Origin of the sequence: Pseudomonas sp. USHLN015 (genome assembly GCF_037153275.1) — a bacterium.
In the GTDB taxonomy this organism is placed as follows: Bacteria; Pseudomonadota; Gammaproteobacteria; order Pseudomonadales; family Pseudomonadaceae; genus Metapseudomonas; species Metapseudomonas tohonis.
Genome location: NZ_JBBCKP010000010.1, coordinates 57,672 through 168,696 on the forward strand (window position 1 = coordinate 57,672; position 111,025 = coordinate 168,696).

Genomic DNA, 111,025 nt, shown 5'->3' on the forward strand with positions numbered 1-111,025 from the left:
AGGACCACCCCATGAACCCGATGCTGACGCTGCGCCGCTACAACCACGACCTGCTCGCCCACAGCCACGACCACGCCCAGCTGGTGTTCGGCCTGACCGGCAGCCTGGAGTTCGAGGTGGGCGGCATCGGCGCGCGGGTCGAACGGCAGAACCTCGCCGTGGTCCCGCCGGGTGAGCACCATGCCTGCGGCAGCCCGCGCGGCAGCCTGTGCCTGGTGCTGGACGTGCCCGACGACACCTGGCTGCAACGCACGCTCGGCGGGCATTTCGATGCCAGCCGGCGCCTGCTGGAGACGCCCGGTGCGCTGCAGCTCAATCCCGCCCAGAGCCAGTTGGTGGGCTGGCTCGCCGCCAGCCCGATCGACGACCCGGTGATCGCCACCCAGGGCGTCGGCCTGCTGCTCGCCAGCCTGGTGGCACCGGGCAGCGAAGCCGCGACGGAACCTGGCGAACTGCCCCTGGCGGCGCTGGACGCCCACATCGACCAGCACGCCGCCCGCCCCTTGCAGGTGGCTGACCTCGCGCGGCTCTGCGGCCTTTCCGTGGCGCGCTTCCACAGCCGCTTCCTCGCCGCCACCGGACAGACGCCCATGGACTACCTGCGTACCCGGCGCCTGCTCCAGGGCCGTCGCCTGCTGCTCGAAAGCGCCCTGAGCGTGGCCGAGGTCGCCGCCCGCGTGGGCTATGCCTCGCAGAGCGCCTTCACCGCCGCGCTGTCGCGCGAGTTCGGCGTGACGCCGCGCTCGCTGCGTCGCACGCGCGACTGACGCGAGTGTCGCGACGAAACACGCGAGCCCTGCGACAGACAAGCCACCGCGCCGCCCTCTAGACTGCGGCCATCGTCAAACAAGGGGGCTGTATGTCATCGACCATCGAATGGGCGGATTTCGAACGCGTTGAGCTGCGCGTCGGCACCGTCGTCTCCGCCGCACCCAACATCAAGGCCATCAAGCCGGCGTACGTACTGGAGGTGGACCTGGGCGAACTCGGGGTGAAGACCTCCAGCGCACAGATCACTGCCCACTACGCCGCCGAGGAGCTGGTCGGCCGCCAGGTGCTGTGCGTCTGCAACTTCGCGCCCAAGCGCATCGCCGGGGTGCGCTCGGAGGTGCTGGTGACCGGCGTCCACGACGCCGACGGCAAGGTGGTGCTGGCCGGCTTCGACAAGCCCCTGCCCAACGGCGCGCGCCTGGCATGAACGAACGCAACGCGCTGCTCGCCATCCACCTGGGTGCCCTGCTCTTCGGCCTTTCGGGCATCTTCGGCAAGCTGGCGGAAACCACGCCGCTGGTGATCACCCTGGGCCGGGCGCTGTTCGCCGTCCTCGCCCTGGCGCTGTTCGCCCGGTTGGTCGGCGGCGCCCGGGGCGGCTCCCCGTCGCGGCGCCAGGTTCCCCTGCTGCTGCTCGGCGGCCTGCTGCTGGGCGGGCACTGGGTGCTGTTCTTCCAGGCGGTGAAGGTCGGCGGCGTGGCTATCGCCACCCTGGGCTTCGCCAGCTTCCCGGCCTTCACCCTGCTGCTGGAGGGGTTGCTGTTCCGCGAGCGCATCCACCTGCGCGAGATGCTGGTGGTCGTCCTGGTCAGCGTCGGCCTGGTGCTGGTGACCCCGGCGTTCGATTTCGCCAGCGACGCCACCCAGGGGCTGATCGCGGCCGTCCTCTCCGGCCTGTTGTTCTCCCTGCTGTCGTTGCTCAACCGCGCCAGCACCCGTGGGCTGGACCCGGTGAAGGTGGCGCTGTGGCAGAACCTCTGCATCGTCGTCTGCGTGCTGCCCCTGGGCGCGTCGCTGCTGCCCACGGTCCGGGCCGTCGACTGGCTGTGGATCGCCCTGCTCGGCGTGCTCTGCACCGGCCTCGCCCACAGCCTGTTCGTGGCCAGCCTGAAGGTGCTGAACGCCCGTACCACGGCGGTGATCTTCGCGCTGGAGCCGGTCTACGGCATCGCCTTCGCCTGGTGGCTGTTCAGCGAGGAGCCCTCGCTGCGCATGCTCGCCGGTGGCGCGCTGATCATCATCGCCATCGCCTTCCCGACGCGCAGAACCAACGCGGTGAAGCCCGCCGAAGCGACGCACTGAACCGTAGCCCGTACTTCAGCGCGGGAGCGAGGCCGCCGGGGCCCCGGACCGAAGTCCGGGGCAGGGTTCAAGGCGGCCCGGCTTTCTCAGTTGACGCTGTAGCCGCGCCCCATCAGGCAGGCGCCCAGCGCGCGGCGGTAGCGTTCGGTGCTGTCGCTGCCCACCGGGCGGGTCACGGTGGCCGGGTCGAAGCCGCTCTGGGACACCGCCCAGGTGTGGCATTCGTAGCGGTCGCGGCCCTGCTGGTCGACGCTCTGGCCGTTGGCCGGATAGGCGATCACCTCGTAGCTGGCCACGCTGTTGCCCTGCACCACCGGCGGCGGGGCCACCACCTCGTAGCGCTGCACGTTGGCGTTCCACAGGTAGTAGGTGCCGGCGGCGACGAAATACAGCGCGCTGCCGATCCACAGCTCCCGGGCGCCCGATGGCAGGCCGTGGCCATGCCCACCGGCGGGGCCTGGCCCCCAGCTGCCGGGGCCGCCCGGACCGGGCCCGCCGGGACCACCCGGCCCCGGGCCGGCGAATGCCTGGGTGGAGAGACCGAGCACCAGCAACGCCAGCGTCATGGTTGTTTTCAAGGACATCGTTCACCTCGCTGCACGGCGGCAGCAGGATCGCTGCCGCCGGGGGCATTATTCGCCGGGGCCGCACCGGCGGGCGTCAGCCCTGTGTAAAGCCCGGGTAAACCTCCTGATACATGCCTTTCTCAGGCCTGTTCCTGCTCCAGCAACCAGTGGCAGTAGCGCGCCACGCCGGTCTCCAGGTCGAGGAAACCGTCGCCTGCACCGGCCTCGCGCAGCAGGTCGATGTCCGCCTGCGTATGGCTCTGGTAGCGCCAGCGCAGGGCTTCGGGGAAGGCCTCGTAGACGAGCACCCCGCGCTCGACCAGCTCGGCCAGGCCCAGCGGTGGCTGGTCGGCCTCGGCGCGCAGGGCGTTGACCACCGCCACGGCCACCGCGTTGAAGGGTCGGGCGATACCGGTGCCGAGGTTGAAGATGCCCGAGCACTGCGGGTGGTCGAGAACGTGCAGGTTGACCCGCACCACGTCCTCCACCGAGACGAAGTCGCGCCGCTGCTCGCCATCGGCGAAGCCGTCGCAGCCCTCGAACAGCCGCACCCGCCCCTGCGCGCGGTATTGCTGGAAGCAATGCAGCGCCACCGAGGCCATCGGTCCCTTGTGGCCCTCGCGCGGGCCGTAGACGTTGAAGTAGCGCAACCCGACCACCTGGGCACGGGCCTGGGGCAGCAGGCGGCGCACGCGCTGGTCGAAGAGGAACTTGGAGTAGCCATAGACGTTCAGCGGCCGCTCGTGCTCGCGGGCTTCGCGAAAGACCCGCCCCGCGCCGTAGACGGCGGCCGACGAGGCATAGATGAAGGGCGAGCCGCGACGCTGCGCGGCATCCAGCAACTCACAGCTGTAGCGGTAGTTGTTGTCCATCATGTAGCGCCCGTCCGCCTCCAGGGTGCTGGCGCAGGCCCCCTGGTGGAACAGCGCGCGGACCATGCCGAAGGCGCCCTCGGCGAAGCGCGGGACGAAGTCGCGCTTGTCCAGGTAGTCGCGGATCTCGCAATCGGCGAGGTTGCGGAATTTGTCGCCCTCGGTCAGGTCGTCGACGGCGATGATGTCCGTCTCGCCACGCTGGTTGAGGGCCCGGACGAGGTTGCTGCCGATGAAGCCGGCGGCACCGGTGACGATGATGCTCATGACGGCACTCCAGAAAGGGGAATGCCGCCAGGCTATGCCTGCATTGCCGGGTCGCGCTTGACCTGGGGCAAGAAGGCTCAGGGCCGGTCGCTGTGGCCCAGGTCACGCGTCGGATCGATGCGATCGCGGACCCGCTGCTTGAGCACCTTGGCCTCGGGGAAGCCGCCATCGGCCTTGCGCTCCCAGATCTGCTCGCCATCGCAGGTGATGCGGAACACGCCGCCGGTACCCGGCTCCAGGGCCACCCGGCCGAGGTCGTCGGCGAAGGTGCTGAGCAGCTCCTGGGCCAGCCAGGCGGCACGCAGCAGCCATTGGCACTGGGTGCAATAGGTGATGACGATTTCGGGCCTGGCACTGGACATGGCGATGCTCGGTGGTGGGATGCGGGGTGCCTATAATAGCGGCGTTTTCCTCCCCGCCTGACCAGGGATGCGTTATGCGCCGCGTGCTTCTGTTCCTCGCTTTCACCCTCCTGCCACTGGCCACCCTGGCCGAGCAGGCCCACCCACGCATCGGCCTGGTGCTGTCCGGCGGTGCCGCGCGCGGGCTGGCGCACATCGGCGTGCTGCGCGCGCTGGAGGAACAGGGCGTGCACATCGACGCCATCGCCGGCACCAGCATGGGCGCGGTGATCGGCGGCCTCTACGCCTCGGGCTACAGCGTCGAGGAACTGGAGAAGCTGGCCCTGGCCATCGACTGGCGCCAGGCGCTCTCCGATGCGCCACTGCGTGACGACGTCCCCTTCCGCCGCAAGCAGGACGACCGCGACTTCCTGGTCAAGCAGAAGCTCAGCTTCCGCGACGACGGCAGCCTGGGCCTGCCCCTCGGCGTGATCCAGGGCCAGAACCTCGCCCTGCTGCTGGAGAGCCTGCTGGTGCACACCAGCGACACCCGTGACTTCGACCGCCTGGCCATCCCCTTCCGCGCCGTGGCCACCGACATCTCCACCGGCGAGAAGGTGGTATTCCGCAAGGGCCACCTGCCCCAGGCGATCCGCGCCAGCATGTCGATCCCGGCGGTGTTCGCCCCGGTGGAGGTGGACGGCCGGTTGCTGGTGGACGGCGGCATGGTGGACAACATCCCGGTGGACGTGGCGCGGGAGATGGGTGTCGACCTCGTGATCACCGTCGACATCGGCACCCCGCTGCGCGGGCGCAAGGAACTGCTCACCGTGGTCGATGTGCTCAACCAGTCGGTGACCCTGATGACCCGGCGCAACTCCGAGGCGCAACTGGCCACCCTGGGCCCGGACGACATCCTGGTGCAGCCGCCCCTGGCCGGCTTCTCCGCCACCGACTTCGGTCGCGCGCGGGAGATGATCGACGCCGGCTACCGCGCCGCCACCATCCTCAAGAACCGCTTCGCTCCGCTGGCCCACCCGGGTGGCCGGCAGGAGGCCGTGCTGGAGGAGGCGCGCCTGCCGGTCGAGCGCCGCCCGGTGATCGCCCGCATCAGCGTGGAGAACGACTCCAAGGTGGGCGACGAGGTGATCCGCCGCATCATCCGCCAGGAAACCGGCAAGCCGCTGGACCTGGAGCGCCTGCAGAGCGACATGGGCACGCTCTACGGCCTGGATTACTTCGAGCAGGTGCATTACCGCGTGGTCAAGCGCAAGGACGGCAACGTGCTGGTGATCAACGCGCGCGGCAAGCGCACCGGCACCGACTACCTGCGCCTGGGCCTGAGCCTGGACGACGACATGCGCGGCCGCAGCACCTTCAACCTGGGCGCCAGCTACCGGGTCAACGGCATCAACACGCTCGGTGCCGAATGGCTGACCCGCGCCCAGATCGGCAGCGACCAGGAGCTCTACAGCGAGTTCTACCAGCCGCTGGACTACGGCTCGCGCTACTTCGTGGCCCCCTACCTCGCCGCCGAGGCGCAGAACGTGGACGCCACCCTGGACAACGACCCCATCGCCGAATACCGCCTGCAGCGCTACGGCTACGGCTTCAACATCGGCCGGCAGATCGCCAACAACGGCGAGCTGCGCCTCGGCATCGGCCAGGGCTGGGGCGATGCCGACGTGCGCATCGGCGACCGCCGCCTGCCCAGCTTCAGTTTCAGCGAGGGCTACTACGAGGCGAAGTACTCCTTCGACACCCTCGACAACGTCGACTACCCGCACGAGGGCGAGGACATCAAGCTGACCCTGCGCCAGTACGACCCCGAACTGGGTTCGGACGACCGCTACCGCCAGTGGGAGCTGAGCCTGGACAAGGCGCTCTCCAGCGACGCCAACACCTTCGTGCTCGGCGGTCGCTACGGTCGCACCCTGGACAGCGCCGAGGTGGTCACCTCCAGCTTCCAGCTCGGCGGTGCGCGACAGTTGTCGGGGTTCCGCGAGGACTCGATCTCCGGGCAGAACGTCGCCCTGGCGCGGCTGGTCTACTACCGGCGCATGACCCAGCGCTCGTTCCTGCCGCTGGACTTCCCCTTCTACCTCGGCGCCAGCCTCGAACGCGGTCGGGCCTGGAACAACGACGACAGCTTCGACAGCGGCTACATCAACGCGGGCAGCCTGTTCATAAGCTTCGACACGCCGCTGGGCCCGCTCGACTTCAGCTACGGCCTCAACGACGCGTCCGAGCAGGCGCTCTACCTCAAGCTCGGCCGGGTGTTCTGAGTCGATCCAGTAAACGTCTACAAGCGATACGCACAGTGCCCTGACATGAAAAAGCCCGGAACCAAGTCCGGGCTTTTTCATGTCAGGGCTGGATCAGGCGATCTTAGCGAGCAACTGGCGAGCCTCCTGCTTCTGCTCCTCGTCGCCGCCATCGATCACCTCGTTGAGGATGCTGCAGGCGCTTTCGACGTCACCCTGGTCGATGTAGGCCAGGGCCAGGTTGAGCTTCATCAGGTTCTCCTGGCGCGCGGCCAGGTGGTCGAGGTCGTCATCGGCCTCCAGCGGGTCCTCGAAGTCGAAGGTCAGTTCGCCCAGCTCTTCGGCCTGGGGCAGGTCCGGCAGTTCGAGGCGGTCGGCCTGCTCCAGATCGTCCAGTTCGAACACCTCGGGCATGTCCTGCAGGTTGCTGCGGAACGCGGGGTCGACGTGGTGCTGCACCGGCTCGGGCTTGCTCGTCGCCTTGGCCTTGGGCGCCTCGGTCTTGAAGGGGCTGAGGCTGTCCCAGTCGGCATCCAGCGGCAGGTCGTCGAGGTTGAGCTGGAACTCGTCGGTCAGCTCGTCGTCACGGTGCACGACCAGCGTGGCCGGGGGCTGGTCGGCAGCCTCGTCGGCGAGGACGAACTCCGGATCGGCCAGCATCGGCTCGGCGCTCGGGTGCTGATCGATGCCGGGGTAGCGGGCCTTGATCTGCTCGATGCGCGCCGGGCCGACGCCCATCTCCAGCAGGCTCCGCTCCTCGGCGGCGAAGCCGCTCGGATCACGCAGCTCGCCGAGCACCTCAAGCAGGCGGAAACGCAGGTCGGTGCGCTTGGGCTCCTGGACGATGGCCGCGCGCAGGGCGCTCTCGGCATCGTTGAAGCGGCCGTAGGCGATGTAGATGTTGGCGCCATCCAGGGAATCGCTGGAGACACGCGGGGCCACGGGCTGGGGTTGCGGGCGCGGCGCCGGTGCAGGCACGGCGGCCACTGCAGCGGCGGTGGCGACCACGGGCTCCACTCGGTGCTGGGGCACGGCACCGATGCGCGGGCGCTCGGCGGTGACGGCCACGACAGCCGGGCGCACCCTGGGCTCGGGTTCGCGCTCGGGCCCGGCTTCCTCGGGGCGGGCCCCCTGGCGGCGGCGCAACAGCACCAGGGCCAGGACGGCCAACAGCAGCACGCCACCGATGAGCAGCAGGCCACGGGACCAGGCGTCCGGGCCAGCCGGCGCCTCGACCACCACCTGGGGCTCGGCGTCCGGCGAAGCCGCCGGCGATTGCGCGGCGTCGGCAGCGGGTGCGGGAGCGGACGTATCGCTGGCGGCCGGCGCCGGGGCTTCGCTCGGGGTGGTTCCGGGCTGGGAATCGGCGGGCTCCTGGGCCTGACGGTCCGCAACGTTGGCGTCCGGGGCGACGGCAGCGCCTGCCGGCGGCACGTTCGCGCCCTCGACGGCGCCTTCGGCCCCCCGGGTGTCCAGGGCGCCCTGCAGACGCGCCAGCTGGGCGTCCTTCTGCTCCATCTGGCGCTGCAGGTTCTCCAGCTTGAGCTGGAGGTCGGCGATGTCCTGGCGCAATTGCAGGCGTTCGTTCTCGCTGTTGAGCAGCTCGGTGTCGACACGGCGCTGTACTTCAGCGATCTGCTGCGGCAACGGCGCCGGTTGGCCCGGGCTGGCGGGCGCGGAGAGCGGGCCAGGGGCGCTGCCCGAAGTCGCTTGTGCGTCACTGCCCGGGGCGGCGGCCGGGGCGGTCGAGGTGCTCGCTGACAGCATCGCGGCATCCGGCAGCAGCAGGCTCTGGCCCACGCTCAGGCGGCTCGGGTCGCCATTGGCGAAGGCGCCGGGGTTGAGCGCGTGGATGCCGTTCATCATCTGCGCGGTGCTCATGCCGCTGCCGGCACTCTGGCGCTGCGCGATCGCCCACAGGCTGTCGCCCTTGACCACCGTGTAGCGCTTGCCCTGGGTGGCGGGCGGTGCGGCTGCGGAGGCGGGTTGGCGGGTGGCGCCGGGCGCGTCGCCACGGCTGCCGTCGCGCTGGCCGGCGGCAGCGCGCAGCGGCGCGGCCACGGGGTTGTAGGCGGAGAACTCCGGCGGGTCCAGCAACAGGGTGTATTCGCGCAGCAGGCGGCCGTTGGGCCGGGCCACCTCGACGATGAAGTTCAGGTAGGGCTCGCGCACCGGCTTGTTGGAAACCACGCGGATGCGGCCGCTGGAACCGCGGATCATGGGGCTGAAGCGCAGGTCGTTGAGGAACAGCACGCGGTCGACGCCGGAACGCTCGAAGACTTCGGCCGACGCCAGGCTGACCTTGATGTCGCTGTCGGTCAGGTCGCCCACGTCGAGCAGGCCGATTTCCGCCTCGAGGGGCTGGTTCAGCGCGGAATGCAGGGTGATCTCACCCAGGCCGATGGCGGACGCCAGGCCGGAATAAAGGATGGGTCCCGATGCAAACGCAACGAGGATCCTGTTGACTCGAGCCATGTGCCCTCCCCCGGTCATGCCGGCTCGAACGCCACGGCCACCTCCCTACAATCCGGTATCCATGGAGGGGCGAAAGACAGGCGTTGGCATTGAAAGTGAACGAGTTGGGAAGCGATCCCTGGAACCCAACTGAAAATTAGTATGGATGCAATTTCCCAGATTGCCCGGCGTACCGGCCTTGGGCCATCAGGCTGGGGGATATTACTTCAAGTTCGCCATGAAAGTGACGTATTTCACACCCTTGGCGAACATTTATAGAGGCACGTCAGCCTTTTGTCGCTTTTACGCCCCAGGCGGGCCACAAAGCGAGCAGGAAAAGCCCCGCGACCAGCCAAAAGGTCTGCTGGAACGCCAGGGCTTCGGCCAGCGCGTCACCGCCGCCGGCATGGTGGCGCCACTCCAGGAAGAAGGTCACCAGGTTGACGCCGAAGGCGCCGCCGAGCTGGCGTACGAAGGTGATGGCGCCGGCTCCGAGGGCCAGTTCCTCGGCACTCAGCACATCCAGCGAGCCGGTGCTCAGCGCCGGCAGCAGCAGGCCCAGGCCGAGGCGGCCGACGCAGGCCCAGAAGCACAGCACCACGAAGGACGCACCGCTCTCCACCAGCCCCAGCCCGAGGCTCGAAGCCGCGAACACCAGCAGGCCGGCCACCAGCAGCAGTGCGGCGGAGAGCTTGTCGCTGAGCCAGCCGCCGATGAAGGACGCCAGGCCAAGCACCACGCCCGTGGGCAGCAGCAACAGCCCCGCGCGGCCGGCGCTGTAGCCCTCGACCGTCTGCAGGAACAGCGGGATCAGGTAGGTCGAGCCGTAGAGGCCGAGCCCCAGGACCAGCGCCACCCCACTCGCCTTGCGGAACGCAGCGTGACGCCACAGCGGGAGCGGCAGCAGCGGTCGCCCGCTGGCGCGGCTGCGCAGGACGAAGGCCACCGCCGCCAGCACGCCGAGCAGCCCTGGAATCCAGCAGCTCGGTGCCAGCCAGCCGAAACGCTGGGCCTCGGCCAGAGCGCCGAGCAGGGCGAACAGCGCGACGCTGAGATAGAGGAAGGCGACGAGGTCGACACCCGGTGTGCCCCGGTCGCGGTCCGACGGCATCAGCCACTGGGCACCGAGCGCCGCCAGCAGGCACATGGGCAGTGGTAGCCAGAACACCGCCTCCCAGCCGAAGTGGTCGATGAGGTAGCCACCGATGGTCGGGCCGAGCGTCGGCGCGATCATCACCCCGAGCCCGTAGATGCCCAGGGCCATGCCCCGGCCACCCTCGGCGAAGATGCGGAAGATCAGCACCATCGCCAACGGCTGGATGATCCCGGCACAGGCGCCCTGGACGATACGCAGGGCGATCAGCTCCCAGGCGGAGGTGGCTGCCAGCGCCAGGAGGGAACAGAGGATGAAGACCAGCAGGCCGCCCTGCACCGTGCGTCGCGCGCCCAGGCGCGACTGGGCCCAGGCGGCGAGCAGCAGCCCGGCGGTCATCGCGGCGAGGAAGCCGGTGGCGAGCCACTGGGCCAGGGGCCGGCCGATGGCGAAGTCCGCCATGATCGCCGGCAGGGCGACGTTGATGCTGGTGGAGGCGAGGATCATCGCCATGCTGCCGACCATCAGCAGGCCGAGCAGCAACTGCGGATAACGCGGACCGAAGCGCGCGTGCAGGGCCTCGAGGTCCTGCATCAACGCCGTTCCAGGTTGGCCAGTATCTGCGCGTGGATCTGCTGGCAGCGACGCAGCTCTTCTTCATCGATGCCGGTGAAGACCTCCCTGCGCAGCTGGTTGGAAATGGCCTCGATCTTCTCGATCAGCGGCCGTGCCTTGGGGCACAGGGTGATCTTCTTCGCCCGGCGGTCCTCGGCGACGGCCAGGCGCTGCACCAGCCCCTGGGCCTCGAGGCTGTCGAGCAGGCGGGCCAGGGTCGGGCCCTCGACGCCGACGCTCTGCGCCAGTTCACGTTGGGTGGGGAGTTCTTCGAAGCGGGCGAGATGCAGGAGAACCAGCCAGCGAGCCTGGGACAGGCCGAGGTCGACGAGCCGGCGATCCAGCTCCGCGCGCCAGGCTCGCGACATCTGCGCGAGCTGCATGGCGAAGCGGTGTTGATCGGTATGGGACATTGAAACGGACTCTAACTGCCTAAACTAATAATTAGCGAGCTAACCATAGGCGACAGCCGGGAGCAAGCGCAGCTTTGTATCTACCACTTCACATATTGATCTTCGACAAAGCCCCACAGCCCATTGATTTCCAGGGCCGGACGCCCATGCGGCCGGAGCACCCCATCGAAGCGCCCGAAGATCTGCTTGAAGTTGCTGGCGATGAAGCCCAGGTTCAGACGCTCCTTGTGCAAGCCGGTGCCCACGAAGCGCAACGCCACCTGGCCGTCGGCGGAGGTGATCCGCCACTCCTCCAGTGGCCGGTCGCGATCGAAGGCGAAGCGCACGCAGTCCACCTTGATCAGCTCGCCATCGATCCAGAAGCAGTTCTCGGTGAAGCTGGTCTCGTTGACCCCGCAGGACAGGTTCAGACCTACCCGCCTCCCCTGCGCCTCGCCGGACAGGCAGGCCCAGTTCCAGAAGGTCTCCGGGCGCATGTAGCCGGCGGACCAGTCGTGGTGGGCGAAGGCGCCGATGGCCTGCAGGTCGAACTCACCCAGCTCGCAGTGCACCTCGCCCTGGCAGGCGACGCCCGCCACCTTGCGCGCATACACCCAACCATTGACGGCAGCGGGCGTGCACAGGCTCATGGGCTGGAAGGCCGGCTCGTCCTCGGAGAAACGCGCGTCGATGCGGGTGCCGTCGTCCAGTTGCACCAGCAGGCGCTTCTCCTTCGGCTTGGGCGAGTTCTCCAGGCGCAGCAGGTTGCGGCCCTGGCGCAGCTCGCAGACGCCATCGTCCGGGGCTTGCGAGAAGCGCGTGCCCATCCCCAGCGGCAGCTTGAACTGGCGCTCGATCATGCGCCCGCTGGCCGGGTGGAACAGGTAGACGAAGCCCACGCCCACCAGGCTCAGGTCGGCCAGCGCGCAGCCGCCGATGAGCTGGTCGCTGATCAGGCCGAAATACTGGAACTGGTGGAAGCGCCGCCACTTCGCCAGGGCGCCGAGACGACGGCCCATGGGCGAGCGGAAATCGAAGTCACGGTGGTTGACCAGGCCGGGGGTGCCGTCGAAAAGGCCGTACTGCGGCTGGCCGTCGGCGCTGATCAGCTTGTCCATGGGCAGGGCTCGTCGGTGGTGGAGGCGCAGATCCTAGCACCGGCGTACCAGGCCACGCAGTCACGCACCGCGCCACCCGGGGGGACGAACTACGCCACCACCTGATTGCGCCCGAAGGCCTTGGCCTCGTAGAGCGCGCGGTCGGCGTGCTCGTAGAGTTCATAGAGCTGGCCGAGCGGCGTGTCGCTGCCCGGCGCGATGCAGGCCAGGCCGATGGACATCGTCAGCACCTCGGCGACCTGGGAACCCTCGTGGCGGATGGCCAGGCGTTCCAGGGCCGCGCGCACATTCTCAGCACACTGCCGCGCCTCGGCCTCCGGCGTGCCGTAGAGGAGCACGGCGAACTCCTCGCCACCCAGGCGTACCGCCATGTCCAGCGGTCGTCGCGCGGCGTCCTCGAGCACCTCGGCGACCCGCTGCAGGGCCTGGTCGCCGCCCTGGTGGCCGTAGAGATCGTTGTAGGCCTTGAAGTGGTCGACATCGCACAGCAGCAGCGCCAGGGGCAGCCCCTCGCGCTGGGCCTGCCGCCACACGCGCTCCAGCTGGCGGTTGAAACTGCGCCGGTTGTGCAGGCCGGTCAGGCTGTCGTGCTCGGCCAGCACGCGCATCAGACGGCTGATGAGAAAGTGCTCGCGGGACTTGAACTCCAGCAGGTAGCAGCCCACCGCCCCCACCAGGTTGCCGAACACGAGGAACAGCAGGTTGTTGACCAGCCGCGGCCAGGGCAGCCCGGCCCAGAGTTCCAGCGCCACATAGGCCCCCAGGATCAGGACCGACACCAGCAACGCCTCGCCCAGGCGCAGCCCGACGACGAAATAGGCCGCCATGCACACCAGCAGCAGCCCTTCATAGGGGAATGACGGGTCGACCCGGTGGGCGATGGCCACCACCGCCGCCGCGCCTATGCCCAGCGCACTGACGCACACCAGGCTCAGTGGCACCAGCAGGTGCACATGGCGCCGCTGCAGGATCAGCAGCCCGCAGACCACCAACAGCACCAGCACGCCCAGGCGCACGGCGAGCATCCACCAGCGTTCGGAGGAGGCGATCAGGTGGAAGTCGAGAAAGGCGAAGGCCAGCCAGATCGGCAAGCCGAGCAGCAGCGCGATGCGCTTGAGGTCGAAGGTCTGCTCGAGGAAGAAATTACGGTATTCCTGCTCCAGGGGACGGACGAACCGCAGCTGCCGGAATCCCAGGGCAAGTTGATCGGCATAGGGATTGGGGCGTACTTCGTCCAGCCAGGCGTTGAGTGTCGACACTGCCACCTCTTCTTTTTATGGGCCCGGGACATACTGCTGCGCCCGGCCTTGCAGCCTCGGGCCCCTGCGGAAAACCACCTACCTCACATAGACGGTCCATCGTCGCGGGCCCTGCGCCTCCTGTCGGGGCCGGCGACCTCACATCGCCGGCCGGAGGCCTAGGTGCACATTAGTAGCAGGCGGAATCCGCCACAAGTCGTCGGGCGCGTCTTATGCGGCGCGCCCGTGACGGCGGCCTCAGGACTCGAACTCGGCCTGCAGCGCGGCACGCACGCAGTGGAGCACGCCTTCGGGGACCTTGCCGCCGAGCATCTCGGCCACCTCGGCGACGCTGGGCAGCTCGCCCTCGCCATCGAGGAAGGCGTCCTGCACCGCGCCGAGCATCTCCTCGGGCAGGTCCAGCGCCTGCTCCAGGCTCAACTGCTGCTCGCTGATGGCCTCGGCCAGCAGCGAATAGACGTTCTTCTCGGTGCAATCGAGCTGGCGCGCGATCTGCGCCGGGGTCATGCCCGCACGGGCCAGGCTGACCAGCTCGTGGCGCAGGTCGGCCACCGCGCGCGGCGCCGGCGCGGCGCCGGCGCCACCGTTGAGCACTTCGAGGAAGGCCTCGCCGTAGCGCTCCAGCTTGCGCGCACCGACGCCGCTGACCCGCGCCATCTCCGCCAGGGTGCCGGGCTTGCTGCGCAGCATCTCCAGCAGGGTGGCGTCGGGGAAGATCACATAGGGCGGCACGCTATGCTCCTCGGCCAGCTTGCGGCGCAGGGCGCGCAGGGCCTCCCACTGCTCGCGCTCCTCGCCACGCACCAGCTGGCTGGCGGCACTGGCCGCCGGCTTCGGCGCCTTGGTCGAGAGGTCGCGGCGCAGTTGCAGGCTCACCTCGCCCCGCAGCAGCGGGCGGCAGGCGTCGGTCAGGCGCAGGCCGCCGAAGCCGTCGAGGTCGACATCCGCCAGGCCACGGGCGACCAGCTGGCGGAACAGCGTGCGCCATTCCCCCTCGGACAGCGCCTTGCCCATGCCGAAGACCGACAGGTGCTGGTGGCCGGCGGCGCGGACCTTCTCGTTGTCGCGGCCCAGCAACAGGTCGACCAGATGGCCGACGCCGTAGCGCTGGCCGCTGCGGTAGATGGCCGAGAGCGCCTGGCGCGCGGGCTCGGTGGCGTCCCAGGTCTGCACGCCGTCGACGCAGATGTCGCAATGCCCGCAGGGTTGCGGCAGCTCCTCGTCGAAATAGGCCAGCAACGCCTGGCGGCGGCAGCGGATCTCCTCGCACAGCGCCAGCATGGCGTCGAGCTTGTGCTGCTCGATGCGCTTGTGGCGCTCGTCGCCCTCGGAGTTGTTGAGCATCTGCTTGAGCAGCAGCACGTCCTGCAGGCCGTAGGCCATCCAGGCATCGGCGGGCAGGCCGTCACGGCCGGCGCGGCCGGTCTCCTGGTAATAGGCCTCCAGGGACTTGGGCAGGTCGAGGTGGGCGACGAAGCGCACGTTGGGCTTGTCGATGCCCATGCCGAAGGCGATGGTCGCCACCATGATCAGCCCCTCCTCGTTGAGGAAGCGCTTCTGGTGGTAGGCCCGCAGGTCGCTGGGCAGGCCCGCGTGGTAGGGCAGCGCCGGGTAGCCCTGTTCGGAAAGGAAGGCGGCGACCTCGTCGACCTTCTTGCGCGACAGGCAATAGACGATGCCGGCGTCGCCACGCCGCTCGGCGAGGAAGGACAGCAACTGCTTGCGCGGGCTGTCCTTGGCGACGATGCGGTAGAAGATGTTCGGCCGGTCGAAGCTCGAGAGGAAGCGCTCGGCGTTCTGCAGGTGCAGGCGCTGCACGATCTCCTCGCGGGTGCGCATGTCCGCCGTGGCAGTCAGGGCGATGCGCGGCACCTCGGGGAACAGCTCGGCGAGCTGGCCCAGCTGCAGGTATTCCGGACGGAAATCGTGCCCCCACTGGGAAACGCAGTGGGCTTCGTCGATGGCGAACAGGGCGATGTCCAGGTTCTGCAGGAAGGCCAGCATGCGCGGTTGCACCAGGCGTTCCGGTGCCAGGTAGAGCATCTTGATCTCGCCCCGGCGGATGCGGTCGGCGATATCGCGTTGCTCGTCGTTGCTCAGGGTGGAGTTCAGCGCCACCGCGGCCACGCCGAGCTCGTCGAGGGTGGCGACCTGGTCCTCCATCAGCGCGATCAGCGGCGAAACCACCACCGCCAGCCCGTCGCGCATCAGCGCCGGGACCTGGAAGCACAGGGACTTGCCGCCGCCGGTGGGCATCAGCACCAGCACATCGCCGCCCTTGGCCACGCGGTCGATGATCGCCGCCTGGTGGCCGCGGAAGGCGTCGTAGCCGAATACGTCTTTGAGGATGCGCTGGGCGTGGTCGAGCATGCGGGTCTCCGAATGAAGCCGCGCATTATACGTCAGCGAACGCCCGAGGAAGCCCTCGCCCATCGGGGCCGCTTTTGCCGCGGGCCTCCCACTCGACTAGAATCCACCCTCGTTTATTCCTCAAGGTAGTCCCACGATGTCCTTCGCTGAGCAACTGTCCCGCCTGCAAGCCTTCCTCGATGCCGATGACCTGCACGAAGAAGCCCTGGACTACGTGGCCGCCCATGGCTACCTGACCGCCCTGTGCATCTGCCCGGACCAGGTTCCGGAGCGCGAGTGGATCGACGCCCTGTTCGCCGAGCCACCGCACTACCGCAGCGACGCCGAGCGCGAGGAGGTCGAAGCCACCCTGCTGCTGCTCAAGGCCCACATTGCCCGCCAATTGGCCAGCGACGAAGACCCGGAGATGCCCTGCGACCTCGATTTGGGCGACGACCCGGACGATTCCGACCTGCGCGGCTGGTGCATCGGCTTCATGGAAGGCGTGTTCCTGCGCGAGTCCGTGTGGTTCGAGGACGCCGAAGAGGAAGTCAGCGAGCTGCTGCTGCCGATCATGGTCGGTTCCGGACTCTTCGACGAACAGCCCGAATTCGCCGATATCGCCGCCGATCGCAACCTGGTCGACGAAATGGTCGAGCAGATCCCCGAGCTGCTCACCGCCCTGTTCCTGTTGTGCAACGCCCCGGAAGAAAAGCCCGCCCTGCTAAAGCCGCGTCACTGAGACGGTCGCGCTGATGGCGCACGGTGATATCCGCCAGAGCCGCAACCCGGCAGTGCGCTACGTACTGCTGGTGGTCGGCTGGCTCGCCGTCGTCCTGGGTGTGATCGGCATCTTCCTGCCGGTATTGCCGACCACACCCTTCCTCCTTCTCGCCGCTGCTTGCTTCGTGCGCAGCTCGCGTCGCTTCTACCTCTGGCTCGTCAACCACAGGCACCTCGGCCCCTGGATCAGGGACTACCTCGAAGGCAACGGCATCCCGCTCAGGGGCAAGGTCTACGCCATCGGCCTGATGTGGATCAGCATCGCCTTCTCCTGCTACCTGGTGCCCATGCCCTGGGCGCGCGGCTTCATGCTCACCAGCGCCGTGCTGGTCACCGTCTACATCCTTCGCCAGAAGACCCTGGGCCGCGACTGAAACCCCGTCTTCGAACATCGCCCGAGCCCACCGGCAAAAAGCCCGACCACCACCTAGACTGCACTGATCCAAGGGCGGAGACCCTGATGATGCAGCTAGGGCGGCGTGCGAAAGCGAAGCAAGGACGGCCACGAACCGCGTGGCTGGCCCTGCTCGCCTGCCTGCTGGTCTCGGCGGTCGCCGCCAACTGGGATTTCGGCCTGATCCTGCAGAACGCGCAGAAGCGCTACGGCAGCCTCGGCACCGCCAAGGAGCGCATCGAGGCCTGGAGCGCGCTGATCGACAGCAGTGGCGAGCTGCCGGAGAAGGAGAAGCTCGCCACGGTCAACCGCTTCTTCAACCGCCAGCTGCGCTTCGTCGACGACCAGCGCAACTGGGGCCAGAACGATTACTGGGCCACCCCCGTCGAGGCCCTGGTCAAGGGCGCCGGCGATTGCGAGGACTACTCCATCGCCAAGTACTTCACCCTGCGCCGCCTCGGCATCCCGTCCGAGAAACTGCGCATCACCTACGTCAAGGCGCTCAATTACAACCAGGCACACATGGTGCTCACCTACTACGCCAGCCCCAGCTCGGACCCGCTGGTACTGGACAACCTGATCGGCGAAATAAGGCCGGCCTCGCAACGCAAGGACCTGCTGCCCGTGTACGCCTTCAACGCCGAAGGTCTGTACACCGCCGGCAAGCGCAGTGGTGACAGCAAGAAGCTTTCGCGCTGGCAGGACATCCTGCAGAAGATGCGCGCCGAAGGCTTCGCCATTGGAGAGGGATAGACGATGTCGTTACTCAAGCAGCTGTTTCTGGCGATCTGCCTGTTCCTCGTGGTGGCCTTCACCGGCAGCTTCCTCGCCGGGGTGGAAAGCTCCCGGGAACAGCTGCGCAGCCAGTTGCGCTCCCACGCCCAGGACGCCGCCACAGCCCTCGCGCTGTCCATGACGCCCCACGTGGACGACCCGGCGATGATCGAGCTGATGGTCAGCTCCATCTTCGACAGCGGCTACTTCGCCCGCATCCGCGTGGTCAACATCGCCGATGAGAAGGTCATCGTCGAACGCCAGGCCGACCCGACCTCCGACAAGGTCCCCGCCTGGTTCGTCCGCCTCGTCGACCTGCGCGCCCAGGGCGGCGACGCCCTGATCATGCGCGGCTGGGAACAGGCCGCGCGGGTCGAGGTGCTCAGCCACCCGCAATTCGCCCTGGCCAAGCTGTGGGACAGCGCCATCGGCAGCCTCCTCTGGCTGCTGCTCTGCGGGCTGGTCAGCGCCGTGCTCGGCGGCTTCCTCCTGCGCACCCAGCTGCGCCCGCTGGACAACATGGTGCAGCAGGCCCAGGCCATCAGCCGCCGCGAGTTCCTCACCCTGCCCCGGGTGCCGCGCACGCCCGAGCTCAAGCGCGTGGTGCTGGCCATGAACCAGATGGTCGACAAGCTCAAGACCCTGTTCGCCGAAGAGGCCGCGCGCAGCGAGAAGCTGCGCGAGGAGGCCTACCAGGACAGCCTCACGGGCCTGGCCAACCGCCGCCAGTTCGACATCCGCCTGGGCAACCAGCTGGCCGTGGCCGAGCAGAACGCCGCCGGCTACCTGCTGCTGCTGAGGGTCAACGACCTCGGCGGCCTCAACCAGCGCCTCGGCGGCCAGCGCACCGACGCCCTGATCGGCGCGATCGGCGAACTCCTGAAGAAGCGCGTGGAGGAGCGTGGCAACCCCGACTGGCTGGCCTCGCGCAGCCGCGGCGGCGAATTCACCCTGCTCGCCCCCGGCCTGGACAACGAGGACGCCGACCGCCTCGCCCAGAGCCTCAGCGACTCCCTGGAAAGCCTGCGCGGCACCGGCGCCAGCGACTGCACCCCAGTGGCACACCTGGGCATCGCCGCCTTCCGTCCCGGCGAGGACGCCACCAGCGTCATCGGCCGTGCCGACCAGGCCCTGGCCCAGGCACAGAGCAACCCGGCGCACCCGTGGGAGCGCCTCGACGACTACCAGGCCGCACCCAACCAGGGCCTGCACAGCTGGCGCGCCTGGATCGACGAAGCCCTGCAGCAGGGCAAGCTGCAGCTCTACTTCCAGCCCGTGGCCGAATGCGCCGCCCCCGCGAGGCTGCTGCACCGCAAGGTCCTCGCACGGCTTCTCGACCCGCAGGGCGAGGCCGTGGCCGCCGGGCGCTTCCTGCCCTGGATCGAGCGCCTGGGCTGGGCCGCGCGCTTCGACCTGGCGATGCTCGAACACACCCTCGCCCACCTCGACCGGCACCCCGAGCCGCTGGCCCTGAGCCTGTCCGCCGCCACCCTGCGCGATGACGCCACCCAGGAACGCCTGCTCGCCATGCTGCGCGCCCATCCGCAACACGCCGAGCTGATGACCCTGGAAGTGGACGAACGCTTCCTGCCCCCGCCCGCTGCGCTGGAGAAACTCAGCCAGGCCGTGCGCGAAGCCGGCTTCCACCTCGGCCTGCAACACTTCGGCGGGCGCTTCAGCCTGATCGGCAACCTCACCCACCTGGGGCTGGCCTACCTGAAGATCGACGGCACCTACATCCGCGCCATCGACCAGGAAAACGACAAGCGCGTGTTCATCGAGGCGATGTTCCGCGCCACCAACAGCATCGACCTGCCGCTGATCGCCGAGATGGTGGAAACCCAGGGCGAACTGGCCGTGCTCGGCGAGCTGGGCATCCAGGGCGCCATGGGCCGCCTCATCGGCCCGCCCGCCCCCTGGAGCGAAACCCAGGCCTGATGAATGTTGGCCGGCGGCGCACCCGTGGGAGCGGTTTCAACCGCGAAGGCCGAGGCACTCGCCCCAACCCTTTTCGCGAATGAATTCGCTCCCACAATGAACTCGCTCCCACAACGACGATGCGCTGCGCCGGGCCTCGCTTTGTTGGGCCTCGCTGCGCTCGGCACCAACCTACGGCACGCGCCTGTGGGAGCGGTTTCAACCGCGAAGGCCTAGGCACCCGGCCTAGCCCTTTTCGCGAATGAATTCGCTCCCACAACCCAAACACCACCCACCCCGCAGTCTTCGTAGGGTGGGCTTCAGCCCACCAAGCCGCCCGCAAAAGAAAACGCCCGCATCTGCGGGCGTTCTCGTTACGGGTGGAGCCGGTTAATCGTCACGGTTGGTGTCGTTGTCGCTGTCATGGTCACTGCCACCGAACTGGGCGTCACGGTAACCATCGTTGTCCAGATCATGGTCACTGCCGCCGAACTGCGCATCGCGATAACCATCGTTGTCCTGGTCATGGTCGCTACCACCGAACTCGGCATCGCGATAGCCGTCGTTGTCCAGGTCATGGTCACTGCCGCCGAACTGGGCATCGCGGTAGCCGTCGTTGTCCAGGTCGTGGTCGCTGCCACCGAACTGGGCATCACGATAGCCATCGTTATCCAGGTCGTAATCCACCGCATGGGCCGTCACCGCCCCAAGCGCCACCACAGTCAAAAGCACGCCCAACACACGTCTGGTGAAGACACCCGCTTTTGTCGCCATCTCGCTTATCGCTCCTGAAGAGGACATGACGGCCGCAACCCGGGTCACCCTCGGTGGACCGAGGAGCCGTCGCGCAATAGAACGCAACGGCAGGCGCCGGTTCTGTCGCCTCCGGGGCATTATCTTTTGCCATTCGTTTCAGGCAGGAAAACCCGTGGGAGCGCTTTCAACCGCGATGGGCCAGGCAGCCGCCCGAGCCCTTTCGCGCAGGATCGCGCCCCGGCGAGCAGGGTTCAATAAGGCAGGCGCCCCTCGTCCTGCACCAGGCTGCCGAGCCCTTCCACCTGGGCGCGGGCCTGGGCGCGGTGCTGGAGCTTGTTGCGCGCGGCCTCGGGCAGGTCGGTGTAGCGCATCACGCCACGGTCGACGAGAACGCTGACCAGGTCTTCGATCACCCGCACGAGCTCCAGGTCGGAATGCTGCAGCGACATCAGGTGCTCGTGCAGCGAACGGCTGGCCAGCCAGCTCTGCACCTCCGGATCCGCGGCCGGCATGCTGTGGGTCATGTTCTCGAAAGGCTCCGACTCGACCCGCAGCACCCGGCCCCGCTCATCACGCTGTACGTACACCATGGACTGCTCTCCCCAGCGAATCCGCATAAAAAAGCCCGCCACCCGGAAAGGTGGCGGGCCGCCTCGTTCAAAGAGCTTAGACGTCAACCTTCAACGTGCCATCGCCCAGCATGCTGGAGATCACACCGCCGGCATCCGCCACCCCGTAGGAGGTCTGCAGGTTGATGCCGTCGAGCACGATGGTCGGGCCCGCCGCCCCGGCACCGGTGCCATTGGAGTCCACCGTGATGGTGGTGCTGGCCCCGAAGCTGAAGGTCAGGTACTGGCTCAGGCTGCCCAGGTTGGCGTGCTCACCGGAGAGCAGCTGCGACAGATCCAGCGAATCCAAACCCTTGGCGAAGTCGGTGATATGGGTGGTCCCCGTCTCGCCCGCCAGCCACTTGAAGGTATCGGCACCGTCGCCGCCGCTGAGGATGTCATTGCCACCGTTGCCGATCAGGGTGTCGTTGCCTGCCAGTCCACTCAGCGTGTTATCCCCGGAGTTGCCGATGAGCACATCGCCGAAGTTGGAACCGATCAGGTTCTCGATGCCCGACAGGGTGTCGGTGCCCGCGCCGCCGGTGTTCTGCGCCGCCGCGGATGCCAGGCTCACCGTCACGCCGGAGGTCGCGTCGATGTAGCTGGCGGTGTCGTTCCCGCCACCGCCGTTGAGCGCGTCGTCACCGGCGCCCCCTACCAGCAGGTCGTTGCCGTTGCCGCCATTGAGGGTGTCGCTGCCGGCCCCGCCGATCAGCACGTCATTGCCACTGCCACCGGCGAGCGTGTTGCCGAGGGTGCTGTTGTCGATGACGATCTGGTCGCTGCTGTCACCCGAACTGCCGATGGTGCCGCTGTTGTCCCGGTCTACATCGACTGCACCGGCACTGCTGACCGCACCCTGCTCGTCCTTGGTGGTGTAGGTGAACGAGCCGCCCACCGAACCGCTATCGGTGAAGCTGGTGGTGCCCGCCAGCCCGGTGCCGCTGTGCGAGACCGAGCCACCGCTGGCACCTCCGACGCTGTTCAGCGAGAGGACATTGCTGTCCGCATCGGTGTCGTTCCACAGCAGCGCCCAGTCCGGCACCACCACAGAGGCGTTGTAGGCCACCACGTGGTCGGCATTGGCGACCGGCGCATCGTTCACCGCATTGAGGTGCACGTAGGCGATGGCAGAGGCACTGTCGGCGCCGCCGTTGGCGGTGCCGTCGCCATCCCTGACGGTAAAGCTCAGGGTGCGGTCCAGGGTGGACGGGTTGTCGGAGGTGTTGGCGTAGGCGATCTGCTGGATCAGCGCCTGGATCACCGCGAGGGTCGCCAGGTTGTTGGTGAAGCTGATCGTCAGGCTGCTGCCATTGGTGCCGCCGGCGATGGTACCGATGGTGGTGGTGCCCAGACGCAGGTTGCTGCCGCTCACGTTGAGCTGACCGCTACCTGTACCCTGGTTGACCACCGACAGCTGGTCCGCCGTCGTGCCGTTGGCGGTGAAGGCCACCACCAGCGAGCCACCGTTGAAGTTCGGCGAATCGACATCGCTCAGCGTGACGCTGCTGTCGATGATCCTGACGCCGGCGTTCTCGGTGTAGTTCAGCGTGCCGCCCATGCCTCCCAGCACCGGCGCATCGTTCACCGGCGTGACATCGAAGGTGATGGTGTTCGGGTTCGGGTCCAGGTCGACCCCACCGTTGGCCGTGCCTCCGTTGTCCTGGACCTGGAAGGTGAACTTGGCGTAGCCGGTGCCGCTGGCGTTCGCCGCCGGGGTGAAGACCAGCTTCCCGGCATTGATGTCCGCCACCGAGACGGTGGTCCCCGCACTGATCGCGCTGCCGTTCAGCGTGAGCTGGCCAGCGGTGGGCAGCGTGGTGATCTTCACGGCGGCCAGGCTGTCGCCTTCGGCGTCGGAGAAGCCGAAGCTGCTCGCGCTCAGCACGTGGCTGGCGTCCTCAAGCAGGCTGAGGGTCGCGTCCGCACCGGCAGGCGGGCTGTTGGCGTCGATCACGTTGACCGTGAGGGTCGCGGTGTCGGTGGTGCCATCGGAGTCCACCAGGGTGTAGCCGAACTGCTCGGTGAGGTTGCTGGTGAGGCCGTCGGGTGCCACGTAGCTCCAGGCGCCGGTGGCGAAGTTGAAGGTCAGCTTGCCGTGCTGCGCCGTCTCGATGCCGGTCAGCACGCTGCCGGAAATCGGCGAGCCGCTGCTCGGGGTGATGGTCGAGGTGCCGTTCCAGGTGTAGGTGACACTGCCGATGGTGATCGACTTGATGAAGCCGGGGCCGTCCACGCCGTAGCTGTCATCGTCCGCCGTACCACTGACGCCATCGCTGCCCCAGAGCACGTTGCCCGATACGTCGCCACCGACCACCTGGCCGAGCAGCGCGTCCACCAATTGGCCGAAGCCGGCCACGTTGAGCGGCGACCCCTGCCCATCGAGGTCGACATCCTGCAGGCGGGCATTGTTGATGCCGTCGCCGATGCCCACCGTGGTGACGTTGATGCCATTGCTGTCGACGAAGTTGTTCCAGGCCGTCGCCGTGGCATCGGTCAGCGAGTTGCCGCCGGTTCCGGTCTGCTCGTTGGGGTTGCCGTCACTGATGAACACGACCTGGTTGCTCCACCCCGGGACCGGGGTGTAGGCACTCATGGTCTGCTGGATGCCGGCCGTGAAGTCGGTGTTGCCATCGAACGGACGGACCCCACCGGCAGCCGGGTTGAGGCTGTTGATCAGCGAACTGAAGGCCTCGACGCTGGTGACCGGCGCGTAGGACGCGGCGGTGGAGGAGAACGCCACGACCTGCAGCTGCACGTGCCCCGAAGTGCCGTCGAACAGCTCGGCACCGGCCTGCTTGACCGCGGTGAGCATCTGGTTGAGCTCGGTGTTGTCGATGCTGCCGCTGAAGTCGAGGACGAACACCACGTTGAAGTCCTTGCCATGGCCTTCGACCACGCTGGCGACATCGTTCTTGGCATCCGGACCGTTGTCCACGGCCACCACGTTGATGGTGGTCTGGGCGGTGTTGGAGTCCGTCGCGCCGTCGTTCACCACAACCGTCACGTTGCGTGGCGTGGTGCTCGGGTTGGTGCTGGTGCTGGAGTAGCGTACCGCCTCGATCGCCGTCTCGTAGGCCGCCTTGGTGGCGACGCCGGTAAGGGTGACGGTGATCTTGCCGGCGACGCTGGTATCCACCACACCGGTGATGCCGCTCGGCAGGCCGCTGGCGGTCAGCACGTCACCGGCCTGGGCGTTGGTCAGCACGACCTTGGCCGAGGCGATGGTGCTGTTGTCGATATCGGTGACCAGGGTGTCGATATCGGCGATGGCCACGGCCGGGGTGCCTTCGGTGTAGGTGGTCTGGTAACCGGTGCCCACCACGCCGCTGCTGTCGTTGCCGTCCAGGTCGAGCTGCGGAGCGTCATTGACCGCCGAGACGTTGATGGTGACCGTAGCGGTGTTGCTATAAAGGCTGCCGTCGCTGACCTGGTACTGGAAGGTCGCGTAGGGCGAGCCGTTCTCGTTGCCATCGGGCACGAACACCAGCTTGCCGGCATTGATGTCTGCCACGCTGATCACCTGGTTCAGCGTCACGGCCACGCCGTTGAGCTTGAGTACACCGTCGGTGGCCAGCTGGGTCACCTTGATGTTGTCGAAGGCGCCCGAATCGACATCGCTGTCGTTGATCGGCCCGGTGCCGTCGTTGCCGAACAGCCCGGTGGCGGTGATGGTCACGGCATTGTCTTCGGTGGTGCTGAAGGTGTCGTTGACCGCCACCGGCGCGTCGTTCACCGCCGAGACATTGATGGTCACGGTGGCAGTGTTGCTGTACAGGCTGCCGTCGCTGACCTGGTACTGGAAGGTCGCGTAGGGCGAGCCGTTCTCGTTGCCGTCCGGTACGAACACCAGCTTGCCGGCATTGATGTCGGCCGCACTGATCACCTGGTTCAACGTCACCGCCACGCCGTTCAGCTGCAGCACGCCGTTGCTCGCCAGCTGGGTCACCTTGATGTTGGCGAAGCTGCTGGAGTCCACGTCGCTGTCGTTGTCCGGACCGGTGCCGTCCGCGCCGAACAGGCCGGCGGCGGTGATGGTCACCGCAGTGTCCTCGGTGGTGCTGAAGGTGTCGTTGACCGCTACCGGCGCATCGTTCACTGCAGCGACGTTGATGGTGACGGTGGCGGTGTTGCTGTACAGGCTGCCGTCGCTGACCTGGTACTGGAAGGTCGCGTAGGGCGAGCCGTTCTCGTTGCCGTCCGGCACGAAGGTCAGTTTGTTGGCGGCGATGTCCGCCGCGCTGATCACCTGATTGAGGGTCACGGCGACGCCATTGAGCTTGAGCACGCCATCGGTGGCCAGTTGGGTGATCCTGATGTTGGCGAAGCTGCTCGAATCGACATCGCTGTCGTTGTTCGGGCCGGTGCCATCACTGCCGAACAGGCCGGTGGCGGTGATGGTGACCGCAGTGTCCTCGTTGGTGCTGAAGGTGTCGTCGACCGCAACCGGCGCATCGTTCACCGCAGCGACGTTGATGGTCACGGTGGCCACGTTGCTGTAGGTGGTGCCGTCGCTGACCTGGTACTTGAAGGTCGCGTAGGGCGCGCCGTTCTCGTTGCCATCGGGCACGAACACCAGCTTGCCGGCGTCGATGTCGGCCAGGCTGATCACCTGGTTCAGGGTCACGGCGGTGCCATTGAGCTGCAGCACGCCGTTGCTCGCCAGCTGGGTCACCTTGATGGTGGTGAAGGCGCCGGAGTCCGCGTCATGGTCATTCAGCGGGCCGGTGCCATCGGCGCCGAAGAGCCCGGCGCTGGTGATGGTCACCGAGGTGTCTTCGTTGGTGCTGAAGGTATCGTTGACCGCCACCGGGGCATCGTCAGCCGCCGTGATGTTGATGGTCAGCGTGGCGTCGGACGGGTCGCCGTCGGAGTCGACGATGGTGTAGCCGATGTGCTCGGCGGCGTTGCCGGTCAACCCGCTCGGCGCGGTGTAGCTCCAGGCGCCGGTAGAGAAGTTGAAGGCCAGCTTGCCGCCCAGGTCGGTGGTGATGTTGACCTGGGCGGTGGCATTGCTGCCGTTCCAGGTATAGACGTCGCCATCGACGGTCAGGGACTTGATGCCGCCCTTGCCGTCGGCGCCGAAGCCGTCGTCGTCGGCGGTGCCGGCGACGCCATCGCTGCCATTGAGTACGTTGCCGGAGACCATGCCGGTGCTGACCTGGTCGAGCAGGGTGTCCACCAGGTCGGAGAAGTCCCCGATCAGGATGGGCGAGCCGCTGCCGTCGAGGTCGACGTCCTGCAGGTTGTCATTGTCGATGCCGTCACCGATGCCGATGGTGGTGACGTTGATGCCGTTGTCGTTGATGAACTGCTGCCAGTCGGTGGCTGTCTGGCTGAGCAGGGCATTGCCGCCCTGGGTCTGCTCGTTGGGATTGCCGTCGCTGATGAACACGACCTGGTTGTTCCAGCCCGGGAGCGGGCTGAAGGCATCCATGGTCTTCTCGATGGCGGCGGTGAAGTCGGTGTTGCCGTCATAGGGACGCACACCACCGGGCTCGTTCGGGTCGAGGGAATTGATCAGGCTCTCGAACGCCGCGAAGCTGGTCACCGGCGCATAGGACTTGGCGTCCCCCGAGAAGGCCACGACCTGCATCTGCACGTCACCGGTGTTGCCGGCGAACAGGGCCTGGGCGGCGGCCTTCACCGCATCGAGCATCTGCCCGAGCTCGGCCTTGCTGATACTGCCGCTGAAGTCCAGCACGAACACCATGTTGATGTCCGGCGCCACGCTCTCGCCCACGGTCGCCACGTCGTTCTTCGCCACCGGGGTGTCGTCGTCGACGTTGATGTTCAGGGTGCCGTTGGCGCTGTCACCGTCCTTGTCGGTGACCTTGTAGGTGAGCTGGAAGGCCTGGTTGTTCTCGTTGTCGCCATCGGCGTGATGGATCGGTGCGTTCTGCACCACCGAGTAGGCGCCGGTCTGGCTGTTGGTCAGGGTCACCGTCAATACGGTGGTGGTGCCCTGCTTGATCACCAGGTTGTTGCCAGAGGTCTCGTAGGTGAAGCCCGCCGGTGCGCCGGTGTTGACCCAGCTGATGCTGCCGGCGTTGTCGTTGCCGTAGCTGTGGCTGAGGGTGCCGGTGGCGTTCTGCGAGTCGGCGTCATCGCCCGTACCGCCGGGAATGCCATTGGGCCGCGCGTCGTCGTCCAATTGCACCGTCTGGTTGGTCCCGGCGCTCGGGCCGTCGTCCTTGAAGCTGATGACCTTGCCGATGTCCAGGTTGCCGGTGGCGGTATCGCCGTCCTTGTCGGTCACGGTGGCGCTCAGGCTGATGTGCCCCGAGCCGAGGAACTTGGCCTCGTCCGCATCGGAAGTCGGGTGGACGATCGCACGGATCTGGTCAAGGGTGACCTTGCCGTCCGCACCAACGGTGAGGGTGAACACCAGGTCGCCGCCGGTGGCGGTACGGCCCTCGACCACGCCCGCGCCGTTGACGCTGAGCACTACGTTCTGCCCGCTGGCGGTATCCACCAGGCCGGAATTGGCGTTCTGCACGGTCAGCTTGTAATCCAGGCTCTGCAGCCCGTCGGCACCCGGCTGGACGTTGAACAGGCCACTGAAGTCGGCGGTGGCGTTCTGCATCAGGTTCGACTCGTCCACCTGCAGTTGCTGGGTGGCCCCCCAGGTGACGGTGGTGCTGACATCGTTGTAGTCGTAGTCGGAAGTAGCGGTCTTGTCCTCCCAGTTCTGGTTGCCGGCGCTGCCGGTGTCCTGCAGGTGCGAGCCGCCGGGGTTCAGCGAGGCGTCGCTGAACAGCACGTTGGCACCGTCGGCGCCGGTCAGCGGGGTGCTGCCGACGAAGGCCTGCCATTTGCCGCCCACCAGCTGGAAGGTGATGTCGGCACCGTTGGCCAGGCCGCCGTTGGCGCCACCGTCGGGGATGATGAAGAAGCCGGTGTGTGCCGGATCCAGGCTACTGATGTCGGCGCTGTCGCCGGCGCTCTGGTTGTGCACGTTGGCCCAGATCACCTTGCCGCTGACCGGGGTTCCGTCGTCGCCCTTGATGTAGTAGCCATAGCTGTTGCTGTAGCCGGCCGAGGTACCGACGAAGGTCACCGAGGAGTTCAGGTCCAGGGCGCCGACCTGGATGGTCGGGGTGTCGTCGTTGATGGTCACGGCCAGGCTGCCGGTAGCCGAGTCATCATCCTTGTCGGTCACCTTGTAGCCGACGTTGAGGGTGATGTTGTCCTCGGTGCCGGCGGTCGGGTGCATCAGCGGCTTGAGCAGATTGACGGTGTAGGCGCCGCTGGCCAGGTCGGTCAGCACCACGGTCATCAGGTCGCCACGGGCGCTGCTGATGGTCAGGGTGTTGGTCGAAGCGTTCCAGGTCGAAGTCACGCTCTCGCTGCCCAGGCTGGCGGGCCCGGTCAGTTCGATGGACTTCAGACCGTCGTTGCCGGCGTTGTAGTTCAGCGTGCCGCTGGTGCTGGTGCTGGCCCCGGCCGCATCGCCGGGACCACCGTTGATGCCACCGGACAGGCCCTCGTCGTCGAGCACGGCGGTGGCAGTGGTGTTGCCGGCGGTGGGCGCGTCGTCGCGGAAGCTGATGGCGTTGCCCAGGTTCAGGCTGGCATTGCTGGAGTCGCCGTCCTTGTCGGTGAGGGTCGCCGTCAGTCTCACCAGATCGGCCGAAGACAGGCCGGTGGCCTGGTCCGGCCCGCTATTGGGGTTGTGCAGGACGGCCAGTTTCTGGTCCAGGGTGACCTTGCCGTCGGCATCCACCGTGACCTTGAAGGAGATCGCACCGCTCTGGTCGCCGACCCGGCCGACCACGGCGTTGCCCTCCAGGTACAGCTTGATGTCGCTGCCGGTGGCGGAGTCCTTCAGGCCACTGTCGGCACCTGCGGCCTTGACCTCCAGCGCATAGGTGGTGGTGCCGGCGCCATCGTTGCCGTAGCTGCCGGTGAAGGCTCCGCTGAAGTCGCGGGTGGCATCGGTGGCGAGGGTGGTTTCATCCACCTGCAGGCTGCCGGATTCGACCTGGCCGGCGCTGATGGTCGGCGCATCGTCCCTGAAGCTGATGGCATTACCCAGGTTGAGGCTGGCACTGCTGGCATCGCCGTCCTTGTCGGTGATGGTCGCCACCAGTTTCACCAGGTCCGCGGCGGACAGGCCCGTGGCCTGGTCGGGCCCGGTGTCGGGCGAGTGCACGATGGCACGCACCTGGTCGAGGGTGACGTTGCCGGAAGCATCCACCGTGACCTTGAAAGCGATGGCACCGGTGGAGGTGCCGACACGGCCCACCACTTCGCCCCCTTCCAGGTAGAGCTTGATGTCGCTGCCGCTGGCGGTGTCCTTCAGGCCGCTGTCGGCGCCCGGGGACTTGACCTCCAGGCTGTAGCCGATGCTGCCGGCGCCATCGGCGCCGTAGTTGCCGGTGAAGGCGCCGCTGTAGTTGGTGGTGGCGTTGAGCGCGAGGTTGGTCTCGTCCACCTGCAGGCTGCCCACCTGGGCCTGGCCGGCACTGATGGTCGGGGCGTCGTCCTTGAAGCTGATGGCGTTGCCCAGATTGAGGGTGGCGCTGCTGGCATCACCGTCCTTGTCGGTGATGGTCGCCACCAGTTTCACCAGGTCGGCCGCACCCAGGCTGCTTTCCTGGTCCGGGCCGGTGTTCGGCGAATGGACGATGGCACGCACCTGGTCGAGGGAGACCTTGCCGTCGGCGTCCACGGCGAGCTTGAAGGAGATCGCGCCATTCTGGTCGCCCACGCGGCCGACCACTTCGCCGTTCTCCAGGTACAGCTTGATGTCGCTGCCGGTGGCGGTGTCCTTCAGGCCGCTGTCGACACCCGGGGACTTCACGTCCAGGGCATAGGTGGTGCTGCCGGCGCCATCGGCACCATAGGCCTTGATGAACGCGCCACTGAAGTCGGTGGTGGCGTTGCCGAGCAGGTTGGTTTCATCCACCTGCAGGCTGTCCGCGGGAATGGCCGTGGCGCGGATGCTGGGGGCGTCATCCTTGAAGCTGATGGCGTTGCCCAGGTTGAGGGTGGCGCTGTCCGGGTCGCCGTCGCGGTCGGTGATGGTCGCGACCAGTTTCACCAGGTCGGCGGCGGAGAGCCCCGTGGACTGGTCAGGCCCGGAATCGGGCGAGTGCACGATGGCCAGTTTCTGGTCGAGGGTGACCTTGCCGTCGGCATCCACCGTGACCTTGAAGGAGATCGCCCCGCTCTGGTCGCCGACACGGCCGACCACTTCGCCCCCTTCCAGGTACAGCTTGATGCTCTGGCCGCTGGCGGTGTCCTTCAGGCCGCTGTCGGCACCCTCGGCGCTGATGGCCAGCGCGTAGGTGATGGTGCCCGCGCCGTCACTGCCGAAGCTGTGGGTGAACGCGCCGCTGAAGTCACGGGTGACGTCGGTCGCCAGGAAGCTTTCGTCCACCTCCAGGCTGCCATTGGCGGCCTGGCCGGGGTCGATGTTCGGGGCGTCGTCACGGAAGCTGATGGCGTTGCCCAGGTTGAGGCTGGCGCTGCTGGAGTCACCGTCCTTGTCGGTGATGGTCGCCACCAGTTTCACCAGGTCGGCGGCGGAGAGGCCGGTGGCCTGGTCAGGCCCGGAATCGGGCGAGTGCACGATGGCCAGTTTCTGGTCGAGGGTGACCTTGCCATCGGCGTCCACCGTGACCTTGAAGGAGATCGCCCCGCTCTGGTCGCCGACACGGCCGACCACCTCGCCACCTTCCAGGTACAGCTTGATGCTCTGGCCGCTGGCGGTGTCCTTAAGACCGCTGTCGGCACCTGCGGCACTGACGGCCAGCGCGTAGCTGATGCTGCCGGCGCCATCCGCGCCATAGCTGTGGGTGAAGGCGGTGCTGTAGTCGAGGGTCTTGTCCACCAGCAGGTTGGTCTCGTCCACCTCCAGCGCGGCGCTGGCGATCTCGCCGGCGCTGATGCTCGGGGCATCGTCGCGGAAGCTGATGACCTTGCCGATGTCCAGGCCACCGCTGACGCTATCGCCGTCGCCGTCGGTCACCGTCAGGTTGAGCTTGACGTGGCCGGAGCCGAGGAAGGCCGCTTCGTCCGGATCGGACGTCGGGTGTTCGATGGCACGCAGCTGTTCGAGGGTGACCTTGCCGTCCGCGCCCACGGTCAGGGTGAAGACGACCTCGCCGCTGGCGTCACCGACGCGGCCCACGACCTGGCCGTTCTCCAGGAACAGCACCACGTCATCGCCGGTCTCGGTGTCCACCAGCCCGGAGGCCGGGTTGGTGACTTCCAGGCCGTAGTCCAGGCTGCCCAGGCCGTCGGCACCGGGCTGCACGTTGAACAGGCCGCTGAAGTCGGCGGTGGCGCTGGCGCCCTGCCCGAGGTTGGTCTCGTCCACCTGCAGTTGCAGGGTCGAGCCCCAGGTGACGCTGGTGCTGACGTCGTTGTAGTCGTAGTCGGAGGTGGCGGTCTTGTCTTCCCAGTTCTGGTTGCCGGCGTTGCCGGTGTCCTGCAGGTGCGAGCCGCCGGGGTTCAGCGAGGCGTCGCTGAACAGCACGTTGGCACCGTCGGCGCCGGTCAGCGGGGTGCTGCCGACGAAGGCCTGCCACTTGCCGCCCACCAGCTGGAAGGTGATGTCGGCACCGTTGGCCAGGCCGCCGTTGGCACCGCCGTTGGGGATGATGAAGAAGCCGGTGCTGGCCGGGTCCAGGTTGCCCAGGTCGAAGGTGTCGCCGTTGCTCTGGTCGTGGACGTTGGCCCAGATCACCTTGCCGCTGACCGGGGTGCCGTCGTCGCCCTTGATGTAGTAGCCGTAGCTGTTGCTGTAGCCGGCGTCGGTGCCGACGAAGGTCACCGAGGAGTTCAGGTCCAGGGCGCCGACCTGCAGGGTCGGGGTGTCGTCGTTGATGGTGACCGCCAGGGAGCCGTCGGCGGTGTCGCCATCGCCATCGGTGACCTTGTAGCCGACGTTGAGGGTGATGTTGTCCTCGGTGCCGTCGACGGTGTGCATCAGCGGCTTGAGCAGGTTGACGGTGTAGGCGCCACTGGCCAGGTCGGTCAGCACCACGGTCATCAGGTCGCCACGGGCGCTGCTGATGGTCAGGGTGTTGGTCGAGGCGTCCCAGGTCGAGGTGACGCTCTCGCTGCCCAGGGTGCTGGGCCCGGTGAGCTCGATGGATTTCAGGCCATCGGCACCGGCGTCGTAGCCGAGGCTGCCGCTGGTGCTGGTGTGGGCGCCGGAGACATCGCCAGGCCCACCATTGATGCCGCCGGACAGGCCCTCGTCGTCCAGGGTACTGGTGGCGGTCACCTGGGTGGCGCTGGGGCCGTCGTCCTCGAAGCGCACCACGCCGCCGATGCCGACGGAATCCACCGACACGTCGCCATCCCCGTCGGTGACGGTGACCACCGCGCGGATCTTGCCGGAGAGGTTCAGCGCATCGTCATGGTTGGCGGTATCCGGGTGCTGCAGCGGGATGTACTGGGCGATGCTGATGCTGCCGTCCTGGCCGATGGCCACGGCGAAGGCCGCCTGGCCGTTGTAGGTGCCGCCATCCACGCGGCCGACCACCAGGCCGTTCTCCACGCTGAGCACGATGGACGAGCCGTCCAGGGTGGTGAGCCCCGAGTCGGCGTCCTGCACTTCCAGGCTGAGCACGGTGGTCGCGCCCTCCTGGTCCTCGCCGGTGGTACTGCCGGAGGCATCGACCACCGGCCCGTTGCTGGTGGCGTAGCCGGCCGCCAGCGCGGTGCCGGCATTGGCCACGCTGCTGAACAGCGCGATGACGCTCGGGCTGTTGGTGTCGTTGTCGTTGGCGTCGTTGCCCGGGGTCGGGGTGGCGGTGCCGTTCTGCAGGCCGGGGGTCTCGTCGTGGGTGACGCGAGCGCCTTCGACCACCTGGATGCTGGCGGTGGGGGCGTCGTCCTCGAAGCGGATGGCCCCACCGATGTTGACCGTGGCGACGTCGACATCGCCGTCCCCGTCGGTGACGGTGACCACGGCGCGGACCAGGCCGCCGAGGTCGACGCCCTCATCGCGGCTGCCGGTATCGGGGTGGTTCAGCGACATGTACTGGGCAACGCTAATGCTGCCGTCCTGGCCGATGGCCACGGCGAACACCGCCGCGCCGGGGCCCTGGTCGCCGCCGTCCACGCGGCCGACGATCAGGCCGTTCTCCATATAGAGGCGGATGCTCTGGCCATCGGTGGTGGTGAGGCCCGAATCGGTGCCGTCGCCGCCGTTGATCGCCAGGCTCAGCACCGTGGTGGCGCCTTCGTCGTCCTCGCCGGTGCGGGTGCCGGCGGTGCTGACCACGGGGCCGGCGCTGGTGGCGTAGCCCGAAAGATCGGTGCCGACGTTGGCCACGCCGGCGAATAGGGCGATCACATCCGGGTTGCTGGTGTCGTCATCGAGTGCGTCGCCCTGGGGCGTCGGGGTCTCGGTGCCGTTCTGCAGGCCGGCGCTCTCGTCGTGGGTGACGCGCACGCCTTCGAGTCGTTCGATGACGGCGGTGGGGCCGTCGTCCTCGAAGCGGATGGCACCGCCGATGCCCACCTGGGCGGTGTCCACGTCGCCGTCGCCATCGGTCACGGTGACCACGGCGCGGACCTTGCCGGCCAGGGTCACGGCGTCATCGGCGCTACCGGTGTCGGGGTGATTGAGCGAAACGTACTGGGCCACGCTGACGCTGCCATCCTGGCCGATGGCCACGGCGAATGCCGCCTGGCCGTCGAGGCTGCCGCCGACGATACGACCGACCACCAGCCCGCCCTCGAGGCTGAGCACGATGGAATGGCCATCGGTGGTGGTGAGGCCGGAATCGCTGCCGTCACCGTCGACGATCGACAGGCTGAGCACGGTGGTGGCGCCTTCGTTGTCCTCGCCCGTGCTGCTGCCGGAGATATCCACCACCGCGCCGTCGCTGGAGGCGTAGCCGGTGCTGGAAAGATCGGTGCCGGTGTTGGCGACGCCCGCGAACAGGCTCACCACCGACGCGGAACTGGTGTCGTTGTCATTGGCATCCCCGCCCGGGGTGGGCGTGGCGGTGCCGTTCTGCAGGCCGGCGCTCTCGTCATGGCTGACCCGCACGCCTTCGTTGGCCTGGATGCTGGCGGTCGGGCCGTCGTCGACGAAGCGGATCAGTTGGCCGATGTCGGCACTGGCAACGGCCTTGTCGCCGTCGCCGTCGGTGACGGTCAGCACCGCGCGGATCAGGCCGCTGAGGTCGATGCTGTCGTTGGCATCGCTGCCGTCGGGGTGATGCAGGGACTGGTACTGGGCGACGCTGATGACGCCGGTGTCCGGGTCGATGGCAATGGCGAACGCGGCGTTGCCGTCGGCATCGCGACCGACCACCAGGCCATTCTCGACGCTCAGGGTGATGGGGCTGCCTGCGGTGGTGGTGAGGCCGACCGCTTGTGCCTGCGGGCCCTGCTCGCCTTCGCCATCACCGCCCTCGCCTTCGCTCAGCGCCAGGGAATAGACGGCGGTGGCGCCGCCTTCGTCGGCGCCGAATTCATAGGTCGCCACGACCGCAGGAGCGGTGCCCTGGGCATAGGCGCGCATGTCGGACGAGGGATTGGCAACGCCATCGAACACGGCCAGCGGGCCGCTGACGTCATTGCTGCCCGGCTGCAGGCCGGCGCTCTCGTCGATGACCACTTCGCCGCCTTCGCGCGAGAAATCCAGACCGGCGCTGGGGCCGTCGTCGTTGATGGCGATGGTCAGCGGCACGGTGGGCGACACATCGCCGTCGAGGTCGAAGACGCGCACGCTGAAGTTATCGAACAGTTGGTCGTCGGCCCCGGTGGCATTGGGGTCGCTATGGTCGAGGCTGTTGTCGGTAAGGGTGTAGGTCCAGTTGCCTGCGGCGTCGAACACCAGCACCCCATAGGTGCCCTGAACGGTGCCGCCGCCAGCGACGTTGATCCAGTTGCCGCTCGCGTCCAGCACCTCGATGCGGCCGATGCCGTCGGGGGAATTGATGATCAGGGTGCCCGAGGTGGTCTCGGCGTCGCTGCCGGGGTTGCTGCCCGGCTGGCCGCCACCGCTTTCGCCGCCGTCCAGCGCTTCTTCGTCCACCACGCCGGGGCCGGTGACCACACTGCCTTCTCGGTCCAGGAAGACCACGGTCAGCTCGGGGCTGAAGTCGACGGGCGCGAGGATTTCAGCTTCAGGGAACAGCGGGCCGGCCGTGATCGGACCGGTGGGGAAGCCGATGGTCGGGTCCAGCGCTCCGCCGGTTTCCGAGAGCAGCACGAAGGAGTGGCCGCCACCCGCGCCGCCTGCCCCGCCGGCACCGCCAGCGCCAGGGCCAGCAGCCGTGGCCTCACCGGTCTGGGTCGGGTCCGCGCCGGCCTCGATCGCGGCCTGCAGTTGCTGGACGTCGGTCAGGTCCTGCTGGCTCGGCGGTTGCTGTTGCTGGGCGTCGGCAGTGGGGTCGACGACCGGCGTGTCGCCGTTGCTGGTGGCCAGCAACTGGGTGGTCAGGTTGAGACTGCTTTCGCGACCCAGTGTCAGTTCGCCGCCGTTGGCCAGGGCCACCGAGACTGCACCTTCGGAACCGGTGAGCAGTTGCTCGCCGGCAAAAAGCCTGTCGCCTTCAACCAGGGGCCGACGCGTTCCATCGCTTGCTACCGCGAACACCTCGCCTACAACCCGACTGACGACACCGATTACCGTAGCCATGAATCCTTCCTCCACCACAACTGCCGACCACCGCCGACACCTATCGCAAAAAGGGTCAAGACAGGCCTGCACCGGAGGTTTGGAAGAAGGAAAAACTGAAGCGGAATGGAACGACATTAATCAGGTCAAAAAATTCGCGACAAAAAATCGTCACTCATTCTCCGTGTCGTACTACTCCATCAGAACATCCCCGCCCCTTGGGCTCTGAACCTTGTTTGACCGCCCTAGCCGCTCGCGCTGAATGGCCTGAAGGCCTGATTAATCGCGGCTGACAGGAAAAGAAGATGTGCCCGATTGTGAGGAGTGCATAAGATTTTTTCGGCATAAATCATGTGAGAAAAATTTCTTAGCTTCTCCAAAAGATGTTCTTAGCTCTGATGTTACAAGCCTGAAACGGTTGAACAGGCGATTTCGCCAAAAAAATGGCGATCCGTAAAAGAGCATCGAACAAGGAGACACCCCCTCATGCGAGCAATGACCCCCCTCTGGAGCAGCATGCTGTTGGCACTCGCCAGCGCTCAGGTCCAGGCCATGAACCTCACCGAGGCTATCCAGAGCACTCTCGATAACCACCCGGAAATCCGTGCTGCGTCCAATGCTCGGCTCGTCGCCGACGAAGAGAAGAAAATCGCCAAGGGCGGCTATCTACCGACCGTCGACCTGATAGCCGGTGTGGGCCGTGAAAACACCGACAGCCCGAGCACGCGCGCGCTGGGCGATCACAACACCGAGACACTGAACTACCGCAACGCCGAGCTGCGCCTGCGGCAGATGCTCTTCGACGGCTTCAACACCCCCAACGAGGTGGGCCGTACCGAAGCGGTGGTCAACTCCCGCGCCTACTACACCCTGGGCACCTCGGAAAGCCTGGCGCTGCGCACCGTCGAGGTGTACCTCGAAGTGCTCAAGCGTCGCGAGATGGTGGCCCTGGCCCGCAACAACCTGCAGTCGCACCAGCGCGTGGGCGACCAGATCAACCTGCGCAGCCAGCGCGGCGTCGGCAGCATGGCCGACTCCGACCAGTCCGCTGCGCGCCTGGCCCTGGCCGAGAACAACCTCTACACCGAGGAAGTGAACCTGGCCGACGCCGAAGCCAACTTCCTCAGTGCCGTCGGCCGTCCCGCCGACGAGCTGGAAGCGCCCGCGACCATTCGCGGCGAAATGCCGGCGGACCTGCTCGCCGCCCGCCAGACCATGATGGACAACAACCCCTTCCTGAAATCGGCCCAGGCCGACGTGCAGGCGGCAGAGAAGCAGTACGAGTCGGCCAAGTCGCCGTTCTACCCGCGCTTCGACGCCGAGCTGGCGACCACCGCCGATGACAACGTGCAAGGTGATGAAGGCCACTACAACACCTGGCGGGCCGCCGTGGTGATGAACTACAACCTGTTCAACGGCATGCGTGACAAGGCCCGCCTGCAGGCGGCCGCGCACTCGATCAACCAGTCGATGGACATCCGCAACAACGCCCTGCGCGTGCTCAACGAGAACCTTGCGCTGGCCTGGAACGCCATGGAAAACGCCCGCCTGCAGACCCCCAAGGCGCGTGACTACGCCGACTACACCCAGCGCGTGCGCGAGGCTTACCAGCAACAGTTCGGCCTCGGACAGCGCACCCTGCTCGACCTTCTGGACAGTGACAACGAACTCTTCACCGCCAACCGGCGCTATGTCGAGGTGCGCTACACCGAAGAGTTCGCCATGTTCCGCGTGATCTCCGCCATGGGCGATCTGCTGCGCCGGCAGAACGTCGTAGTCCCGGCTGAGGCCATCGCCGCTTCTGAAGTGAAGAGCGAAGCCCGTCTGCCGGAAATGAAGTGATCGAGGTTCCGGAGTAGCAGTAGATGACCACCATGGAAAGGGCGGGTGCCGCCGTCGACCCCCGGCAGAGTCACGACGACCCGCTGCTGGACGGCCTGCTGATCCTCTGCAGGCTACACGACTGCCCCGCCAGCCGGGGCAGCCTCACCGCCGGCCTGCCGCTGGCGAACCAGCGGCTGACACCCGACCTGCTGGCCCGTGCAGCTGCACGGGTCGGCCTGCAGGGGCGGCTGCTGCGCCGTGACCTGGGGGCTATCTCTCCGCTCAACCTGCCGGTGCTGCTGCTGTTGAAGGATGGCCGCAGCGCGGTGCTCCACCAATGGGGCAAGGACGGCCGCGCGCTGATCCTGCCCTGCGAATCCGACGGCGGCCAGCAATGGATCGACCGGGATCTTCTGGACGCTGCCTACAGCGGCGAAGCCCTGTTCGCCCGCCCCCGCCATGAACTGGAGGAAACCCGCGCGCCGCTCGTGCCACGGGTCAAGTCCTGGTTCCGCGACACCTTGCGGCTGTCGCGCTGGCTCTATACCGATGCGGTGCTGGCCAGCCTGCTGATCAACCTGCTGGGCATGCTGGTGCCTTTGTTCGTGATGCAGACCTACGATCGCGTGGTGCCCAACCAGGCCACCTCGACCCTGTGGGTGCTGACCATCGGCCTGCTCATCGGCACTGGTTTCGATCTGCTGCTGCGCGTGCTGCGCGCGCACCTGCTGGACACCGCCGGGAAGAAGACCGACGTGGTGCTCTCGGCCACGCTGTTCGAACGCATCACCGGCATGTCGATGAAGGCGCGGCCGACCACCATCGGCGGCTTCGCCCAGAGCATCCACGACTTCCAGGGCCTGCGGGAATTCCTCACCGCGGTGACCCTGACCAGCCTGATCGACCTGCCCTTCTCCATCCTCATGCTGCTGGTGATCGGCCTGCTCGGCGGCTGGCTGGTTGTGATCCCCATCCTTGCCTTCCCCCTCACCGCGATCTTCGCCTGGATCATCCAGACCCGCCTGCGCGACACCGTGCAGCGCAGCCTGGCCCTGGGGGCGGAACGCCAGGCCCTGCTGATCGAGACCCTCTCGGGCCTCGAGACGCTCAAGGCCTGCAGCGCCGAGAGCGAGCGCCAGCACCGCTGGGAACGCACCCACGGCGCCCTCACCCGCCTCGACAGCCACGCGCGCTTCCTTTCCGCGCTGGTGACCAACGGCACCATGTTCCTGCAACAATTCGCCGGCCTGGCGATGATCATCGCCGGGGTCTACAGCATCATCGCCGGCAACCTCAGCGTCGGCGCCCTGGTGGCCAGCTACATGCTCAACAGCCGTGTGCTGGCGCCGCTCGGGCAGATCGCCGGGCTGATCACCCGCTACCAGCAGGCGCAACTGACCATGAAGAGCACCGACTCGCTCATGGGCCTGCCACAGGAACGGGAGAACAAGCAGCAGCCACTGGAGCGCACCCACATCAAGGGCGCCATCGATGTGCGCGGCGTGAGCTTCCGCTACCCCGACCAGGCCGCCCCCGCACTGGCCAACGTTAGCCTGCGCCTGAATGCCGGCGAACGGGTCGGCATCATCGGCCGAAGCGGCTCGGGCAAGAGCACCCTCGCGCGCCTGGTGATGAACTTCTACAGCCCCGACGAAGGCCAACTGCTGCTGGACGGCATCGACCTGCGCCAGTTGGACGTCGCCGACCTGCGCCACCAGATCGGCTTCGTCACCCACGACATGCCGCTGATCGCCGGCAGCCTGCGCGACAACCTCACCCTGGGCGCGCGCTACGTGAACGACGCACGGATGCTGGAGGTGGCCGAACTGACCGGCGTCACCGAGCTGGCCCGCCAGCACCCGCAGGGCTTCGACCGCCCGGTGGGTGAGCGCGGCCAGCTGCTCTCCGGCGGCCAGCGCCAGGCGGTGCTGCTGGCCCGCGCCCTGCTGCTCGACCCGCCCATCCTCCTGCTGGACGAACCCACCAGTGCGATGGACAACACCAGTGAGGACATCCTGCGCAACCGCCTGCACGGCTGGGCCCAGGGCAAGACCGTGCTGCTCATCACCCACCGCGCCTCCATGCTCAGCCTGGTGGATCGCCTGGTGGTGCTCGATGGCGGCCACATCGTCGCCGACGGCCCGAAGGACGCGGTGATCGAAGCCTTGCGCAAGGGCCGCGTCGGCCCGGCGGCCGTCTAGGAGCAGATCATGGAAAACACCCGATCGATCCGCGACTACTTCGGTGGCATGGGCAGCAAGCCCGATACCGAGTTCATGCCCGAGGTGGACGGCGCAGCGCTGGAGGACTCCCCCACCGGCACGCGCGTCACCGTGTGGGTTGCCTGCACGCTGCTTATCGTCGCCCTGGTCTGGGCCAAGTTCGCCGTGCTGGAGGAAGTCACCACCGGTGAAGGCAAGGCCATCCCCTCCAGCAAGATCCAGGTGATCCAGAACCTGGAGGGCGGCATCGTCTCCGAGATCTTCGTCCGCGAAGGCCAGGTGGTAAGCAAGGGCGACGTGCTGCTGCGCCTGGACGACACCCGCTTCCTCTCCAACAAGGGCGAGACCGAGGCTGATCGCCTGGCGCTTATGGCTCGGGTGCAGCGGCTCTCCGCCGAGGCGGAGGACCGCCCCTTCAAGGTGTCGGAGGACATCGCCAAGGTCTCGCCGCAACTGGCCGAGGACGAGATGGCGCTTTACAGCAAGCGCCTGCAGCGCCTGGACAGTGAGCAGCACATCCTCCAGGAACAGCTGCGCCAGAAGCAGCAGGAGCTGGCCGAGTTCCGCTCCAAGTCGCAACAGTACGCCTCCAGCCTGGGGCTGCTGCAGCAGGAACTGAACATGTCCCAGCCGCTGGTGGGCACCGGCGCCATCTCTGAAGTGGAGATCCTGCGCCTGCGCCGCAGCGCGGTGGAGATGCGCGGCGAGCTGAACGGCACCAACCTGGCCATCCCCCGGGCCGAGGCGGCGGTGAAGGAAATCGAGCGGAAGATGGAAGAGAGCAAGCTGTCGTTCCAGTCGGACGCCTTCAAGGAACTCAACGAGGCCCGCACCGAACTGCAGAAGATCACCTCCACCGGCAAGGCCATCGATGACCGCGTCACCCGCACCACCGTGGTATCGCCGGTGAACGGCATCATCAAGCAGTTGAAGGTCAACACCATCGGCGGCGTGGTGCAGCCGGGCAACGACATGGTGGAAGTGGTGCCGCTGGAAGACAACCTGCTGATCGAGGCGCGCATCCGCCCGCAGGACGTGGCCTTCCTCCACCCGGGACAGAAGGCGATGGTCAAGTTCAGCGCCTACGACTACACCATCTACGGCGGGCTCAAGGCCAAGCTGGAGCTGATCGGCGCCGATACCATCACCGACGACAAGGGCAACAGCTTCTACCTGATCCAGGTGCGCACCGACAAAAGCCACCTGGGCAAGGACGACCACCCGCTGCTGATCATCCCGGGGATGATCGCCACGGTGGATATCATCACCGGCGAGAAGAGCGTGCTCGACTACCTGCTCAAACCGGTGCTCAAGGCTCGCTCGGAAGCCATGCGCGAGCGCTGATCACCCTCATTCGCCGCGCCGCAGGGCGCGGCTCACCTCCAGTTGGCGGGCATAGGCCGGCGACTCGACCGCATCGAAGTCGCGGCTGTAGCGCCGGGCGAAACCGTCGCTGCCCCATTCCCGGTACTGCTGCACGTGGAACAGTTCATGGGCCCAGAGCGCCACATCGTGCAGGGCCGCCTCCGAAGTGCGGAAGACGATGATGTCCACCAGGGTCACGGCCTTGATGTCGGGGTTCTGCAGCATGGTGCGCGCGGCGTTCATCTCGTCGTTGTCGCCGACCTTGTAGCGCACCGCATCGAGCAGCTCCGCCGAATACCAGGGCAGCAGGCGCTGGCGGATTTCCGGGGGGATCGGCAACGTCCCCTGCTGCGCCGCCGAATCACGGGAGCGCAGCAACCAGCCCTCCAGCGCCGACGCGGCCACCGCGCCGGCCTGCTCCTGATAGGGCGCCAGCACGCCATTGGGGTCGGGCACGCAGATGCAGCCGCCCAGGCACACCTCGGTCTCGCCTTCGGCACAGGCGAGCGCCAGGTTAGAAGCAGACGTTATGAACAGGGCCAGCAACAGGGACACGGGCAAGGCGCGGGGCATGGAGGGTTCTCGAAAGGCAAGGCGGCGATGGTGGTGGAAAGGCGGCATTGAGACAACGGCAAAAGCCGTTATGCGTCAGGGCGACCTGTTGGAGGCGACCTGTAGGGGCGACTTCAGTCGCCCAGCGGCGCGCAGCGCCGCCGCCCCTGTGGGAGCGAATTCATTCGCGAAGGGCGCCGACTCCACGCCCTTCGCGGTTTAAACCGCTCACACGCCCTTGCGGCGAGTCCCTCAAAGCTCCCGGTAGCGCGGCACCTTCTCCCACTGCATCCACAGCTCGCCTTGCCAATCCAGCAACACCAGCCGGTGGGACTTCCAGTCCAGCATCACCCGCCGTGGCTGCTTGCGGCAGCGTTCGTACTGGTCGCGCAGTGTGGGAATCACATCGCGGGCAAGCCATTCCTCCAGATGACGGAGCTCGGGGTGACCGAAACGAAGCATGGCCTTGTAGAGGCCTCCTTCGCTGACGAGCTGGACATCCTCCTCGCTGCCCGTGGCGTAGCTGAAACGAGCCTTGCGAACCTGATAGGGACGCAGGCGACGGTGCAGCGCCTGGGGGTGGTGCAGCCCCAGCAGGCGGGCGAAGTCGTAGGCGCAGAACCAGGGTTGGTCGTCGATCATCACGCCGCGCAGGGGGCGTTCATTGCGGTAGAAAAAGGTGGGGGTGAGTGCGTCATGCATGGTGCTTCTCCGTTTGCGTTTCCATGCCTCCGCCATCGTCGTCATTCGATGGGTGGAGGATCGCGTGGGGTTGACGAACCGGGCAAACGGAGCCGGCAGACCACGAGTGGTCTCCCCACGCGATCCGCCATTAGATGATGCAGTCCTGAAAACTGCATGCGAGCCGGTTCCCGCTGGAAACGTACGCCGTTTCCCGCAAGCACCGTAGGCGGCATCGCGCCGTTAGCTTCAGGTCGTCAAACCCGGTCGCAGATTGACCGCGACCGGGCGAACTTAGGGAGGGGGTGGGAGGCGAACAAGGGGTTGCGGCAGGTTTGGGAAATTTCCGTGTGTTGCTTGGGCGGTGGACCCTGTGGGAGCGAATTCATTCGCGATCGATGGCCCTCCACACCCTTCGCGGTTGAAACCGCTTCCACGCCCAGGCCACATCCGGTGTCCGCCCCTGCCGGGTTTACCCGACCTGCACCACAGCGCCGTACCACCCACGCCCCCGCCCGTTGACGGCTCGGTCGATTCCGGTAGGCTCTGCGCTTTCTTCAAGAGGAGTCCTCCCATGCCCCGCGCAACCGCCCGCCACATCCTGGTTTCCAGCGAAGCCAAGTGCAACGAACTGAAAGCCGCCATCGAAGGGGGCGCCGATTTCGCCCAGGTCGCCAAGGACAACTCCACCTGCCCGTCCAGCCGTGACGGCGGCAACCTCGGCTCCTTCGGCCCGGGCCAGATGGTCCGCGAGTTCGACACCGTGGTCTTCAGCGCCCCGGTCAACGTCGTGCAAGGCCCGGTGAAGACCCAGTTCGGCTACCACCTGGTGGAAGTCACCAGCCGCCAGGACTGATCCCGGTCGAGGGCGTCACCCAAGGTGGCGCCCTGCTCCAACCCTCCGCATCACCCCCTCCCCCGCGTCAACTCGACTACCTGCGCAGTCATATCGACCCGACCAAATCAGGTCATAACGACAGCGATAATTTTCAAGCGGTTGATTTTACTGAATATTTTACCTGGCACGCTTCCTGATTCCTGTCATTGCCCCATCACAATGACCCATAAGGAATCGCCTCATGCCTGCACACGAATTCAACGACCGCCTCGCCGTGATCACCGGCGCCAGCTCCGGCATCGGCCTTGCCCTGTGCGAACGCCTGCTCGACGCCGGCGCTCGCGTGCTCGCCTTCTCGCGCCAGGGCGGCGGCCTGCCGGACCTGCTGGAGCGCTACCCGCAACGGCTGCACTGGCTGGCGGGCGACGTCACACGGGCCGATGACCTGGCGCGCCTGGCCCGCCGCGCGGCAGAGCTGGGGCCGGTGGACTGCCTGGTGCCCAACGCCGGTATCGCCCAGCTCGCCGACGGTCTCGACGCGGGCGCCTTCCAGCGCCAGTGGGCGGTGAATGGCGCCGGTGCGCTGGACACCCTCGCCGCACTGCTGCCCCACCTGTCGCGCCCGGCTTCGGTGGTGTTCATCGGCACCTTCCTCTCCAGCGTCACCTTTCCCGGCCTCGCCGCGTACATCGCCAGCAAGTCCGCCCTCAAGGCCCAGGCGCGCACCCTGGCGGTCGAGCTGGCGGGGGACGGCGTGCGTATCAACCTCGTCTCCCCCGGCCCGACCGCAACCCCCATCTGGGGCACCCTCGGCCTCGACGACCAGCAGCTCGCCAGCGTCGCCGGCACGGTGAACCAGCGCCTGCTCGACGGACACTTCCTCGACGCCGGCGCGATCGCCGATGCCATCCTCTTCCTCCTCTCCCCCGCCGCCCGTGGCATCCACGGCCAGGACCTGGTCGTCGATAACGGCTACACCCTGCGCTGACGCCACCCGCCCCCGCGCCCAGCGGGGGCGCTCCGCAAGCGGCGCCGGCGCCTGCGGCAATCGCACCCCATGTTCGCGCGGCCGGTTCCGCTGCTAGGCTTGCCCATCGACGAAAGGAGGCAGGATGAGCGACCCCAACGAGACGACGCCCAGCGTCTTCCCCTACCTGGAGCTGCTGCACCAGCACGCCGGCTCGGACATGTTCTTCAGCGTCGGCTCGCCCCCGCACATCAAGCTCGAAGGCCATGCCCGCCCCCTGGGTGAGCGCGCCCTGCAGCCGGGCGAGGTGCGCCTGCTGGCCAACCAGCTGATGACGCCCGTCCAGCGCGAGGAGTTCGAGCGCGAGCTGGAGATGAACCTCGCCATCAGCCTGCCGGGCAGCGGCCGCTTCCGCGCCAACATCTACCTGCAGCGCGGCGAGGTCTCGATGGTGGTGCGCCTGATCCGCACCGAGATCCCCAGCCTGGAAAGCCTCGGCCTGCCGCCGCTGCTGGAGAAACTCGCCCTGCAGGACCGTGGGCTGATCCTGGTGGTCGGCGCCGCCGGTTCCGGCAAGTCCACCACCCTCGCGGCCATGCTCGACTACCGCAACGCCCAGCGCAGCGGGCACATCCTCTGCGTCGAGGACCCCATCGAGTTCCTCCACAGCCACCGTCGCTCGATCATCGACCAGCGCGAGGTAGGCCTCGACACCCACAGCTTTTCCGCCGCCCTGCGCAACGTCCTGCGCGAGGCCCCGGACGTGATCATGATCGGCGAGATACGCGACGCCGAAACCATGCAGCACGCCCTGCACTACGCCGAAACCGGCCACCTGTGCGTGGCCACCCTGCACGGCACCAGCGCCCGCCATGCGGTGGAGCGCATCACCCGTTTCTTCCCCGACGCGGCGCGGCGCCAGGTGCTCGGCGACCTGTCGCAGAATCTCCTGGCCATGGTCGGCCAACGCCTGGTGCCCGGCATCGACCACAAGCGCGTGGCGGCGGTCGAACTGATGCTGGGCACGCCCCATGTGCGCGACCTGATCCTGCGCGACGAGCTGCATGAGCTGAAAGGCGCCATCGAGAACGCCCTGGAAAGCGGCTCCTGCAGCTTCGACCAGAGCCTGTTCGCGTTGGTGGAGGCCGGCCGCATCAGCCTGGCGGACGCCTTGAAGTTCGCCGACTCGCGCACCGACCTGGCGCTGAAGATCAAGCTCGAACGCGGCTTCGACCCCCAGGACAGCGAGCGCAAGGTGCTGCGCGACCATTGAGTGGCAAGTCATCGTTCGAGGTTCGTCACGGAGGTCGGCGATGGTCGGTGTACCTGCCCGGAGAAAGAGGCCGGCAACCCCTTGCCAAGCGCCGCGCTTGGTGCGAAAACGCGGCACCCCGAGGGCGAGCGAGCAGCCATGAGCGAAGAATTGAAGATCGAAGACCTCCACGAAGGCGATGGCAAGGCCGTGGTCAAGGGCGCCTTGATCACCACCCAGTACAACGGCTGGCTGGAGGACGGCACCCTGTTCGACTCCTCCATCGAGAAAGGCCGCCCCTTCCAGTGCGTGATCGGCACCGGCCGGGTGATCAAGGGCTGGGACCAGGGCCTGATGGGCATGAAGGTCGGCGGCAAGCGCAAGCTGCGGGTGCCCGCGCACCTGGCCTACGGCGAGCGCCAGGTTGGCAGGATCCCGCCCGGCTCCAACCTGGTGTTCGAGATCGAGCTGCTGGAAGTGCTGACCCGGGACGATTGATCCCCCTCACGAGACCGCGCCATGCCTTCCGCCCCCTCACTCATCGAGGCCGAAGTCCGCTTCGCCGACCTGCAGGAGCCAATTCATTCGCGAAAAGGCCGAGCCCATCGCGGAGGCCGGCGTCGCTGCCTGTGACGATTCGAGCTGAGGACTGGCAGGGTGAGCTCGTGCCGTAGGGTGTGCCGTGTGCACTGCGCCGCACGGTGCTTCCGGCGAGCCCCGGTGCGCGCAGCACACCCTACGCCTGGAGTGAGCGGTGGCTGCTGCTCCGAGGTCTGGTCGAACACCCTTCCAGGGGGGCCAAAGGCAAAGTCACGTTCCAGGAACGTGGATGTCCACTCACGAAAATGCCGAGCCCCGTCGCAGGGCTCGGCATCGCGGCGTGGGGCCTCGCTGCGCTCGGCGCCAACCTACGGCTTCGGCCGCTCGTAGGCGCCCAGGTCGCAGCGGGCCACGCCATCGCCGTCGCCGTCACGCGGGCGCTTGGAGCCGCGCTGGTCATGGGCGGTGCAGGTGCCGATACCGGCATCCACCGCCGGGCTGCGCGGGCGCAGGGCGTGGGTCTGGGTCAGGCCGTTGTTGTCCGCCAGGGGGTAGAGGACCTTGGTGAGGACGTCGGTCTGTTCGACATACAGCTCGCCGGTGCAGTTGCCGGGCCCGGTGCCCAGCAGCAGGCCGATGGCCTTGTACTGCGCCTGGGCGCCCTGGTTGTCGCAGTTCATCGGCGTCTCCAGGCCCTCGTCGAGATTGCCGGCGATGATGCTGTTGCGCAGGGTCACCGAGCCTGTGTTGATCAACCCGTAGCCGCCGCTGTTGTTGGCGATGGTGACGTTCACCAGCAGCGCCTCGGGGCTGGCGCTGATCCAGGGCTGGCCGTTGTTCAGGGTGGCCTGGGCACGGTAGTACTGGGTGTTGCCGCTCAGGGTCGAGTTGACCAGGGTGAGCGTGCCGTCGTTGCCGATGGCCGAGCCGAAACTGGACCCGTTGCCGCTGAAGGTGGTCCGCGCCACGTCGGCCGTGCCGCGGTTGTAGAGGCCGCCGCCGTAGCCGGCGTCATCGTCGTCGCTGGCGGAGTTGCCCTGCACGCTGCTGTCACGCAACAGCAGCTCGCCGGTGTTGTAGATGCCACCACCCAGGCCGAAGTAGCCCTCTCCGGCCCCGGCGCGGTTGTTGGCGATGACCGAGCGGTGCACGGCCAGGCGCCCGTCGTTGGCGATGCCGCCGCCATTGCCGGGGCTGAAGGCACCGGTGGAGCTGTTGCGGCTCACTTCCACCTGGCGCAATACCACCTCGCCATGGTTCTCCAGGGCGCCGCCATAGGTGGAGCTGTGGCCACCGGTGAGACGCAGGCGCTCGAGCACCACGCGGGCGCCGTCGAACACCTCCAGCAGGCGGTCGTTGGCCTGCGGGGTGCCGCTGATCACGGTCGCGGCAGGGCCCTGGCCGATGATTTCGAGGGAGTCGTGGATGTCGAGGTCGCCATTGAGGTTGTCGTCCTCGTCGAGTACGTCGCCCTCCTCGTCGCGGCCGGCCGGCAGGCTCAGGCGATAGGTCTGCGCCTGGAGCACGATGCGGTCCGGCCCCGGCGCGGCGTTGGCGGCGGAGATGGCATCGCGCAGCGAGCAGTGGGCATCGCAGACGCCGTCGTAGCTGTCTTCGGTCTGGTTGACGACGAAATCGGCGGCATGGGCGGCCTGGCCGCCCACTGCCAGGGCGACGAGCACCGCGGTGGCAAGGGGAGAGATGAGCGTCTTGTGCATGAGCTGTCCTGCGTGTCGAGGACAGGGCGTCCACGGGACGCACGGCGGCCCTGCCCTGTCGGTTCCTTGGGGCGCGGACACGACGCGGCTTCCGCTCCAGCCGCGCGACGGCTCGTCATGCGGCTAGTGATGGACCGGGCGTTTTCGGCCTTGGTTCCGATGGATTTCGCCCGCTGGTCGCTCCAGGTTCCTGGGGAGTGGATCGGATGGGCAGCTAAGCGGGATTCCGATGCTCGCGGCAGATCAGCACCTCGTCGCCGGCGGCCAGGGGCTCCTCGGTCAGCCCGCAGAAGGGCAGGCCGTCCAGGGTGCGGTGGAAACTGCAGGTGCGGCACAGGCCGAACGAGGGCACGTCGACGCTGCGCTGGACGTTGCGCAACAGGTCGCCGAGCAGCGCCTCCAGCTGCCCGGCGGCGGGGCCCATGTGCAGGGTGGCGGCGGCGAGGAAGTCCGGCGGCAGCACCGCGCCCAGCAGCTCGCGGGCCGACGGCGTGAGCTCCAGGTGCACGCTGCGGCGGTCCTGCAGATCCGGACGCTTGACTACCAGCCCCTTGGCCTCCAGGGCCTTGAGCGACTGCGACACGGTGCCCTTGGTCAGCCCGAGGTAGTCGGTCACAGCCAGCGGCGTGTCGGAATAGCGGTTGCAGCGGGCCAGGTAGAGCAAGGCGCTGAACTGGATCGGCTGCAGGTCGGCCAGCAGCGGGTGCTCGCGGAACCAGACGCGGGTCAGGCTGGAAAGGCGTTCCAGCAGGTCGAAGAGCAAGGCGTTTCTCCCGATAGATTATTTCAATTGATAGTATCGAATAAAAACTATATCGACAAAATCTCACTGACTGTAATCTCCCACCTGAAGGTATCGAATCGATACCAAAAAGGAGAAACGCCATGACCCAAGCTCGCTATTACCACGCTGGTTGCCCCGTCTGCGTCGAAGCCGAACGCACCCTAATCGGCCTGCTCGACCCGAAGGTGCAGGTCGAGATCGTCCACCTCGGCGATGTGCCGGCCCGCGTTGCCGAAGCGGAAAACGCCGGGGTGAAATCGGTCCCCGCCCTGGTGGTCGATGGCCAGGTGCTGCACCTGAATTTCGGTGCGGCCCTCGCCGATCTCAAGTAACCCGCCGGCGGGTCGCGTTCGCCATCGCGACCCGCTCCCCAACGAGGAATCCACCATGCAGATCCAGGTATTCGACACCCACGTGCGCACCCGTGACGGGCGCTACCTGCACTTCGACGTGCTAATCGACTCGGCCGAGCAGCCGCGCGCCGAACGCTTCGCCCGCGATTGGCTGGGCAGCCTCGGCCTGGCCGACGCCGATCTCGCCCAGAGCCAGTGCCTGTACTGCCACAGCGAGTCGGCCCCGGAGCCTGTCGCCGCAGCCATCGAGCGCGACGGCTACTTCATCATTGCCCTGCAAGGTTTCGAGGCGGCGCCATGAATGCCTACCAACCGCTGCACTGCGATCTCCATGACTACCTTGAGATCGCCTGCCTGCGCAGCTACCGGCTGCGGGTGGAACTGCTCGATGGGGAGCCCTTCGAAGCCCGCGCCCTGACCACCCTTACCGCCGCCAGCAAGGAGGAATTCCTGCGCTTCGACGACCTGCGCGAAATACGCCTCGACAGGTTGCTGGCGATCACCCCGCTGGACCCCGACGCCCCCTTCGGCCGGGTGCTGCTGGCGGGCGCTGCCTGCTCGGCCCCGCGATGACGCGCCGCACAAGCCTCACGCACTACAGCCACCTCAACGCCCCAGGTTGGCCGCCGCCCAGTCCCGCTGGCGCGCCAGCACCGAAGCGACGGGTTCGCCCACCAGCCCCTCGTAGACCGAGGGGGCGGTGGCGCCTTCGGTGTTGATCAGCAGCACCCGCGCGTTGGCGTCCAGCCCCAGCAAGGCGGCGCGCTCGGGTGCGGCCAGGAGGCGCAGCAACCCGGCGAGGCCTGCGGCGCCGGATTCGCCGGCGATCACCGGGATGTCCCGCGTGCTGCCGGCGGCGAGCACGCCCATGGCGGCCACTGCGTCGGCGTCCTCGACCTTGAGGAAGGCGTCGATGCTGCCATCGAGGAAGCGCCAGGCTAGCGGCGAGGTGGCGCCGCAGGCGAGCCCGGCCATCACCGAATCCACCGAGCCCGTGGCCCGTGCCGGTTCGCCCGCGAGGGCGCTCTGGTAGAGGCAGTCGGCCTGGCTCGGCTCCACCACCAGCAGGGTCGGGCGCGAGGCGCCGCAGCGCTCCCAGTAGTAGCTGGCGATGCCCGCCGCCAGGCCGCCGACGCCGCCCTGCAGGATGATGTGGGTGTAGGCGTCGACGCCGGCGGTCTCGATCACCTCCTCGGCGATGATGCCGTAGCCCTGCATGACATCGCGGGGGATCTCCTCGTAGCCCTCCCAGGAGGTGTCGGCCACCACCTGCCAGCCATAGGCCAGCGCCAGGGAGGCGGCCTCCTCCACCGAGTCGTCATAGTTGCCGGCGATGCGCCGTACCTGCGCGCCGTAGGCGGCGATGGCGCGCTCGCGCTCCTCGCTGACTTGGGCGTGGAGCACGATCACGCAGTCGCAGCCGATGCTGCGGGCGGCGGCGGCCAGGGCGCGACCATGGTTGCCGTCGGTGGCGCTGACCACGGTGAAGCCGGCCAGGCGCGAGCGGTGCTCACCGGCCAGCAGGCTGGCGGCGTCGAAGTCCTGGGCGGGGAAGCGCCGCAGGATCAGGCGCACCAGGGCGATGGGGGCGCCCAGGGCCTTGAAGCTGGCGAGCGGCGAGCGCAGGGATTCGTCCTTGATGCACAGCCGCCCGATGCCCAGGCGCGCCGCCAGGTCGGGCAGGCTCCAGAGCGGCGTCGCACGCGGGCTCAGTTCCGCCCAGCTGGCCAGCCAGGCGCGGTCCTGGCCGGCCTGGGCGATGTTCATCAGCGCGCGCAGCTCCGTGGGGTAGCCGCCGTGCACGGCGTGGGGGTTGAGCAGCAGTTCAAGCGGCGCGGCAGTGGCCGGGTCCGGCAACGCCGGCATCTCGCCGACCGCCGGACGACGCTGGGCCGGGCGCGCGGCACCGAGGCGGTCCACCACCAGGTCCAGCAGCAGGCGCGCACCGGCCAGCAGTTGGTCGTCGTCGGTGGACTCACGCGGGTTGTGGCTGATGCCGCCCCGGCTGGGCACGAAGATCATCGCCGCCGGAGCGATGCGCGAGATCATCTGCGCGTCGTGGCCGGCGCCGGAGGTCATGCGTCGGTGGCTCAGGCCCAGGCGCCGGGCGGCGCCTTCTATCGCGTCCACCAGCTCGCCGTCGAACACCACAGGCCGGGTACGCGCCAGGAACTGGCTGTCGATCTGCACGCCACGGTGCTCGGCGAGTGAAGCAAGGTAACCCTGCAGGCGCCGCTCCACGCTCTGCAGGCGCTGCTCGTCGGGGTCGCGCAGGTCGACGCTGAAACTGGCCAGGCGCGGGATGACGTTGATCAGGTTGGGCTCGAAGCGCATGCACCCGACGGTGGCCAGGGTGGTGCCCGACTCGTCGGCGATCAGCCGCAGTTGCTGGACGATGGTCGCCGCCACCAGCCCGGCGTCGTAGCGCAGGCGGGTCGGGGTGGTGCCGGCGTGGTTGGCGTGGCCGCGCACCGTGACCTGCTGCCAGGAAATGCCCTGGAGGTTCTCCACCACGCCGATCTGCAGGTCCTCGGCCTCCAGCACCGGGCCCTGCTCGATGTGCAGCTCCAGGTACTCGTGCACGGGGATGCCCCCTGGCTCCAGGTCGCCGGCGTAGCCGATGCGGCGCAGCTCGTCGCCCAGGCGGCTGCCGTCGCTGCCGACGATGTCCAGCGCCTGCGCAACGGGCAGGCCGCCGGCGTAGACCAGGGAGCCGAGCATGTCCGGCTGGTAGCGCACGCCTTCCTCGTTGGTGAAGGCGGCGACGGTGATCGGCCGCAGCGGCTCGATCCCCGCCTCGCGGAAGGCCCGCACCACCGCCAGCCCGGCGAGCACGCCGTAGCAGCCGTCCAGGGCGCCGGCATTGGCGACGCTGTCGATGTGCGAGCCGAGCATCAGCACCGGCGTCCCCGCCGCACCGCCCGGCAGGGTGCCGAAAAGGTTGCCGATGCGGTCGATGCGCACCTCCAGCTCCAGCTCGCGCATCCAGCTCACCAGGAGGTCGCGCCCGGCCTTGTCGGTGTCAGTGAGGGCGATGCGGGTGCGCCCACCGCTGTCGTCCGCCCCCACTGCCCCCAGTTCGGCGAGCTGCGCCAGGAGCCGCTCGCCATCGAGGCGGGGCAGAGGAGGTTCGGGGTGTACGGCCATGTGGGGTGCTCCGGGTTGGATGGGGAAACCGAGGTGGTGAAATAATATTTCCCACCCGCTGCCGTTCTTTTGCGTTATTGGCGCTTCCAGCGGAATTTCATACCCGCGCGACCTGCCCAGGCGATTGCAACCATGACCCTCGATGACTATGACCGCCGCCTGCTCGCGGAAATCCAGCGCGATGCGACCCTGCCCCAGAGCGAGTTGGGCGAGCGGGTGAACCTTTCCGCCGCCGCGGTGAACCGGCGGCTGAAGCGCTACCGCGACGAGGGCATCGTGCGAGGCCAGGTGGCGCTGGTGGAGCCGGAGCATCTGGACCACCCGCTGACCCTCGTGGTGCAGGTGGAGGTGGAGAGCGAACGCATCGACCTGCTCGACGCGATGAAGCGCAGCTTCGCCCGCTGCCCCCAGGTGCAGCAGTGCTACTACACCGCCGGCGAATGGGACTTCGTGCTGATCCTGGCGGTGCGCACCATGGAGCAGTACACCGAGCTGACCCGTCGCCTGTTCTTCGAGAGCAACAACGTGCGGCGCTTCAAGACGCTGGTCTCCATGAGCAACGTCAAGGTGGGGCTGGAGATCCCCACCGACGCCGATGCGCCTCAGGGCGCGGCCCGCTCGTAGGCGCCCAGGTCGCAGCCGGCGACACCGTCGCCGTTGCCGTCCTGCGGGCGCAGGACCTTGCGCTGGTCGCTGGTGGTGCAGCTGCCGACCCCGGCGTCGATGGCCGGGCTGCCCGCGCGCAGCGGGTGCAGGGGCGGCGCGCCGGGCGCGGCGCTCAGCGGCTCGAGCACCCGGGTGAAGGTGAGCGCGTCGTCCAGCGGCAGGTCGGCGCTGCAACCGTGGCCATCGCGGCCCAGCATCAGGCCGCGCACATCGAAGGAGCGGCCCTGGTTCAGGCAGTTGCGCACGAACACCTCGCTGTCGTCGTTGATATGGCGGTTGCCGGCCACCAGGCTGTTGCGCACCGCCATGGAGGCGAAGTTCATCAGCCCGTAGTTGCCGTTGCCCGCGATGGTGACGTTGCCCAGCAACGCCTGGGCGCCCTCCCCGCCCTGCCCCTGGGGCCGGCCGTTGACCAGCACGCCACGGCCGAAGTAGGTCGGGTTGTTGCTGAGGGTGCTGTTGACCAGGCGCAGCACACCGGTGTTGAGGATGGCCGCGCCGAGCCCGCCCTCGCCCTGGCTGTTGCGCACCAGGGTGCTGCGGGCGATATCGGCGAGGCCCTGGTTGTAGAGGCCGCCGCCAAAGCCGTTGTCGACGCCGTTGGAGCTGTTGTTGTGCACCAGCGTCGAGTTGCGCATACGCAGCTGGCCGGCGTTGTAGAGGCCGCCGCCACGGACTTCGTCGGTGGTTTCGGAGAAGGCCTGGTTGTCGACCAGGTGCGAGGAGCGGATGTCCAGCCAGCCGTAGTTGGCGATGGCACCGCCCCAGCCATGATCGGGGCCGGGGTCGATGGCGTAGACCTGGTTGTCGCGCAGTTCGACATGCTCCAGGGTGGTCTCGCCCTCGTTGAGCAGGGCGCCGCCACGGGTGGCGCTGCGGCCGTTGCGCAGGCTCAGTTGCTCAAGGTGCAGGCGCGCGCCTTCGCTGACGCTGAACAGGCGGCCGTGGCGACCGCCGTCGAGGAGGGTCTTGCCGGCGCCCGCGCCCACCAGGGTCAGCTCGCCGCTGACCACCAGCCCGTCGTCGGCACCGGCACGGGCCGCGCCGCCGGGGTCGAGGACGTAGCGCCCCTCCGCCAGCTGGATGCGATGGCTGCCGGGTTGCGCGGCGGCATAGGCGATGGCCTCGCGCAGCGAGCAGTCGGCGTTGCACACGCCATCATCGCTGTCGCCGGTCTTGCTGACGCGGATGTCCTCGGCGAGCACCGCCGGGGAGGCGAGGCCGAGCATCAGGAAAATAAATGCGCTGCGGGTGGATCGGTCGGGCGCCATGGGGAAGTCCTTCTGCGGTGGCTGGGCGGGTGCCGAACGCGCCCTTCCCTGGGCCGACCAGAAATGGACTGCGCGGCGCGCCTGTTGTCCCCCTCGCCGGGCGACGGGCCGACGACAGGTCGCCGGCCACGCGCCACCCTGACCATTGGCGATCTTGAACCGCCCGGGCGAGTTGTTCAGAATCGCCGCCTTTCGAAAACCGAGCAGTACCTACAATGAAGAAAAATCTGAGCCTGATCGCCCTCTGCATCGCTGCCTCCGCCCCCGCCTTCGCCGACGAGCAGGCGCAATCCAAGGGCTTCGTGGAGGACAGCAGCCTGAACGTGCTGCTGCGCAACGCCTACATGAACCGTGACTACAAGCACGGCAAGTCCGACCGCATGGAATGGGGCCAGGGCTTCATCGGCAACTTCAGCTCCGGTTTCACCCAAGGCACCGTCGGCTTCGGCGTCGACGCCTTCGGCCTGTACGCCCTGCGCCTGGATGGCGGCAAGGGCCGCGTCGGCGCCGCCGGCATCGACTTCTTCAAGCCCGGTGACAGCGGCCACGCCCAGGACGATATCGCCCGCGCCGGCGCCGCCATCAAGGCCCGCATCTCCAACACCGTGATCAAGGTCGGCGACCAGATGCCCGCCCTGCCGGTACTGAGCTACGACGACTCGCGCCTGCTGCCGGAAAGCTACACCGGCACCCTGATCACCTCGAAGGAGATCGAAGGCCTGGAACTGAACGTCGGCCGCTTCAACGCCGAAGCCCAGAAGAGCGCCGAGGCCCGCGACAGCGGCGGCCTGAAGCGCATCGACGTGTACGGCGGCAGCTACAGGTTCAACGACCAGTTCAGCACCTCGCTCTACGCCTCCGACGTGAAGGACGTGCTGAAGAAGCAGTACCTGAACCTGAACTACATCATCCCGGTGGCCGACGACCAGTCCGTGACCCTGGACTTCAACGGCTACAAGACCCGCCTGGACAAGGAATTCGCCACCAACGACGCGCGCGACAACCGCATCTGGAGCCTGGCGGCCACCTACGCCCTGGGCGGCCACTCCTTCACCCTGGCGCACCAGCGCAGCAGCGGTGACATCGGCTACCTCTACGGCGGCTACCAGAGCGGCGACTACATCGGCGACGGCGGCACCACCATCTGGCTGGCCAACTCCTACTGGTCGGACTTCAACGGCAAGGACGAGAACTCCTGGCAGGTCGCCTACGGCCTGGACTTCGCCGAGTACGGCGTACCCGGCCTGAGCTATCGCGTGGCCTACGTGCGCGGCGACAACATCGACGCCGGCCAGGGCGGCCGCGGCCAGGAGCGCGAGATCTTCAACCAGGTGCAGTACGTGGTCCAGGAAGGCCCGGCCAAGGACCTGAAGATGAAGCTGCGCGGCTCCATGCTGCGTGCCTCCAACAACATCAACAGCTACGTCGACGACGGCAACGAAGTCCGCGTATTCGTCGAGTACCCGGTCAATATCTTCTGATCGAGCCCTCGCGAGCCCAGGAGCCCCGGCGTGAAAGCGCCGGGGCTTTTTTGTGGGCTCGAGAGCGCCAGGCAAGCGTGCCACCTAGCGAATTCATTGGCTCTGTCCGCATTAGCTGCTTTGGATTCAAAGAAAAGGTTCAAGAACGGCGCTTTCAGGACGATTCTGGACTTCTGATACACCCACCGCATGGGTTTCGCTTCGCTCTACGCCATCCTACGAATGCCGCCAGCCACGGCGTCCACCCGGTGGTGATGCGCACATCGATGTGAAGTATTGAGCATCGATGTTGGGGCAGCGGCAAAAAGCCCCTTCAGGAGGCCGAGCGCAATCGTCGTTTCAGGGGTTGAGCGACATGGATGTCGCGAGAGCCGCGATGGGCCAGGGACGGCCCTTCGCGGCGGGCCCCTGAAACGATGATGGAGCGAGGGAACCCGACGTAGTCGGGCCGGATGCAGGGGCGAGCGCTTTTGGTTCCTTTTAAGGCGATTGTTAAAAGGGACTCGCCCGGCAAGGCGAAACAGAAACCGTCAGCAAGACTCGGCAATCAACCGGGTTCCAAATCCTCTAGCAACACTTAACGCAGACAGGCCAATTCATTCGCGATCGGCTCTTCGCGGTTGAAACCGCTCCCACCGGACCGGCGGAGCTCCGCTTTTGCAGGTCGGGTGCAACCCGGCATTGGTGCAGGATGCTTGCACGGCAATAGGCCTAGGCGCGGATAAGCGGTGGGCTGAAGCCCACCCTACGCCCACCCGATGCACCACTCTGCACGCGCCATTAAAAGCATCGCGAATGAATTCGCTCCTACGACGGGCTCCCCGCTTCAACCTCGACCCGCGCACAAAAAACCTGTCGATCGGTGCCGCAACCGACTAATGGCCTGGCGCCATCAGCCAAAGATGGGCACCATGCGCGCCCGGCGGCCTGGCCGCCCTGGATGAAGTCGTACCGATAAAGGAATGGATGTGAAGATGTTCAAGCGCACGGCCGCCATCGTCGCGGTGGCCCTGGTGGCGGGGGGTTGCTCCACCCGCACCTATTTCAAGCTCCCGGAAGACACCAAGGTCTCGGTCTACGAGCGCCCCCAGCAGTTCAGCCAGGGCATGGTGACCACCCGCCCGTTCTTCTGGAGCTCCGCCGGCGGCATCCCCTACAAGCTGACCGACAGCCACGGCACGCTGGTGCAGCAGGGCAAGCTGCGCGCGCGCTTTCGCGTGGCGTCGATCTTCTGGCCGCCCTTCGCGATCATCTACTGGCCCATGGGCTTCGGTCAGCGTTGCTACGACCTGACCGCCGCCCAGCCGCAGCAGTGCACCAAGGGCGACCTGATCCAGCTGCGCCGCGACCAGCGCCTGGCGGACTGATCCACCCAGGCATGAAACAAGGGAGCCCCAGGGCTCCCTTTTTCATGGGCCCGCGCCGGGCGTCACGGCGCCTGGCCGATCGAGGCGCGGTAGAGCGCCGCCTCCTCGTCCAGCCAGCGCCCGAAGTCCTCGTGCTTCTGGCCCACGCCCTCGCCCGGCTGCCACACCCGCCAATAGGGAAAGGCGTAGGGCACGCTGATGCCGGTAAGTTGCACCAGCTCGCCCCGTGCCAGTGCGCCCTGTACCAGGCTGCGGCGTTCCAGGGCGATGCCCTGGCACAGGCGCAGGGCCTCCAGCACCAGGTTGGAGTCGTTTATCCACAGGCCAAGGTCCGCTGGCGGCTCGTCCACGCCGGCCGCCTGGCACCAGCGCAGCCAGGGTTCGGCGGTGCGGATCAAGGGCAGGCGCAGGGCCTGCTGGGGTGTCTGCGGCAGGTCGCCGCCATTGAGGCGTGGCGAGGCCACCAGCAGCAGTTCGTCGTCGAACAGCCGGCGCCGCTCCAGCCCCTCCCAGTTGCCCTGGCCCATGCGGATGGCCAGGTCGATCCCCGACTGGCGCAGGTCCTGCACCCCGAGGCTGGCTTGCAGGTGGATGCGGTAGAGCGGGTGGCGCGCCTGGAAACGCGGCAGGCGTGGCAGCAGCCACTGGGCGCCGAAGGACGGCATCACCGCGATGGTCAGTGCCTCGCGCTCGGGGCGGTCGCGCACCAGGCGGGTGGCTTCGCCGATGTCCTCCAGCGCCCGGCGGATCTGCAGGGCGTAGAGGCGGCCATCCTCGTTCAGGCGCAGACCGCGCCCTTCGCGGACGAACAGCGGCAGGCCGAGCAGCAGCTCCAGCTGCTTGATCTGCTGGCTGATGGCCGAGTGGGTGACGTGCAGCTCGGCGGCGGCCCGGGTGATGCTGCCCAGGCGCGCGACCGCTTCGAAGCTGCGCAGCGAGGCCAGTGGAGGCATGTGGTTCATGTAAGGAAAACTAACAGGAATCGGCAGAAAGTATCGATATTCACGGCACCGGCGCGCCGCTATTTTTTTGGTGAGCCGCCTACCTGGTCGAGGCGCTTCCTCCAATCCGTCGCCAAGGAACCTGTTAATGAAACTGATCGGTATGCTGGATTCCCCTTATGTACGCCGGGTCGCCATCAGCCTGCGAACGCTCGACATCCCCTTCGAGCACGAGGCGGTTTCGGTGTTTCGTCATTTCGATGCCTTCAAGGCGATCAACCCCGTGGTCAAGGCACCCACCCTGGTGCTCGACGATGGCACCACGCTGATGGATTCGAGCCTGATCCTCGACTACCTGGAAACCCTCGCCGGGCGCAGCCTCCTGCCCGCAGCGCCAGCCCCGCGCGCCCAGGCCCTGCGCGTGGTCGGCCTGGCCCTGGCGCTGTGCGAGAAGGCGGTGCAGATCGTCTACGAGAAGGAGCTGCGCCCGCAGGACAAGCAGCACGCGCCCTGGCTGGAGCGGGTGCGCTACCAGTTGCACGCGGCCTGCAGCGAGCTTGCGGCGGAACTGGCCCGCCGCCCCCTGGGCGAAGGCGCCGCGATCGGCCAGGACGGCATCAGCCTGGCGGTGGCCTGGGGCTTCGCCCAGCTGGTGATACGCGACGAACTGGAGCCGGCCGGCTACCCATTGCTGGCGGCCTTCGCCGAACGCGCCGAGCGGCTGCCGGCCTTCCTCGCCACGCCGATGGCTTAACAAACCTTCACAGTTCCACGACAAAGCAGGCAATATTCGCCGCCGGTGGCTGCCTAGGATGGGCAGCTCCGACGGCCTGCCGCTCGCGACAGGCGACCACCATTCCGACAGGGACAGTCGCCATGACACTCACCCGCCTCTTCGATTCGCTGCTCGCCCTAGCTGGCGTGCTGGCGCTGGCCGGCACCCTCGCGGCAGCCGACTGGCAAGCCCTCGCCCGCCTCGACGCCAGCCACGCCCAGGACCTGTTCCTGCCCCTTGCCGCCAGCGACAAGCGCCCGCCCCTGGCCCTGCCGGCCAGCCTGGAGCTGCCCCAGGCCGGGCCGCTGGCACGGTCACTGCTTGGCAATCCGGCGCGCTACGTGTTCTGAGCCGGCGACCGGCGGGAGTGGAAGACCCATGGCGCGAAACCCGGAACATGCCCTGGCGGACCTCGGTCAACTGCTGGGAGAGATCAGGAACTGGCCCTGCATCAGCGAGCCCCGCCCCGGCAGCTTCTACCTGGGGCAGCGGCCGTTCTGCCACATCCGGGTGCGCGGCGCCCGGCGCTGGGTGGATATCCGCACGCGGCGCGCCTGGCTGCCCCGGTTCGACCTGCCGCCGAACGACGCGCAGAGCCGCCTGGCCCTGCGTATCCTGCTGCACCAGGCGTACCGGATAGACCGGCAACCCCTGCATTCAAGGAGAGAAGGATGAAGATGTTACGCAGTGCCCTGTTGGCCTTCGGCCTGCTGGCCTGCACCCTCGCCCAGGCCTCGGAGGCGCAGAAGATCGAGCAGGCCAAGGCCGCCGCGAGCGCCTGGCTGGCCATCGCCGACAGCGAGGATTACCTGCGCAGCTGGCAGCAGGCGGCGAGCCTGTTCCGTCACTCGGTGACGCGCTACGACTGGACCAACCTGGCGGTGGACCTGCGCTCGCCCCTGGGGCCGGTGCGGGCACGCACGCTGCAGTCGGCCAAGTACGCGACCCAGTTGCCGGGCCTGCCGGACGGCGAGTACGTGATCCTCGAATACCGCAGCAACTTCGAGCACCACAGCGAGGCGGTGGAGACGGTGACGCCGATGCGCGACACCGACGGCCAGTGGCGGGTGGCCGGGTACTACGTCGATTGAAAGAGGCCGACCCGGGCGGGTCGGCCAGGAACGGCCTACAGGACGAATTTCGCGACGACGGCCGCCACGCCCAGCACGGCCAGGACGATACCGCCGATCAGCACCAGGCGCCCGGTGCGATCCTCGCTGGAGGCGGCCACTGCGGGCGCCTCGGGTGCCGGCGCGGCGGCGCGCAGCGGATTGGCCACCGCCGGCTGGCTGGCCGGACGTGGTGCAGCGACCGGCTTGGGCAGGTCGATCACGCGGACGAACTGGGTGGCGTCCTCGTCGGCGGCCTGGCGCACTTCCACCTTGGGCCCGATCACCAGCAGGGTCACCGAGGCCATGCGCACCTGGTCACCCGGCGCCAGCACCGCGGTGCCGACCTTCTGCTGGTTGACGAACACGCCGTTGGCCGAGGCCAGGTCCTTGATCTCCAGCACGTCGTCCTTGAGGAAGAACTCGGCATGGCGACGGGACAGCTCCAGGTCGCTGAAGCACAGTTCGCACTTCACCGAACGGCCGAAGGTCATGGAGCCTGTGACGTGGAACTTCTGCCCCTCGTGCTCGCCCTTGATCACCTGCAGGAACCAGCGCGCGGTGGGCGCGGCCTTGGGCTTGACCTTGGCCGGGTCGACCAGCAGCAGCTCCAGGGTGCCGATGCGCACGCGGTCGTCGGAGCGCAGCTGGTAGCGCGCACCGATGCGCTCGCCGTTGACGAAGGTGCCGCTGCGGGTGCCGCAGTCGGTGAGGTAGTAGAGGCCGTGGTCCTGGCGGATCTCCGCATGGAAGGGGCTGACCTCGGCCTCGTTGAGTACCAGGTGGTTGCGGGCGTCCTGGCCGATGGTGAAGCGTTCGTCCGCCAGCCAGACCGGTTCCTGGCGATTGTCCGCGAAGTGAATCCTGAGCATGTCCGAAATCCTTGATCCTGGTTACGCCAAGCCGATCACCCAGCTGGCCCGTCGATGCGCATCAGTCGAAGATGCGGTTCCATAAACGCTTGACCGGGTTGGCGGTCTGTTGCTGCTGCCGCGCCTGGCTGCGTACCACCTGGGCCTTGCGCACGCGCATGGCGTGGTCGGCCTGCAGCTGCAGCAGCTGCGGGTCTTCCGGCGCCACCGCAAGGCCACCCTTGATGTATTCCTGGGCCAGGGCGAACTCACGGTGGCCGTAGGCTTCCTCGGCCAGCAGGGCGAAGCGCCGCGCCACCTGTTCGAGGCCCGCGAATGCGCGCGGGTTCTCGGGTTGCAGGGCCAGCGCCTGCTGGTAGTAGGCCACCGCGCTGTCGCCCTCGGGCTGCAGCAGGCGGTCTTCGGCCAGGCGCTGGTCGCCCAGGGCCACCAGGGCGTCGACCCGGGCCTGCAGCACGCGGGCCAGGCCCTGGGTGGCGGCGGCGTTGCCGGCATCCAGGGCCAGCACCTGGTTGAAGTAGTGCTCGGCGCTGTCGCCGGCCGGCTCCACCAGGCTGCCGGCGCTCAGGCGCAGTTCGGCCTGGGCCAGCAGGTCGTCGATCTTCTTCTGTTGCAGCAGGTGGTAGCCGAGGCCGCCGCCCATGGCGAGCAACAGCACGCCCAGCAGGGCCCAGCCCCAGATCGGCATGCCACGGCGCGGGGCCGGCTGCACGGGGGCGGCCGGTGCTGCCTTCGCCTTGCGCGTGGGGTTGGCGTCGCGGGGGGCGGCCTTGGGGACGGGGGTCAGGCGGGTGTTGTCGAGCTCGCCCTCGTTGAGTTCGGCCAGGCTCGCCAGCAGCACGCGGCAGTCGGCGAAGCGCTCGTCGGGGTCCTTGGCCAGCATGCGGTCGAGCAGGAACTGGTAGCGCTCCAGGGCGCCGTGCAGGCGCGGGGGCTCCTGCTGCACGTGGTTCATCACCGTCTGGGTGTAGCTGGAGCCACGGAAGGGGTTGGTGCCGCCGAGCATCTCCAGGAGGATGACGCCCAGGCTGTAGATGTCGCTGCGCGCGTCCAGCGGCTGGCACTGGGCCTGCTCGGGGCTGCTGTAGGCGGGGCTGCCGACGGCGACGTTGTACTGGGTCAGCTCGCTGTCGAGTTCCAGCTCCTTGGCGATGCCGAAGTCGCTGAGCACCGCGGTGCCGTCCTCGCGGAAGAGGATGTTGGCCGGCTTGATGTCGCGGTGAACCATGCCCTTGTCATGCACCACCACCAGCGCGGCGGCGATCTGCCGGACGATGTCCAGCGCCCGCTGCGGCTCGAAGCGCTCGCCACGGTGCTGCGCCAGGTCGCCACCGGCGACGAACTCCATGGCGATGTAGTAGCGCCCGTCGGCGAGCTGGCCGATGTCGTGGATGGTGATGATCGAGGGGTGGTGCAGGGACGCGACCAGGTGCGCTTCCTTGATGAAGCGCTTGGCGAAGGCTTCGTCGTCGAGGCGTTGCAGCACCTTGATCGCCACCTGGCGATGCAGCGACTCCTGGGTCGCGAGGTAGACCTCGGCCATGCCGCCCTTGCCCAGCCGGCCGTGCACGCTGTAGCCGGGTATTTCTAGCAAGCTGTCATTCATAGGGAGTCGATGCGCGTCGGATTCATCGTGGTTTTCGGGGGTTGAACAAACGGCTGAGGAAGGAACGCGGGGGTGGGGCCTTGGCCGGTTCCTGCTCCTGTGCGGGCAGGCCCAGCACGATGCAGGAGATATTGTCCCTGCCGCCATGGCTATTGGCTAGTACGATCAGCTGATCGACCATACCGTCCAGCGTCCGGGCCTTGTTGCACTGGGCATGGATCTCCTCGTCGTCCAGCTCGCCGCTGAGGCCGTCGCTGCACAGCAGCAGCAGTTCGCCGGGGAGCAGGCTGCCACTGAGCAGGCCGACTTCCAGCGCCTGGTCGTCGCGCCCCAGGCACTGGGTGATGACATTGCGCCGCGCGTCGGTGCGCGCTTGCTCGGGGGTCATCTGGCCCGCGTCCACCAGCGCCTGGACCCAGCTGTGGTCGCGGCTGATCTGGTGGATGCCGGCGGCGTCGATGCGATAGGCGCGGCTGTCGCCGACCCAGGCCAGTTCGAAATCGGTGCCCTGGAAGCGCACCGCCACCAGGGTGGTGCCCATGCCACGGCGCTCGTCGTCGAGCCCTTCGGCAGCCTCGAGCACCGCGAGGTTGGCCGCGTGCACGGCGGCTTCCAGGTCGAGGCCCCGGGTCAGCTCGCGCTCCAGGGTCTCCAGGGCGATGGCGCTGGCCACTTCGCCGCAGCTGTGCCCGCCCATGCCGTCGGCGACCGCCCAGAGGCCGAGCGCCGGCCTGCACAGCAGCGCATCCTCGTTGTGATCGCGAACCCGTCCGGCGACCGATTGCGCCGCATAGCCCAGGGGTTCCTGGCCAGGCGTCATTCCCATGCTTTCCCGTCCGTACTGCCACCGCGTGAACTCATCCGGCGCCGCGCCCGGGGGCCCGTCACCGCAACCCCGCATGATGCGATCACGGGCGTGCGCTGTCGCGGTTTTCCATGCCCAAGTGTTAAGCAGTCGAGGCTTTGCGCGGGCCTGCAGGTCGCCGCTTCCCGACTATGCTTCTGGGTGTAGCAGCAAATGGCCGGCTCTGGCAGCCGAAGGAGGTGCGGGTGATCGAGAGCGTTGCATCGCATGGATGCGCCACCCCCAACCCCTGACGGAGAAGCAGCATGAGCAAAGGCATGAACGCGAAGAAGGAAAGCAAGAAGAAGCCGCTGAAGAGCGCCCATGAGAAGCGCATGGCCAAGCGTGACAAGAAGCATGGCGATGGCCTGCTGGGCAGCCACGGGGCGTTGCCCTAGGGCGTAGCGGCAAGGGGGAAGACGGCCCGGGCGAGCCCGGCCGCCATCCATGGGGTCAACTCGACAGCGCTCGGTACCGGCCACCCGGTGCCGGGCGCTTTCGCATGCGGGCGAACCGCGCGCCGTGGCACGGGTCGAAGCACCTACTTTCCGGGGTCCGAGGACGATCGATGGTCTACCAACGTACCAATGCATGGATGCTCGCGCTGGGCCTGCCGCTGCTGCTGGCCGGATGCGCCTCCCACTCCTGCGACGAGCCGATGTCGGGCGAGCAATGCCGCGAGGAGCGCCTGCTGTACCAGAACGACATGCTGCAGGCGAAGATGCTGGTCGCCTCCGGCGAGCCGGACAATTTCGAGCTGGCCTCGGCCCTGCTCAGCCGTGCCGAGGCGCAAGACCAGCGCGGCGAGGTGCCCTTCTACCAGGCGGTGCTGAAGATCCACGAGGGCCCGCAGGTGGAGGAAGTGCTCAGCCTGCTGGAACGGGCCGCCGCGAAGCACCACCCCCACGCCACCGCGCTGCTCTACAAGATCTACGCCGAGCCCTTCCTGATCAGCGAGGCGGACCCGCTGAAGGCCGAGCTGTATCGCGCCGACTACGCCAACCTGGACGTGGCCAAGAGCGGCTACCCGTCATTCGAGAAGGCCCTGGCGGTGGTCAACGCCCTGGTCGCGCCACCGCCGCCCGCCCCGGCACAGGAGCCGTAGCGACGCGCCTGCGGCAATCCACCGTCCTCCCCCCGGGCGACGACCTGTTGCACAATCCCCCGCCGAGCCCGGCGCCAGACCGGGCCATCGCTTCGCCTGCGCGTGTAGACCTGACCCGGGTCCCCGGACCCCACAGCGAGGTTTACCCAATGAGCATCACCTCCAGCGGCATCTGCGCCGCCGCCGACCAGCTCAACGGCTTCGTCGGCTTCAACACCAAGACCGGGCGGCACATCGTGCGCTTCAGCGAGGACTCGTTCGGCATGGATGTGGACAACGACAGCATCATGCCGGCCTGCGAATTCGTCTGGCAGCCCCACGGCGACCGCACCATGACCCTCAAGCGCGAGCTGATCCAGCTGCTGCTGGAGCAGAACATCGACGATCGCCTAAACGTCACCGAGCCCCTGCGCGTCTACATGCGCCGCAAGGACCTGCCGGAAATCACCGCCGAGCGCCAGCTCAAGCCGTCCACCCTGACGGCCTGAGCCGTTTCCCCCGCGTCGCCCAGCGCTGTCGGCCCCGACCAGCGCCCGGCCGACGCTGCCTGCCCGCGCGCTCTGGCGGGCCGTTGAAAAGGCAGGCGAGGCGGCGCGGTCGTTCTTCGACAACGGCTAGACCTTGATCACCACTGCCGGCTGGGGCACGCCGTCGGCGTCCAGTTCGTAGCAATAGGCTTCCTTGAGATCGGCCTTGCCGCTGTCGGTGTAGACCAGCAGGCGCTTGCCGTCGGTGCGGGTCTTGACCAGGCCGTAGGCACTGCGGCTGAAGGCGAAGAAGTCGCCACGCTTCTCCGCCTTCTCCTTGTCGGAAAGATGCGCCCAGCCCTCCAGGCGGAAGAAGGCCACCAGCTCGGTGACGAACACCAGCGGCTCGTCCACCCGCGAGTAGCGGCCGAGCGCGCCCATCAGGGTGGCGCGGGGGTGGATGTACTCGTTCATCGGGTCATCGCCACTGGAGACGATGTTGACGATGGGCTCGACGCGCTTGAAGAAGCCGCCGGAGAAGTCCGCCGAGCCGTGGTGCGGCACCTTGAAAACCTCCGCGCGCAGGTCGATCTCGCCGGCATCGTGCTGGCGCGCCAGGGTACGCCCGGCTTCGTCGTTGAGGTCGCCGCAGAACAGGTAGTTGAAGCCGCCGTAGCGCAGGCGGAAGACGATGGAATGGCCATTGATGGTGTGCGAGGCGGAAAAACCGGCGAAACCCTCGGCGCCGATGTCGAGGGACTCGTGGCCGACGCGCGGCCCGGACGGCGTGCTGCCGAGGAAGGGCAGGCCGCTTGCCCCGCCGGCCTCGCTGAGCAGCGGGCCGAGCACCTGCACGTCGATGTCCTCCTCACGCAGGAAATCGAAGGCGTCGTGCTGGCCCTCGGACAGGCGGCGGAACTCGATGCCGGGGCGCCCCAGCTGCGCGGCCCGTGCCTCCCAGGCCTCCAGCGCCTTGCGCCAGGCGCGGAAGTCGCTGTTCATCTCCTCGGCCGGTACTTGCAGGGGACTGTCCAGCAGCGGCGTGAGCAGCTTGAGGCCGTCGGCGTCCAGGGTGGGGCCGAGCAGCTCGGTTTCCTTGCGCCCGGTCTTCGAGCGCTTGACCAGGCCGTTGTGATAGATGCGCCGAGGCTCGATGAACAGGCGCTTGCGCAGTTCGTTGTTGGTCTCCGAGCGCTGGATCTGGGTCAGGCCGGAGAAGTGGTCGGCATCGCCGTGGGTGACCAGGATGCAATCGATCAGCTTGGGCGCGTCGGCGCGGGAACCGCGATAACGCGCGGCCAGGTAGCGCGCGAACATCTGGTTGTCGCCGCCATCCACCAGCATCACCTTGCCGCCGGGGGTCTCGATCACCGCGCCATCGCCCTGCTGCACGTCGACGAAGTTGACCTTGAGCACCCGGCTGTCCGCCCGCGGGATCACCAGGTCGGCCGGCTTCAAGCGACGCCCGTTGCGGCGCGCGGACTTCGGCGGCACCAGCCAGGCCTCGGTGGCGACCGGCAGGATGCTGCCGTCGGAGCGCTCCTGGTAGGTGTAGGTGGCGATGCGCAGGTGGGTGTCGGTCACCTCCAGCACATCGACGTAGTCGCCCCAGGCCAGGGTGTAGAGCAGCTTGCCGGCCTTGGGGGCGTCGTAGACGTTGGCCAGGTCGACGGCAAGCACGGCGGCGGTGGTGGTCATGCTCAGGCTCCTTTTGCGCATGATGGGCGCGCAGGAGCATAGAAGAGCGATGGGCAGGTTGCCGGCCGCACGGCGAGGTCCCGACGAAGGTCGGGAGCGCTCAGTCGTCGGCGGCGGGGTCGAGGCCCGGGAACAGCACCTCGGTGAAGCCGAACTTGGAGAAATCGGTGATGCGCGAGGGATACAGGCGGCCGATCAGGTGATCGCACTCGTGTTGCACCACCCGCGCATGGAAGCCCTCGACGCTGCGGTCGATCGGCCTGCCATCGGGGTCCAGGCCCTGGTAGCGGATCGCCCGGTAGCGGTTCACCGCCCCGCGCAGGCCGGGCACCGAGAGGCAGCCTTCCCAGCCCTCCTCCAGCGCCTCGCCCAGGGGCGTGATGACCGGGTTGAGGAGAATGGTGGGCGGCACCGGCGGTGCGTCGGGATACCGCTCGCTGCGCTCGAAGCCGAAGATCACCAGTTGCAGGTCGACGCCGATCTGCGGTGCGGCCAGGCCGACGCCGCCGACGTGCTCCATGGTCTCGAACATGTCGGCGATCAGGCGCTGCAATTCATCGCTGCCAAAGAGTTCGGCAGGCACCGGAGGGGCGACGCGCAGCAGGCGCGGGTCACCCATCCTGAGGATTTCTCGGATCATCGGTCACTCTCCGCAGGGCCGTTGAAAGGAACGGATGAAGCCAGCAACCACGCGGCTTTGCAAGGTTCCAGCGCAACGCGAAGGGGAAGCGGGACGGCAGGCGACGAAAGCCTTTTGGCGAGATGCGAATAAAACTGTAGGCAATCCCCGCGAGGACGGGTATGGTGTTGCGCACTGTGCTGCATGTGTCACCGTAAATCGATCCACGGTTTCAACCCTTCGATTTATCCACTCTTTGCGCTCAGTCCGGCCTGGAAAGTTCCAACGCCGTGTCAACTTTGTTCAAGGAGTTTCAAAATGGCTGATCGTCAAACTGGCACCGTCAAGTGGTTCAACGATGAAAAAGGCTTCGGCTTCATCACCACCGATAACGGCCCGGACCTGTTCGTTCACTACCGCTCCATCCAGAGCGCCGGCTTCAAAAGCCTGAAGGAAGGCCAGAAGGTCTCCTTCATCGCCGTGCAAGGCCAGAAGGGCATGCAAGCCGACGAAGTACAAGTGATCTGATCACTGCCGTACAAGGAAACCGGCCTTCGGGCCGGTTTTTTTTTCAGGGTATTTTCTTCACCGCCGAGCCCTGCGGCACTGTCCTTGAAAAGGAGCCCCCATGCGTATCAAGAACTCCCACAGCAGCAAGCCCAAGCCCCCGCCCGCCGTCGAGACCAGCGAGTCGATCGCCGAGCAGGTCGCTGCCTTCCTGAAATCCGGTGGTGAAATCCAGAAGATCGCCAAGGGCGTCAGTGGCCAAGGCGCGCCGAGCCGCCACATCCGTATCGGCAAGTAACGCCCTTCCGCGCCCCCTGGCGAGTGAGCCCGCTCATTCGCCGGGCGCAGCTTCGACACCGCGCCATCCCCTCCCCGCCTGCATCCCCCCTTCGCCCGCTTCACCTCGCGCAACCGCCCGGCGGCGGCGCATCCCGCTCCTGCCCGCAGTATTAGACTGACTATCAGCGCCACAAGGACCGTCAGCCAACCAGGGGGCCAATCCACCGCGAAACCGGAGGTTTGCCATGAACCGCCACTACTACATCAGCGACGACCTCAATGACCTGGAAAAGGTCGAGACCGAACTCGAAGCCAGCGGCATCGATACCGAGCAAATCCACGTGCTCAGCGAACGTGACGCCGAGGTCGAGCGCCACCACCTCCACGATGTCTCTTCCCTGATGAAGAAGGACGTGGTCCATTCCGGGCTGGTCGGCAGCCTGATCGGCCTGGCCCTCGCGGCCCTGGTGGTCTGCGTCGCCTGGGCCAGCGGCTGGACCGAGACCCGCGCCGGCTGGATCCCCTTCCTGTTCCTCGCCGCCGCGCTGCTGGGCTTCAGCATCTGGGAAGGCAGCCTGCTCGGCATGCAGACGCCCAGCGCCGTGTTCAAGCGCTTCGAGCAGCGCCTGCACGAGGGCAAGCACGTGTTCTTCGTCGATGTGAAACCCACCCAGGAAGCCGTGCTGCAACAGGTGATCAGCCATCACCCGATGCTGCGGATGGCGGGAACCGGCAGCGCCCCGCCGGATTGGGCGATCGCCGTCCAGCACCGGCTGCATCGCCTGCGCAAGATGATCTGAAGACGCCGCGCTCAGAGGCCCGCCGCACTGCTCCGGGCTTCCGCCACCAGCCAGTCGATCAGGCGGCGCAGGCGCTCGCCGGGTGCGGCCTTGCGGCTCCAGGCCAGGCGGTATTCCCAGGGCGTGGCGATGCGATGGTCCGGCCCGAAGGGCAGCACCAGCCGCCCCTGGGCGATGTCGTCGCCTGCCAGCGCGGTGGAGCCCAGGGCGAACCCCTGGCCGGCGACCGCGCCCTGGATGGCATGGCCGATCAGCCCGAAGCGCATGCCCGCCGAAGCGTCCACCCCGGGGCCGACGTTGCTGTCGAACCAGTCGCCCCAGCTGGGAATGCTCAGGCGGGTGGCGCTCTTCCAGGTGGCATGGATCAGCCGTGCGCCCACCAGGTCCTCGGGGTGGCGCAGGGGATGCTGCTCCAGGTAGGCGGGGCTGCACACCGGGAAGAACGCCTCGCGGAACAGCAGCTCGCTGGAAGGCAGGCGGGTGCCGGCGGTGACGAAGCGGATCGCCAGGCTGGCTTCGCCGCGCTCCAGGTCCACCAGCTCTTCGGTGGCCTCCAGGCTCAGGGTGATGTCCGGGTTGGCGGCGGAGAACTGGTTGAGCCGCTTCATCAGCCAATGGGAGGCGATGGAAGGCGCGCAGCTGATGTGCACCGGCCCTTCGCGTTCGCCGCGCAGCTCATCGGCACCACGGGCCAGCAGCTCGAAGGCCTGGGAGACGGTGGCGGCCAGGCGCCGGCCGTTGTCGTTGAGGGTCACGGTATTGCGCGTGCGGTCGAACAGGCTGACGCCCAGCTCCTCTTCGAGCAGACGGATCTGCCGGCTGACCGCACCGGGGGTGACCGAGAGCTCCTGGGCGGCCTCGGTGAAATTGCGGCAGCGGGCCGCCACCTCGAAGGCGCGCAGGGCGATGAGCGAAGGCGTGCGCATGGGTTCTGCTTTGAGTTGAAGTCAAAGCATGATGACAAAACATCGTTTGAATGCAAGGTGGCGTGACGCGATCCTGCCCGCCTTGGCCGCGAGTCTGCGGCCCTGCCCTGCGAGACCGATGATGAAAGCCCGCCGCCTGCCCCTGGATCTGTTCGCCTGCAGCCTGATGCTGGTGCTGTGCCTGATCTGGGGGTTCCAGCAGGTGTCGATCAAGCTGGTGGACGATGACGTCTCCGCGATCATGCAGTTGGCGATCCGCTCCGGTGTCGCCGCCCTGGTGCTCGGCATCATCACCCTGTACCGCGAGGGCCGCGGCGCCTTCAGCGACGGCACGCTGCTGCCGGGCCTGGGCGTGGGACTGCTGTTCGCCCTGGAATTCCTCTTCATCTCCGAAGGCCTGGTGCGCAGCACCGCCTCGCACATCGGCGTGTTCCTCTACACCGCCCCGATCTTCGCCGCCCTCGGCCTGCACCTGATCCTGCCGGAGGAGCGCCTGTCGTCCCTGCAATGGCTGGGCGTGCTGGTGGCCTTCGGCGGCATCGCCCTCGCCTTCCTCGGCAACCCGGGGAACGACGCCGGCGCCACGCTGCTGGGCGACGCCATGGGTGTGATCGCCGCCATCGCCTGGGGCGCCACCACCGTGCTCATCCGGGGTTCCTCGCTGTCCGAAGCGGCACCGGTGAAGACCCTCTTCTACCAGCTCGCCGGCGCCGTGGTGCTGTTGCTCGCCGTGGCCTTCGCCACCGGCAAGACCCAGTTGCACCTGAGCGACCGGGCCCTGCTCAGCCTCGGTTTCCAGGTGGTGGTGGTGGCGCTGTTCAGCTACGTCGCCTGGTTCTGGCTGCTGCGCCGCTACCTCGCTTCGCGCCTGTCGATGCTGTCGTTCATGACGCCGCTGTTCGGTGTCGGCTTCGGCGTGCTGGTGCTGGGCGAGCCGCTGACCACCCCCTTCATGCTGGGCGCGCTGCTGGTGCTGGCCGGCCTGCTGCTGGTCAGCGGCGCCGAGCTCGTGCGTGATCGCCTGGCCCGGCGCAGGACGGCGGACGCCGGCACCTGAGCGACAAGGGCGCACTTTCGCGCGAACGGCCCGGCTGCTAGCCTGTCGGCCGTTTTGAACGAAGTGAGGGATGCACTTTGAGATCCACCCTGCTCGGCCTCTGCCTGCTGCCGGTCCTGGCACAGGCCCAGGTCTTCAAATGCGTCGGCAACGATGGCACCACCAGCTACTCCGCCGTGCCCTGCCCGGCCAGCGAAGGCCAGTCCATGCGCATCATCGAACCCGCACCGCCCTCCGGCGTGGCACCGCCTCCGGTGAACCTGCCGCAGGTCGACATCCAGGGCAGCGCCGAGCAGCCACGCCCGCGAAACGACGACGGCGGCGAAGATAACCGCTCATCGGCCCGAGGCTCGCGCGTCACCGTCATCGAGGACAGCGCCAGCCAGAGCCGCGACGCGCGGGTCAGCGAGATGCGCGAGAGAGCCGAGCGGGAAAAGCGCGAGAGCTATGACCGCGACTACGACCGCAAGCGCATGCAGCAGATGGAGCAGCAGATCCGCCAGTTGCAGGAGCGGAACAAGACCAACCCCCGCTGAAAGGTCGCCACAGGGCGGCTGATCGGCGGCACTCGGGAACCTTCCCCACCGCTCGCCAGTCAGTGAGTACGAGGCCGGCTGACCGACGGCCTCAAGCCTCGGGCCCAATACAGTCGCCGCTGGGGGCCCGAGGCTGTTCCCCTTCCCTGCGGCCTGTCATCTCCGCATACAGTTTCCCCACGCCGGGGCGTTCCACCGCGCGCCGTCCTGTTCGATCATGCCGCGCGTCCCAGGGCCACGCTCGACAGGCCCGGCCACCACGGAGTAGTACCCCGATGAAACCCGCCTCCCGCTTCACGTCCTTCGCCCTGGGCAGCGTCCTGATGCTGGCCCTGGGGGGTTGCGACCTCGCCGAAGAATCAGCCAACAAAATCGCCGACAAGGCCCAGCAAGCCGCCGAGAACGTCGCCCGCGAAGCCATCAGCGAAGCGGTGGAGCAGGTCAACAAGCAGGTGGACGAGGCGCAGAAATCCGCCAAGGACTGGCTCGGCAAGCCGCAACCGGGCCAGGAGCAGGAGCAGCCGCCGCAGCAGGCCGACAAGCGCGAGCCCGGCGAAGACGAACAGATGATGCCGCCGGTCCAGGGCGTCGAGACCTGATGGGACGGGAGGGCCGCTCGCGAGTGAGCCCGTCCGTGCGCTAGCGGCGCTGCGCGCCGTGGGCGACTGGAGCCGCCCCGGCATCACGGCCTTCTGCAATGCCGTGAACGCAGGCATAAAAAAACGGCCATCAACCCAGGCTGATGGCCGTTTTCGCTGCGGTAGATCAGGCGTTGAAGTAACGCGGCAGCGGCGTCTTGTGCAGGTTCTTCAGCGACTCCACCGGCGGCACTTCACCCAACTCCAGCGCCATGTCGCGCTTGATGGTGCTGATGGTCCACTCCAGTTGCTCGGCGACCTTCAGCGCAGGGACCACCCGCTGGAAACGGATGCCGTCTTTCTCCAGCGCCACCACATAGCCGCCGTCGGGGCGCAGCTGAGCGCTGAATTCATAATCCGGAAAGGCCTTGGCCAACTTCTTGATGTCGAGACCCATATCATTCACTCCCAATGAGCTTTTTTATCCTGAGGGGTTTCTTTGCAGCCGTCGTGCCAGCTCTTGGACAACGAAAACCCCAGATAAATCAATGGGTTGAGAATTTAACAAGACGCGAATTCCGTGCAAATTGCCCGATCGAGCGGTTTTCGACCGGGCAAAATGCAATGCGCAGCGCCAGGAGAAGGGCTCAGCCGACCAGCTCGATCCGGTCGTCATGGATGCGGATCAGGCCCTGCTTGTAGAGGCCGCCGATGGCCTTCTTGAAGTTGCCCTTGCTGACGCCGAACAGCCGCGAGATCACCTCCGGCGGGCTCTTGTCGCTGACGTCCAGGGCACCGCCCGCCTCGCGGAGCTTCTCCAGGATCTGCTCGTTGAGGCCGCTGGCCAGCTTCTCGCCCACCGGCTGCAGGCTGAGGGCGATCTTGCCGTCTGCGCGCACCTCGCGGATGAAGCCCTTCTCGCGCATGCCGCTGCGCAGGAACTTGAAGATCTCGTTGCGATGGATGAGGCCCCAGTGGCGGTCGTTGATGATGGCCTTGAAACCCATGTCGGTCTCGTCGGCCACCAGCAGCTCGACCTCCTGGCCGACGCTGTAGCGCGCCGGCGTGGTGTCGAGGTAGCGATCCAGGCGTGCGGTGGCGGTGATGCGGCGGGTGCGGCGATCCAGGTAGACGTGCACCACGCAATAGTCGCCGACCTGCAGCGGGCGCTTCTCTTCCGAATGCGGCAGCAGCAGATCCTTGGGCAGGCCCCAGTCGAGGAACAGGCCGATGCGGTTGATCTCCACCACCTTGAGGCTGGCGAAACCGCCGACCTGCACCTTGGGCTTCTGCGTGGTCGCGATCAGGCGGTCCTCGCTGTCCAGATAGACGAAGACATTGAGCCAGTCGCCGATCTCGGTGCCCTGGTCCTTGGGGATGTAGCGCTTGGGCAAGAGGATCTCGCCATCCTGGTCGCCGTCCAGGTACAGGCCGAATTCGGTGTGCTTCACCACCGGCAGGGAGTTGAATCGCCCGATCAGAGCCATCTTGCTTACCTCAATGAACAAGGCCGGCATTCTACAGGCCGCCGCCCAACCGGGCCATGCATGCCGTCCGCGACTCTTTTCCCGCCTTCCGTCGCCTCACCACCGAAACACCCTGGTGCACAGAATTCGCCTCGCGGCGGATTGTCTACTGGCCGTAAGCACAATGATGTTTCAGAATCATGTCCGCGACCGACCGTCGCCCATTTTTCTGTCCATCACCCCCATGGATTCTCGCTGCCTGATCTCAGGAGTTCCTGTGCGCCCTTCCAGCCGCCGGCTGCCTTCACCGCTTCACCTTCTGTCCCTTGGCGTTCTGTTCCTGATCATTCCGCTCGCCAGCCGCTGGTGGCTGGGCTGGAGCGACGGCTTCGGCTACCTGTCGGACCTGGCCATCGGCTCGCTGCTGATCGCGCTGCTCTACCGCCGCCCGCTGTGGCTGGCACTGCCGGTGATGGTCGCCTCCAGCCTGATCACCCTGGGCACCGCCGAACTGGTCGGCGCCGTCGGTCGCATGCCCGAGCCCAGCGACCTCAAGTACCTGATGGACCCGCAATTCGTCGGCCACTCGACCCAGGGCGGCGGCCTCACCTACCCCTGGCTGGCGATCGCGCTCGCCATCGCGCTGCTGGCCTGTGCCCTGCTCTGGCGCCGCCCCACGCAGCGCCCGGCGCGCGCCTGGCTCGCCCTGCCCATCGCCCTGCTGGCCGCCCACGCCGGCATCCAGTACCTGCACCCGAGCGAAGCCGAGCAGTGGCAGCAGTTCAACCTGCCGCACAAGCTGCTGGCCGGCGCCCTCAACAGCGGCCAGCTGGCGGTGGAGGACTGGCTCGACGGCGATCAGCCGGAAACCCCGCCGGACATCGCCGGCCTCGCCCGTCTCGACCTCTCCGGCACCTCGCTGCTGGCCGAGCCCGGCCGTGCGCGCAACGTGCTGGTGATCACCCTGGAAGGCATCCCCGGCGCCTACATCGCCGCCAATCGCGCGGCGATCAACAGCCGCTACCAGGAATCGCTGATGCCGCGCCTCAGCCAATGGGCCGAGCGCGCGATGACCACCCCGGACTACGTCCTGCACAGCCACCAGACCATCCGCGGCCTGTACTCGATGCTCTGCGGCGACTACAGCAAGCTCGACTCCGGCACGCCCAAGGGCCTGGAGTTGCTCAACAACCCCTCGCGGGCCAAGGACTGCCTGCCCGCCCAGTTGCACCAGCACGGGTTCGCCACCCACTTCCTGCAGGGCGCCGGGCTGCGCTTCATGGCCAAGGACAAGATCATGCCGCAGATGGGCTTCGACAAGACCCTCGGCCGTGACTGGTTCCGCAACAAGGCCTACCTGGAATTCCCCTGGGGTATGGACGACAAGGCCTTCTTCGAAGGCGCGCTGGGCTACGTGAAGCAGATCCGCCAGCAGAAGAAGCCGTGGATGCTCACCCTCCTCACCGTCGGCACCCACCAGCCCTACTCGGCTCCCGAGGAGTACCTGGCGCGTTACCCGGATGCCAAGAAGGCCGCCATCGCCTACCTCGACGACGCCGTCGACGCCTTCCTCACCGGCCTGGAAAAGCAGGGCGTGCTCAAGGACACCCTGGTGATCATCACCTCGGACGAATCCCATGGCATCGACAAGGTCCGCCTCGCCTCCGCCTGGGGCTTCAACCTGGTGCTGGCCCCGGAACAGGCCTCGCTGCCGCCGATCAAGAGCGGCGTGTACGGCCATGTCGACCTGACCGCCTCGATCCTCGACTACTTCGGCTACGAGGTGCCGCAGAACCTCTCCGGCCGCTCGCTGTTCCGCGACTACGAGAGCGGCCGCGAGATGATGTCCTACACCAACGGCATGCTGCGCCAGCACGACGGCCACGAGACCTTCACCGAGTGCGACTTCCAGCAGGTCTGCCGGCGCTACCGCAGCGAAGGCTTCATCGCCGACGAGGCGCGCTTCCTCGGGCGCTTCAGCGGCAAGCAGGCACGCCTGGTCAGCCAGCGCGCCGCGCTGCTCGACCAGTCGCTGATGGGCGGCACCCTCGGCCAGGAATACCAGTTCGCCACCCGCGAGCGCATCCGCCTCAAGGAAAAGGCCCGTGACGACTGGGCCGACAACCTGATCGGCGCCCAGTACCTGGAACTGCCGAAGAACAGCCGTACCCAGGTCCAGCTCACCATCAAGGTCCTGCGCATGGACCGCCAGGGCGCACGCCTGCAGCTCAAGACCAAGGAATTCGAGCGCGACGTGGCGCTGCCCATCCCCGAGATGCCGCGGCTGGTGCAGGGCAAGCCGGTGACCGTCGCCTTCGCCTTCGACAACCCCCAGGCACGCAAGGCCTTCTCCTTCCACCTGCTCGCCGAAGGCAAGGGCACCATCGAGATCACCGACTTCCGCGTGGTCACCGAGCCGCTGCCGGCGCCGGTCGAAGCGCTGGAGAATGGCGGCCAGGTCGCCGACTCCGCACCGCCGCGCCATCCGATTTCCAAGCTGATCGGCCTGTTCGCCAAGCAACCCGAGAACGGCGAGGGCAGCCTCGAGACGCCGCTGGAGGGTGCAGGCGACGCATTGCCCGAACCCGTTCGCGACCTGGAGATGCGCGTCCACTGACCGCCCCCTGGCGGGGCCTGCTCCCCGGGCCCGCCAGCAACCGACGCACAGTCCCGCTGCCCAGGGGCGGCAGCGGGTACAATGCGCACCCCACGTCCAGGTACTGCCCCATGAGCGAACCCATCCGCCTGTCCAAGCGTCTCGCCGAACTGTTGCCCTGCTCCCGCCGCGAGGCCGAGCTGTACATCGAGAACGGCTGGGTCAGCGTCGCCGGCCAGGTGGTGGAGGAGCCCCAGTTCAAGGTGCAGGACGAGAAGATCGAACTGCAGCCCGACGCCGTCGCCGCCACCGTCGAACCGGTCACCCTGCTGTTGCACAAGCCCGCCGGCTACGGCAGCGGCCAGGGCGCCAATTCCGTGCTGCAGCTGCTGGTGCCGGGCAACCTCAGCCCGGACCAGGCAGGCCGACGCCCGCTGAAGAAGCACTTCGTCCGCCAGAACCTGCTCACCCCGCTGGAGACCGACGCCAGCGGCCTGATGGTGTTCACCCAGAACTGGGGCGTGACCCGCCGCCTGGACCACGCCAACAAGCTGGAAGAGGAATTCATTGTCGAGGTCAGCGGGCAGATCGTCGAAAACGGCCTCAAGCGCCTGTGCCACGGCCTCGCCTACAAGGGCCAGCCGCTGCCGCCGATGAAGGTCAGCTGGCAGAACGAAACCCGCCTGCGCTTCGCCCTCAAGGGCTCCCAGCCCGGGCAGATCCGCCACATGTGCGAAGCGGTGGGCCTGAAGGTGGTATCGATGAAGCGCATCCGCATCGGTGGCGTGGCCATGGCCAAGCTGCAGCCGGGCCAGTGGCGCTACCTGAACCAGAACGAGAAGTTCTGAGCCTCAGGGCAACGCCGGCATCGCCTTGAGGGTCACCGCCCAGGCGCCCTTGACGTTGATATAGCCGAAGCGTGAGTCGTGGGCCTCGCTGGTGAACACCGCATTCCAGGCCGACACCGGGCCCACCCACCCCCTCGACACCTCAGGAGCGAGCGCTGCTCGCGAAGCCGTAGATTGCCCCGCTGAGCGCTACGCCTCATGCGCGAGACGGATGCAGCACAGCGCTTCCATCTGCAACAGCCAAGCCTCGACCTGGGCGCTGTCGAAGCGGGCGGTGAGGCTGTAGCGACGGCCGCCCCAGAGCGCGGTGAACAGTGCATTCACGGTTTCGGCCGAGGGCTGGCGTGGCAGGTCGGCGCAGGCGGCTATGGCCTCGCGCCATTTGCCCGAGAGCTCCTCGAATACCCGTTGCTGGTGCTTGGGCTCAGCGATGCGGTCCTCCAGCAGCAACAGGCCGGCATCGAAGAAGGGGCGGTGCTGCTCCTCCGCCTGGCCGCAGCTCAGCCGCACCAGACGGCGGACGCGGGTCTGCCAGTCGAGCCCGTTGGCCAGCACCACCTCGCGGTCCAGGCGTTGCAGCAACAGCTCCACATGGTGGCGCACGTAGCCCGAGAGCAAGGCTTCCTTGTTGGGGAAATAGTCGTAGAGCGTGCCGACGGCGACACCGGTCTCCAGGGCCACCGCACGGGTGGTGAGCCCCTCCCAGCCGCGCTGGCGCCATATCCGAACGAAAGCATCGTAGATGGCTTCCACAGTGAAGCGGGCACGGGCCTGGGTGGGGCGCTTGAGCGGCTTGTTACGGGGCCTGGTGGGTTCCACGGGTGCTGGTTTCCAAATCCGAACCCGCCTGGAGCGGGGCGTTGATAGCGTATCCACACCCCTTTCAACACCGAAGCAAGGAGCCTGAAATGAACAGCCCGGAAAACATAACACGCCTCCTAACCCGCAAGGATGCCCTCGACGAAACCCGTATCGACCAGGTCCCGGAAGACCTGCGCGCCGGCGAGGGCGAAGTGCTGCTGCGCATCGATCTCTGCGCCATCACCACCAATAACATCACCTACGCCGCCTTCGGCGACTCCATGCAGTACTGGAATTTCTTCCCCACCGGCATCGAGGGCTGGGGGCACATGCCGGTCTGGGGTTTCGCCGATGTGGTGGACTCGAACGTGCCGGGCATCGAACGCGGCGAACGCTTCTACGGTTACTACCCCATCGCCAGCCACCTGCGCATGCAGCCCGAACGGGTCAGCCCACGGGGTTTCTACGACGGCGCCGAGCACCGGCGCAGCCTGACCTCCGCTTACAACCAGTACACCCGCTGCAGTTGGGACGGCTACTACAAGACGGAAACCGAGGCGCTGCAGATCCTGCTCAAGCCGCTGTTCCTCACCTCCGCGATGCTGGCCGACTTCCTCGATGACAACGGCCTGTTCGGGGCGGGCCAGGTGGTGTTCTCCAGCGCCTCCAGCAAGACCGCCTACGGCACCGCCAGTTGCCTGGCCCAGCAGCACCCGAGGCTGCGCCTGGTGGCACTGACCTCACCACGCAACCGCACCTTCGTCGATGGCCTCGGCTGCTATGCACAGAGCTGCGACTACGCGCAGCTGGAAAGTCTGGATGGCACCCAGCCAACGCTCTACGTGGATTTCTCCGGCGACCTGGCTCTGCGCGAGCGGGTCCACCGCCACTTCGGCAACGCCTTGGTACATAGCTGCTTCGCCGGCTCCGCACAGACGCCGGAAGCCAATGTGCTCGGCTGCCCGGTAGGGCCGATGCCATCGTTCTTCTTCGCCCCGGTGCAGATCCGCAAGCGCAACGCCGAGTGGGGCCCGCAGCGGGTCGGCGCCTATATCGGCGACGGCTTGCTGGCGTTCTATCGCCAGGTCAGCAAGGGCCAGGCACCGGCCCTGCGCGTGGTCGAGAGCAACGGCATGGCGGCCGCCCGAGAGGTGATCAGCAACCTGTTCCACGGCCGGGTGGCCGCGGACGAAGGCCATGTGATCCGCCTCTAGGTCAGGGGCTGCGCAGGGTGGTGCGCACCAGGTTGCGGCTGTGGCCGGAGAAGTGCCGGATCAGCTGCACCAGCACCGCATCCAGCTCGGGATCGCTGGCTGGCGGCTTGAGCTGGTTGCCCTGGCTGAAGTCCGCCCCCGGCTGCCCCTTGGCCAGCCAGGCGCCGATACGCTCGTCGAAACCATCGGCAGCGTCATAGGCCTCGAGGGACACCACATCGCGCAGGTAGCCCAGGTCGAACGGCGGGTAGTCGCCATCCACCGAGCGGTCACGGTAGGCGGCCAGCAGCGGGCTGTCGTTGCTGCCCTCGCGCAGCAGGCGGCGCAGCCAGTCGGCCTGGTATTTCTCCACCTCGGTGTGGCGGGTGGCGACACGTTCGATGGCCGCTTCCTTGTCGGCGGTAAGGCCGAGCGCGGCCTTGATCGCCGTCCACATCAGCGTCGCGGTGTTCTCTCCCGGCAGGGCCTTGGAATGGTAGGGCTGGGTCAGGTCCTGGACGTAATGCAGTGCCCAGCCGAGGAAGCGATAGCCCCAGTAGTCGTGCCCGCTCTCGAAGGCGAAGCGCGCCAGGCCCAGGTACTGCTGCACGCGCATCTCCGGGTAGGTGCGGGCGAGGAAGGGCGCGGCGCGGTAGATCAGCGCCGACTCGTGGTAGTAGCCGATATGGAACGGCGCCTGGGAGGAGTATTCGAAGCGCGCGTCGCCGAAGGGCTGGGTGCCGAAGCCATAGCGCGCGCCCACCTCCCCCGGGTTGTCGCTGAACAGGTTGATGTCGTGGCCGTAGTCCGGCTCGTCCGCCGCGCTGGCCAGCACCGCCAGCGGGTTGAGGCGCTCGCCCGGCTCGACGGCGATGAAGCGCCACTCGTTCCACAGGTTGAGCTTGCGGAACACCAGCACCTGCTCGGCGCCGAGGAAGCGGTGGTCCGGCAGCTGCAGGCCCGGCAGGGCCTGGACGAAGCTGGCCAGGCGGATCTCCGGGTTCACCCGCAACGCCATGAGGAACGCACGGCGACGGTCCCCCGTGGAGCCGGGCAGCCAGCGCAGGTCATCGGGCCGGGCCGGATAGCCGGGGAAGTGCTCCCGCGCGAAGGCTTCCTGCTCATCCAGCAACTGCTCCAGCGCCACGCCCTCGGCGGCGAGGAAGGCCTCCAGGGTCTCAACCTGCACAGGCTCCGCCTGACGCAGCTCCTCGAGGTCGGCCAACGCCAGCCAGGTGCCGAGGGAGTGGTTGGACCAGGCCAGCAACGTAGCGGGGGCGCAGGCGATCAGGCAGGACAAGGCGAGCAGCAGGCGTTTCATCGGGGCTCCGTGAACAGGGGCGCCGTCTTCCGCGGCGCTTGTCATCGAAGGGTAACAATCCGGGGAGGCGCTGGGCACTGTCCAGGCAGGACAGGCGACTCACCAAATCGGCCGCCTGCAGTTCGTCACCCCGGCGGAACCGCGTCCCCCCATCCCGCTGTCCACCCTACTCAACGCACTGCAGCGGGAGACTGCCATGACCACGCCAATCAGCCTGGACAACGCCATGCGCCTGGCCACCGAAGCCTTCCTGCCATACGGCTGCAAGGCCCTGGCCCACGAGGAGGACGACAGCTTCAGCCTGACCGTGACGGACCTGCAGGGGCAGCGGGTCCTCGACATCGGCCACATCCGCAGCACCCAGTACGCCAACCCGGTGCGCCTGGCGGGCGTCCTGGAACAGGCGCGGATGGACCTCGTGCACCAGGGCCGCAACCTCGATCCCTGGGCCATGCCCTTCATCCCCGACCCGGAAGTGCTGCCGGAAACCCCGCCGAACTATTGATGCGATCGGCAGGCAGGGGCGTGCAGCTTGGCTGCAGAGCGCAGCAAGGCCCAACGCCCCGACAGCCCGGGGCCCGCTAAGCCTGATGCGCCGAACGGCGGGTTTCGCGGCGATGTACCCACCCTACACAGCGGTGGACCCCGTGCCTGCCGGGGCATTGCATGGGCGATGCAGGGGCGACTTCAGTCGCCCAGCGCCGCCTGAGCCATCACGCCCGCGCCGCCCTCGCCGCCAACTCGTCGAACACCTCGGGCGTCAGCGCCGCTTCGCCCTTCTCGTCCAGCAGCTCGCGGAATTGCAGGTTGGCCGGCAGGCTGCTGTTGATCAGCTCCTGCAGGCGGCTGCCGCGCTCGGTCAGGACGAAGTTCTCGCCGTTGCCCCCCGCGCTTTCCGGTCGGTGGTCGATGTAGCCGCCCTCCAGCAGGAAGCGCTCGTAGTCCGCCGCGAGCATCTTCAGGTGGTCCAGGGTGCCGCCCACCGGCTGCCCGGCGGCCTGCCGTCGCTCGGCCAGTTCGGCGGCGTATTCGCGCGGGGCGAAGTTGACGTTGGCCGACTCCTGCACCTTGTGCAGCAGCAGCTCGATGAGTTCCCAGTCGTAGCTTTTCATGACGTCACTCCAGGCGTGGGGAAGAGGGGTCCTATGGTGTCCGACTGCCCCGGCTCGCCCCGGGTTCGACCTGAAGGGCGAACGGTCGGCCTGAACGAAAAGCGCAGCCGGGCAGTCGGAACAGCAGGACAACCGCCACGGAGGCCAGCCCGATGCCGCTGCACCGCCACCCGCTCATCGCCCTGCTCCTTGCCCTGGCCAGCCCCTTCGCCAGCGCCGACGAACCGCTGCGCCTCGAAGGCCTGCAGCGCTGCGGCGACCTGCTCGAGCGCCAGCAGCAGGACTGGTGCCTCAAGGTCAGGGGCCTGGGCGACGCCATGCCGCAACTGCTGCTGGACGGCAAGCCGCTGCCACAAGGCGCGGTGACCCGCAGCGCGGGCGGCCTGAAGCTGCGCCTCGAACAGGATCACGACAGCGGGCCGCTCTGGCTGCAGGACGGCCCGCGCGCCAGCAATCCCGTGTGGCTGTCGCGGGGGGACAGCCACGTGCTGCCCGCCCGCCCGGACGAGGTGGCGAAGAACATGGACGGGCTGACCACCTATGTCGACCTCATCAGCCTGCTGATCGAGGAAAGCCACGACGGCCGCAAGGAAGCCGAGCGCCTGGCCGGCAAGTACGGCGCCCAGGTCGTGGGCGCCATCCCGCCGCTGAACACCTACCAGTTGCGCCTGCCGGTGAAGAACCTCACCGAGCGTGACGCGCTGATCCTGCGCATCGGCAGCGAGACCAGCGTCGATGCCGTGGTGGTGGAGGAATCCGCTCCGGAAAAGGGCGAGGAAGCCGAGGCCGTGCGCAAGGAGCCGGAGAAGCCCGGCAAGGACTCGGACGAGTGGGCCGCCAATCGCTTCATGGACGCGGTGAACTACTACCAGCGCCGCATTCCCGCCCGCCAGTCGCCGGTGGACACCCGCCCGCTGCGCATCGGCGTGATCGAACGCAACGTCGACTTCGACGCCCCCGACTTCGCCGACTACCTCGGCGGCTGCAAGGGCGGGCAGCCGCGTACCTGCCTCTACGCCCGCGACGCGGACGAGCCCGACAACCATGGCTCCACCGTGGCCGGCATCCTCGCCGCGCGCTGGGACAAGGGTGGCAACACCGGTTTCCTGCGCGGGCTGGACAAGGCCAGCAACGGCTTCGAGGTGATAGTCGAACGCAACTCCGACGCCGGCATCACCGCCAATGTCGCCGCCTCGGTGAACCTGGTGGAAGACGGGGTGCGGGTCCTCAACTGGAGCTGGGGCATCCACCGCGTCGGGGCGAAGAACGTGGAGGGCGACGAGGTCGATTCCCTGGTGCGCTCGGGCATCGCCATGAGCGGCTACGAGGAACTGCTGGAGGAGTTCTTCCTCTGGCTGCGCAAGGAGCACCCGGACGTGCTGGTGATCAACTCCGCCGGCAACGGCGCCTCGTTCTCCGGCACGGACGAATACCGCCTGCCCTCCTCCTTCATCACCGACCAGTTGCTGGTGGTCGGCGGGCACCAGCGCAGCGAGCGCGATGACGTGGGCGTCGACGACCCCGCCTACGTGGTCAAGCGCGACTCCTCGAACATCGACATGCGCGTGGACATCACCGCCGCCGCCTGCGCCCGCGCCTCGACCCGCCGCGCAGACGAGACGGGCGAGGTGCACTGCGGCACGTCCTACGCCACGCCGCTGGTCACCGGCATCGTCGCCGCCATGCTCTCGATCAACCCGCGCCTGCAGCCCGAGCAGGTGCGCATGCTGCTACGCCGCAGCGCCATGACCATAGGCGGCGACTACGACTTCGAGCCGATGGATGCCGAGGACCTCACCGCGCCCATCCTGCCGTCGGAGCGCAACTACCAGTTGAACGACAAGGACGTGGGCCGCTCGGCACGGCTGGACATGCAGAAGGCCCTGGACCTGGCCGTGCAGAGCCGCGACCGGGTGCGCTGAAGCCTGAACCTTTGCCGCGCGCGGGCGCTCAACCCTAGTGAATGCGATGCACCTGGAGGAGACACCATGAACCGTCTACTGGCATTGAGCGCCACCTTGGCCCTGCTCGCCCCCCTGCCCGCCCTGGCCGCGTGCGGTGCCGACGAGGCCACCGCCAAGCGCGAGCAACTGGCAGCCGAAGTGCACCAGGCCACCGATAGCGACCCAAAGAAGGCCCGGCAGGTCAACGAAGCGCTGAAGCACGAGAAGCTCAAGACGGACTCCCGCGAGGGCGACGACGAGTGCGATGTCACCGAGCAGCGCAAGCAGGAAGTCGACAAGGCCGGCGACGCGAGCGACGCCCGGCAGAAGCAGCCGTGATCGGATGGTTCAATAGCGCTCGTACTTCTTCTCGATGGCGCGGTACTCGCCGCTGTCGCGGATCTGCTGCAGGCCCTTGTTGAACCGGTCCCGCTGGTTGGCGTGGACGAAGCCGACCTTGTAGTCCGTGGGCGGGAACAGGTCGTACCAGATGATGGACTGGCTGATATCCACCTGGGAGACCACCTCGCGATTGAGGTAGTTGATGATGCGCTTGTCGCCGATAGCGACGTCGATGCGCCCCGCATAGAGCAGGCGGTTGCGGGTGATCTGCTGGGCCTCCTCGCGGTAGCGCGGGTTGTTCTCGGCCATGCGCTGGAACTCCTCGCCCAGCAGGAAGCGCGCCCGCTGGAAGGCGCTGACCGAGTACTTGCCCAGATCCGCTATGGAATCGATGCGGTAACCATTGCCGGCAAGGGCGATGGCGTAGTTGTGGTACTGGATGTACACGTCGGAATAGAACGCCTGGACGCCGCTGCGCTCGCTGGTGCTGGCGATGCCGTCCAGCTCGCCACGCCCCAGCAGCAGGTGCAGGCGCTCCATCGGCAGGTAGTGGTACTGCAGGGTGAAGCCGGCCGCCTTGGCGGCAGCCGTGACGATTTCCAGCTCGAGGCCGCGGTCCTCGCCCTCGTAGACATAGGGCGGCTTCTGCGTGCCGAACCCAAAACGCAACTCCTCTCCCATGGCAAGCCAGGGAAGCCCGAGCAACAACACGCCAACCAGCAGCCCTCTGCCCATGCCACCCCCTTGCGCTACAGCTCGCAGCATAGCCGCTGGCGATACGGTTGCGCAGGGGGCGGCCCCGTGACGGAGGGTCGGTTACTGGATTTCCTCGGGCGTCACCACCACCCAGTTGCGGTCGGCGGTGACGGGCAGGCCGAGCTTCGCCTGCTGCTCGGCGTTCTTCTTCTGCATGGCGGTGATCTGGTCCATGTACTTGGCCTTGCGGTTCACCCAGACGCGCAGGCCGCCCTTCTCCACGTCGGTGCCGTGGAAGAGCATGTAGCCATCGCTGTCAGGGGTATCGCCGCCGACCAGGATGGGCTTCTTCCACTGGTCGATATAGGTGAGGATCGCCGCCTGCTTGCCGGCCATCCAGGTCGCCGGGGTCCACAGGTAGGGGGTGATCTCCAGGTCGAGGTTGGCCTTCTCGTCGTACTTGCCTTCCTCGATCTGCTTGCGTGCGGTGGTCAGCGCGCCGGTCTTGCGGTCCTTGAGCAGCGTGGTGACGCCGATGACGTTCTCCGGCTTCACGTTGTAGCCGTACCTGGGATCGGCGGCGACCATGCGCACCAGCTCCTCCAGCGCGGCGGTCATGATGTACACCTCGATGCCGTTCTCGCGCAGCTTGTTCATCAGCTCCTGCTGGCCGGTGAACAGCCTGGGCGGGTTGATCTCGATGGTCTTCACCTCGTCACCCTCGTAGTAGGTGGCGGGGACCGGCTTGCCGGAGGCCAGCAGCTCGTCGACGTAGCCCTTCAGCTCGCGCAACGTGAAGCCGGAGAACACCTGGGCCACCCAGGGGTAGCAGACCAGGTCGTCGAGTTCGCAGAGGCGGTAGTAGTAGCTGTTGAGGCTTTCCTTGTGGCCGTTCACGTCCTTGAACGGGATCAGCTTGAGCGAGGGGTCGAGCTTCTCGCGGGTCAGCACGCCCTTGGCCTCGAGGAACGGCAGCAGCGACTCCTCCAGGTCGTAGCGGTAGCTGGTGTTGTCCATGTCGAACACCGCGTAGGCGCCCTTGTTGGCGTTGGCCGCGATCAGCGCATCGAGCTGCTTGGCGGCGGGCGCCGGCCAGTGCTTGAGTTCGGTGGCGAGGGTGGTGCCGGCCAGGCCCATGCACAGCGCGGCGGCGAGAATCGTCTGGGTGAGCTTCATCGTGTCGGGGTTCCCTGCGGTGGATGAGCGTGTGGGGAGCAGCCTCGCTCCAGCCCATCGACCCTAGCAAAACCCCGCAAGCACGAGCGGACCATTTCCGACGCCGACCATCCTCGCAGCGGCGCAGCCGGGGGTTCAGCGCCCCAGCAGCCACCACCCGAGCACGCCCAGGTGCAGGGCGACGATCGACCAGAACTTCACCTGGTAGGACAGCTTGCGATTCTTGTGACGGATCAGCCGCTGCGCCAGCAACCCGCCCGGCCAGCCGCCGAGCAGCTCGTAGAGGTGCAGGCGCGACTCCGGCGTGCGCTGGGCACCGGCGACGGCGAAGCGCTTGTCGCGCCAGTAGGCAATGAAGCAGACCGTGCTCATCGCCAGGTAGACCAGCAGCAGGCCTTGCGCCGCTGCCGGGACCGTGAAGCCGGCGAGACTCACTCGGCAGCGGGCTTCTTGCGCTTGAGCGGGGCCAGGCCGTCGGCGCTGACCACCTTGGACTCGTCGCGGCGCGGGCCGGAAGGCTTGCGCTTGGCGGCCGGCTTGGCCGAGGCCTTCTTGTCGCCCGCCTTCTTGTCGGTCTTTTTCTTCTTCACGCCGGCAGCCTTGCCGGAGGCCTTGACCTTCTTCGGGCCGCTGTAGCTGCCCTTGAGCTCCTTGATCACGCGGCGCTCGAAGCTCTGCTTGAGGTAGCGCTCGACGCTGGACATCAGGTTCCAGTCGTTGTGGCAGATCAGCGAGATGGCCAGGCCCTCGCCACCGGCACGCCCGGTGCGGCCGACACGGTGCACGTACTCGTCGCCGGAGCGCGGCATGTCGAAGTTGATCACCAGGTCCATGCCCTGGATGTCCAGGCCACGGGCCGCCACGTCGGTGGCCACCAGCACCTTGGTGCCGCCCTCGCGCACGCGGTCGATGGCCAGCTTGCGGTCCTTCTGGTCCTTGTCGCCGTGGAGCACGAAGGCCTTGTAGCCGGCCGCCACCAGGTGGCCGTAGAAACGGTCGGCCTGGGCGCGGGTGTTGGTGAAGACGATGGCCTTCTGGTAGTCCTCGTTGGCCAGCAGCCAGCGCGCCAGGGCTTCCTTGTGGGCGATATCGTCGGCGGTGATGATCTGCTGGCGTGTGGACTCGTTGAGCTGCTCGACGCCATTGAGGCGCAGGTGCAGCGGGTCGTTCAGCACCTTGGCCGACACCTCGCGCAGCGCCGCGCCGCCGGTGGTGGCGGAGAACAGCAGGGTCTGCTTGCGGTTGGCGCACTCGGCGGTGATGCGCTGCATGTCCTCGGCGAAGCCCATGTCGAGCATGCGGTCGGCTTCGTCCAGCACCAGCACTTCCACTTCCTTGAGGTCGACGGTGCCGGAGTTGAGGTGCTCGATCAGGCGCCCGGGGGTGCTCACCAGCACGTCGGGCAGCTTGCGCAGCATGGCGGCCTGGACCTTGAAGTCCTCGCCGCCGGTGACGATACCGGACTTGATGAAGGTGAACAGCGAGAAGCGCTCGACTTCCCTCAGCGTCTGCTGGGCCAGCTCGCGGGTCGGCAGCAGGATCAGCGAGCGGATGCGCTCGCGGGGCTTGGCCTCGCCGATCAGGCGGTTGAGCAGGGGCAGCACGAACGCCGCGGTCTTGCCGCTGCCGGTCTGGGCGGTGACGCGCAGGTCGCGCCCTTCCAGCGCCGGGGGGATGGCCGCCTGCTGCACGGGCGTCGGTTCGGCAAATTTCAGCTCGGCCACGGCCTTGAGCAGACGTTCGTGCAGGGCGAATTGGGAGAACACGGGTGCTACCTCGATCGAAAGCTTGAAAAACAGCTGCATAGGTTAACGGTTGTCGCGCCCGAACGCCCGAATTCTGTGCGCCTCGCGGTAATTTCCCGACGTTGCGGCGATTGCTGAACCCAAGGGGCCGTGCTCCACTCCAAACGCTTCAGTCCCCGACGGATTTCACCGCCGGCACAGCCTACCCGTCGGAGCCCCGCATGAGTGCATCGCTGATCTACTACGTCGCCGCCAGCCTGGACGGCTACATCGCCCGCCCCGACGGCAGCGTCGACTGGCTGCAACCGGTGGAACAGTCCGGCGACGATCACGGCTACGGCGCCTTCTACGACAGTGTCGACGGCCTGCTGATGGGACGCGGCACCTACGAGACGGTGCTGGCCATGGGCGGGGCCTGGCCCTACCCCGGCAAGCCCTGTACCGTGCTGACCCGCGCGGAGCTGGAGCCGGCAGCGCCGCAGGTGCGGATCGCCCATAGCACCCCGGCCGAAGCCCTGGCCGACCTCGCCGAGGCCGGCTGCCAGCGCGTCTGGCTGGTGGGCGGCGGTTCGCTGGCCGGCACCTGCTATGCGGCGGGCCTGATCGACGAACTGATCGTCAGCGTCATCCCGCACCTGCTCGGCGCCGGCATCCAGATGTTCGCCACGGGCCTTGAGCGCCGCCTGCAACTCCACGAACAACGCAGCTTCAGCACCGGCGTGGTGCAGCTGCACTACAAACTGCTGCCGGAAGCCCCCGTCACATGACCACCCTGATCCTCTCCGCCGCCTGCCTGCTCGACGACTCCCACCGCCTGCTGCTGGTGCGCAAGCGCGGCACCCGCGCCTTCATGCTGCCCGGCGGCAAGCGCGAAGCGGGCGAGTCCGCCCTCGCCGCCCTGCAACGGGAACTGCACGAAGAACTCGACCTGCAGATGGACGCCAGCGCGCTGCAGCCGCTCGGCCGCTTCCGCGCGCCGGCCGCCAACGAGCCCGATACCTGGGTGGATGCGGAAATCTTCGTCGCCCGCCTGCCGCACCCGGTGGAGGCGGCGGCGGAGCTGGAGGAACTGGCCTGGCTGGCCCCGGGCGCGACCCCGCCGGCCGAGCTTGCGCCCCTGCTGCGCGACCAGGTGCTGGCCGCGCTGGCCGAGCACCAGGCCGCCAACGCCCTCAGCTGAGGGCCCGGTTCGCCCGCTCCTGGCGCGCCTGCTTGCGCAGCAGCTGGGCGCTGTCCCAGCCAATCAGCAGCACCGCCAGCCAGATCGGCAGGTAGGTCCAGAACTGCGCCGGGTCGAACGCCTCGCCCAGGAACGCCACCGCCACGGCGAACAGCAGCACCGGCTCGACGTAGCTGAGGATGCCGAACAGCCCCAAGGGCAGCAGCCGGCTGGACGCCATCATCGCGGCGAAGGCCAAGGTGCCCAGCAGGCCCAGCCCGGGAATCAGCCACCACAGTTGCGGGGCCTGGACGAACGCGCCCTCCGGCCCGTGGGCGATGATCAGCCAGGCCGCCAGCGGTGCCAGCATCGCCATCTCCAGGATGAAGCCGGACAGCGCGTCCAGGCGCATCCAGCGGCGCAGCATGAAATACGGCGGGTAGCCCAGCGCGGTGACCAGGGTCAGCCAGGAAAACGCCCGGGTCATCCACAGCTCGTGGAGCACCCCGGCCATGGCACAGAGCACCGCCAGCAACTGCAACGGCCGCAAGCGCTCGTTATAGAAAAGGCGCCCACAGAGCACCATCACCAGCGGCAGCAGGAAATAACCGAGGGAAACCTCCAGCATCCGCCCCTGCAGCGGCGCCCAGAGGAACAGGCCCCACTGCAGCCCGATCAACAGCGCGGCCAACGGCAAGGCCGCCAGCAGCAGCGGTTCCCGGCACAGGCGCACGAGCACCTCGCGCAACACCGCCCACTGCCCCATCAGCGCCACCAGCAGCAGCACCGCCGGAATCGACCAGAGCACCCGCTGGGCGAAGATCTGCACGCCATCGAGCGGTGCCAGCTCGCGCACGTAGCCGGGCATCAGGGCGAACAGCACCGATGCGGTGAGTGACAGCGCGACCCCGCGCCCGGAGAGCCTCATGGCCACACCGCAACGCGTGGAGAGATGAACGAAGACATGGCAGGCCTCTGATTGCAGCCGGCGAAAATACCCGCTCGCCGCCACCAGGGAAAGCTTACCCACCCGCCTGCGGGCCCGCTGGGACCAACCCGGCATCGATGGGCCTGAAAGCGGCAACCTCCCCAATCCAGCCCGCAGGATGGGTCGGGCGGCGTTCCGCGAGCGAAGCGAAACCCATGCTGCTGCTCTCGTCTCAACTCCGCTTGGTGGAGGTAAAAAGCGACCTCCACCCTACGCCCGGGCCACCACCGTGCAGGGGTCTTTCGCGCGCCCATAAAAAAACCCGGCCATGGGCCGGGCAAGGGATATGCACAAAGGAGCGGGTGAAACGGTGGAGCCTCAGGCGACCTTGGCGACCAGCGCCTTGGCCTGGGCGATGCCCTTTTCCTGGAACTCGGTGCCCATGTTCATGCCCTCGGCATGGATGAAGGACACATCGTGGATACCGATGAAACCCAGCGCCTGGCGCAGGTAGGGCTCCTGGTGATCGAACGGGCCGCCGGCGTAGACGCCGCCTCGGGCGGTCAGCACATAGGCGCGCTTGCCGGTGAGCAGGCCCTGGGGGCCGGTCTCGGTGTACTTGAAGGTGACCCCCGCACGCAGCACGTGGTCCAGCCAGGCCTTCAGGGTGCTGGGGATGGCGAAGTTGTACATGGGCGCGGCCAGCACCAGCACGTCGGCGGCCAGCAGCTCCTCGGTCAGCAGGTTGGAGCGCTCCAAGGCGGCCTTCTCGGTCTCGCTGTGCTGGTCGGCAGGCTTCATCCAGCCACCGAGCAGGTCGGCGTCCAGGTGCGGCACCTGCTCCACGGCCAGGTCGCGGACGGTGATCCGGTCAGCCGGATGGGCGGCCTTCCACTGGGCGAGGAACGCCTGGGTCAGGTCGCGGGAAATGGAACCCTGCTGGCGGGCGCTGCTTTCGATCACGAGGACGTTGGACATGTTTGCTGCTCCATCGATTTGTAGGGGTGGGGATTCGATGGAGCGCAGGTTATCCAGACACAATTCGATAAAAAAGCGAATTAATCCGCTACTAACAATCGACAAAATTGATTTATAAAGAAGCCCTCACTAGGCTGGGGCCTTGTGCTGACTTCCTTTTAGGAGTTTTCGCCTAGGCAGGCTTGCAGGTGAGGCCGATGCGCAGACGGATGATGCTGCGGTTGAACTTGGCGGTGAGGTAGACGCTCTTGCCACCCTCGATCACCGCGCGACGGATCTTCGGGGTCTCCGGGCCGTTGGTGAAGCGCACCGTGCATTCGGCGCGGGCCTCGCCCAGGTTGTAGACGTTGATCGAACCCATGTTGTGATCGATGTCATCGGTCGTGTAGGTGATCTCGCTACCGTTGTATTGCTTCTCCACCTCGATGGGGTAGGCGAAGGCGGCGACGGGCAGGCAGGCCAGCAGGGCACAGAGCGTTCTTTTCATTGGAGGTCTCCAGCGCGGGACCGCCAGCTTACACAGAGCGTCAGGCGAGGTCATCGGCACGGCCGCATGTTTCCTGACCGATACACAAGAAGAAGGAGCAATGCATGAAAGCGCCCCGGGTAACCCTGGATCAGTGGCGGACCCTGCAGGCGGTGGTCGACCACGGCGGCTTCGCCCAGGCGGCGGAGGCCACCCACCGTTCGCAGTCGTCGGTCAGCTACACCGTGGCCCGCATGCAGGAACAACTGGGCGTACCGCTGCTGCGCATCGACGGACGCAAGGCCGTGCTCACCGAGGCCGGCGAGGTGCTGCTGCGGCGCTCGCGGCAACTGGTCAAGTCCGCCAGCCAGCTGGAGGAGCTCGCCCACCACATGGAACAGGGCTGGGAAGCCGAGGTGCGCCTGGTGGTGGATGCCGCCTACCCCACCGCGCGCCTGCTGCGCGCCCTGGCCGCCTTCATGCCGCAGAGCCGCGGCTGCCGCGTGCGCCTGCGCGAGGAAGTGCTTTCCGGCGTCGAGGAAGTGCTGCTCGAAGGCACCGCCGACCTCGCCATCACCGGCCTCAACATCCCCGGCTACCTGGGCACCGAGCTGTGCAACGTCGAGTTCGTCGCCGTCGCGCACCCCGACCACCCGCTGCACCGCCTGCAGCGCGACGTCACCTTCCAGGACCTGGAAACCCAGCTGCAGGTGGTGATCCGCGACTCCGGCCGCACCCAGCCGCGCGATGTCGGCTGGCTCGGCGCCGAGCAACGCTGGACGGTGGGCAGCCTGGCCACCGCCGCCAACTTCGTCAGCAACGGCCTGGGCTTCGCCTGGCTGCCACGCCACATCATCGAGCGCGAACTCAAGGAAGGCCTGCTCAAGCCGCTGCCCATGGACCAGGGCGGCACCCGGCACCCCGGCTTCTTCCTCTACGCCAACAAGGAGAAGGCGCTCGGCCCGGCCTCGCAGATCCTCGTCGAGCTGATCAAGACCTTCGACTCGGCGCCGCTCAACGCGCCCTTCGCCGCCCCCCTGCCCAACGCCTGAGGGAGAGACGCCCATGCCCTGGTTCGACAACGACGGCTGCCAGCTGCACTACGAGGAATACGGCCAGGGCGCGCCCCTGCTGCTGGTGCACGGCCTCGGCTCCAGCACCCGCGACTGGGAATACCAGGTGCCGGTGCTCGCCGCCCGCTACCGGGTGATCGCCCTCGACGTGCGCGGCCACGGCCGCTCCGACAAGCCCGAGGGCCCCTACGCCATCGCGGACTTCGCCGATGACGTCGCCGCCCTGATCGAACACCTGCAACTGCCACCCGTGCACCTGGTGGGCATCAGCATGGGCGGCATGATCGGCTTCCAGCTCGGCGTCGACCGCCCCGAACTGCTCAGGAGCCTGACCATCGTCAACAGCGGGCCCGAGGTGAAGCCGAAGACCCCGCGCGACTACTGGGAAATCGCCCGGCGCTGGACCCTCTCGCGCCTGATGAGCCTGGACACCATCGCCAAGGCCCTGGCACGCCTGCTGTTCCCCCGCCCTGAACAGGCCGAGCTGCGGCGCAAGGTGGAAGAGCGCTGGCCGCAGAACGACAAGCGTGCCTACCTCGCCTCCCTCGACGCCATCATCGGCTGGGGCGTGCGGGAACGCCTCGGCCGCATCACCTGTCCTACGCTGGTGATCACGGCCGACCGCGACTACACCCCGGTCGCGCAGAAGGAGGCCTATGTCAGGGAAATGCCCGACGCGCGCCTGGTGGTCATCGAAGACTCCCGCCACGCCACACCGCTGGACCAACCACAACGCTTCAACGCCACCCTCCTCGGCTTCCTCGAAGAAGTCGAGGCCAACAAGGAACGATGACAATGCTGAAGAAAATCGCCCTCGCGGCCTGCGCCCTGCTGTTCACCGCCAACCTCATGGCCGCCGAGAAGCCCCACGTGCTGATCAACACCTCGGCCGGCGAGATCGAGCTGGAACTCGACGACGCCAAGGCGCCGATCACCGTGAAGAACTTCCTCGACTACGTGGACGCCGGCTTCTATGACGGCACCGTGTTCCACCGCGTGATCCCCGGCTTCATGATCCAGGGCGGCGGCATGGACGCGTCCATGAACGAGAAGAAGACCCGCGCATCGATCAAGAACGAAGCCGACAACGGCCTGCACAACGTGCGCGGCACCATCGCCATGGCACGCACCCAGGCCACCGACTCGGCCACCAGCCAGTTCTTCATCAACCACCGCGACAATCCGGCCCTGGACCACGGCGCCCGCGGCTTCGGCTACGCCGTGTTCGGCAAGGTGGTGCGCGGCCTCGAGGTGGTCGACCAGATCGCCAACGTGCCCACCGGCAACCGTGGCATGCACCAGAACGTTCCGCTGCAACCGGTGGTGATCCTCTCCGCCAAGCGGCTCTGAACCACGGCGGCCCGCCAGCCTGGCGGGCCGCTCCCCGCGACAAGGACCCGAAGGATGTTTCGCCGCTTCGAACACCTGATCGACACCTTCAAACCCGCTCCCGACAGCATGCCGCCACGTGGCGTCGTGCAGTTCTACCTCCATTACCTGCGCCAGGTCTGGGGGGTGTTCGCGATCCTCCTGCTGGTGGGCCTGGTCGTCGCCCTGATCGACGTCGCCCTCTACAGCTTCCTCGGCCGCATCATCGACCTGGCCCAGCACAGCGCGGCCGACACCTTCTTCGCCGACCACTCGACCGAACTCATCTGGATGCTGGTGGTGGCGCTGATCCTGCGGCCGATCTTCAACGGCCTGCACGACCTGCTGGTGCACCAGAGCATCAACCCCAGCCTGACCAACCTGATCCGCTGGCAGAACCACCGCTACGTGCTCAAGCAGAGCCTGGCCTTCTACCAGAACGACTTCGCCGGGCGCATCGCCCAGCGCATCATGCAGACCAGCAACTCCCTGCGTGATTCGGCCGTGCAGGCGGTGGACGCCATCTGGCACGTGCTGATCTACGCCGTCAGCGCCCTGGTGCTGTTCGCCGAGGCCGACTGGCGGCTGATGATCCCGCTGCTGCTGTGGATCGCCGGCTACATCGCCGCGCTCTGGTACTTCGTGCCACGGGTCAAGCTGCGCTCGGTGGCCGCCTCGGATTCGCGCTCGCGGCTGATGGGGCGCATCGTCGACGGCTACACCAACATCACCACCCTCAAGCTGTTCGCCCACACCAGCCTGGAGGAGCAGTACGCGCGCGAGGCCCTCAGCGAGCAGGTGCACCGCGTGCAGCAGACCAACCGCATGGTCACCGGCATGGACGTGGTCATCACCACCCTCTCCAGCGTGCTGATCGTCGGCACCACCGGCTTCGCCCTGTGGCTCTGGACCCAGGACATCATCACCGTCGGCGCCATCGCCCTGGCCACCAGCCTGGTCATCCGCATCAACAACATGTCCGGCTGGATCATGTGGGTGGTCAGCGGCATCTTCGAGAACATCGGCCAGGTGCAGGACGGCATGCAGACCATCGCCCAGCCGCGCGCCGTACAGGATCAGGACGACGCCAAGCCGCTGCAGGTGCCGCGCGGCGAAGTGCGCTTCGAGCGCATCGGCTTCCATTACGGCAAGGGCCGCACGGTGTTCGAGGGGCTCGACCTGGAGGTCCGCCCCGGCGAGAAGATCGGCCTGGTCGGCCCCTCGGGCGCCGGCAAGTCCACCCTGGTCAACCTGCTGCTGCGCCTCTACGACCTGGACAGCGGGCGCATCCTGGTGGATGGCCAGGACATCGCCCACATCACCCAGGAAAGCCTGCGCGAGCAGATCGGCATGGTCACCCAGGACACCTCCCTGCTGCACCGCTCGATCCGCGACAACCTGCTCTACGGCAGGCCCGGCGCCACTGACGAGGAGCTCTGGGAGGCGGTACGCAAGGCCCGGGCGGCGGAGTTCATCCCCTACCTCTCCGACGCCCAGGGCCGCACCGGCTTCGACGCCCATGTCGGCGAGCGCGGCGTCAAGCTTTCCGGCGGCCAGCGCCAGCGCATCGCCATCGCCCGCGTGCTGCTCAAGGACGCGCCGATCCTGATCCTCGACGAAGCCACCTCGGCACTGGACTCGGAAGTGGAAGCGGCGATCCAGGAAAGCCTGGAGACCCTCATGCAGGGCAAGACGGTGATCGCCATCGCCCACCGCCTCTCCACCATCGCCCGCATGGACCGCCTGGTGGTGCTCGACCAGGGCCGCGTGGTGGAAAGCGGCAGCCACGCCGAACTCCTCGCCCAGCGCGGCCTCTACGCCCGCCTCTGGCACCACCAGACCGGCGGCTTCGTCGGGGTGGACTGATCGCAGCCCGAGCCCAGGCCCGACCTCCGCACGGTGGAGGTAAAGAGCGACCTCCACCCTACGTCACGGGCGACCCCGAGGCGGCGCACACGCAGGGTGGATGCCGCTTCACCCATCCACCAGCGGTGATGAACAAGGCTCCGATGTCGGTCCCAACCGCAGCTCGCTGTGGGTTTCGCATCGACAAACCTCTCTATCGATAGCGATGATCTCGACTACAACAACCATCAATTTCCGCGATGAAAGCGGCGGTGGTCATATAGGCCCCGTACAAAGCAGCAACCCAAACCCGTAGCAGGAAGCCATCGCGCACCGGGTTTCAGTTGAGGCTTTCCAACCGCCCATCGAGGAAAGATCAGCATGAAAATCGCAGCCGCCGTCACCGCCGTCCTCTCCAGCCTGGCCCCCGCCGTATTCGCCGCCGAAAGCCGCGAGCCGGGCGCCGACCTTACCGCCGTCGAATACCACTACGGCATGAGCGTGGACGTGCAGAAGGTCATCTACCGCACCGACAACACCAGCAAGTCCGGCGTCGTGCCCGTGGTGCTGGTCTACGAGGACAGCAAGGGCGAAGTGCACAAGATGAAGTTCCTGGAATGGGGTGGCAGCGTCAGCAACAGCTGATCGCCACCGGCAGACGGGGGCTCATTCCCCCGACTTGCGATACGGCAGCAGGCCCCGCGCTTCTTCGGCATAACCGAGGATCGCGGGGCGCTCCTGCTCCAGGAAGTCCGCCACCGCCTCGCGCAGGCCGGGGTGGACGAGGTAATGCCAGGAGCGGGTGATCACCGGTTCGAACCCCCGGATCAGCTTGTGCTCGCCCTGGGCACCGGCGTCGAAGCGGGGCAGCGCGCCAGCGATGGCCATGTCGATGCCCTGGTAGAAACAGGTCTCGAAATGCAGGCGGTCGAACTCCGCCAGGCAACCCCAGTAGCGCCCGTAGAGCGCCCCCGAATCCACCAGTGAGAAAGCCATCGCCACCGGCCGCGCGCCTTGCCTGGCCAGCACCACGCGAATGGCCTGGGGCATGCGTTCGGCCAGCAGGCTGAAGAACGCCCGCGTCAGGTAGGGCGCCTGGCCGCGCACCTCATAGGTGTTGGCGTAGCAGGCGTAGACGAAGTCCCAGTCCGCCTCGCTCAGTGCGCCCCCTTCGTGCCACTCGAAGCCGATGCCCTGCCCCGCCACCTGCTCGCGCTCCTTGCGCACCTGCTTGCGCTTGCGCGAGGAAAAGGTGTCGAGGAAGTCCTGGAAGTCCCGATAGCCCCGGTTGTGCCAGTGGTACTGGCAGCCCAGGCGCTCCAGCCAGTGCTCACGGCCCTGCAGGCGGGCATCGGCGAAGGCGTCGGTGAAGTTGACGTGCAACCCGGACAGCCCCGCCGCCTCCAGCTCGGGGACCAGCTCGTCGATCAGCGCCGCCGCAGCCTGGTCATGGCCCAGCAGGCGCGCGCCCCCCACCGGCGAGAAGGGCACGGCGGCCAGCAGCTTGGGGTAGTAGGGGATGCCGGCGCGCTGGCAGGCATCGGCCCAGCCCCAGTCGAACACGTACTCGCCATAGGAATGCGCCTTCACGTAGGCCGGCATCGCCGCGAGCAACTCGCCACCCGCGCCACGCAACAGGCGATGGGCCGGCCACCAGCCGCTGCGACCGCCGATGCTGCCGCTGTCCTCCAGGGTGGAAAGGAAGGCATGACGCAGGAAGGGCTGGTCGTCCTTCAGCAGGGCATCCCAGCTGGCGGCGTCGACTTCGGAAAGGCGGGAAAGGGTCTGGATCGGCATGGCGACCAGTCTGGCCTGCGGCGCCGGCGAAAAAAAGCCTGTCGCAGAGAATTCATCGACGATCTTCCTTCGCGGTTGAAACCGCTCCCACAAGAACATGCGCATCCACCGTGGGAGCGGATTCATCCGCGATGAGCCCAGAGGGCTGTGCCGTAGGTTGGCGCCGAGCGCAGCGAGGCCCAACGGAGCGTGGCTGGACCTCGCATCGTTGGGTTTCGCGCCTCTACCCAACCTACGACCCCTTGTCCCCTCTCCGGACATCGCGAAAGGCGCGCCCATAAAAAAGCCCCGCCGAAGCGGGGCTCAAGAAGGAGCGGATGAACGGTATTGCTTAGAACACGTACTGGGCGCGCACCACGAAGCCGTCGCCGCTGTCATCACCCACACGGTTGGTGAAGTGGTCGGTCTTGGCCTTGGTGTACATGCCGCTGATCTTCACCGCTTCGTTGGCGTACCAGTTCACACCGATGTTGTGAACCTTGGCTTCGGTGTCTTCGGCATCACGCAGGAAGGTCTGGTTGGCAGCAGCCAGGACGGCAACGTCGTTGTCAGCCGAGATGCTGTCGTAGCGGTAGTAGATTTCCCAGGCGCCGGTCTGCTTGTTGGCAGGCTTGATGGCGTCGAACTTGCCCATCTTGTAGCCACGCGCTTCACCGGTCAGGGTGTAGGCGGCCTGGACGTAGAAGCCATCGGCTTCCAGGTCGGACTGGGCGCCAGCGGAGTCGGTCTCGCGCTTCATCCACTCACCCTGGATGGAGAACGGGCCAGAGGCGAAAGCGGCTTCCAGGCCGAAGGCGGTGTCGTCGTCCCAGAAGGACGTGGCGGAGTTGGTGCCGGCCAGCACGGCGCGGTTGCCCAGGTTGCCGGAAGCGTTACCACCGTTGGTGTCCACGCCACGCATGCCCAGACGGGAGCGGTAGCGAACGTCGGCACCGGCCACGTCGTCCAGTTTGCGCTGGGCGAAGTTCACACCGAAGTGCAGCACGTTGCCGGCTTCGGCCATCGGTGCGAACACGCCACGGGCGTTGAACTGCTTGACGCTGTCGCCTTCGTCGTCGTTGGCATCCTTGCTGGTCAGGCTGGTGGAAACGTAGGCGTAGTTGCTGATCAGCGCCTGGACCTGAACGCCGAGGCCGTCCTGGTGGGTGTTGGCCCAGTCGATCACTTCGTTCATGGCGTTACGCTCGAGAGCGGTCACCCACTTGGAGCTGGTGGCTTTTTCCAGGCCGAAGTCGGGGTCGAAACGACCGACGCGGATGGTGATCGGGTTGAAGCCGGTGTAGCTGATGGAGGCTTCGTCGAAGTTACCGCTGTTGGCAGCACCGCTGCTGTTGCCGGAGTTCTCGGAGAAGTCATAGGCAACGGCGTAGGCCCAGTCGGTGTAGGCGATGCCGGAGAGTTCCAGGTAGGCGCGGCGGAAGTAGGCAGCGTCACCGGTGTCGCCATTGCGGGTGTACAGGCCATCGAAGCGACCGTAGTCGGCTTGCAGGCGGCCGCCCAGCTTGAAGGCGAAGGACTTGTCGGTGGTAGCGACTTCAAGGCCGCCCTTGGTCTTGATAACGATGTCGGTGCCGTCGGTGGTGACGGTACCAGCGAAAGCCTGGGCGGAAATGGCCAGGGCCATGGCGCTGGCGGCAAAACCGGCGAAGTGCTTACGGATCATCGAAGATTCCCCTGTTGGTCTTTAGTGCTGGAAAACACCCGAGCGTTGGGCTCGTTCGTGCTGGGGGGGAATGTTGGCGGGGGGTTATTTCAGCTCAGTTGCTTTTAGATAAATGTTTTATGACAGAGGAACTTTTTCATCGCCATTGGGAATATGGGAGAAACCGCTCTAGGCTGGGCTTTACAGCCAAGCGAAGCGGCAAGCTGTCGCAGCGTGGCATGCAACCGGATATGACAACACGACGAACATGTTACGGCGCGATGACCGGCTTCAGGGGGATTCGTGGCGTGCCCTGGCGAGCCGTTCTGCCAGGTTTTCATCACCGTCGGGAGCCGGTTCGGACAATTGCCTGAACACTGCTCGGGTGAGGTTCAACTGGGCGAGGAAGCGCCGGCAATGGGGGCAGATCAGCAGGTGCTGGCGCACGCCCAGGCGCTGCACGATGCCCAGCTGGCCATCGATGTAGTCGCTGGATCGGGCGACCAGCTCGCGGCAGTTCAGCATTGGCCCGTCTCCTCGAAGTGTTCCAGGGTGGCGAACAGCTTGAGGCGCCCACGATGCAGCAGCACCCGGACATTGGAGAGCGAAACCTCCAGCAGGTTACAGATCTCCTGCAACTCCAGGCCCTGGCGCTCGCGCAGCAGCAGCACGCTGCGCTGCAGGTCGGAAAGGCTCAGCAGGGTCTTCTCCAGACACTGGCGCAGCTCCTCCTCGGCGAGCAGGGCCTCGGGGGAGTCCTCGTGCCAGGCGGAGGGGGCGACCAGCCAGTGGCCGTCGGCGGCGAAGCGCGTGTCGTCCAGGGTGCCGTGGGGCGCGGGCAGGTCGTCGAGCAGGACTTCGCGGCGGCTCTGCTTGAGCCGGGTACGGGCGGTGTTGGCGACGATGGTCAGCAGCCAGGTCTTCAGGCTGGAGCGCTGCTGGAAGCTGTCCAGGCTGCGCACCACGGCGAGCCAGGCATCCTGCACCACCTCCTCGGCATGCCGGCCGCCGACGATGGCGAAGGCCACGGCGCGCATGGCGCCCTGGTAGGTATCGATGAGTTCGCGGAACGCCTGCTGCTGCCCCGCCCTGAGGCGCGGCAGCAGTTCGTCGTCCGCGGGAGCGGCCATCAACGCTTGCGCAGGATCACACTGCCGATGGAGTAACCGGCACCGAAGGAGCTGAGCACGCCCAGGGCACCGCTGGGCAGGTCGTCCTGGTACTTGTGGAACGCGATCACCGAACCGGCGGAGCTGGTGTTGGCGTAGGTGTCGAGGATCACCGGCGCCTCGTGGGCCTCGGCGTCGCGACCCAGCAGCTTGCGGGCGATCAGCAGGTTCATGTTGAGGTTGGCCTGGTGCAGCCAGAAGCGCTTCACGTCGGTGACCTCCAGCGCGTTCTCCTGCAGGTGCGCGGCGATCAGCTCGGCGACCATGGGGCAGACGTCGCGGAACACCTTGCGGCCTTCCTGCACGAACAGCTTGTCGCGGGCACCGATGCCCTCTTCCGCCGCGCGGTTGAGGAAGCCGAAGTTGTTGCGGATGTTGTTGGAGAACTGGGTCAGCAGCTTGGTGCCGACGATGTCGAACTGGTACTTCGAGGTGGCCTGGTCGGCACGCTCGATGATCACCGCAGTGGCCGCGTCACCGAAGATGAAGTGGCTGTCGCGGTCGCGGAAGTTCAGGTGGCCGGTGCAGATTTCCGGGTTGACCATGAGGATGGCGCGCGCCTGGCCGGTCTGTACGGCGGTGGTCGCCGCCTGGATGCCGAAGGTGGCCGAGGAGCAGGCGACGTTCATGTCGTAGCCGAAGCCCTGGATGCCCAGGGCGGCCTGGACCTCGATGGCCACCGCCGGGTAGGCACGTTGCAGGTTGGAGCAGGCGACGATCACGCCATCGATATCGGCGGCGGTGCGGCCGGCACGCTCCAGGGCCTGCTTGGCGGCTCCGACGGCCATCTCGCAGAGCACGCCCCATTCTTCGTTAGAGCGCTCGGGAATGCGCGGAACCATGCGTTGCGGATCGAGGATGCCGTCCTTGTCCATCACGAAGCGGCTCTGGATCCCCGAGGCCTTCTCGATGAAGGCGACGCTGGATTCGCTCAGCACCTCGACCTCGCCACGCTCGATGGCGGCGGCGTTCTCGGCGTTGAAGGCCTGGACATAGGCGTTGAAGGAAGCCACCAGTTCTTCGTTGGAGATGCTCTGGGACGGGGTGTAAAGGCCGGTGCCACTGATCACGACTTTGTGCACGGTCGATCCTCTCGGTACTGGGCTGTGGCGCGGCACAGCCGGTTGGGCAGTTGGTCACTGGACGAAGGCTCGGCCAGCATTGGAAAAAGGCTCATCCCGCTACGCGGGATGGAACAGCGAATCCTTGTTGTATCGGGGCGCCCTGGGGGCACGGCGGCAGGCGCGAGGGCCCTCTCACGGCTCGTCGCAGGATAGCAACGGCCCCGCGCGCAAGGCGCGAATTCTGCCACAGCGCGGCCTCTTCCGGGGTACCCGCGCAGCTGCGTCGGACCATCGGCCAGCGCAGGCACGAGTGCCCGGAAGCTCGCCCGGCGGGACTGAATGCGTCGACCAGGTAGGACTTATCCTACAAACGCCTCCGTTCATTGTGGTTATAGATGCTCGACGCGGCACCCAGGACACAGGTGGACGAGTGGGAAAATCGGCTTATATGCGGCTAAAAAAGCCAAATCGACCGCCCACAGGACGCGAACGGCCGCTTTCTCCGCCGGCCGCCCGCGACCTGCGACGGGCGTCAGAGGCGCTTGAGCAGACGCGCCTGCAACGCTTCCAGCTCCGCCGGATCGGCCTTATTGCTGGCGTGGATGCCCAGGGCCTCGCCCTCGAAGCGGGGGACGATGTGCATGTGGATATGGAACACCGTCTGCCCCGCCGGGGCCCCGTTGAACTGCGCCACCTGCACGCCGGCCGGCTCCAGCTCGTCCACCAGCACGCGCGCCAGGCGCTGCACCACGGCCATGACCTTGGCCAGCGCATCGGGGTCGATATCGAGGATGTTGCGCGCCGCCGAACGCTTGGGGATCACCAGGGTGTGGCCGTAGGACTGCGGGAAGATATCGAGGAAGGCGAGCACGTCGTCGTCCTCGTAGAGCTTGTAGCACGGGGCCTCGCCACGAATGATCTGGGCGAAGACGTTCTGCGGATCGTAAGTGCCGTGAAGGCTCATCGTGGCGCTCCATTTGCCGTTTGCTGACCGCGCACCTTAACGCCCGCCGCCGCCGGGTTGAACCCCCAGAGTGTCTAAATCCAACTGGAACAGCCTGCGCCTCGCGCCTATTCCTAATTCTGCCGCTCTAAAAGAGCGAGCTGAATCCGTAGCTCATCGAGCGGCTCTGCAAGCGTTCTTTTCTGTGGGCCGATGAGAGAAAAGCGATGTCGGCCGAGCGGCTTATTCACGACTTTGAACTGTTCAAAACCGGACTCGGCATCGCCATCCTCACCAAAGAGAACCGCCCACAATAAAGTGATGAACTTGCAGTGTTCCTCAGGAGGAATGCCGCATAGCAGGAGCCTGTCCTCAATCAAACTCTTCCGGGCATTGGGGTCTGTACTCAGGTAACCCAAGGAGTTTTTGACTTCCGTCGCGTCACTCACATCCAGTCGTTCGAATGTAGGCCGAACCAGGTTCTCTATTACGAGTTCACAGTGGCGCCGGTTGGTGTAATCGACCGCTCCCAGGACAAGCCCTTCTGCGTCCATCTCAGCAGCCAAGGCAAGCGGGCCAAGAAGCCTTGATGTGTAGTGTGGGTTTACAACCACCCGGGATTTTTTATCCATTGGATCAGTGTCCCCAGAGCTCCATTCTTGAAGTACCTTGCCTCAAACGCGCATTACTGGTTTCTGCCCTTTCCATACGCATCAACCCGTAGAGGCTGTTCCCAGTACAAGGTGGCAGTTTCGGCTCGACATCTTAAAGCTCTGCATCGCCCTGTCACTCTTGGGACGTTTTCAGGTATTTCTTCCTACCCAAGCCTCGGACCACCCCCGCAAGGAACGCCACATGCCCCGCCACAAGCCCGCACTGGACATCCTCCAGCACAACAGCGCCGCCTGGAACCGCCAGGCCCGGCAACACTGCGAATGGTCGCGCCCCGTGGACGCCGCCACCATCGCCGCCGCCCGCGCGGGCGACTGGCAGGTGCGCCTCACGCCCGGCCCGCTGCCCGCCGGCTGGCTCCCCCAGGTGCGCGGGCTGCGCATCCTCTGCCTGGCTTCCGGTGGCGGCCAGCAGGCCCCGGTACTGGCCGCCGCCGGTGCCGAGGTGCTGGTGCTGGATGCCTCCGCCGAGCAGCTCGCCCGCGACCGCGAGGTGGCCGGGCGAGACGGCCTGCAGCTGGAAACCCTGCAAGGCGACATGCGCGACCTCTCGGCCCTGGCCGACGCGCGTTTCGACTGCGTGTTCCACCCCATCTCCAACCTCTACGTGCCGGATATCCGCCCCGTCTGGCGCGAGTGCTTCCGCGTCCTGCGCCCCGGCGGCCGGTTGCTGTCGAGCTTCTACAACCCGGTGGTGTTCGTCGCCGACCGCGATCCGCACCATGCCGAGCAGGGCCTGATCAAGCCGCGCTTCACCCTGCCCTATTCCGACCTCGACGACCTGGGTCCAGAGGAGCTGGCGGCTAAGCGCGAACGCGGCGAGGCCCTGGTGTTCGGCCACAGCCTGGCGCAGCAGATCGGCGGGCAGCTGGAAGCCGGCTTCGTGCTGCGCGGCTTCCACGAAGACGCCCAGCCGAACCCGCGCTTCGTGATCGACAGGTACCTGCCGACCTTCCTCGCCACCTGGGCGGAGAAGCCTCTCTAGGGAAGGCGCATCCGCTCGGCCAGAAAGTCCAGCAACACCCGCACCCGTGTCGGCAGGTGCCCGCCCTGGCCGCCGCAGATCGCCACGTCGGCGCGGGTCTCCAGCAGGTCCACCACCGCGTCGGTGAGGCTGATGTCGAGGGTCACCTCCGGTTACAGGGCGAGGAACTCCGGCAGCACCGGGATCAGGTACTGCCGGCCGATGGGCACGTTGCAGCTGATGCGCACCCGCCCATGGGGCCGCGCACTGGCCCCGGCCTCACCGCCCTGCCCTGGGCCGCCGCCAGCCTGCCGATCCTCGCCCTTGCGGTCGCCTTCTTCGCCCTGCGCCTGGAAAAACGCCGCGACGCCCGCCTGGCAATGGCCTGAGCCAGCCCAACGAAAAAGGCCGCCGCCGGATCACTCCAGCGGCGGCCTTTCTCTGTGGAGCCCGTCAGTTTCTGACCAGCTCCCCGCCCTCCATAATGACGTCGCTCAGATTGATCACTTCGCGACATGCCGCCCAATGGCAGTTCCTGCCGCTGAATTCATACAGGAGGTCCTCCAGGAACACGCCCTTGGTCGAACCGATGCCGCTCTGCTGCACCGTCACCAACCTTGACAGGGAGCGGGCCTCACCTAGCTGCAGACTCTGTGGCGACATCAGCACGTAGTTCTTGATCTGATCACCGGCTTCATAGGTGACGGGCAGACGATCATTGCTAGCACGCATCGTCTTGCACATCTCCGACAGCCCATTGGTCACGTCGATGAGCTTGCCGATGTCATTGTCCAGCGTGCTCAGGCTGGAAAATTGGCCGCTCTGGTCAGGGCACCAGAAGGTGATAGTGGTGTTCGACGGCACCGTGATCATCCTCGGGCGATTACGGTAGACCCGGCAGAACCCGCCATGCCCGGCGAACACCATGATGTTGCACATGAACACGTCGTCATGAATCTCGGCCAGTTTCATGGGTCACTCCATTGACGGTCGCCGAAGGAAAGACGGCAGGGACAGCGGATTGAACATAGCAGCGCGGATTTCGGGGCGCCAAAGCCATCCGTCCCTTGCTCGCCAGCATTCACTCCACCTGGGAGCGGAAAGGCACCCTGTCGAATCGGTGACGGTTTTCCCTGTAGACAAACCCACCCACGAGTCAGGCGACGCGAGGGGACACATCGGCCTCGATTTCCGCACCGTGGTCCAGCTCGGCGACCCGCAAGTCATAGGCAGCCTGCAGGTTGAGCCAGGACTGCGCCTCGCCACCGAAGTAGCGGGCCAGCCGCAGCGCGGTATCGGCGGAAATGGCGCGACGCTCCTTGACGAGCTCGTGCAGGCGGGTGGCCGGAACGCGCAAGGCACCGGCCAGCGCGTTGACGCTCATGTCCAGCGGCACGAGGAATTCCTCACGGAGGATTTCACCGGGATGGATGGGACGCATGCCGTTCTTGATCATTGGCAGTCACCGTAGGTTGGGTAGAGGGACGAAACCCAACGATACAGGGCTCGGCTCCGCGCCGTAGGCCATCGGAGTGGCATCAATCGCGGATGAATCCGCTCCCACAGGAGCAGCCGCCCCGTAGCCCGGGCTTCAGCCAGGGGAGCCACCGTGCAGGGCATCCAGCACCTGCTCCACCCGCGCCTCCAGCGGGCCGGTGAGTACCTGGAAGGGCCAGCCGCGGCGTTGCAGTTCGGCGCGGTACCAGGCCTGCTGGCGACGGCGGAAGCTGTCGTCCTGGCGGGTACCGTCCTGCGCGAAGGGGAAGTCGTCGGCGCAGAGGAAGGTGTGCGCATAGGGGCGTTCGGCCAGGGTGGCCAGCTCGGCCTCGGCGCGGCCGAACATCGCCTGGCTGTAGAACAGCGTGGTCAGCGCCGAGGTGTCGCAGACCAGGTATCGCCCGGCCGTGAGTGCCGCCTGGTCTTCCCGCGCCACCTGGGTTCGGCCGATGTGCAGCAGGTCGTCGTACTCCAGCTGGCCGTCCTTCGCCACCCAGTGCTCGCGGCCGAATTCGGCCACGCAAGGCGCGTCGAGCGCGGCGGCCAGGGCGATGGCGAGGCTGCTCTTGCCGGTGGATTCGCCGCCGAGCAGGACGATCCGTTCGACGAAGTCGGCGTGCACCTCGGGGGCGAGGAAGTCCCGCAACCCGTGCGGGTCGGCGCGCAGGCGGGTGCCGGAGACGGGCACGGCGAGGCGCTGCGGGTCGACGCAGACGTGCCGCACCGGGTGCCCGAAGACACCCGCCAGGTGCGCGGCGAACCCCTCGCCATAGCCCTCGCTGGTGAACACCGCGTCCACCGTGGTGCCGAACACCGCCTGGCAGAACTCGGCGACGAACTGGCGCGGCTCGAACTCGGGGGCGTCGTTGTGGGGCAGGTCGGGCAGGTGCTTGCCCTGCTCCCGCCAGGCCTGGATGCGGGCCGGGGTGACCACCTCGGCCTGCAACTCCGGGAAGCGCAGGCGCAGCCAGCGCTCGCGGCGCCCGGCCTCGCAACCCGGCAGTTCGGGGAGGGACCAGCAGAGCAGCAACAGCCGCTCGCATTGCCCCTGGGCCGCGCGGATCAGCCGCTCATGGCCCAGGTGCAGCGGCGAGAACTTGCCCACCACCAGGCCGGTGCGGAAGGCCGCGCTCATCTCAGGCCGGCTCCTGTCCGGCCACCGGCGCGGCGGCCTCGCGCAGCTCACGGCGCCAGCGGTACAGGCCGTACCAGGCGTTGCACCAGAACAGCGTGTAGAGCCCGGCGGTGAGGTACAGCTCGCGGGAGGCGTAGAGCGGCACCGCCAGGGTGTTCACCAGCAGCCAGGCGTACCAGTTCTCCAGGCGCCGGCGCATCAGCAGCAGTTGCGCCAGCACGCTGAAGGTCAGCACCAGGGAGTCCACCAGCGGTGCGTAGGCGTCGGTGAAGTGGTGCAGCAGCGCCCCGTAGGCCAGCGCCACAACCACCGCCAGGGCCGCCATCCACGCCAGCGTGCCTGGCGCGGTGCGGCTCACTGGTAGCTGGGTGCCGGCGTTGCCACGCAACCAGGCCCACCAGCCCAGGGCGCTGGTGACGATGAAGAAGCCCTGCAGGGTGACGTCGGCATACAGCTGGGACTCGAAGAACAACCAGCCGAACAGCACGCAGCCGAGGATGCCGCTGGACCAGGTGTGCACGCTGTTGCGCGCCGCCAGCAGCACGGCGATCAGGTTCACCAGGTCGGCGACGAGTTCGAGGGTGGAAGGCATGGGGTCGTCCCTGTGGGGTGATGCTGTTCAAGTGGCTCCCAGCGTTCGCGAGGATGACGACGAACGCGGCAGGTCTTCCGTGACCGTCATTCCCGCGAACGCGGGAACCCGGCAGACGGCGGTTCAGCCGAAGCGCTTGACCGCGTCCAGCCAGTCGCGCTCCAGGCGCCCCTGCTCCGGGTCGAGCCCCAGGGCCAGCATGGCCTCGCGGTGCGCATCGATCTCGCGGACCATCTGGCTGAGGTCGGAGGTGTTGCCGTCCAGCTGGTGCATCTGGGTCACGCCCTGGTGGTAGAAGCGCAGCAGCTTCATCGCCGCCGGGTCGTTCACGGCAACGCCGGCCTTGACCCGGTGCATCAGGTTGGTGACGCGCATCAGGCTGCGCTTGAGCCCCCAGCCATAGACCGCCGGCGCCATGAACGGGCGCGGCCAGAACTGCAGGCGCACCAGGGCCACGGTCACCGCCAGTCCGGCCAGCACGCCGGCCAGGTTCCAGCGGAAGTTGTCGCCACCGGGGGTGCCGAACAGCTGCACGCTGGCGGTGGCGAACAGCATGGCCAGGGCGATGAAGAGCACGGCGATGCCGATGGCGATGCGCCGGGTCTTCTCGCGGTACAGCTCGGGGCTCATGGGGCGGATTTCGAACAGCACATCACTCACGGATCAACCCTCCACCTGGGTCCACTGCTTGTTGAGACGCTTGTCGGAGACCGGCATCTTCGTCCCCAGCTGCTGGGCGAAGAGGGACACGCGGTACTCCTCCAGCATCCAGCGGTACAGCACCAGCTCGGGGTCGCGCTTGCCTTCCTGGGCATGCTTGGCCAGGCGCGCTTGGTACTGCTCCCAGTAGCCGGCCAGCTCGCCGGACCAGACGCGGTCACGCTGCAGCTGGGCGCCGATCTTGTCGAAGCGCTGCTCGATGGCCTTGAGGTAGCGCGGCACTTCCTTCAGCCACTCGGCCGGGGTCTCGCGGACGAAACCGGGGTACACGAGGTTGCCCAGCTGCGCCTTGATGTCGTTGAGCGCCACCGCCTGGGCCAAGTCGATGCGGCCCTTGAAGCGCTTCTGCAGGCCATGCCAGAGCTTGAGGATGTCCAGGGTCAGGCGGGCCAGGCGTTCGGCGTGCTCGGCCCAGGCACCGCGCTTCTTCTCCGCCAACGAGGCCAGGGCGGCGCCATCGCGGGGCAGGCTGGCTTCGCCGTCGAGGATGCAGCTGTCGAGGCTGGCCAGGAGGATGTCCTCCACCAGCGCGTCGACCCGGCCCATGTCGCGGTACAGCAGGCCCAGCTCGGTCAGGCCCGGCAGCTTGCCGCGCAGGTACTTGGCCGGCTCGGCCAGCTGTTGCAGCAGCAGGCGCTGCAGGGCGCGGCGGTGCTGCCAGTCGGCCTCAGCCTGGGTGGGGAAGCGGCTTTCCTTGACGCTGCCGCCCTCCTCCACCAGCGCCGGGTAGACGGTCATGGACAGGCCGGCGACCTTCTGCTGAGTCTTCTCCGCCACCTGGGCGAAGCCCTTGGCTTCCACCGGGCGCTGCTCGCCCTGCTTCTGCGGGATGGCCAGGGCGGCCTGGCTGGCCTCGGCGAAGCGCGCGGTCAGCTCGGCCAGGTCGCGGCCTTCGCCGAGGAACTTGCCGCGCGCGTCTACCACCTCGATGTTCATCTTCAGGTGGTGCTCCAGCAGGCCGGCGGCTTCCGCCCAGGCCTCCTCGGGCACGCGGGCGCCGGTCATGCGCTGCAGTTCGCGGCCCAGCGCCTCGGGCAGCGAGCCCTGGGCGAAGGCCAGCTTGGCCAGCGCGGCCTTCACGAAATCCGGCACCGGCACGAAGTTCTTGCGGATGGCCTTGGGCAGGTTGCGCACCAGAGCCACGCATTTGGCTTCCAGCAGGCCGGGCACCAGCCAGTCGAGGCGCTCGGCGGGCAGCTGCGGCAACAGGGGTGCAGGCACCCGCAGGGTCACGCCGTCACGCGGGTGGCCGGGTTCGAAGTGGTAGTCCAGCGGCAGTTGCAGCTCGCCGATGCGCAGGGTGTCCGGGTACTGCGCGGCGGTGACTTCGCTGGCTTCGCGGGCCAGCACGTCCTCCTCGCGCATGATCAGCAGCTCGGGGTCCTTCGCCCGCTCGCGCTCGTACCACTTCTCGAAGCTGGCGGTCTGGTAGATGTCCTCGGGCAGGCGCGCGGCGTAGTAGCCGAAGAGGGTTTCCTCGTCGGCGAGGATGTCGCGGCGGCGGGCCTTGGCCTCCAGCTCGTCGAGCCGTTCCAGCAACTGGCGGTTGGCGGCCAGGCACTTGGCGCGGCTGTGGATCTCGCCCCGCACCAGGCCCTCGCGGATGAACAGTTCGCGCGCCACCGGCGGGTCGATGGGGCCGTAGTGCACCGGGCGACGGCCGACCACGATCAGCCCGTAGAGGGTGACCTGCTCGTAGGCCACGACCTGGCCACGGCGCTTCTCCCAGTGCGGCTCCAGGTGGTTCTTCTTCACCAGGTGGCCGGCCAGGGGTTCCAGCCAGTCGGGGTCGATCTTGGCGACCATGCGTGCGAACAGCTTGGTGGTCTCCACCAGCTCGGCGGCCATGATCCACTGCGGGCGCTTCTTGGCGATCACGGTGGAGGGGTGGATCCAGAAACGCCGCTGGCGGGCGCCGAGGTAGTCGCCGTCCTCGCTCTTCTGGCCGATCTGGCTGAGCAGGCCGGAGAGCAGCGCCTTGTGCACGCGCGGGTAGTCCGCCGGCTCCTTGTTGAGGGTCAGCTTGAGTTCGCGGCAGATCAGCGTCAGCTGGCGGTGGGCATCGCGCCACTCGCGCAGGCGCATGTAGTTGAGGAAGTTCTTGCGGCACCAGGTGCGCAGCGCGTTGGAGCCCAGTGCCTGGCGCTGCTCCTCGAAGCCGCGCCAGAGGTTGACCAGCGCGGCGAAGTCGGAATCGGCGTCCTTCCACTGCGCGTGGGCCTGGTCGGCGGCCTGCTGGCGATCCATCGGCCGTTCGCGCGGGTCCTGCACCGAGAGCGCGCTGGTGATCAGCAGCACCTCGTCGAGGCTGCCCTGGCTGGCGCCTTCCAGCAGCATGCGGCCCAGGCGCGGGTCCACCGGCAGGCGCGCCAGCTGGCGGCCCAGGGGGGTGAGCTGGCCCTCGCGGTTCACCGCCGAGAGTTCCTGCAGCAGGGTGAAGCCGTCGCTCACCGCCTTGCCGTCCGGCGGTTCGATGAAGGGGAAGTCGGCGATGTCGCCCAGGCGCAGGTGGAGCATCTGCAGGATCACCGCCGCCAGGTTGGTGCGCAGGATCTCCGGGTCGGTGAATTCCGGGCGGCCGAGGAAGTCCTCCTCGCTGTACAGGCGCACGCAGATGCCCGGCTCGACCCGGCCGCAACGGCCCTTGCGCTGGTTGGCGCTGGCCTGGGACACGGCCTCGATGGGCAGGCGCTGGACCTTGGCGCGGTAGCTGTAGCGGCTGATGCGCGCGGTGCCGCTGTCGATCACGTAGCGGATGCCGGGCACCGTCAGCGAGGTTTCGGCGACGTTGGTGGCGAGCACGATCTTGCGGCCCGGCATGGGCGCGAAGATCTTCTGCTGCTCGGCCGGGGTCAGCCGTGCATAGAGCGGCAGCACCTCGGTGTGGCGCAGGTTGGCCTTGCGCAGCACTTCGGCGGCGTCGCGGATCTCGCGCTCGCCGGGGAGGAACACCAGCACGTCGCCCGGGCGCTTGCCTTCGGCGCGCTCGTGGTCGGCGATCTCGTCCAGGGCGCGGAGGATGCCCTGGTCCACCGACAGGTCGTCGAACAGCGGCTCGCCGTTCTCGTCCACCTCGGCGGCCAGGGGCCGGTACCAGGTCTCCACCGGGTAGGTGCGGCCGGAGACTTCGACGATGGGCGCATCGCCGAAGTGCTTGGAGAAGCGCTCCAGGTCGATGGTCGCCGAGGTGATGATCAGCTTCAGGTCCGGGCGGCGCGGCAGCAGGGTCTTCAGGTAGCCCAGGAGGAAGTCGATGTTCAGGCTGCGCTCGTGGGCCTCGTCGACGATGATCGTGTCGTAGCGCTCAAGCAGGCGGTCGTGCTGGGTCTCGGCCAGGAGGATGCCGTCGGTCATCAGCTTGATCAGGCTGCGCTCGTTGGACTGGTCCTCGAAGCGCACCTGGTAGCCCACCAGTTCGCCCAGGGGCGTGCCGATCTCCTCGGCCACGCGGGTCGCCACGCTGCGGGCGGCCAGCCGGCGCGGCTGGGTGTGGCCGATCAGGCCGTGGGTGCCGCGGCCGATCTCCAGGCAGATCTTCGGCAGCTGGGTGGTCTTGCCCGAGCCGGTCTCGCCGGCGATCACCAGCACCTGGTGCTTCTCCAGGGCGACCTTGATCTCGTCACGCTTGGCGGCGATGGGCAGGGCGTCGTCGTAGCGCATGCGCGGCACGCTGGCGCGACGGGCCTCGACCTTGGCGCAGGAAGCCTGGAAGCGTTCCAGCCACTGGGCGAGCTTCGCCTCGTCCGGCTTCTTGTGCAGCTCGTGGAGCTGACGGCGCAGGCGATGGCGGTCGGCGATCAGGGCGTGGTCGAGGTTCTTGTGCAGGGAGGCGATGTCGGTCATCAGGCGCTGGGCAATCGTGGCAAAGGCGCGATTGTCGCAGATTCCGCCCCCGCACCGCACCGGGAAGCGCCCGCGCGCCGATGGCTCGGCGGCGCGGGGTGGAGCGGGTCAGCGGGTGGCGGTGATCGGCAGGGTGCGCAGCTCGGCCGGGACGGTGCGCAGGGCCAGGTCCTGGGCCTGCAGGGAATTCCAGGCGAAGCCCTGCAGGGCGCTGCTGCTGTCGTGGTCCAGGCGCGCGGCCTGCTCGGACGACGGAGCCGGCGGCTGCACGCCGTAGATCAGCGAATAGAACACCGAGGCGGTCAGGTAGCTGCCGCTGTAGCTCGGGTGGCTGCCGTCCTCGATGAACAGGTGCGGTTGCGGGGTGGCCGCCAGAGCCTGCTTCCAGGCCTGCCCGACCGGGGCCAGCAGCGCGTGGGTCTCGTTGGCCAGGCCGGTGTAGACGGCATCGAGCTGCGCCTGCATGGCCGGGTTCGCCTGGCGCGCCCAGGTCAGGTAGAGGATCGGCTGGGCGCCGGCCTTGCGTGCCTCGGCGGCCATCAGGCGCACGTACTTGCGGGTCTTCTCGGGGTTGTCCACCGGCATGGTGCTGAAGTCCTGGATCACCACGTAGTCCCAGTGCTGGCTGGCCAGCACCTGCTGCACCACGCCGCGGTTCCAGTGGGCCTCCAGGCTGGCGCCGCCGAAGGTGACG

100 protein-coding genes and 2 pseudogenes (1 of these 102 running past the window's edge) are annotated in these 111,025 nt (G+C 67.4%); 49 read left to right on the forward strand and 53 right to left on the reverse strand.

Going from position 1 to position 111,025, the window contains the following annotated elements:
- The first annotated feature begins 11 nt into the window (after positions 1 to 11).
- From WFQ67_RS20615 to WFQ67_RS20625, 3 genes are all read left to right on the forward strand, one after another.
- On the forward strand, positions 12 to 767 hold the full coding sequence (locus WFQ67_RS20615) for an AraC family transcriptional regulator (RefSeq protein ID WP_337058048.1): 756 nt from the start codon (positions 12 to 14) through the stop codon (positions 765 to 767).
- 92 nt (positions 768 to 859) lie between these two features.
- Complete coding sequence (locus WFQ67_RS20620; protein WP_173177053.1) at positions 860 to 1,198, forward strand: tRNA-binding protein; 339 nt, start codon at positions 860 to 862, stop codon at positions 1,196 to 1,198.
- Positions 1,195 to 2,073: a DMT family transporter gene (locus WFQ67_RS20625; protein ID WP_337058049.1), complete on the forward strand. Its 879-nt coding sequence runs from the start codon at positions 1,195 to 1,197 to the stop codon at positions 2,071 to 2,073. The genes WFQ67_RS20620 and WFQ67_RS20625 overlap by 4 nt, the downstream gene beginning before the upstream one ends.
- A gap of 86 nt (positions 2,074 to 2,159) precedes the next feature.
- On the opposite strand, the gene WFQ67_RS20630 is transcribed toward WFQ67_RS20625, so the two are convergent.
- The 3 genes from WFQ67_RS20630 to WFQ67_RS20640 form a co-directional block, all read right to left on the reverse strand.
- Positions 2,160 to 2,657, reverse strand: a complete 498-nt coding sequence (locus tag WFQ67_RS20630; protein WP_263153191.1) for a hypothetical protein — start codon at positions 2,655 to 2,657, stop codon at positions 2,160 to 2,162.
- A 122-nt stretch (positions 2,658 to 2,779) separates the two neighbouring features.
- Positions 2,780 to 3,778 carry an ADP-glyceromanno-heptose 6-epimerase gene (rfaD, locus tag WFQ67_RS20635; RefSeq protein ID WP_337058050.1) on the reverse strand — a complete coding sequence of 333 codons (999 nt, stop codon included), beginning with the start codon at positions 3,776 to 3,778 and terminating at the stop codon, positions 2,780 to 2,782.
- 77 nt (positions 3,779 to 3,855) lie between these two features.
- On the reverse strand, positions 3,856 to 4,140 hold the full coding sequence (locus WFQ67_RS20640) for a SelT/SelW/SelH family protein (protein ID WP_213628784.1): 285 nt from the start codon (positions 4,138 to 4,140) through the stop codon (positions 3,856 to 3,858).
- A gap of 74 nt (positions 4,141 to 4,214) precedes the next feature.
- Here WFQ67_RS20640 and WFQ67_RS20645 point away from each other — a divergent pair, with 74 nt between their 5' ends.
- Positions 4,215 to 6,404, forward strand: coding sequence for a patatin-like phospholipase family protein (locus WFQ67_RS20645; RefSeq protein WP_337058051.1), 2,190 nt, complete (start codon positions 4,215 to 4,217; stop codon positions 6,402 to 6,404).
- 93 nt (positions 6,405 to 6,497) lie between these two features.
- Here WFQ67_RS20645 and WFQ67_RS20650 read toward each other — a convergent pair whose 3' ends face one another.
- From WFQ67_RS20650 to recQ, 6 genes are all read right to left on the reverse strand, one after another.
- A complete protein-coding gene (locus WFQ67_RS20650; RefSeq protein ID WP_337058052.1) occupies positions 6,498 to 8,858 on the reverse strand; it encodes a FimV/HubP family polar landmark protein in 2,361 nt (786 codons plus the stop codon).
- A gap of 265 nt (positions 8,859 to 9,123) precedes the next feature.
- Positions 9,124 to 10,524: a DHA2 family efflux MFS transporter permease subunit gene (locus tag WFQ67_RS20655; RefSeq protein WP_337058053.1), complete on the reverse strand. Its 1,401-nt coding sequence runs from the start codon at positions 10,522 to 10,524 to the stop codon at positions 9,124 to 9,126.
- Positions 10,524 to 10,958, reverse strand: coding sequence for a MarR family transcriptional regulator (locus tag WFQ67_RS20660; RefSeq protein WP_173177036.1), 435 nt, complete (start codon positions 10,956 to 10,958; stop codon positions 10,524 to 10,526). The genes WFQ67_RS20655 and WFQ67_RS20660 overlap by 1 nt, the downstream gene beginning before the upstream one ends.
- Positions 10,959 to 11,038: 80 nt before the next feature.
- Positions 11,039 to 12,055 (reverse strand): DUF2804 domain-containing protein, encoded by a 1,017-nt coding sequence (locus tag WFQ67_RS20665; protein ID WP_337058054.1) that lies wholly within the window; start codon positions 12,053 to 12,055, stop codon positions 11,039 to 11,041.
- Positions 12,056 to 12,144: 89 nt separating this feature from the next.
- Positions 12,145 to 13,314, reverse strand: coding sequence for a GGDEF domain-containing protein (locus tag WFQ67_RS20670; RefSeq protein ID WP_213628779.1), 1,170 nt, complete (start codon positions 13,312 to 13,314; stop codon positions 12,145 to 12,147).
- A 237-nt stretch (positions 13,315 to 13,551) separates the two neighbouring features.
- Positions 13,552 to 15,684: a DNA helicase RecQ gene (gene recQ, locus WFQ67_RS20675; protein WP_337058055.1), complete on the reverse strand. Its 2,133-nt coding sequence runs from the start codon at positions 15,682 to 15,684 to the stop codon at positions 13,552 to 13,554.
- Between the two features lie 136 nt (positions 15,685 to 15,820).
- Here recQ and WFQ67_RS20680 point away from each other — a divergent pair, with 136 nt between their 5' ends.
- The 4 genes from WFQ67_RS20680 (at position 15,821) to lapD (ending at position 19,552) form a co-directional block, all read left to right on the forward strand.
- Positions 15,821 to 16,405, forward strand: a complete 585-nt coding sequence (locus tag WFQ67_RS20680) for a UPF0149 family protein (protein WP_213628778.1) — start codon at positions 15,821 to 15,823, stop codon at positions 16,403 to 16,405.
- Positions 16,406 to 16,418: 13 nt separating this feature from the next.
- On the forward strand, positions 16,419 to 16,820 hold the full coding sequence (locus WFQ67_RS20685) for a YbaN family protein (protein ID WP_337058056.1): 402 nt from the start codon (positions 16,419 to 16,421) through the stop codon (positions 16,818 to 16,820).
- Positions 16,821 to 16,909: 89 nt separating this feature from the next.
- Positions 16,910 to 17,593 (forward strand): cysteine protease LapG, encoded by a 684-nt coding sequence (gene lapG, locus WFQ67_RS20690; RefSeq protein ID WP_337058154.1) that lies wholly within the window; start codon positions 16,910 to 16,912, stop codon positions 17,591 to 17,593.
- A gap of 3 nt (positions 17,594 to 17,596) precedes the next feature.
- Positions 17,597 to 19,552: a cyclic di-GMP receptor LapD gene (gene lapD / locus WFQ67_RS20695; RefSeq protein ID WP_337058057.1), complete on the forward strand. Its 1,956-nt coding sequence runs from the start codon at positions 17,597 to 17,599 to the stop codon at positions 19,550 to 19,552.
- Positions 19,553 to 19,921: 369 nt separating this feature from the next.
- Here the strand turns inward: lapD and WFQ67_RS20700 are convergent, their stop codons facing one another.
- From WFQ67_RS20700 to WFQ67_RS20710, 3 genes are all read right to left on the reverse strand, one after another.
- Positions 19,922 to 20,263, reverse strand: coding sequence for a hydrolase (locus WFQ67_RS20700; protein ID WP_228723558.1), 342 nt, complete (start codon positions 20,261 to 20,263; stop codon positions 19,922 to 19,924).
- A 275-nt stretch (positions 20,264 to 20,538) separates the two neighbouring features.
- Positions 20,539 to 20,877: a tryptophan synthase subunit beta gene (locus tag WFQ67_RS20705; RefSeq protein WP_173177022.1), complete on the reverse strand. Its 339-nt coding sequence runs from the start codon at positions 20,875 to 20,877 to the stop codon at positions 20,539 to 20,541.
- A 76-nt stretch (positions 20,878 to 20,953) separates the two neighbouring features.
- Positions 20,954 to 35,512 carry a retention module-containing protein gene (locus tag WFQ67_RS20710; protein ID WP_337058058.1) on the reverse strand — a complete coding sequence of 4,853 codons (14,559 nt, stop codon included), beginning with the start codon at positions 35,510 to 35,512 and terminating at the stop codon, positions 20,954 to 20,956.
- 465 nt (positions 35,513 to 35,977) lie between these two features.
- On the opposite strand from WFQ67_RS20710, the gene WFQ67_RS20715 reads away from it, so the two are divergent.
- From WFQ67_RS20715 to WFQ67_RS20725, 3 genes are read left to right on the forward strand one after another with little or no spacing between them, the layout of a single operon-like run.
- A complete protein-coding gene (locus WFQ67_RS20715) occupies positions 35,978 to 37,333 on the forward strand; it encodes a TolC family outer membrane protein (RefSeq protein ID WP_337058059.1) in 1,356 nt (451 codons plus the stop codon).
- Between the two features lie 23 nt (positions 37,334 to 37,356).
- On the forward strand, positions 37,357 to 39,516 hold the full coding sequence (locus WFQ67_RS20720) for a type I secretion system permease/ATPase (RefSeq protein WP_337058060.1): 2,160 nt from the start codon (positions 37,357 to 37,359) through the stop codon (positions 39,514 to 39,516).
- A 9-nt stretch (positions 39,517 to 39,525) separates the two neighbouring features.
- Complete coding sequence (locus WFQ67_RS20725) at positions 39,526 to 40,881, forward strand: HlyD family type I secretion periplasmic adaptor subunit (RefSeq protein WP_337058061.1); 1,356 nt, start codon at positions 39,526 to 39,528, stop codon at positions 40,879 to 40,881.
- 6 nt (positions 40,882 to 40,887) lie between these two features.
- On the opposite strand, the gene WFQ67_RS20730 is transcribed toward WFQ67_RS20725, so the two are convergent.
- Both WFQ67_RS20730 and WFQ67_RS20735 read right to left on the reverse strand, forming a co-directional pair.
- Entirely contained in the window at positions 40,888 to 41,475 is a 588-nt protein-coding gene (locus tag WFQ67_RS20730; RefSeq protein ID WP_213628772.1) for an eCIS core domain-containing protein, read from the reverse strand.
- 231 nt (positions 41,476 to 41,706) lie between these two features.
- Positions 41,707 to 42,156 (reverse strand): BRO-N domain-containing protein, encoded by a 450-nt coding sequence (locus WFQ67_RS20735; RefSeq protein WP_213628771.1) that lies wholly within the window; start codon positions 42,154 to 42,156, stop codon positions 41,707 to 41,709.
- 553 nt (positions 42,157 to 42,709) lie between these two features.
- Between WFQ67_RS20735 and WFQ67_RS20740 the strand changes: the two genes are divergently transcribed.
- From WFQ67_RS20740 to WFQ67_RS20755, 4 genes are all read left to right on the forward strand, one after another.
- Positions 42,710 to 42,991, forward strand: coding sequence for a peptidylprolyl isomerase (locus WFQ67_RS20740; protein ID WP_111264017.1), 282 nt, complete (start codon positions 42,710 to 42,712; stop codon positions 42,989 to 42,991).
- 223 nt (positions 42,992 to 43,214) lie between these two features.
- Positions 43,215 to 43,961, forward strand: a complete 747-nt coding sequence (locus WFQ67_RS20745) for an SDR family NAD(P)-dependent oxidoreductase (RefSeq protein ID WP_337058062.1) — start codon at positions 43,215 to 43,217, stop codon at positions 43,959 to 43,961.
- A gap of 124 nt (positions 43,962 to 44,085) precedes the next feature.
- Entirely contained in the window at positions 44,086 to 45,213 is a 1,128-nt protein-coding gene (locus WFQ67_RS20750) for a PilT/PilU family type 4a pilus ATPase (protein ID WP_337058063.1), read from the forward strand.
- Positions 45,214 to 45,351: 138 nt separating this feature from the next.
- Positions 45,352 to 45,690, forward strand: coding sequence for an FKBP-type peptidyl-prolyl cis-trans isomerase (locus WFQ67_RS20755; protein ID WP_213628767.1), 339 nt, complete (start codon positions 45,352 to 45,354; stop codon positions 45,688 to 45,690).
- Between the two features lie 410 nt (positions 45,691 to 46,100).
- On the opposite strand, the gene WFQ67_RS20760 is transcribed toward WFQ67_RS20755, so the two are convergent.
- Positions 46,101 to 47,450 (reverse strand): CSLREA domain-containing protein, encoded by a 1,350-nt coding sequence (locus tag WFQ67_RS20760; RefSeq protein ID WP_337058064.1) that lies wholly within the window; start codon positions 47,448 to 47,450, stop codon positions 46,101 to 46,103.
- A gap of 214 nt (positions 47,451 to 47,664) precedes the next feature.
- Positions 47,665 to 48,213, reverse strand: a complete 549-nt coding sequence (locus WFQ67_RS20765) for a MarR family winged helix-turn-helix transcriptional regulator (protein ID WP_213628765.1) — start codon at positions 48,211 to 48,213, stop codon at positions 47,665 to 47,667.
- Positions 48,214 to 48,335: 122 nt separating this feature from the next.
- On the opposite strand from WFQ67_RS20765, the gene WFQ67_RS20770 reads away from it, so the two are divergent.
- From WFQ67_RS20770 to WFQ67_RS20780, 3 genes are read left to right on the forward strand one after another with little or no spacing between them, the layout of a single operon-like run.
- Positions 48,336 to 48,566, forward strand: a complete 231-nt coding sequence (locus WFQ67_RS20770; protein ID WP_213628764.1) for a glutaredoxin domain-containing protein — start codon at positions 48,336 to 48,338, stop codon at positions 48,564 to 48,566.
- Positions 48,567 to 48,621: 55 nt separating this feature from the next.
- The gene (locus WFQ67_RS20775) at positions 48,622 to 48,888 is read left to right on the forward strand and encodes a DUF2024 family protein (protein WP_213628763.1); all 267 of its coding nucleotides are present in this window, start codon (positions 48,622 to 48,624) and stop codon (positions 48,886 to 48,888) included.
- On the forward strand, positions 48,885 to 49,160 hold the full coding sequence (locus WFQ67_RS20780) for a Rho-binding antiterminator (protein WP_337058065.1): 276 nt from the start codon (positions 48,885 to 48,887) through the stop codon (positions 49,158 to 49,160). The genes WFQ67_RS20775 and WFQ67_RS20780 overlap by 4 nt, the downstream gene beginning before the upstream one ends.
- 33 nt (positions 49,161 to 49,193) lie before the next feature.
- On the opposite strand, the gene WFQ67_RS20785 is transcribed toward WFQ67_RS20780, so the two are convergent.
- Both WFQ67_RS20785 and WFQ67_RS20790 read right to left on the reverse strand, forming a co-directional pair.
- The gene (locus WFQ67_RS20785) at positions 49,194 to 50,453 is read right to left on the reverse strand and encodes a diaminopropionate ammonia-lyase (RefSeq protein ID WP_337058155.1); all 1,260 of its coding nucleotides are present in this window, start codon (positions 50,451 to 50,453) and stop codon (positions 49,194 to 49,196) included.
- Between the two features lie 30 nt (positions 50,454 to 50,483).
- Positions 50,484 to 51,734, reverse strand: a pseudogene (locus WFQ67_RS20790) (Zn-dependent hydrolase); the annotation flags it as partial.
- Positions 51,735 to 51,866: 132 nt separating this feature from the next.
- Here WFQ67_RS20790 and WFQ67_RS20795 point away from each other — a divergent pair.
- On the forward strand, positions 51,867 to 52,358 hold the full coding sequence (locus WFQ67_RS20795) for an Lrp/AsnC family transcriptional regulator (RefSeq protein ID WP_213628761.1): 492 nt from the start codon (positions 51,867 to 51,869) through the stop codon (positions 52,356 to 52,358).
- Here WFQ67_RS20795 and WFQ67_RS20800 read toward each other — a convergent pair.
- Complete coding sequence (locus tag WFQ67_RS20800; RefSeq protein WP_337058066.1) at positions 52,337 to 53,671, reverse strand: CSLREA domain-containing protein; 1,335 nt, start codon at positions 53,669 to 53,671, stop codon at positions 52,337 to 52,339. The two genes, WFQ67_RS20795 and WFQ67_RS20800, sit on opposite strands and share 22 nt — an antisense overlap.
- Positions 53,672 to 53,886: 215 nt before the next feature.
- Here WFQ67_RS20800 and WFQ67_RS20805 point away from each other — a divergent pair, with 215 nt between their 5' ends.
- Both WFQ67_RS20805 and WFQ67_RS20810 read left to right on the forward strand, forming a co-directional pair.
- The gene (locus WFQ67_RS20805; protein WP_213628759.1) at positions 53,887 to 55,152 is read left to right on the forward strand and encodes an OprD family porin; all 1,266 of its coding nucleotides are present in this window, start codon (positions 53,887 to 53,889) and stop codon (positions 55,150 to 55,152) included.
- Positions 55,153 to 56,126: 974 nt separating this feature from the next.
- Complete coding sequence (locus tag WFQ67_RS20810) at positions 56,127 to 56,519, forward strand: hypothetical protein (RefSeq protein WP_173176500.1); 393 nt, start codon at positions 56,127 to 56,129, stop codon at positions 56,517 to 56,519.
- A gap of 62 nt (positions 56,520 to 56,581) precedes the next feature.
- On the opposite strand, the gene WFQ67_RS20815 is transcribed toward WFQ67_RS20810, so the two are convergent.
- The gene (locus tag WFQ67_RS20815) at positions 56,582 to 57,481 is read right to left on the reverse strand and encodes a LysR substrate-binding domain-containing protein (protein WP_213628758.1); all 900 of its coding nucleotides are present in this window, start codon (positions 57,479 to 57,481) and stop codon (positions 56,582 to 56,584) included.
- 127 nt (positions 57,482 to 57,608) lie between these two features.
- Here WFQ67_RS20815 and WFQ67_RS20820 point away from each other — a divergent pair, with 127 nt between their 5' ends.
- The 4 genes from WFQ67_RS20820 to WFQ67_RS20835 all read left to right on the forward strand — a co-directional run bounded on the left by WFQ67_RS20820 (position 57,609) and on the right by WFQ67_RS20835 (position 59,326).
- Positions 57,609 to 58,214: a glutathione S-transferase gene (locus WFQ67_RS20820; protein WP_337058067.1), complete on the forward strand. Its 606-nt coding sequence runs from the start codon at positions 57,609 to 57,611 to the stop codon at positions 58,212 to 58,214.
- A gap of 122 nt (positions 58,215 to 58,336) precedes the next feature.
- Positions 58,337 to 58,585, forward strand: a complete 249-nt coding sequence (locus tag WFQ67_RS20825; RefSeq protein WP_173176494.1) for a hypothetical protein — start codon at positions 58,337 to 58,339, stop codon at positions 58,583 to 58,585.
- Between the two features lie 28 nt (positions 58,586 to 58,613).
- Positions 58,614 to 58,910, forward strand: a complete 297-nt coding sequence (locus WFQ67_RS20830; protein ID WP_213628756.1) for a hypothetical protein — start codon at positions 58,614 to 58,616, stop codon at positions 58,908 to 58,910.
- Positions 58,907 to 59,326, forward strand: a complete 420-nt coding sequence (locus WFQ67_RS20835) for a DUF4019 domain-containing protein (RefSeq protein ID WP_213628755.1) — start codon at positions 58,907 to 58,909, stop codon at positions 59,324 to 59,326. Before WFQ67_RS20830 ends, WFQ67_RS20835 begins: the two co-directional genes overlap by 4 nt.
- Positions 59,327 to 59,361: 35 nt before the next feature.
- Here the strand turns inward: WFQ67_RS20835 and WFQ67_RS20840 are convergent, their stop codons facing one another.
- The 3 genes from WFQ67_RS20840 to WFQ67_RS20850 form a co-directional block, all read right to left on the reverse strand.
- Positions 59,362 to 60,216, reverse strand: a complete 855-nt coding sequence (locus WFQ67_RS20840; protein ID WP_213628754.1) for an FHA domain-containing protein — start codon at positions 60,214 to 60,216, stop codon at positions 59,362 to 59,364.
- 61 nt (positions 60,217 to 60,277) lie between these two features.
- Positions 60,278 to 61,822, reverse strand: coding sequence for a serine/threonine-protein kinase (locus WFQ67_RS20845; RefSeq protein ID WP_213628753.1), 1,545 nt, complete (start codon positions 61,820 to 61,822; stop codon positions 60,278 to 60,280).
- Positions 61,823 to 61,844: 22 nt separating this feature from the next.
- A complete protein-coding gene (locus WFQ67_RS20850) occupies positions 61,845 to 62,642 on the reverse strand; it encodes a PP2C family protein-serine/threonine phosphatase (protein WP_173176484.1) in 798 nt (265 codons plus the stop codon).
- A 290-nt stretch (positions 62,643 to 62,932) separates the two neighbouring features.
- Here WFQ67_RS20850 and WFQ67_RS20855 point away from each other — a divergent pair, with 290 nt between their 5' ends.
- From WFQ67_RS20855 to WFQ67_RS20865, 3 genes are all read left to right on the forward strand, one after another.
- Positions 62,933 to 63,064, forward strand: a complete 132-nt coding sequence (locus WFQ67_RS20855; RefSeq protein WP_256604897.1) for a hypothetical protein — start codon at positions 62,933 to 62,935, stop codon at positions 63,062 to 63,064.
- 170 nt (positions 63,065 to 63,234) lie between these two features.
- Positions 63,235 to 63,771: a hypothetical protein gene (locus WFQ67_RS20860; protein WP_228723557.1), complete on the forward strand. Its 537-nt coding sequence runs from the start codon at positions 63,235 to 63,237 to the stop codon at positions 63,769 to 63,771.
- A gap of 149 nt (positions 63,772 to 63,920) precedes the next feature.
- Positions 63,921 to 64,259, forward strand: a complete 339-nt coding sequence (locus WFQ67_RS20865) for a DUF2025 family protein (RefSeq protein ID WP_111264850.1) — start codon at positions 63,921 to 63,923, stop codon at positions 64,257 to 64,259.
- Positions 64,260 to 64,385: 126 nt separating this feature from the next.
- Here the strand turns inward: WFQ67_RS20865 and WFQ67_RS20870 are convergent, their stop codons facing one another.
- Together WFQ67_RS20870 and def are read right to left on the reverse strand one after the other, a co-directional pair.
- Complete coding sequence (locus WFQ67_RS20870; RefSeq protein WP_337058068.1) at positions 64,386 to 65,936, reverse strand: ComEC/Rec2 family competence protein; 1,551 nt, start codon at positions 65,934 to 65,936, stop codon at positions 64,386 to 64,388.
- Positions 65,937 to 66,036: 100 nt separating this feature from the next.
- Positions 66,037 to 66,576, reverse strand: coding sequence for a peptide deformylase (def, locus tag WFQ67_RS20875; RefSeq protein ID WP_337058069.1), 540 nt, complete (start codon positions 66,574 to 66,576; stop codon positions 66,037 to 66,039).
- Between the two features lie 297 nt (positions 66,577 to 66,873).
- Between def and WFQ67_RS20880 the strand changes: the two genes are divergently transcribed.
- The 3 genes from WFQ67_RS20880 to WFQ67_RS20890 all read left to right on the forward strand — a co-directional run bounded on the left by WFQ67_RS20880 (position 66,874) and on the right by WFQ67_RS20890 (position 68,141).
- The gene (locus WFQ67_RS20880) at positions 66,874 to 67,083 is read left to right on the forward strand and encodes a cold-shock protein (RefSeq protein ID WP_021216916.1); all 210 of its coding nucleotides are present in this window, start codon (positions 66,874 to 66,876) and stop codon (positions 67,081 to 67,083) included.
- A gap of 100 nt (positions 67,084 to 67,183) precedes the next feature.
- Entirely contained in the window at positions 67,184 to 67,360 is a 177-nt protein-coding gene (locus WFQ67_RS20885) for a hypothetical protein (RefSeq protein WP_173176478.1), read from the forward strand.
- Positions 67,361 to 67,586: 226 nt separating this feature from the next.
- Positions 67,587 to 68,141, forward strand: coding sequence for a magnesium transporter (locus WFQ67_RS20890; RefSeq protein WP_337058070.1), 555 nt, complete (start codon positions 67,587 to 67,589; stop codon positions 68,139 to 68,141).
- An 11-nt stretch (positions 68,142 to 68,152) separates the two neighbouring features.
- Here WFQ67_RS20890 and WFQ67_RS20895 read toward each other — a convergent pair whose 3' ends face one another.
- Positions 68,153 to 69,067, reverse strand: coding sequence for a LysR substrate-binding domain-containing protein (locus tag WFQ67_RS20895; protein WP_337058071.1), 915 nt, complete (start codon positions 69,065 to 69,067; stop codon positions 68,153 to 68,155).
- Positions 69,068 to 69,188: 121 nt separating this feature from the next.
- Here WFQ67_RS20895 and WFQ67_RS20900 point away from each other — a divergent pair, with 121 nt between their 5' ends.
- The 3 genes from WFQ67_RS20900 to WFQ67_RS20910 all read left to right on the forward strand — a co-directional run bounded on the left by WFQ67_RS20900 (position 69,189) and on the right by WFQ67_RS20910 (position 71,259).
- Entirely contained in the window at positions 69,189 to 70,124 is a 936-nt protein-coding gene (locus WFQ67_RS20900) for a DMT family transporter (protein WP_173176473.1), read from the forward strand.
- A gap of 77 nt (positions 70,125 to 70,201) precedes the next feature.
- Positions 70,202 to 70,660 (forward strand): DUF4124 domain-containing protein, encoded by a 459-nt coding sequence (locus WFQ67_RS20905; RefSeq protein WP_213628748.1) that lies wholly within the window; start codon positions 70,202 to 70,204, stop codon positions 70,658 to 70,660.
- 275 nt (positions 70,661 to 70,935) lie between these two features.
- On the forward strand, positions 70,936 to 71,259 hold the full coding sequence (locus WFQ67_RS20910) for a hypothetical protein (protein WP_213628747.1): 324 nt from the start codon (positions 70,936 to 70,938) through the stop codon (positions 71,257 to 71,259).
- Positions 71,260 to 71,425: 166 nt separating this feature from the next.
- On the opposite strand, the gene WFQ67_RS20915 is transcribed toward WFQ67_RS20910, so the two are convergent.
- Together WFQ67_RS20915 and WFQ67_RS20920 are read right to left on the reverse strand one after the other, a co-directional pair.
- Positions 71,426 to 71,695: a DUF3509 domain-containing protein gene (locus tag WFQ67_RS20915; protein WP_111260655.1), complete on the reverse strand. Its 270-nt coding sequence runs from the start codon at positions 71,693 to 71,695 to the stop codon at positions 71,426 to 71,428.
- A gap of 190 nt (positions 71,696 to 71,885) precedes the next feature.
- Positions 71,886 to 72,725 (reverse strand): CvfB family protein, encoded by an 840-nt coding sequence (locus WFQ67_RS20920; RefSeq protein WP_111260654.1) that lies wholly within the window; start codon positions 72,723 to 72,725, stop codon positions 71,886 to 71,888.
- Positions 72,726 to 72,981: 256 nt separating this feature from the next.
- On the opposite strand from WFQ67_RS20920, the gene WFQ67_RS20925 reads away from it, so the two are divergent.
- Together WFQ67_RS20925 and WFQ67_RS20930 are read left to right on the forward strand one after the other, a co-directional pair.
- On the forward strand, positions 72,982 to 75,321 hold the full coding sequence (locus WFQ67_RS20925; RefSeq protein ID WP_213628746.1) for an LTA synthase family protein: 2,340 nt from the start codon (positions 72,982 to 72,984) through the stop codon (positions 75,319 to 75,321).
- A gap of 110 nt (positions 75,322 to 75,431) precedes the next feature.
- Positions 75,432 to 76,148, forward strand: a complete 717-nt coding sequence (locus WFQ67_RS20930) for an rRNA pseudouridine synthase (protein ID WP_213628745.1) — start codon at positions 75,432 to 75,434, stop codon at positions 76,146 to 76,148.
- Between the two features lie 189 nt (positions 76,149 to 76,337).
- Here WFQ67_RS20930 and WFQ67_RS20935 read toward each other — a convergent pair whose 3' ends face one another.
- On the reverse strand, positions 76,338 to 76,967 hold the full coding sequence (locus tag WFQ67_RS20935; protein ID WP_244862994.1) for a TetR/AcrR family transcriptional regulator: 630 nt from the start codon (positions 76,965 to 76,967) through the stop codon (positions 76,338 to 76,340).
- Between the two features lie 89 nt (positions 76,968 to 77,056).
- On the opposite strand from WFQ67_RS20935, the gene WFQ67_RS20940 reads away from it, so the two are divergent.
- On the forward strand, positions 77,057 to 78,163 hold the full coding sequence (locus tag WFQ67_RS20940; protein ID WP_337058072.1) for a DUF2855 family protein: 1,107 nt from the start codon (positions 77,057 to 77,059) through the stop codon (positions 78,161 to 78,163).
- A gap of 1 nt (position 78,164) precedes the next feature.
- Here the strand turns inward: WFQ67_RS20940 and WFQ67_RS20945 are convergent, their stop codons facing one another.
- A complete protein-coding gene (locus WFQ67_RS20945) occupies positions 78,165 to 79,454 on the reverse strand; it encodes a phospholipase (protein ID WP_442969616.1) in 1,290 nt (429 codons plus the stop codon).
- Positions 79,455 to 79,659: 205 nt separating this feature from the next.
- Here WFQ67_RS20945 and WFQ67_RS20950 point away from each other — a divergent pair, with 205 nt between their 5' ends.
- Positions 79,660 to 79,968, forward strand: a complete 309-nt coding sequence (locus WFQ67_RS20950) for a hypothetical protein (protein WP_213628743.1) — start codon at positions 79,660 to 79,662, stop codon at positions 79,966 to 79,968.
- A gap of 208 nt (positions 79,969 to 80,176) precedes the next feature.
- Here the strand turns inward: WFQ67_RS20950 and WFQ67_RS20955 are convergent, their stop codons facing one another.
- Positions 80,177 to 80,575 carry a transcriptional regulator gene (locus WFQ67_RS20955; RefSeq protein WP_213628742.1) on the reverse strand — a complete coding sequence of 133 codons (399 nt, stop codon included), beginning with the start codon at positions 80,573 to 80,575 and terminating at the stop codon, positions 80,177 to 80,179.
- A gap of 152 nt (positions 80,576 to 80,727) precedes the next feature.
- On the opposite strand from WFQ67_RS20955, the gene WFQ67_RS20960 reads away from it, so the two are divergent.
- Positions 80,728 to 82,497, forward strand: coding sequence for a S8/S53 family peptidase (locus tag WFQ67_RS20960; RefSeq protein ID WP_337058073.1), 1,770 nt, complete (start codon positions 80,728 to 80,730; stop codon positions 82,495 to 82,497).
- A 66-nt stretch (positions 82,498 to 82,563) separates the two neighbouring features.
- Positions 82,564 to 82,857 carry a hypothetical protein gene (locus WFQ67_RS20965; RefSeq protein WP_337058074.1) on the forward strand — a complete coding sequence of 98 codons (294 nt, stop codon included), beginning with the start codon at positions 82,564 to 82,566 and terminating at the stop codon, positions 82,855 to 82,857.
- 9 nt (positions 82,858 to 82,866) lie between these two features.
- On the opposite strand, the gene WFQ67_RS20970 is transcribed toward WFQ67_RS20965, so the two are convergent.
- The 4 genes and pseudogenes from WFQ67_RS20970 to WFQ67_RS20985 all read right to left on the reverse strand — a co-directional run bounded on the left by WFQ67_RS20970 (position 82,867) and on the right by WFQ67_RS20985 (position 86,498).
- Positions 82,867 to 83,595, reverse strand: a complete 729-nt coding sequence (locus WFQ67_RS20970; RefSeq protein WP_337058075.1) for a substrate-binding periplasmic protein — start codon at positions 83,593 to 83,595, stop codon at positions 82,867 to 82,869.
- Between the two features lie 81 nt (positions 83,596 to 83,676).
- On the reverse strand, positions 83,677 to 84,732 hold the full coding sequence (locus WFQ67_RS20975; protein ID WP_213628739.1) for a haloacid dehalogenase-like hydrolase: 1,056 nt from the start codon (positions 84,730 to 84,732) through the stop codon (positions 83,677 to 83,679).
- Between the two features lie 171 nt (positions 84,733 to 84,903).
- Positions 84,904 to 85,122: pseudogene (locus WFQ67_RS20980) on the reverse strand (DUF1294 domain-containing protein); the annotation flags it as partial.
- Positions 85,123 to 85,163: 41 nt separating this feature from the next.
- Complete coding sequence (locus WFQ67_RS20985) at positions 85,164 to 86,498, reverse strand: DEAD/DEAH box helicase (protein WP_337058076.1); 1,335 nt, start codon at positions 86,496 to 86,498, stop codon at positions 85,164 to 85,166.
- A 200-nt stretch (positions 86,499 to 86,698) separates the two neighbouring features.
- Here WFQ67_RS20985 and WFQ67_RS20990 point away from each other — a divergent pair, with 200 nt between their 5' ends.
- Together WFQ67_RS20990 and WFQ67_RS20995 are read left to right on the forward strand one after the other, a co-directional pair.
- The gene (locus WFQ67_RS20990; protein WP_213628738.1) at positions 86,699 to 87,244 is read left to right on the forward strand and encodes a dihydrofolate reductase family protein; all 546 of its coding nucleotides are present in this window, start codon (positions 86,699 to 86,701) and stop codon (positions 87,242 to 87,244) included.
- Entirely contained in the window at positions 87,241 to 87,657 is a 417-nt protein-coding gene (locus WFQ67_RS20995; protein WP_173176444.1) for an NUDIX hydrolase, read from the forward strand. Before WFQ67_RS20990 ends, WFQ67_RS20995 begins: the two co-directional genes overlap by 4 nt.
- Here the strand turns inward: WFQ67_RS20995 and rarD are convergent.
- The 3 genes from rarD to WFQ67_RS21010 form a co-directional block, all read right to left on the reverse strand.
- Complete coding sequence (gene rarD / locus WFQ67_RS21000; RefSeq protein WP_213628736.1) at positions 87,650 to 88,564, reverse strand: EamA family transporter RarD; 915 nt, start codon at positions 88,562 to 88,564, stop codon at positions 87,650 to 87,652. The genes WFQ67_RS20995 and rarD overlap by 8 nt on opposite strands.
- A gap of 378 nt (positions 88,565 to 88,942) precedes the next feature.
- Complete coding sequence (locus tag WFQ67_RS21005) at positions 88,943 to 89,542, reverse strand: FMN-dependent NADH-azoreductase (RefSeq protein WP_173176440.1); 600 nt, start codon at positions 89,540 to 89,542, stop codon at positions 88,943 to 88,945.
- A gap of 172 nt (positions 89,543 to 89,714) precedes the next feature.
- Entirely contained in the window at positions 89,715 to 90,029 is a 315-nt protein-coding gene (locus WFQ67_RS21010; protein WP_111260638.1) for a 3-phosphoglycerate kinase, read from the reverse strand.
- A 104-nt stretch (positions 90,030 to 90,133) separates the two neighbouring features.
- Here WFQ67_RS21010 and WFQ67_RS21015 point away from each other — a divergent pair, with 104 nt between their 5' ends.
- From WFQ67_RS21015 to WFQ67_RS21035, 5 genes are all read left to right on the forward strand, one after another.
- Complete coding sequence (locus WFQ67_RS21015) at positions 90,134 to 91,060, forward strand: LysR family transcriptional regulator (protein WP_111260637.1); 927 nt, start codon at positions 90,134 to 90,136, stop codon at positions 91,058 to 91,060.
- A gap of 13 nt (positions 91,061 to 91,073) precedes the next feature.
- On the forward strand, positions 91,074 to 91,874 hold the full coding sequence (locus WFQ67_RS21020; protein ID WP_263153128.1) for an alpha/beta fold hydrolase: 801 nt from the start codon (positions 91,074 to 91,076) through the stop codon (positions 91,872 to 91,874).
- A 2-nt stretch (positions 91,875 to 91,876) separates the two neighbouring features.
- Complete coding sequence (locus tag WFQ67_RS21025) at positions 91,877 to 92,431, forward strand: peptidylprolyl isomerase (protein ID WP_337058077.1); 555 nt, start codon at positions 91,877 to 91,879, stop codon at positions 92,429 to 92,431.
- A gap of 54 nt (positions 92,432 to 92,485) precedes the next feature.
- Positions 92,486 to 94,315: an ABC transporter ATP-binding protein gene (locus tag WFQ67_RS21030; protein ID WP_337058078.1), complete on the forward strand. Its 1,830-nt coding sequence runs from the start codon at positions 92,486 to 92,488 to the stop codon at positions 94,313 to 94,315.
- Between the two features lie 360 nt (positions 94,316 to 94,675).
- The gene (locus tag WFQ67_RS21035) at positions 94,676 to 94,939 is read left to right on the forward strand and encodes a DUF2790 domain-containing protein (RefSeq protein ID WP_337058079.1); all 264 of its coding nucleotides are present in this window, start codon (positions 94,676 to 94,678) and stop codon (positions 94,937 to 94,939) included.
- Positions 94,940 to 94,960: 21 nt separating this feature from the next.
- Here the strand turns inward: WFQ67_RS21035 and WFQ67_RS21040 are convergent, their stop codons facing one another.
- The 7 genes from WFQ67_RS21040 to WFQ67_RS21070 all read right to left on the reverse strand — a co-directional run bounded on the left by WFQ67_RS21040 (position 94,961) and on the right by WFQ67_RS21070 (position 101,541).
- On the reverse strand, positions 94,961 to 96,091 hold the full coding sequence (locus WFQ67_RS21040; RefSeq protein ID WP_337058080.1) for a GNAT family N-acetyltransferase: 1,131 nt from the start codon (positions 96,089 to 96,091) through the stop codon (positions 94,961 to 94,963).
- Between the two features lie 331 nt (positions 96,092 to 96,422).
- Positions 96,423 to 97,754, reverse strand: coding sequence for an OprO/OprP family phosphate-selective porin (locus WFQ67_RS21045; protein ID WP_021219276.1), 1,332 nt, complete (start codon positions 97,752 to 97,754; stop codon positions 96,423 to 96,425).
- A gap of 270 nt (positions 97,755 to 98,024) precedes the next feature.
- The gene (locus tag WFQ67_RS21050; RefSeq protein ID WP_337058081.1) at positions 98,025 to 98,258 is read right to left on the reverse strand and encodes an anti-sigma factor family protein; all 234 of its coding nucleotides are present in this window, start codon (positions 98,256 to 98,258) and stop codon (positions 98,025 to 98,027) included.
- Positions 98,252 to 98,863 (reverse strand): RNA polymerase sigma factor, encoded by a 612-nt coding sequence (locus WFQ67_RS21055; protein ID WP_337058082.1) that lies wholly within the window; start codon positions 98,861 to 98,863, stop codon positions 98,252 to 98,254. The genes WFQ67_RS21050 and WFQ67_RS21055 overlap by 7 nt, the downstream gene beginning before the upstream one ends.
- A complete protein-coding gene (locus WFQ67_RS21060; RefSeq protein ID WP_337058083.1) occupies positions 98,863 to 99,984 on the reverse strand; it encodes a beta-ketoacyl-ACP synthase III in 1,122 nt (373 codons plus the stop codon). The genes WFQ67_RS21055 and WFQ67_RS21060 overlap by 1 nt, the downstream gene beginning before the upstream one ends.
- A 514-nt stretch (positions 99,985 to 100,498) precedes the next feature.
- Positions 100,499 to 100,930, reverse strand: coding sequence for an HIT family protein (locus tag WFQ67_RS21065; protein WP_337058084.1), 432 nt, complete (start codon positions 100,928 to 100,930; stop codon positions 100,499 to 100,501).
- A 113-nt stretch (positions 100,931 to 101,043) separates the two neighbouring features.
- Complete coding sequence (locus WFQ67_RS21070) at positions 101,044 to 101,541, reverse strand: hypothetical protein (protein ID WP_337058085.1); 498 nt, start codon at positions 101,539 to 101,541, stop codon at positions 101,044 to 101,046.
- A gap of 223 nt (positions 101,542 to 101,764) precedes the next feature.
- Here WFQ67_RS21070 and WFQ67_RS21075 point away from each other — a divergent pair, with 223 nt between their 5' ends.
- Complete coding sequence (locus WFQ67_RS21075) at positions 101,765 to 102,565, forward strand: class I SAM-dependent methyltransferase (protein WP_337058086.1); 801 nt, start codon at positions 101,765 to 101,767, stop codon at positions 102,563 to 102,565.
- Here the strand turns inward: WFQ67_RS21075 and WFQ67_RS21080 are convergent.
- A complete protein-coding gene (locus WFQ67_RS21080) occupies positions 102,562 to 102,711 on the reverse strand; it encodes a hypothetical protein (protein WP_213628727.1) in 150 nt (49 codons plus the stop codon). The genes WFQ67_RS21075 and WFQ67_RS21080 overlap by 4 nt on opposite strands.
- An 87-nt stretch (positions 102,712 to 102,798) precedes the next feature.
- Here WFQ67_RS21080 and WFQ67_RS21085 point away from each other — a divergent pair, with 87 nt between their 5' ends.
- Positions 102,799 to 102,933 carry a hypothetical protein gene (locus tag WFQ67_RS21085; RefSeq protein WP_280527453.1) on the forward strand — a complete coding sequence of 45 codons (135 nt, stop codon included), beginning with the start codon at positions 102,799 to 102,801 and terminating at the stop codon, positions 102,931 to 102,933.
- A 64-nt stretch (positions 102,934 to 102,997) separates the two neighbouring features.
- On the opposite strand, the gene WFQ67_RS21090 is transcribed toward WFQ67_RS21085, so the two are convergent.
- From WFQ67_RS21090 to WFQ67_RS21120, 7 genes are all read right to left on the reverse strand, one after another.
- Positions 102,998 to 103,516, reverse strand: coding sequence for a putative adhesin (locus WFQ67_RS21090; RefSeq protein ID WP_111260623.1), 519 nt, complete (start codon positions 103,514 to 103,516; stop codon positions 102,998 to 103,000).
- A 184-nt stretch (positions 103,517 to 103,700) separates the two neighbouring features.
- Positions 103,701 to 104,000, reverse strand: coding sequence for a HigA family addiction module antitoxin (locus WFQ67_RS21095; protein ID WP_213628726.1), 300 nt, complete (start codon positions 103,998 to 104,000; stop codon positions 103,701 to 103,703).
- Between the two features lie 135 nt (positions 104,001 to 104,135).
- Positions 104,136 to 105,176: an AAA family ATPase gene (locus WFQ67_RS21100; RefSeq protein ID WP_337058087.1), complete on the reverse strand. Its 1,041-nt coding sequence runs from the start codon at positions 105,174 to 105,176 to the stop codon at positions 104,136 to 104,138.
- 1 nt (position 105,177) lies between these two features.
- Entirely contained in the window at positions 105,178 to 105,768 is a 591-nt protein-coding gene (gene pnuC / locus WFQ67_RS21105) for a nicotinamide riboside transporter PnuC (protein ID WP_107328602.1), read from the reverse strand.
- Positions 105,769 to 105,891: 123 nt separating this feature from the next.
- Positions 105,892 to 106,416 carry a DUF3087 domain-containing protein gene (locus WFQ67_RS21110; protein ID WP_337058156.1) on the reverse strand — a complete coding sequence of 175 codons (525 nt, stop codon included), beginning with the start codon at positions 106,414 to 106,416 and terminating at the stop codon, positions 105,892 to 105,894.
- Between the two features lie 15 nt (positions 106,417 to 106,431).
- Positions 106,432 to 110,331: an ATP-dependent RNA helicase HrpA gene (hrpA, locus tag WFQ67_RS21115; protein ID WP_337058088.1), complete on the reverse strand. Its 3,900-nt coding sequence runs from the start codon at positions 110,329 to 110,331 to the stop codon at positions 106,432 to 106,434.
- A gap of 108 nt (positions 110,332 to 110,439) precedes the next feature.
- Positions 110,440 to 111,025 carry the 3' portion of an SGNH/GDSL hydrolase family protein gene (locus WFQ67_RS21120; RefSeq protein WP_337058089.1) on the reverse strand. It continues 242 nt past the right edge of the window, so the window shows 586 of its 828 coding nt (coding positions 243-828); the start codon falls outside the window, past its right edge; its stop codon occupies positions 110,440 to 110,442.

Excerpts from the sequence above, each read along its gene's own strand:
- WFQ67_RS20920 (WP_111260654.1), bottom strand. The coding sequence starts at position 72,725 with ATGGCTCTGATCGGGCGATTCAACTCCCTGCCGGTGGTGAAGCACACC.
- WFQ67_RS20975 (WP_213628739.1), bottom strand. The coding sequence starts at position 84,732 with ATGAAGCTCACCCAGACGATTCTCGCCGCCGCGCTGTGCATGGGCCTG.
- WFQ67_RS21045 (WP_021219276.1), bottom strand. The coding sequence starts at position 97,754 with ATGATCCGTAAGCACTTCGCCGGTTTTGCCGCCAGCGCCATGGCCCTG.
- WFQ67_RS20630 (WP_263153191.1), bottom strand. The coding sequence starts at position 2,657 with ATGTCCTTGAAAACAACCATGACGCTGGCGTTGCTGGTGCTCGGTCTC.
- WFQ67_RS20760 (WP_337058064.1), bottom strand. The coding sequence starts at position 47,450 with ATGCACAAGACGCTCATCTCTCCCCTTGCCACCGCGGTGCTCGTCGCC.
- WFQ67_RS21070 (WP_337058085.1), bottom strand. The coding sequence starts at position 101,541 with ATGGATAAAAAATCCCGGGTGGTTGTAAACCCACACTACACATCAAGG.
- hrpA (WP_337058088.1), bottom strand. The coding sequence starts at position 110,331 with ATGACCGACATCGCCTCCCTGCACAAGAACCTCGACCACGCCCTGATC.
- WFQ67_RS20915 (WP_111260655.1), bottom strand. The coding sequence starts at position 71,695 with ATGGGTCTCGACATCAAGAAGTTGGCCAAGGCCTTTCCGGATTATGAA.
- WFQ67_RS20745 (WP_337058062.1), top strand. The coding sequence starts at position 43,215 with ATGCCTGCACACGAATTCAACGACCGCCTCGCCGTGATCACCGGCGCC.
- WFQ67_RS21035 (WP_337058079.1), top strand. The coding sequence starts at position 94,676 with ATGAAAATCGCAGCCGCCGTCACCGCCGTCCTCTCCAGCCTGGCCCCC.
- WFQ67_RS20845 (WP_213628753.1), bottom strand. The coding sequence starts at position 61,822 with ATGAATGACAGCTTGCTAGAAATACCCGGCTACAGCGTGCACGGCCGG.
- WFQ67_RS20940 (WP_337058072.1), top strand. The coding sequence starts at position 77,057 with ATGAACAGCCCGGAAAACATAACACGCCTCCTAACCCGCAAGGATGCC.
- WFQ67_RS20645 (WP_337058051.1), top strand. The coding sequence starts at position 4,215 with ATGCGCCGCGTGCTTCTGTTCCTCGCTTTCACCCTCCTGCCACTGGCC.
- lapG (WP_337058154.1), top strand. The coding sequence starts at position 16,910 with ATGCAGCTAGGGCGGCGTGCGAAAGCGAAGCAAGGACGGCCACGAACC.
- pnuC (WP_107328602.1), bottom strand. The coding sequence starts at position 105,768 with ATGCCTTCCACCCTCGAACTCGTCGCCGACCTGGTGAACCTGATCGCC.
- WFQ67_RS20870 (WP_337058068.1), bottom strand. The coding sequence starts at position 65,936 with ATGACCACCACCGCCGCCGTGCTTGCCGTCGACCTGGCCAACGTCTAC.
- WFQ67_RS20995 (WP_173176444.1), top strand. The coding sequence starts at position 87,241 with ATGACCACCCTGATCCTCTCCGCCGCCTGCCTGCTCGACGACTCCCAC.
- WFQ67_RS20615 (WP_337058048.1), top strand. The coding sequence starts at position 12 with ATGAACCCGATGCTGACGCTGCGCCGCTACAACCACGACCTGCTCGCC.
- WFQ67_RS21075 (WP_337058086.1), top strand. The coding sequence starts at position 101,765 with ATGCCCCGCCACAAGCCCGCACTGGACATCCTCCAGCACAACAGCGCC.
- WFQ67_RS20785 (WP_337058155.1), bottom strand. The coding sequence starts at position 50,453 with ATGCCGGCGTTGCCGGACCCGGCCACTGCCGCGCCGCTTGAACTGCTG.
- WFQ67_RS20950 (WP_213628743.1), top strand. The coding sequence starts at position 79,660 with ATGACCACGCCAATCAGCCTGGACAACGCCATGCGCCTGGCCACCGAA.
- WFQ67_RS20795 (WP_213628761.1), top strand. The coding sequence starts at position 51,867 with ATGACCCTCGATGACTATGACCGCCGCCTGCTCGCGGAAATCCAGCGC.
- WFQ67_RS20705 (WP_173177022.1), bottom strand. The coding sequence starts at position 20,877 with ATGGTGTACGTACAGCGTGATGAGCGGGGCCGGGTGCTGCGGGTCGAG.
- WFQ67_RS21065 (WP_337058084.1), bottom strand. The coding sequence starts at position 100,930 with ATGAGCCTTCACGGCACTTACGATCCGCAGAACGTCTTCGCCCAGATC.
- WFQ67_RS20965 (WP_337058074.1), top strand. The coding sequence starts at position 82,564 with ATGAACCGTCTACTGGCATTGAGCGCCACCTTGGCCCTGCTCGCCCCC.
- WFQ67_RS20990 (WP_213628738.1), top strand. The coding sequence starts at position 86,699 with ATGAGTGCATCGCTGATCTACTACGTCGCCGCCAGCCTGGACGGCTAC.
- WFQ67_RS20960 (WP_337058073.1), top strand. The coding sequence starts at position 80,728 with ATGCCGCTGCACCGCCACCCGCTCATCGCCCTGCTCCTTGCCCTGGCC.
- rfaD (WP_337058050.1), bottom strand. The coding sequence starts at position 3,778 with ATGAGCATCATCGTCACCGGTGCCGCCGGCTTCATCGGCAGCAACCTC.
- WFQ67_RS21040 (WP_337058080.1), bottom strand. The coding sequence starts at position 96,091 with ATGCCGATCCAGACCCTTTCCCGCCTTTCCGAAGTCGACGCCGCCAGC.
- WFQ67_RS20730 (WP_213628772.1), bottom strand. The coding sequence starts at position 41,475 with ATGCCCCGCGCCTTGCCCGTGTCCCTGTTGCTGGCCCTGTTCATAACG.
- WFQ67_RS20805 (WP_213628759.1), top strand. The coding sequence starts at position 53,887 with ATGAAGAAAAATCTGAGCCTGATCGCCCTCTGCATCGCTGCCTCCGCC.
- WFQ67_RS20810 (WP_173176500.1), top strand. The coding sequence starts at position 56,127 with ATGTTCAAGCGCACGGCCGCCATCGTCGCGGTGGCCCTGGTGGCGGGG.
- WFQ67_RS20855 (WP_256604897.1), top strand. The coding sequence starts at position 62,933 with ATGAGCAAAGGCATGAACGCGAAGAAGGAAAGCAAGAAGAAGCCGCTG.
- WFQ67_RS20620 (WP_173177053.1), top strand. The coding sequence starts at position 860 with ATGTCATCGACCATCGAATGGGCGGATTTCGAACGCGTTGAGCTGCGC.
- WFQ67_RS20655 (WP_337058053.1), bottom strand. The coding sequence starts at position 10,524 with ATGCAGGACCTCGAGGCCCTGCACGCGCGCTTCGGTCCGCGTTATCCG.
- WFQ67_RS20890 (WP_337058070.1), top strand. The coding sequence starts at position 67,587 with ATGAACCGCCACTACTACATCAGCGACGACCTCAATGACCTGGAAAAG.
- WFQ67_RS21005 (WP_173176440.1), bottom strand. The coding sequence starts at position 89,542 with ATGTCCAACGTCCTCGTGATCGAAAGCAGCGCCCGCCAGCAGGGTTCC.
- WFQ67_RS21090 (WP_111260623.1), bottom strand. The coding sequence starts at position 103,516 with ATGAAACTGGCCGAGATTCATGACGACGTGTTCATGTGCAACATCATG.
- WFQ67_RS20740 (WP_111264017.1), top strand. The coding sequence starts at position 42,710 with ATGCCCCGCGCAACCGCCCGCCACATCCTGGTTTCCAGCGAAGCCAAG.
- WFQ67_RS20900 (WP_173176473.1), top strand. The coding sequence starts at position 69,189 with ATGAAAGCCCGCCGCCTGCCCCTGGATCTGTTCGCCTGCAGCCTGATG.
- WFQ67_RS20850 (WP_173176484.1), bottom strand. The coding sequence starts at position 62,642 with ATGACGCCTGGCCAGGAACCCCTGGGCTATGCGGCGCAATCGGTCGCC.
- WFQ67_RS20970 (WP_337058075.1), bottom strand. The coding sequence starts at position 83,595 with ATGGGCAGAGGGCTGCTGGTTGGCGTGTTGTTGCTCGGGCTTCCCTGG.
- WFQ67_RS20885 (WP_173176478.1), top strand. The coding sequence starts at position 67,184 with ATGCGTATCAAGAACTCCCACAGCAGCAAGCCCAAGCCCCCGCCCGCC.
- WFQ67_RS20910 (WP_213628747.1), top strand. The coding sequence starts at position 70,936 with ATGAAACCCGCCTCCCGCTTCACGTCCTTCGCCCTGGGCAGCGTCCTG.
- WFQ67_RS20860 (WP_228723557.1), top strand. The coding sequence starts at position 63,235 with ATGGTCTACCAACGTACCAATGCATGGATGCTCGCGCTGGGCCTGCCG.
- WFQ67_RS21010 (WP_111260638.1), bottom strand. The coding sequence starts at position 90,029 with ATGAAAAGAACGCTCTGTGCCCTGCTGGCCTGCCTGCCCGTCGCCGCC.
- recQ (WP_337058055.1), bottom strand. The coding sequence starts at position 15,684 with ATGCTCGACCACGCCCAGCGCATCCTCAAAGACGTATTCGGCTACGAC.
- WFQ67_RS21030 (WP_337058078.1), top strand. The coding sequence starts at position 92,486 with ATGTTTCGCCGCTTCGAACACCTGATCGACACCTTCAAACCCGCTCCC.
- WFQ67_RS20660 (WP_173177036.1), bottom strand. The coding sequence starts at position 10,958 with ATGTCCCATACCGATCAACACCGCTTCGCCATGCAGCTCGCGCAGATG.
- WFQ67_RS20625 (WP_337058049.1), top strand. The coding sequence starts at position 1,195 with ATGAACGAACGCAACGCGCTGCTCGCCATCCACCTGGGTGCCCTGCTC.
- WFQ67_RS20840 (WP_213628754.1), bottom strand. The coding sequence starts at position 60,216 with ATGCTCAGGATTCACTTCGCGGACAATCGCCAGGAACCGGTCTGGCTG.
- WFQ67_RS21100 (WP_337058087.1), bottom strand. The coding sequence starts at position 105,176 with ATGAGCGCGGCCTTCCGCACCGGCCTGGTGGTGGGCAAGTTCTCGCCG.
- WFQ67_RS20800 (WP_337058066.1), bottom strand. The coding sequence starts at position 53,671 with ATGGCGCCCGACCGATCCACCCGCAGCGCATTTATTTTCCTGATGCTC.
- WFQ67_RS21085 (WP_280527453.1), top strand. The coding sequence starts at position 102,799 with ATGGGGCCGCGCACTGGCCCCGGCCTCACCGCCCTGCCCTGGGCCGCC.
- WFQ67_RS20710 (WP_337058058.1), bottom strand. The coding sequence starts at position 35,512 with ATGGCTACGGTAATCGGTGTCGTCAGTCGGGTTGTAGGCGAGGTGTTC.
- WFQ67_RS20930 (WP_213628745.1), top strand. The coding sequence starts at position 75,432 with ATGAGCGAACCCATCCGCCTGTCCAAGCGTCTCGCCGAACTGTTGCCC.
- WFQ67_RS20880 (WP_021216916.1), top strand. The coding sequence starts at position 66,874 with ATGGCTGATCGTCAAACTGGCACCGTCAAGTGGTTCAACGATGAAAAA.
- WFQ67_RS20665 (WP_337058054.1), bottom strand. The coding sequence starts at position 12,055 with ATGGACAAGCTGATCAGCGCCGACGGCCAGCCGCAGTACGGCCTTTTC.
- WFQ67_RS20680 (WP_213628778.1), top strand. The coding sequence starts at position 15,821 with ATGTCCTTCGCTGAGCAACTGTCCCGCCTGCAAGCCTTCCTCGATGCC.
- rarD (WP_213628736.1), bottom strand. The coding sequence starts at position 88,564 with ATGAGGCTCTCCGGGCGCGGGGTCGCGCTGTCACTCACCGCATCGGTG.
- WFQ67_RS20830 (WP_213628756.1), top strand. The coding sequence starts at position 58,614 with ATGGCGCGAAACCCGGAACATGCCCTGGCGGACCTCGGTCAACTGCTG.
- WFQ67_RS20780 (WP_337058065.1), top strand. The coding sequence starts at position 48,885 with ATGAATGCCTACCAACCGCTGCACTGCGATCTCCATGACTACCTTGAG.
- lapD (WP_337058057.1), top strand. The coding sequence starts at position 17,597 with ATGTCGTTACTCAAGCAGCTGTTTCTGGCGATCTGCCTGTTCCTCGTG.
- WFQ67_RS20865 (WP_111264850.1), top strand. The coding sequence starts at position 63,921 with ATGAGCATCACCTCCAGCGGCATCTGCGCCGCCGCCGACCAGCTCAAC.
- WFQ67_RS20825 (WP_173176494.1), top strand. The coding sequence starts at position 58,337 with ATGACACTCACCCGCCTCTTCGATTCGCTGCTCGCCCTAGCTGGCGTG.
- WFQ67_RS20955 (WP_213628742.1), bottom strand. The coding sequence starts at position 80,575 with ATGAAAAGCTACGACTGGGAACTCATCGAGCTGCTGCTGCACAAGGTG.
- WFQ67_RS21055 (WP_337058082.1), bottom strand. The coding sequence starts at position 98,863 with ATGGCCGCTCCCGCGGACGACGAACTGCTGCCGCGCCTCAGGGCGGGG.
- WFQ67_RS20650 (WP_337058052.1), bottom strand. The coding sequence starts at position 8,858 with ATGGCTCGAGTCAACAGGATCCTCGTTGCGTTTGCATCGGGACCCATC.
- WFQ67_RS21020 (WP_263153128.1), top strand. The coding sequence starts at position 91,074 with ATGCCCTGGTTCGACAACGACGGCTGCCAGCTGCACTACGAGGAATAC.
- WFQ67_RS21025 (WP_337058077.1), top strand. The coding sequence starts at position 91,877 with ATGCTGAAGAAAATCGCCCTCGCGGCCTGCGCCCTGCTGTTCACCGCC.
- WFQ67_RS20750 (WP_337058063.1), top strand. The coding sequence starts at position 44,086 with ATGAGCGACCCCAACGAGACGACGCCCAGCGTCTTCCCCTACCTGGAG.
- WFQ67_RS21095 (WP_213628726.1), bottom strand. The coding sequence starts at position 104,000 with ATGATCAAGAACGGCATGCGTCCCATCCATCCCGGTGAAATCCTCCGT.
- WFQ67_RS20725 (WP_337058061.1), top strand. The coding sequence starts at position 39,526 with ATGGAAAACACCCGATCGATCCGCGACTACTTCGGTGGCATGGGCAGC.
- WFQ67_RS21015 (WP_111260637.1), top strand. The coding sequence starts at position 90,134 with ATGAAAGCGCCCCGGGTAACCCTGGATCAGTGGCGGACCCTGCAGGCG.
- WFQ67_RS21050 (WP_337058081.1), bottom strand. The coding sequence starts at position 98,258 with ATGCTGAACTGCCGCGAGCTGGTCGCCCGATCCAGCGACTACATCGAT.
- WFQ67_RS20835 (WP_213628755.1), top strand. The coding sequence starts at position 58,907 with ATGAAGATGTTACGCAGTGCCCTGTTGGCCTTCGGCCTGCTGGCCTGC.
- WFQ67_RS20640 (WP_213628784.1), bottom strand. The coding sequence starts at position 4,140 with ATGTCCAGTGCCAGGCCCGAAATCGTCATCACCTATTGCACCCAGTGC.
- WFQ67_RS20715 (WP_337058059.1), top strand. The coding sequence starts at position 35,978 with ATGCGAGCAATGACCCCCCTCTGGAGCAGCATGCTGTTGGCACTCGCC.
- WFQ67_RS20685 (WP_337058056.1), top strand. The coding sequence starts at position 16,419 with ATGGCGCACGGTGATATCCGCCAGAGCCGCAACCCGGCAGTGCGCTAC.
- WFQ67_RS20735 (WP_213628771.1), bottom strand. The coding sequence starts at position 42,156 with ATGCATGACGCACTCACCCCCACCTTTTTCTACCGCAATGAACGCCCC.
- WFQ67_RS20720 (WP_337058060.1), top strand. The coding sequence starts at position 37,357 with ATGACCACCATGGAAAGGGCGGGTGCCGCCGTCGACCCCCGGCAGAGT.
- WFQ67_RS20755 (WP_213628767.1), top strand. The coding sequence starts at position 45,352 with ATGAGCGAAGAATTGAAGATCGAAGACCTCCACGAAGGCGATGGCAAG.
- WFQ67_RS20770 (WP_213628764.1), top strand. The coding sequence starts at position 48,336 with ATGACCCAAGCTCGCTATTACCACGCTGGTTGCCCCGTCTGCGTCGAA.
- WFQ67_RS20895 (WP_337058071.1), bottom strand. The coding sequence starts at position 69,067 with ATGCGCACGCCTTCGCTCATCGCCCTGCGCGCCTTCGAGGTGGCGGCC.
- def (WP_337058069.1), bottom strand. The coding sequence starts at position 66,576 with ATGATCCGAGAAATCCTCAGGATGGGTGACCCGCGCCTGCTGCGCGTC.
- WFQ67_RS20815 (WP_213628758.1), bottom strand. The coding sequence starts at position 57,481 with ATGAACCACATGCCTCCACTGGCCTCGCTGCGCAGCTTCGAAGCGGTC.
- WFQ67_RS20820 (WP_337058067.1), top strand. The coding sequence starts at position 57,609 with ATGAAACTGATCGGTATGCTGGATTCCCCTTATGTACGCCGGGTCGCC.
- WFQ67_RS20775 (WP_213628763.1), top strand. The coding sequence starts at position 48,622 with ATGCAGATCCAGGTATTCGACACCCACGTGCGCACCCGTGACGGGCGC.